Annotated in this window: 100 protein-coding genes and 2 tRNA genes (1 of these 102 only partly in view); 66 read left to right on the top strand and 36 right to left on the bottom strand. The window is 72.3% G+C overall.

Features of this window, described 5'->3' with window-relative positions:
• From pyrE to ACFVS6_RS00490, 5 genes are all read left to right on the top strand, one after another.
• Window positions 1-345, top strand: the 3' portion of a protein-coding gene (pyrE, locus tag ACFVS6_RS00510) for an orotate phosphoribosyltransferase (RefSeq protein WP_389699751.1). 195 nt of this gene lie to the left of the window's left edge; 345 of the gene's 540 nt are visible here — the last part of the coding sequence; the start codon falls outside the window, past its left edge; the stop codon is at window positions 343-345.
• Window positions 346-615: 270 nt separating this feature from the next.
• A complete protein-coding gene (fbaA, locus tag ACFVS6_RS00505; RefSeq protein WP_389699750.1) occupies window positions 616-1,638 on the top strand; it encodes a class II fructose-bisphosphate aldolase in 1,023 nt (340 codons plus the stop codon).
• A gap of 293 nt (window positions 1,639-1,931) precedes the next feature.
• The gene (locus ACFVS6_RS00500) at window positions 1,932-2,624 is read left to right on the top strand and encodes a ScbR family autoregulator-binding transcription factor (RefSeq protein ID WP_389699749.1); all 693 of its coding nucleotides are present in this window, start codon (window positions 1,932-1,934) and stop codon (window positions 2,622-2,624) included.
• Between the two features lie 118 nt (window positions 2,625-2,742).
• Entirely contained in the window at window positions 2,743-3,468 is a 726-nt protein-coding gene (locus tag ACFVS6_RS00495; protein WP_389699748.1) for a BTAD domain-containing putative transcriptional regulator, read from the top strand.
• 110 nt (window positions 3,469-3,578) lie between these two features.
• The gene (locus ACFVS6_RS00490; protein ID WP_389699747.1) at window positions 3,579-5,510 is read left to right on the top strand and encodes a helix-turn-helix domain-containing protein; all 1,932 of its coding nucleotides are present in this window, start codon (window positions 3,579-3,581) and stop codon (window positions 5,508-5,510) included.
• 142 nt (window positions 5,511-5,652) lie between these two features.
• Here ACFVS6_RS00490 and ACFVS6_RS00485 read toward each other — a convergent pair whose 3' ends face one another.
• Window positions 5,653-6,972 (bottom strand): IS701 family transposase, encoded by a 1,320-nt coding sequence (locus ACFVS6_RS00485; RefSeq protein ID WP_389699746.1) that lies wholly within the window; start codon window positions 6,970-6,972, stop codon window positions 5,653-5,655.
• Between the two features lie 327 nt (window positions 6,973-7,299).
• Between ACFVS6_RS00485 and ACFVS6_RS00480 the strand changes: the two genes are divergently transcribed.
• The 7 genes from ACFVS6_RS00480 to ACFVS6_RS00450 all read left to right on the top strand — a co-directional run bounded on the left by ACFVS6_RS00480 (window position 7,300) and on the right by ACFVS6_RS00450 (window position 13,721).
• Window positions 7,300-8,385 (top strand): CE1758 family FMN-dependent luciferase-like monooxygenase, encoded by a 1,086-nt coding sequence (locus tag ACFVS6_RS00480; protein WP_389700030.1) that lies wholly within the window; start codon window positions 7,300-7,302, stop codon window positions 8,383-8,385.
• Window positions 8,386-8,389: 4 nt separating this feature from the next.
• Window positions 8,390-8,803: a DUF3151 domain-containing protein gene (locus tag ACFVS6_RS00475; RefSeq protein WP_389699745.1), complete on the top strand. Its 414-nt coding sequence runs from the start codon at window positions 8,390-8,392 to the stop codon at window positions 8,801-8,803.
• A gap of 127 nt (window positions 8,804-8,930) precedes the next feature.
• Complete coding sequence (locus ACFVS6_RS00470; protein WP_389699744.1) at window positions 8,931-9,779, top strand: tryptophan 2,3-dioxygenase family protein; 849 nt, start codon at window positions 8,931-8,933, stop codon at window positions 9,777-9,779.
• A gap of 34 nt (window positions 9,780-9,813) precedes the next feature.
• Window positions 9,814-11,070 (top strand): kynureninase, encoded by a 1,257-nt coding sequence (kynU, locus tag ACFVS6_RS00465; protein WP_389699743.1) that lies wholly within the window; start codon window positions 9,814-9,816, stop codon window positions 11,068-11,070.
• Window positions 11,071-11,242: 172 nt separating this feature from the next.
• A complete protein-coding gene (locus ACFVS6_RS00460) occupies window positions 11,243-12,124 on the top strand; it encodes an alpha/beta hydrolase (RefSeq protein WP_389699742.1) in 882 nt (293 codons plus the stop codon).
• A gap of 177 nt (window positions 12,125-12,301) precedes the next feature.
• Window positions 12,302-13,057, top strand: a complete 756-nt coding sequence (locus ACFVS6_RS00455; protein ID WP_389699741.1) for a hypothetical protein — start codon at window positions 12,302-12,304, stop codon at window positions 13,055-13,057.
• Between the two features lie 175 nt (window positions 13,058-13,232).
• Entirely contained in the window at window positions 13,233-13,721 is a 489-nt protein-coding gene (locus ACFVS6_RS00450) for a hypothetical protein (RefSeq protein ID WP_389699740.1), read from the top strand.
• 141 nt (window positions 13,722-13,862) lie between these two features.
• Here the strand turns inward: ACFVS6_RS00450 and ACFVS6_RS00445 are convergent, their stop codons facing one another.
• Complete coding sequence (locus ACFVS6_RS00445; protein WP_388890825.1) at window positions 13,863-15,146, bottom strand: adenylosuccinate synthase; 1,284 nt, start codon at window positions 15,144-15,146, stop codon at window positions 13,863-13,865.
• Between the two features lie 184 nt (window positions 15,147-15,330).
• Between ACFVS6_RS00445 and ACFVS6_RS00440 the strand changes: the two genes are divergently transcribed.
• Window positions 15,331-16,149 carry a diacylglycerol kinase gene (locus ACFVS6_RS00440; RefSeq protein ID WP_389700029.1) on the top strand — a complete coding sequence of 273 codons (819 nt, stop codon included), beginning with the start codon at window positions 15,331-15,333 and terminating at the stop codon, window positions 16,147-16,149.
• Between the two features lie 226 nt (window positions 16,150-16,375).
• Here the strand turns inward: ACFVS6_RS00440 and ACFVS6_RS00435 are convergent, their stop codons facing one another.
• Both ACFVS6_RS00435 and ACFVS6_RS00430 read right to left on the bottom strand, forming a co-directional pair.
• Window positions 16,376-17,083 carry an alpha/beta hydrolase gene (locus ACFVS6_RS00435; RefSeq protein WP_389699739.1) on the bottom strand — a complete coding sequence of 236 codons (708 nt, stop codon included), beginning with the start codon at window positions 17,081-17,083 and terminating at the stop codon, window positions 16,376-16,378.
• Between the two features lie 159 nt (window positions 17,084-17,242).
• Complete coding sequence (locus ACFVS6_RS00430) at window positions 17,243-17,617, bottom strand: VOC family protein (RefSeq protein WP_389699738.1); 375 nt, start codon at window positions 17,615-17,617, stop codon at window positions 17,243-17,245.
• 93 nt (window positions 17,618-17,710) lie between these two features.
• Between ACFVS6_RS00430 and ACFVS6_RS00425 the strand changes: the two genes are divergently transcribed.
• Both ACFVS6_RS00425 and ACFVS6_RS00420 read left to right on the top strand, forming a co-directional pair.
• On the top strand, window positions 17,711-18,100 hold the full coding sequence (locus ACFVS6_RS00425) for an Mth938-like domain-containing protein (RefSeq protein ID WP_389699737.1): 390 nt from the start codon (window positions 17,711-17,713) through the stop codon (window positions 18,098-18,100).
• Window positions 18,101-18,234: 134 nt separating this feature from the next.
• Window positions 18,235-18,825, top strand: coding sequence for a hypothetical protein (locus tag ACFVS6_RS00420; protein WP_389699736.1), 591 nt, complete (start codon window positions 18,235-18,237; stop codon window positions 18,823-18,825).
• Window positions 18,826-18,908: 83 nt separating this feature from the next.
• Here the strand turns inward: ACFVS6_RS00420 and ACFVS6_RS00415 are convergent, their stop codons facing one another.
• The 7 genes from ACFVS6_RS00415 to ACFVS6_RS00385 all read right to left on the bottom strand — a co-directional run bounded on the left by ACFVS6_RS00415 (window position 18,909) and on the right by ACFVS6_RS00385 (window position 26,937).
• Complete coding sequence (locus ACFVS6_RS00415) at window positions 18,909-20,126, bottom strand: cytochrome P450 (RefSeq protein WP_389699735.1); 1,218 nt, start codon at window positions 20,124-20,126, stop codon at window positions 18,909-18,911.
• 388 nt (window positions 20,127-20,514) lie between these two features.
• Entirely contained in the window at window positions 20,515-21,174 is a 660-nt protein-coding gene (locus tag ACFVS6_RS00410; RefSeq protein WP_389699734.1) for a response regulator, read from the bottom strand.
• The gene (locus ACFVS6_RS00405; RefSeq protein ID WP_389699733.1) at window positions 21,171-22,496 is read right to left on the bottom strand and encodes a sensor histidine kinase; all 1,326 of its coding nucleotides are present in this window, start codon (window positions 22,494-22,496) and stop codon (window positions 21,171-21,173) included. The genes ACFVS6_RS00410 and ACFVS6_RS00405 overlap by 4 nt, the downstream gene beginning before the upstream one ends.
• Before the next feature lie 87 nt (window positions 22,497-22,583).
• Window positions 22,584-23,255, bottom strand: coding sequence for a response regulator (locus ACFVS6_RS00400; RefSeq protein ID WP_389699732.1), 672 nt, complete (start codon window positions 23,253-23,255; stop codon window positions 22,584-22,586).
• Complete coding sequence (locus ACFVS6_RS00395; RefSeq protein WP_389699731.1) at window positions 23,252-24,589, bottom strand: histidine kinase; 1,338 nt, start codon at window positions 24,587-24,589, stop codon at window positions 23,252-23,254. The genes ACFVS6_RS00400 and ACFVS6_RS00395 overlap by 4 nt, the downstream gene beginning before the upstream one ends.
• A complete protein-coding gene (locus ACFVS6_RS00390) occupies window positions 24,582-25,886 on the bottom strand; it encodes an acyltransferase (protein ID WP_389699730.1) in 1,305 nt (434 codons plus the stop codon). The genes ACFVS6_RS00395 and ACFVS6_RS00390 overlap by 8 nt, the downstream gene beginning before the upstream one ends.
• Window positions 25,879-26,937 carry an alpha/beta hydrolase gene (locus ACFVS6_RS00385; protein ID WP_389699729.1) on the bottom strand — a complete coding sequence of 353 codons (1,059 nt, stop codon included), beginning with the start codon at window positions 26,935-26,937 and terminating at the stop codon, window positions 25,879-25,881. Before ACFVS6_RS00385 ends, ACFVS6_RS00390 begins: the two co-directional genes overlap by 8 nt.
• Window positions 26,938-27,138: 201 nt before the next feature.
• Here ACFVS6_RS00385 and ACFVS6_RS00380 point away from each other — a divergent pair, with 201 nt between their 5' ends.
• Complete coding sequence (locus ACFVS6_RS00380; RefSeq protein WP_389699728.1) at window positions 27,139-27,630, top strand: HIT family protein; 492 nt, start codon at window positions 27,139-27,141, stop codon at window positions 27,628-27,630.
• Between the two features lie 33 nt (window positions 27,631-27,663).
• Here the strand turns inward: ACFVS6_RS00380 and ACFVS6_RS00375 are convergent, their stop codons facing one another.
• The 5 genes from ACFVS6_RS00375 to ACFVS6_RS00355 form a co-directional block, all read right to left on the bottom strand.
• Window positions 27,664-28,350 carry a LysE family translocator gene (locus ACFVS6_RS00375; protein WP_389699727.1) on the bottom strand — a complete coding sequence of 229 codons (687 nt, stop codon included), beginning with the start codon at window positions 28,348-28,350 and terminating at the stop codon, window positions 27,664-27,666.
• A 5-nt stretch (window positions 28,351-28,355) separates the two neighbouring features.
• Window positions 28,356-28,778 carry a nuclear transport factor 2 family protein gene (locus tag ACFVS6_RS00370; RefSeq protein ID WP_389699726.1) on the bottom strand — a complete coding sequence of 141 codons (423 nt, stop codon included), beginning with the start codon at window positions 28,776-28,778 and terminating at the stop codon, window positions 28,356-28,358.
• Window positions 28,779-28,859: 81 nt separating this feature from the next.
• Window positions 28,860-30,647 carry a protein kinase gene (locus tag ACFVS6_RS00365; protein ID WP_389699725.1) on the bottom strand — a complete coding sequence of 596 codons (1,788 nt, stop codon included), beginning with the start codon at window positions 30,645-30,647 and terminating at the stop codon, window positions 28,860-28,862.
• Between the two features lie 310 nt (window positions 30,648-30,957).
• Window positions 30,958-31,527 (bottom strand): MarR family winged helix-turn-helix transcriptional regulator, encoded by a 570-nt coding sequence (locus ACFVS6_RS00360; RefSeq protein WP_389699724.1) that lies wholly within the window; start codon window positions 31,525-31,527, stop codon window positions 30,958-30,960.
• Window positions 31,520-32,149, bottom strand: coding sequence for a type 1 glutamine amidotransferase family protein (locus ACFVS6_RS00355; protein WP_389699723.1), 630 nt, complete (start codon window positions 32,147-32,149; stop codon window positions 31,520-31,522). Before ACFVS6_RS00355 ends, ACFVS6_RS00360 begins: the two co-directional genes overlap by 8 nt.
• Before the next feature lie 355 nt (window positions 32,150-32,504).
• On the opposite strand from ACFVS6_RS00355, the gene ACFVS6_RS00350 reads away from it, so the two are divergent.
• The 3 genes from ACFVS6_RS00350 (at window position 32,505) to ACFVS6_RS00340 (ending at window position 35,493) form a co-directional block, all read left to right on the top strand.
• Window positions 32,505-33,857, top strand: a complete 1,353-nt coding sequence (locus tag ACFVS6_RS00350; protein ID WP_389699722.1) for an aspartate aminotransferase family protein — start codon at window positions 32,505-32,507, stop codon at window positions 33,855-33,857.
• A 152-nt stretch (window positions 33,858-34,009) separates the two neighbouring features.
• Window positions 34,010-34,675: a GntR family transcriptional regulator gene (locus ACFVS6_RS00345; RefSeq protein WP_389699721.1), complete on the top strand. Its 666-nt coding sequence runs from the start codon at window positions 34,010-34,012 to the stop codon at window positions 34,673-34,675.
• A 167-nt stretch (window positions 34,676-34,842) separates the two neighbouring features.
• The gene (locus tag ACFVS6_RS00340; protein WP_388890779.1) at window positions 34,843-35,493 is read left to right on the top strand and encodes a hypothetical protein; all 651 of its coding nucleotides are present in this window, start codon (window positions 34,843-34,845) and stop codon (window positions 35,491-35,493) included.
• 89 nt (window positions 35,494-35,582) lie between these two features.
• On the opposite strand, the gene ACFVS6_RS00335 is transcribed toward ACFVS6_RS00340, so the two are convergent.
• On the bottom strand, window positions 35,583-36,314 hold the full coding sequence (locus tag ACFVS6_RS00335) for an SLATT domain-containing protein (RefSeq protein WP_389699720.1): 732 nt from the start codon (window positions 36,312-36,314) through the stop codon (window positions 35,583-35,585).
• 250 nt (window positions 36,315-36,564) lie between these two features.
• Between ACFVS6_RS00335 and ACFVS6_RS00330 the strand changes: the two genes are divergently transcribed.
• From ACFVS6_RS00330 to ACFVS6_RS00300, 7 genes are all read left to right on the top strand, one after another.
• Complete coding sequence (locus ACFVS6_RS00330; protein WP_389699719.1) at window positions 36,565-36,909, top strand: YbaB/EbfC family nucleoid-associated protein; 345 nt, start codon at window positions 36,565-36,567, stop codon at window positions 36,907-36,909.
• A gap of 117 nt (window positions 36,910-37,026) precedes the next feature.
• Window positions 37,027-37,626: a recombination mediator RecR gene (recR, locus tag ACFVS6_RS00325; RefSeq protein WP_319192216.1), complete on the top strand. Its 600-nt coding sequence runs from the start codon at window positions 37,027-37,029 to the stop codon at window positions 37,624-37,626.
• Window positions 37,619-38,266 carry a DUF5063 domain-containing protein gene (locus ACFVS6_RS00320; RefSeq protein WP_385582619.1) on the top strand — a complete coding sequence of 216 codons (648 nt, stop codon included), beginning with the start codon at window positions 37,619-37,621 and terminating at the stop codon, window positions 38,264-38,266. The genes recR and ACFVS6_RS00320 overlap by 8 nt, the downstream gene beginning before the upstream one ends.
• A gap of 145 nt (window positions 38,267-38,411) precedes the next feature.
• A complete protein-coding gene (locus tag ACFVS6_RS00315) occupies window positions 38,412-39,686 on the top strand; it encodes an aspartate kinase (protein WP_319192213.1) in 1,275 nt (424 codons plus the stop codon).
• Window positions 39,683-40,756 carry an aspartate-semialdehyde dehydrogenase gene (locus tag ACFVS6_RS00310; RefSeq protein WP_389699718.1) on the top strand — a complete coding sequence of 358 codons (1,074 nt, stop codon included), beginning with the start codon at window positions 39,683-39,685 and terminating at the stop codon, window positions 40,754-40,756. The genes ACFVS6_RS00315 and ACFVS6_RS00310 overlap by 4 nt, the downstream gene beginning before the upstream one ends.
• A gap of 169 nt (window positions 40,757-40,925) precedes the next feature.
• Complete coding sequence (locus ACFVS6_RS00305) at window positions 40,926-41,723, top strand: SigE family RNA polymerase sigma factor (RefSeq protein ID WP_389699717.1); 798 nt, start codon at window positions 40,926-40,928, stop codon at window positions 41,721-41,723.
• Window positions 41,720-42,874, top strand: coding sequence for a hypothetical protein (locus ACFVS6_RS00300; RefSeq protein WP_389699716.1), 1,155 nt, complete (start codon window positions 41,720-41,722; stop codon window positions 42,872-42,874). The genes ACFVS6_RS00305 and ACFVS6_RS00300 overlap by 4 nt, the downstream gene beginning before the upstream one ends.
• Here ACFVS6_RS00300 and ACFVS6_RS00295 read toward each other — a convergent pair.
• Together ACFVS6_RS00295 and ACFVS6_RS00290 are read right to left on the bottom strand one after the other, a co-directional pair.
• Window positions 42,852-43,715 carry an SURF1 family protein gene (locus tag ACFVS6_RS00295; protein ID WP_389699715.1) on the bottom strand — a complete coding sequence of 288 codons (864 nt, stop codon included), beginning with the start codon at window positions 43,713-43,715 and terminating at the stop codon, window positions 42,852-42,854. The two genes, ACFVS6_RS00300 and ACFVS6_RS00295, sit on opposite strands and share 23 nt — an antisense overlap.
• 121 nt (window positions 43,716-43,836) lie before the next feature.
• Window positions 43,837-45,663 (bottom strand): prolyl oligopeptidase family serine peptidase, encoded by a 1,827-nt coding sequence (locus ACFVS6_RS00290; RefSeq protein ID WP_389699714.1) that lies wholly within the window; start codon window positions 45,661-45,663, stop codon window positions 43,837-43,839.
• A 109-nt stretch (window positions 45,664-45,772) separates the two neighbouring features.
• Between ACFVS6_RS00290 and ACFVS6_RS00285 the strand changes: the two genes are divergently transcribed.
• From ACFVS6_RS00285 to ACFVS6_RS00275, 3 genes are all read left to right on the top strand, one after another.
• Window positions 45,773-45,940 carry a hypothetical protein gene (locus ACFVS6_RS00285; RefSeq protein WP_389699713.1) on the top strand — a complete coding sequence of 56 codons (168 nt, stop codon included), beginning with the start codon at window positions 45,773-45,775 and terminating at the stop codon, window positions 45,938-45,940.
• A gap of 150 nt (window positions 45,941-46,090) precedes the next feature.
• Entirely contained in the window at window positions 46,091-47,395 is a 1,305-nt protein-coding gene (gene codA, locus ACFVS6_RS00280) for a cytosine deaminase (protein WP_389699712.1), read from the top strand.
• A 9-nt stretch (window positions 47,396-47,404) separates the two neighbouring features.
• Window positions 47,405-47,998 carry an HD domain-containing protein gene (locus tag ACFVS6_RS00275; protein ID WP_389699711.1) on the top strand — a complete coding sequence of 198 codons (594 nt, stop codon included), beginning with the start codon at window positions 47,405-47,407 and terminating at the stop codon, window positions 47,996-47,998.
• Window positions 47,999-48,127: 129 nt separating this feature from the next.
• Here ACFVS6_RS00275 and ACFVS6_RS00270 read toward each other — a convergent pair.
• Window positions 48,128-48,201: transfer RNA gene (locus tag ACFVS6_RS00270), tRNA-Pro, on the bottom strand.
• A gap of 113 nt (window positions 48,202-48,314) precedes the next feature.
• Window positions 48,315-49,253 carry a metallophosphoesterase gene (locus ACFVS6_RS00265; protein WP_389699710.1) on the bottom strand — a complete coding sequence of 313 codons (939 nt, stop codon included), beginning with the start codon at window positions 49,251-49,253 and terminating at the stop codon, window positions 48,315-48,317.
• 69 nt (window positions 49,254-49,322) lie between these two features.
• On the opposite strand from ACFVS6_RS00265, the gene ACFVS6_RS00260 reads away from it, so the two are divergent.
• Complete coding sequence (locus ACFVS6_RS00260; RefSeq protein ID WP_389699709.1) at window positions 49,323-49,784, top strand: GatB/YqeY domain-containing protein; 462 nt, start codon at window positions 49,323-49,325, stop codon at window positions 49,782-49,784.
• A 168-nt stretch (window positions 49,785-49,952) separates the two neighbouring features.
• Here ACFVS6_RS00260 and ACFVS6_RS00255 read toward each other — a convergent pair whose 3' ends face one another.
• A complete protein-coding gene (locus ACFVS6_RS00255; protein WP_389699708.1) occupies window positions 49,953-52,304 on the bottom strand; it encodes a transglycosylase domain-containing protein in 2,352 nt (783 codons plus the stop codon).
• Between the two features lie 396 nt (window positions 52,305-52,700).
• Here ACFVS6_RS00255 and ACFVS6_RS00250 point away from each other — a divergent pair, with 396 nt between their 5' ends.
• Entirely contained in the window at window positions 52,701-53,051 is a 351-nt protein-coding gene (locus ACFVS6_RS00250; RefSeq protein WP_281208027.1) for a WhiB family transcriptional regulator, read from the top strand.
• A gap of 37 nt (window positions 53,052-53,088) precedes the next feature.
• On the opposite strand, the gene ACFVS6_RS00245 is transcribed toward ACFVS6_RS00250, so the two are convergent.
• On the bottom strand, window positions 53,089-54,327 hold the full coding sequence (locus tag ACFVS6_RS00245; protein WP_389699707.1) for an ArsA family ATPase: 1,239 nt from the start codon (window positions 54,325-54,327) through the stop codon (window positions 53,089-53,091).
• Window positions 54,324-55,310, bottom strand: a complete 987-nt coding sequence (locus ACFVS6_RS00240) for an ArsA-related P-loop ATPase (protein WP_389699706.1) — start codon at window positions 55,308-55,310, stop codon at window positions 54,324-54,326. The genes ACFVS6_RS00245 and ACFVS6_RS00240 overlap by 4 nt, the downstream gene beginning before the upstream one ends.
• A gap of 72 nt (window positions 55,311-55,382) precedes the next feature.
• Between ACFVS6_RS00240 and ACFVS6_RS00235 the strand changes: the two genes are divergently transcribed.
• From ACFVS6_RS00235 to ACFVS6_RS00215, 5 genes are all read left to right on the top strand, one after another.
• Window positions 55,383-55,544, top strand: a complete 162-nt coding sequence (locus ACFVS6_RS00235) for a DUF4177 domain-containing protein (RefSeq protein ID WP_007264966.1) — start codon at window positions 55,383-55,385, stop codon at window positions 55,542-55,544.
• Window positions 55,541-56,014 (top strand): RidA family protein, encoded by a 474-nt coding sequence (locus tag ACFVS6_RS00230; RefSeq protein ID WP_388890750.1) that lies wholly within the window; start codon window positions 55,541-55,543, stop codon window positions 56,012-56,014. The genes ACFVS6_RS00235 and ACFVS6_RS00230 overlap by 4 nt, the downstream gene beginning before the upstream one ends.
• A gap of 201 nt (window positions 56,015-56,215) precedes the next feature.
• The gene (locus ACFVS6_RS00225; RefSeq protein ID WP_389699705.1) at window positions 56,216-57,130 is read left to right on the top strand and encodes an NUDIX hydrolase; all 915 of its coding nucleotides are present in this window, start codon (window positions 56,216-56,218) and stop codon (window positions 57,128-57,130) included.
• Entirely contained in the window at window positions 57,127-57,972 is an 846-nt protein-coding gene (locus ACFVS6_RS00220; RefSeq protein WP_389699704.1) for an MBL fold metallo-hydrolase, read from the top strand. Before ACFVS6_RS00225 ends, ACFVS6_RS00220 begins: the two co-directional genes overlap by 4 nt.
• Entirely contained in the window at window positions 57,969-58,268 is a 300-nt protein-coding gene (locus ACFVS6_RS00215) for a hypothetical protein (RefSeq protein ID WP_389699703.1), read from the top strand. Before ACFVS6_RS00220 ends, ACFVS6_RS00215 begins: the two co-directional genes overlap by 4 nt.
• Window positions 58,269-58,296: 28 nt before the next feature.
• Here ACFVS6_RS00215 and ACFVS6_RS00210 read toward each other — a convergent pair whose 3' ends face one another.
• Together ACFVS6_RS00210 and ACFVS6_RS00205 are read right to left on the bottom strand one after the other, a co-directional pair.
• A complete protein-coding gene (locus tag ACFVS6_RS00210) occupies window positions 58,297-59,100 on the bottom strand; it encodes a nucleotidyltransferase domain-containing protein (protein ID WP_389699702.1) in 804 nt (267 codons plus the stop codon).
• A 197-nt stretch (window positions 59,101-59,297) separates the two neighbouring features.
• The gene (locus ACFVS6_RS00205; protein ID WP_003981529.1) at window positions 59,298-59,972 is read right to left on the bottom strand and encodes a Crp/Fnr family transcriptional regulator; all 675 of its coding nucleotides are present in this window, start codon (window positions 59,970-59,972) and stop codon (window positions 59,298-59,300) included.
• Window positions 59,973-60,220: 248 nt separating this feature from the next.
• On the opposite strand from ACFVS6_RS00205, the gene nth reads away from it, so the two are divergent.
• From nth to ACFVS6_RS00190, 3 genes are all read left to right on the top strand, one after another.
• Window positions 60,221-61,093, top strand: a complete 873-nt coding sequence (gene nth / locus ACFVS6_RS00200; protein WP_389699701.1) for an endonuclease III — start codon at window positions 60,221-60,223, stop codon at window positions 61,091-61,093.
• Between the two features lie 129 nt (window positions 61,094-61,222).
• On the top strand, window positions 61,223-61,939 hold the full coding sequence (locus ACFVS6_RS00195) for an NUDIX hydrolase (protein ID WP_389699700.1): 717 nt from the start codon (window positions 61,223-61,225) through the stop codon (window positions 61,937-61,939).
• 13 nt (window positions 61,940-61,952) lie between these two features.
• Window positions 61,953-63,155 carry a MarP family serine protease gene (locus tag ACFVS6_RS00190; RefSeq protein ID WP_389699699.1) on the top strand — a complete coding sequence of 401 codons (1,203 nt, stop codon included), beginning with the start codon at window positions 61,953-61,955 and terminating at the stop codon, window positions 63,153-63,155.
• 440 nt (window positions 63,156-63,595) lie between these two features.
• Here the strand turns inward: ACFVS6_RS00190 and ACFVS6_RS00185 are convergent, their stop codons facing one another.
• The 5 genes from ACFVS6_RS00185 to ACFVS6_RS00165 form a co-directional block, all read right to left on the bottom strand.
• Window positions 63,596-64,567 carry an alpha/beta fold hydrolase gene (locus tag ACFVS6_RS00185; RefSeq protein ID WP_389699698.1) on the bottom strand — a complete coding sequence of 324 codons (972 nt, stop codon included), beginning with the start codon at window positions 64,565-64,567 and terminating at the stop codon, window positions 63,596-63,598.
• Window positions 64,564-65,025 (bottom strand): phage holin family protein, encoded by a 462-nt coding sequence (locus tag ACFVS6_RS00180; RefSeq protein ID WP_389699697.1) that lies wholly within the window; start codon window positions 65,023-65,025, stop codon window positions 64,564-64,566. Before ACFVS6_RS00180 ends, ACFVS6_RS00185 begins: the two co-directional genes overlap by 4 nt.
• A gap of 54 nt (window positions 65,026-65,079) precedes the next feature.
• Window positions 65,080-66,501: a Na+/H+ antiporter NhaA gene (nhaA, locus tag ACFVS6_RS00175; protein ID WP_389699696.1), complete on the bottom strand. Its 1,422-nt coding sequence runs from the start codon at window positions 66,499-66,501 to the stop codon at window positions 65,080-65,082.
• Window positions 66,502-66,711: 210 nt separating this feature from the next.
• On the bottom strand, window positions 66,712-68,709 hold the full coding sequence (acs, locus tag ACFVS6_RS00170; protein ID WP_281208012.1) for an acetate--CoA ligase: 1,998 nt from the start codon (window positions 68,707-68,709) through the stop codon (window positions 66,712-66,714).
• 179 nt (window positions 68,710-68,888) lie between these two features.
• Window positions 68,889-71,462 (bottom strand): SulP family inorganic anion transporter, encoded by a 2,574-nt coding sequence (locus ACFVS6_RS00165; RefSeq protein WP_389699695.1) that lies wholly within the window; start codon window positions 71,460-71,462, stop codon window positions 68,889-68,891.
• A 235-nt stretch (window positions 71,463-71,697) separates the two neighbouring features.
• Between ACFVS6_RS00165 and ACFVS6_RS00160 the strand changes: the two genes are divergently transcribed.
• The gene (locus ACFVS6_RS00160) at window positions 71,698-73,005 is read left to right on the top strand and encodes a hypothetical protein (RefSeq protein ID WP_389699694.1); all 1,308 of its coding nucleotides are present in this window, start codon (window positions 71,698-71,700) and stop codon (window positions 73,003-73,005) included.
• Here ACFVS6_RS00160 and ACFVS6_RS00155 read toward each other — a convergent pair.
• Entirely contained in the window at window positions 72,962-73,993 is a 1,032-nt protein-coding gene (locus ACFVS6_RS00155; protein ID WP_389699693.1) for an ATP-binding protein, read from the bottom strand. The genes ACFVS6_RS00160 and ACFVS6_RS00155 overlap by 44 nt on opposite strands.
• A 109-nt stretch (window positions 73,994-74,102) precedes the next feature.
• Between ACFVS6_RS00155 and ACFVS6_RS00150 the strand changes: the two genes are divergently transcribed.
• Window positions 74,103-74,924, top strand: coding sequence for an oxidoreductase (locus tag ACFVS6_RS00150; protein ID WP_389699692.1), 822 nt, complete (start codon window positions 74,103-74,105; stop codon window positions 74,922-74,924).
• A 517-nt stretch (window positions 74,925-75,441) separates the two neighbouring features.
• Here the strand turns inward: ACFVS6_RS00150 and ACFVS6_RS00145 are convergent.
• Entirely contained in the window at window positions 75,442-76,305 is an 864-nt protein-coding gene (locus ACFVS6_RS00145) for an HAD family hydrolase (RefSeq protein ID WP_389699691.1), read from the bottom strand.
• Between the two features lie 489 nt (window positions 76,306-76,794).
• On the opposite strand from ACFVS6_RS00145, the gene ssd reads away from it, so the two are divergent.
• From ssd to ACFVS6_RS00110, 7 genes are all read left to right on the top strand, one after another.
• Entirely contained in the window at window positions 76,795-77,970 is a 1,176-nt protein-coding gene (gene ssd, locus ACFVS6_RS00140) for a septum site-determining protein Ssd (protein WP_389700028.1), read from the top strand.
• Window positions 77,967-79,118 carry a TadA family conjugal transfer-associated ATPase gene (locus ACFVS6_RS00135; protein ID WP_389699690.1) on the top strand — a complete coding sequence of 384 codons (1,152 nt, stop codon included), beginning with the start codon at window positions 77,967-77,969 and terminating at the stop codon, window positions 79,116-79,118. The genes ssd and ACFVS6_RS00135 overlap by 4 nt, the downstream gene beginning before the upstream one ends.
• Before the next feature lie 65 nt (window positions 79,119-79,183).
• Complete coding sequence (locus tag ACFVS6_RS00130) at window positions 79,184-79,999, top strand: type II secretion system F family protein (protein ID WP_389700027.1); 816 nt, start codon at window positions 79,184-79,186, stop codon at window positions 79,997-79,999.
• On the top strand, window positions 79,999-80,778 hold the full coding sequence (locus ACFVS6_RS00125; protein ID WP_389699689.1) for a type II secretion system F family protein: 780 nt from the start codon (window positions 79,999-80,001) through the stop codon (window positions 80,776-80,778). The genes ACFVS6_RS00130 and ACFVS6_RS00125 overlap by 1 nt, the downstream gene beginning before the upstream one ends.
• 58 nt (window positions 80,779-80,836) lie before the next feature.
• Window positions 80,837-81,034, top strand: coding sequence for a DUF4244 domain-containing protein (locus ACFVS6_RS00120; protein WP_389699688.1), 198 nt, complete (start codon window positions 80,837-80,839; stop codon window positions 81,032-81,034).
• Window positions 81,021-81,410 (top strand): TadE family type IV pilus minor pilin, encoded by a 390-nt coding sequence (locus tag ACFVS6_RS00115; RefSeq protein ID WP_389699687.1) that lies wholly within the window; start codon window positions 81,021-81,023, stop codon window positions 81,408-81,410. Before ACFVS6_RS00120 ends, ACFVS6_RS00115 begins: the two co-directional genes overlap by 14 nt.
• Window positions 81,407-81,754, top strand: coding sequence for an Rv3654c family TadE-like protein (locus ACFVS6_RS00110; protein WP_389699686.1), 348 nt, complete (start codon window positions 81,407-81,409; stop codon window positions 81,752-81,754). Before ACFVS6_RS00115 ends, ACFVS6_RS00110 begins: the two co-directional genes overlap by 4 nt.
• Window positions 81,755-82,860: 1,106 nt before the next feature.
• Here the strand turns inward: ACFVS6_RS00110 and ACFVS6_RS00105 are convergent.
• On the bottom strand, window positions 82,861-85,314 hold the full coding sequence (locus ACFVS6_RS00105) for a DEAD/DEAH box helicase (protein WP_389699685.1): 2,454 nt from the start codon (window positions 85,312-85,314) through the stop codon (window positions 82,861-82,863).
• Between the two features lie 83 nt (window positions 85,315-85,397).
• Between ACFVS6_RS00105 and bldG the strand changes: the two genes are divergently transcribed.
• The 11 genes from bldG (at window position 85,398) to ACFVS6_RS00050 (ending at window position 102,176) form a co-directional block, all read left to right on the top strand.
• Window positions 85,398-85,739 (top strand): anti-sigma factor antagonist BldG, encoded by a 342-nt coding sequence (gene bldG, locus ACFVS6_RS00100; protein ID WP_030152678.1) that lies wholly within the window; start codon window positions 85,398-85,400, stop codon window positions 85,737-85,739.
• A gap of 117 nt (window positions 85,740-85,856) precedes the next feature.
• Window positions 85,857-86,297: an ATP-binding protein gene (locus tag ACFVS6_RS00095; RefSeq protein WP_389699684.1), complete on the top strand. Its 441-nt coding sequence runs from the start codon at window positions 85,857-85,859 to the stop codon at window positions 86,295-86,297.
• Between the two features lie 475 nt (window positions 86,298-86,772).
• Window positions 86,773-89,181 carry a sodium-translocating pyrophosphatase gene (locus tag ACFVS6_RS00090; protein ID WP_389699683.1) on the top strand — a complete coding sequence of 803 codons (2,409 nt, stop codon included), beginning with the start codon at window positions 86,773-86,775 and terminating at the stop codon, window positions 89,179-89,181.
• A gap of 191 nt (window positions 89,182-89,372) precedes the next feature.
• Complete coding sequence (locus ACFVS6_RS00085) at window positions 89,373-89,939, top strand: small secreted protein (protein WP_389699682.1); 567 nt, start codon at window positions 89,373-89,375, stop codon at window positions 89,937-89,939.
• Between the two features lie 306 nt (window positions 89,940-90,245).
• Window positions 90,246-91,763 (top strand): methyltransferase, encoded by a 1,518-nt coding sequence (locus ACFVS6_RS00080; protein ID WP_389699681.1) that lies wholly within the window; start codon window positions 90,246-90,248, stop codon window positions 91,761-91,763.
• A gap of 152 nt (window positions 91,764-91,915) precedes the next feature.
• Window positions 91,916-92,113, top strand: coding sequence for a hypothetical protein (locus tag ACFVS6_RS00075; protein ID WP_389699680.1), 198 nt, complete (start codon window positions 91,916-91,918; stop codon window positions 92,111-92,113).
• Window positions 92,114-92,378: 265 nt separating this feature from the next.
• Entirely contained in the window at window positions 92,379-95,213 is a 2,835-nt protein-coding gene (topA, locus tag ACFVS6_RS00070; protein WP_389699679.1) for a type I DNA topoisomerase, read from the top strand.
• A gap of 194 nt (window positions 95,214-95,407) precedes the next feature.
• Window positions 95,408-98,677: a dTMP kinase gene (tmk, locus tag ACFVS6_RS00065; RefSeq protein WP_389699678.1), complete on the top strand. Its 3,270-nt coding sequence runs from the start codon at window positions 95,408-95,410 to the stop codon at window positions 98,675-98,677.
• Window positions 98,678-98,984: 307 nt separating this feature from the next.
• Window positions 98,985-100,196 (top strand): DNA polymerase III subunit delta', encoded by a 1,212-nt coding sequence (locus tag ACFVS6_RS00060; RefSeq protein ID WP_389699677.1) that lies wholly within the window; start codon window positions 98,985-98,987, stop codon window positions 100,194-100,196.
• Between the two features lie 259 nt (window positions 100,197-100,455).
• Window positions 100,456-101,988: an alpha/beta hydrolase gene (locus ACFVS6_RS00055; protein WP_389699676.1), complete on the top strand. Its 1,533-nt coding sequence runs from the start codon at window positions 100,456-100,458 to the stop codon at window positions 101,986-101,988.
• 114 nt (window positions 101,989-102,102) lie between these two features.
• A tRNA-Thr gene (locus tag ACFVS6_RS00050) sits at window positions 102,103-102,176 on the top strand.
• 127 nt (window positions 102,177-102,303) lie between these two features.
• Here ACFVS6_RS00050 and ACFVS6_RS00045 read toward each other — a convergent pair.
• Window positions 102,304-102,534, bottom strand: a complete 231-nt coding sequence (locus ACFVS6_RS00045; RefSeq protein ID WP_389699675.1) for a hypothetical protein — start codon at window positions 102,532-102,534, stop codon at window positions 102,304-102,306.
• Window positions 102,535-102,544: 10 nt separating this feature from the next.
• Window positions 102,545-102,982 carry a hypothetical protein gene (locus ACFVS6_RS00040; RefSeq protein ID WP_389699674.1) on the bottom strand — a complete coding sequence of 146 codons (438 nt, stop codon included), beginning with the start codon at window positions 102,980-102,982 and terminating at the stop codon, window positions 102,545-102,547.
• A gap of 559 nt (window positions 102,983-103,541) precedes the next feature.
• On the opposite strand from ACFVS6_RS00040, the gene ACFVS6_RS00035 reads away from it, so the two are divergent.
• The 7 genes from ACFVS6_RS00035 to ACFVS6_RS00005 all read left to right on the top strand — a co-directional run.
• A complete protein-coding gene (locus tag ACFVS6_RS00035) occupies window positions 103,542-103,787 on the top strand; it encodes a phosphopantetheine-binding protein (RefSeq protein ID WP_281207318.1) in 246 nt (81 codons plus the stop codon).
• Window positions 103,784-104,998, top strand: a complete 1,215-nt coding sequence (locus ACFVS6_RS00030) for a beta-ketoacyl-[acyl-carrier-protein] synthase family protein (protein WP_389699673.1) — start codon at window positions 103,784-103,786, stop codon at window positions 104,996-104,998. The genes ACFVS6_RS00035 and ACFVS6_RS00030 overlap by 4 nt, the downstream gene beginning before the upstream one ends.
• Before the next feature lie 42 nt (window positions 104,999-105,040).
• Entirely contained in the window at window positions 105,041-106,789 is a 1,749-nt protein-coding gene (locus ACFVS6_RS00025) for an acyl-CoA dehydrogenase family protein (protein WP_389699672.1), read from the top strand.
• Window positions 106,773-107,759: a beta-ketoacyl-ACP synthase III gene (locus tag ACFVS6_RS00020; RefSeq protein ID WP_389699671.1), complete on the top strand. Its 987-nt coding sequence runs from the start codon at window positions 106,773-106,775 to the stop codon at window positions 107,757-107,759. Before ACFVS6_RS00025 ends, ACFVS6_RS00020 begins: the two co-directional genes overlap by 17 nt.
• A gap of 138 nt (window positions 107,760-107,897) precedes the next feature.
• The gene (locus tag ACFVS6_RS00015; protein ID WP_389699670.1) at window positions 107,898-108,890 is read left to right on the top strand and encodes a TauD/TfdA family dioxygenase; all 993 of its coding nucleotides are present in this window, start codon (window positions 107,898-107,900) and stop codon (window positions 108,888-108,890) included.
• A gap of 61 nt (window positions 108,891-108,951) precedes the next feature.
• Window positions 108,952-110,838 (top strand): ABC transporter ATP-binding protein, encoded by a 1,887-nt coding sequence (locus ACFVS6_RS00010; RefSeq protein WP_389699669.1) that lies wholly within the window; start codon window positions 108,952-108,954, stop codon window positions 110,836-110,838.
• A gap of 163 nt (window positions 110,839-111,001) precedes the next feature.
• The coding region (locus tag ACFVS6_RS00005) for a cation-translocating P-type ATPase (RefSeq protein ID WP_389699668.1) at window positions 111,002-113,346 on the top strand (2,345 nt) is incomplete at its 3' end.

The following is a 113,346-nucleotide window of genomic DNA, read 5'->3' as shown; positions in this document are numbered from 1 at the left end:
GGCGGTCTGACCCTGGGCGCCGACCCGGTGGCCACCTCGATGCTGCACGCCTCCGCCGCGCGCGGCGGACGGCTGGACGCCTTCGTCGTCCGCAAGGCGCAGAAGGCCCACGGCATGCAGCGCCGCATCGAGGGCACCGACGTCAAGGGCCGCCGCTGCCTGGTGGTCGAGGACACCTCGACCACCGGCGGGTCCCCGCTGACCGCCGTCGAGGCCGTCCGCGAGGCCGGCGGCGAGGTCGTCGCCGTCGCCACGATCGTGGACCGCGGCGCCGCGGACGCCATCGCCGAGGCGGGCCTGCCCTACCTCACCGGCTACCGCCTCGGGGACCTCGGCCTCGGCTGAGCGGTCCGCAGGCGTCTCGCATCGTGGTCGGGACCGGCTCGGAACAACTGGTGACGAAGGTCCTCGGAGGTCCCCGTTCCGCTCCTGACCTGCTGGTTTGCGAAGGGGCGCGGTGTTTCACGTGAAACGCCGCGCCCGGCTCACCCTCCCCGGGGTGACCGAAGGGGTGGAGTGTCGCGCCGAGTCTGGAAAGATAGGCGCGACGATGACGTCGCCCCCAGGTCAGGGCCCGCAATAAGCACACTCCCCGCACATCCAAGGAGCGGACAGATGCCCATCGCAACCCCCGAGGTCTACAACGAGATGCTCGACCGGGCGAAGGCAGGCAAGTTCGCCTACCCGGCCATCAACGTCACCTCGACCCAGACCCTGCACGCTGCCCTGCGCGGCTTCGCGGAGGCCGAGAGCGACGGCATCATCCAGATCTCCACCGGTGGTGCGGAGTTCCTGGGTGGCCAGTACAACAAGGACATGGTCACCGGCGCCGTCGCCCTGGCCGAGTTCGCGCACGTCGTCGCCGCCAAGTACGACATCACGGTCGCGCTGCACACCGACCACTGCCCGAAGGACAAGCTGGACGGCTACGTACGTCCGCTCCTGGAGGTGTCGGCCGAGCGCGTGGCCCGCGGTCTGAACCCGCTCTTCCAGTCGCACATGTGGGACGGCTCCGCCGAGACCCTGGCCGACAACCTGGCCATCGGCCAGGAGCTGCTCGCCAAGGCCGCCGCCGCGAAGATCATCCTTGAGGTCGAGATCACCCCGACCGGCGGCGAGGAGGACGGCGTCAGCCACGAGATCAACGACGAGCTGTACACCACCGTCGATGACGCGCTGCGCACCGCCGAGGCCCTGGGCCTGGGCGAGAAGGGCCGCTACCTGCTGGCCGCGTCCTTCGGCAACGTGCACGGCGTCTACAAGCCGGGCAACGTCGTCCTGCGCCCCGAGCTCCTCAAGGACCTCCAGGCCGGTGTCGGCGAGAAGTACGGCAAGTCCTCGCCGTTCGACTTCGTCTTCCACGGCGGCTCGGGCTCCACGGCCGAGGAGATCGCCACCGCGCTGGAGAACGGCGTCGTGAAGATGAACCTCGACACCGACACCCAGTACGCCTTCACCCGCCCGGTCGCGGACCACATGTTCCGCAACTACGACGGTGTGCTGAAGGTCGACGGCGAGGTGGGCACCAAGTCCACCTACGACCCGCGCACCTGGGGCAAGCTGGCCGAGGCCGGCATGGCCAAGCGCGTCACGCTGGCCTGCGCCGACCTGCGCTCCACCGGTACCAAGCTGAAGTAGTAGCACCACCGAAGACCTGAAGGGGTCCGCCGGTCCGTCTCGGACCGGCGGGCCCCTTCGCGTGCCCGGAGGGCCCGCGGACCCTGCGGGCACGCCGAGTCGGAGGGGGAGGGGGAGGGCACGGGGCCCGAGGTGACATACGCCCGGGGTGGCATGCGGCGGTGGACTGCGGCCCCGCGATGGTGTGGAATCTACTCAGAGAAACGTACCCACGGTTATGTAAATCCGTCGGGGCAGGAGAGGCGACACGGCATATGAGGACAGAGCGACCCCAGGTGAAGCAGGACCGGGCGGTGCGCACGCGTCAGGCGATCCTGGAGGCGGCGGCCCGGGTCTTCGACGAGCACGGCTACGACGCGGCCAAGCTGTCGGACATCGTCAACATCGCCCGGGTCACCAAGGGCGCGCTCTACTTCCACTTCGACTCCAAGGAGGGCCTGGCCCAGGCCGTCATCGACGCGCAGAACGAGCAGCAGCCGACGGTCCTGCCCCAGGAGTACAAGGCCCAGGAGTTCCTGGACATGGGCATGGTGTTCGCGCACCGGCTGCGGCACGAGGTGCTGATGCGCGCGAGCGCCCGCCTCACCCTGGACCAGGCGGGCCGCAACCTCGACAAGGCGGGCCCGTACCACGCGTGGATCGACCTGCACGTCTCCGTGCTGGAGGAGGCGAAGCGGCGCGGCGAGCTGTTGCCGAACGTCGACCCGGTGGTGCCGTCGAGGATGATCGTGGGATCGTTCGCGGGGCTGAACACGATGGCCCACACCCTGGGCCTGGACCTGGACGAGCAGGTCTCCGAGCTCTACACGTACGTGATGCCCAGCGTCGTGGTGCCCGCCGTGGCGATCCGGCTGGACACCGCGCCGCGCCGGGGGGCGCGGGCGCTCCACGGTCCCCGGGGCGTGCACCCCTGCGACCAGGGCTGTCCGGGCGGCGTGCCGGCCCCCGTCCCGGAGGGGATCCCGGACCGGAGCCTGTCCGCGTGACCCTGCGGTCCGTGCGTACTCCCTCCGGTGTGCGTACTCCTTCCGGTCCGTGCCCGCCCCTTCCCTAAAAGATCCTTCCGGGTATTATTTTTCTGCTCGCCTGCCCAGGGAGAACACTGTGGACATTGAGGTACTCGGAGCGCCGCGGGTCATCGAGAACGGTGTCCCCATCACGGCCCCCACGCCGGAGTCCCGGCACGTGCTGGCGGTCCTCGCCGCTTGGCCCGACCAGGTCGTGCCCGTCGCCGTCCTCGCGGACGAGTTGGCGGTCCACACCCCTCCCGAGCACGCCCGCGCCCTCCTGCACACCGCCGTGCGCCGCCTGCGCGAGCGGTTCGCGGAGGCGATGGGGGCGGGTTCGGTACGCACTCCGGAGTCCGTGCTGTCCGCCAGGCCCGGCGGGTATCTTCTCGACACCGGCGGAGGTCGCTCCGACGTCCGCGAGTTCGCCCGTGAATCCGGGGCCGGCTACCGCGCCATGGAACGTGGTGACTTCGAGCGGGCGGCCCTGCGCCTGCGCCGCGCCCTCGCCCTGTGGACCGGCCCCGCGCTGGACGGCATCGACGCCGGGACCTGGCTCGGCGCCCACCTCCAAGTGCTCGACGCCGACCGGCTCGCCGTACTCGGCCAGTGGGTCGAAGCGGAACTCGCCCTCGGCCGGCACCGCGAACTGCGCCTGGAACTCGCCGGCCTGCGCGGCCGCGGCGGCCCCGCCGGCAGGGCGGCCGCACGCCCCGACTTCCCCTACCTGGAGGCGCTGCGGATCGCCGAGGAACGCGTCGAGGCCATCCGCTCCGCCTGCCAGGCCCCCCGCCTGACCCTGGCCGGCGCCGTCCGGTGCTGACGGTCCGGCCGGCCCGGACGGACGGGACCCGTCCCCTGCTTGACCCCTCGTCGCACGGAACCTAGGTTCGGGGCGCGGGACAAAAGGGCTGGTCGGACGGGGGCGGCGGGATGAGCGGGGACGACGGCGGGGCACCGGGGGCACTGGTCGTACTGGAACTGCTCGCGGCGGACGCCCCGCAGAGCCGGTACGACGCCCTGTTGGAGGACGCCCGCTGCGCCGGCGCCGGGGAGGCACACCTCGCCGACCTCGCCCGGGCGGTGGATCTGGCCCGCTCCGTACGGGCGGACGCGCATCGCAGCAAGCAGCGCGAGGCCGCGCTCACCGCCCTCGTGGACACCGCGCACGACCTGACCTCGCCCTACGACATCGACGGGCTGCTGCGCCTGATCACCCGTCGGGCCCGGCGGCTCCTCGGCTTCGACATGGCCTGGCTGTCGCTGTCCCGCACGGACGGATCGGCGTACGTGCGCACCTCCGAGGGGGAGACCACCGCCCTGAACGTGGGGCTCGAACTGGGCACCGGGAAGGGGCTGGGCAGCATCGCCCAGGAGCGTCGGTCACCGGTGTGGACCGCCGACTACCTCGCCGACCCCGCCATCGTGCACGCACCCGGCATCGACGCCGTCGTGGAGGCGGAGGGGCTGCGCGCCATCATCGCCGTCCCGTTGCGGCGCGGGAGCTCCACGCTGGGCGCGCTCTACGGATCCGACCGCGCCGTACGGCAGTTCACGCCGGACGAGATCGGCATGCTGCTCTCCCTCGCGGACCTGGCGGCCGTCGCCATCGAGAAGGCCCGGCTGCTGGAACAGACCCGGGACGAGGTCACCGAGCTGGAGGCCTTCGGCTCGCGTACCAACACCGCCCTCACCCGGGTCCGCCACCTGTGGGAGTGTCACGCCCGGCTCGCCGGACTGGTGTTGGACGGGGCCGGCCTGGCCACCCTCGCCCGGGCGACCGCCGACGCGCTCGACGGAGTGCTCCAGGTGCGGGACCCGGGCGGGCGACCGTTGACCGCGACCGGTGAACTGCCCGACCTGGACGAGGAGTCGGTGACCAAGGGCGCGCTCCAGGCGCAGATGGACCGGCGGCCCGTACGGCTGCCCGGCGAGCTGTGGCTCGCCCCCGTCCTCGCGGGCGCCGAGGACCTCGGGGTGCTGCTGCTGAGCGCGTCGGCGCCGCTCGCGGAGGAGGACGTACGGCTCCTCCAACTGGCGGCCCAGTCGGTGGCCTCGCTGATGCTGATCCAGCGGGGCACGGCCGCCGCCGAGGGGCCCGTCCACGACGAACTGCTCGCCGACCTGCTGGAACGGCCGCACTCCGTCGACCTGCACCTGTTGGAACGCACCCGCCGGCTCGGCATCGACCTCGACCGGCCCCACGTCGTCGTCGTGGCCCGCCCCGAGGGCGGGGAACTCGGCAAGGCCGTCGCCTGGGCGTCCTCGTACGCCTACCGGATGGGCGGGCTCAAGGGGGTGCGCCGCGGCTGCATCGTGCTCGTCCTGCCGGGCGGCGACGCCTCCGCGGCCGCGCACCGGGCTTCAGGCGAACTGTCGCCGCTGCTCGGGCACGCCGTCTCCACGGGTGCGGCCGGCCCCACCGACGGCCCGGGCGAGGTGGCCCGGGTGTACGCGGAGGCCGTGCGCTGCCTGGACGCGCTGACCGCCCTCGACGGGGCGGGTGGCACGGCCTCCCTGCGCGAACTCGGCTTCCTCGGGCTGCTGTTGTCCGCCGACCACGACGTGGAGTCCTTCATCGCGTCGACGATCGGCCCCGTCCTGGAGTACGACAGCGACCGCATGACGGGCCTCACCCGCACCCTGGACGCCTACTTCGCGTCCGGCGGCAGCCCCACGCACGCCGCCGAGGCCCTGCACGTGCACCCCAACACCGTGTCCCGGCGCCTGGAACGCATCGCGGAACTCCTCGGTGCGGACTGGCAGAAGCCCGGCCGGGCCCTGGAGATCCAGATGGCCCTGCGCCTGCGCAAGGCCCGGACGGTCCTGCACGAACGCCGCACGGCGGGCGCCCGGCCGGAGTAGCCGGCGCGGGGACGCCGGCTCCCCGCCCGTCGGCGACGGGCGGGGAGCCGGGGCGCATCGGTCACGGCCTCGATCCGGCACGGCCTCGATCCGGCACGGCGTCGGGCCGTCATGGCGCCGATCCGGCACGGATCCGATCCGGTCACGGCGTCGGGCCGTGCTCCGTTCCCGCCGTCAACGCGCGGGCCGCGTGGGCGACCGACGCCAGGGTGACGTGCCGGTGCCAGCCGGGCAGGGCCCGCCCGGCGAAGTCGCGCAGGCCGACCTCCTGGCCACCGTGCTCGGCGGCGAAGCCCACCCGACGGCCCTGCTTGGTCAGCCGCAGCAGCGGGCCCACGGGGAGCCGTACGAGGTCGGTCACCCACACCTGCGCCGGAGCGCGCCGCGGATCGGTCCACTCGCCGACCAGCAGCAGGTGCCGGCGTCGGGCCGGCGACGGGTCGGGCATCATCACCCGCACCGCGACGGCCAGCGTGCCGCGGTGCCGGCCCCCCGGGTGTCCCGGATCGGGGTCGGTCCACTCCACCGGGGTGCACAGCCCCTTCACCGACTGCAGGATCTCGCGCGCGCTGCGCACCCCGGCGCCGTACCCCGGCAGGGTCGGATCGGTGACGAGCAGCGGTGTCGAGGCCGCCGCCCGCGCGATGACCGGCAGTCCCGCCTCCGCGAAGCGGTTCATCGTGGAGCGGGTCCCGATCTGCCGGATGTCGAGCACCACCGGGCGGGGGCCGCTCGCGCTGCGCCGCACGGTCTCGATGACGGCCGCCGCCGCGCACTGCTCGTACGCGGCCTGCGCGGCGTGCTCGTCCACGGCGTCCTGCGGACCCTCCGCGTCGGGCAGGAACATCCGCCACCCGACCGGCGTCACCAGCGCGGCCGAGGCGAACCAGGTCCCGAAGGCCTGCTGGCCCCGGAACATCTGCCCCTGGTGGGGGTCGAAGCGGTGCGCCGCGCCCACCGACCGGTCGCCGCCCTTCGGGATGGCCATCGGTTGGGCCACCCACGCGGTCAGCGGGGTCGTCGCCTCCAGGAAGCCCGAGAGGGAGGCGCGCAGGGGCTCCCAGTCCCAGGTGGAGCTGGAGATGAAGTGGTGCATGCTCTGTTCCGCCGCGGGGCCGCCCACCTGCCCGGCGATGCCGCGCATCGACTTGCGGCCCTGGAGGGCGAGCAGCCCCCGCACGTACTGCCGCCCCTTCTCCCGCTGGTCCTTGCGGCGCAGCGAGGACAGGACGACGGAACAGAGGTCCTCGGCCGCCTCGTGGACGGGGTCCCGGCGTACGGGGATCAGGGTGCCGGTGCCGGTGCCGGTGCTTGCGGTCGTGTGCGGTGCCGTGCTCGTCGTCGTGCGCGTCCCCGTCGTGGTGCCCGTGTTCGTCCCCGTCCCCGACCCCGTTCCCGTTCTCTCGGTGTGCCCCGTCACCGTGGCCGGGCCGGTTCCCGGCGCCACGGCGGTACTACTCATGATCGTTTTCACGACATGCCCCCTAGCGTGCATCGAATCCACCCCCACCGTCCGTCGCGGACACCGTGCGCGGGGAGGTGCGCCCGTCACCGCGCTTGGGCGGAACGTGGTGGGGTCCCCACCACCCGCCGCCGCGCGCCGCGTGACTTGACGGACTGCGGGACCGGACGTGGCCGCTCCGCCGGGGCGTCCGGCACGGTCCTTCACGAGGGGCCACTGCGGCCGGCCCCACGCACCGCGGTGCCGGGGCCTGCCCCCCGGCACCGCACCCGCGCCGAGCGACGGTGTGCGCGGCGCGACCACGGCGGAGGGGTGAGCGGCGGCGTGGTGCAGTTCGGCGTCTACTCGATCGGCGATGTCGCCTCCGACCCGGTCACCGGCCGCACGCCGACCGAGCACGAGCGGATCAAGGCGATGACGGCCATCGCGGTGCGGGCCGAGGAGGCGGGCCTCGACGTCTTCGCCACCGGCGAGCACCACGACCCGCCCCACGTGCCCTCCTCGCCGCCGACCCTGCTCGCGTACGTCGCCGCCCGCACCGAGCGGCTGATCCTGTCCACCGCCACGACGCTCGTCACCACCAACGACCCCGTGCGCGTCGCGGAGGAGTTCGCGCTGCTCCAGCACCTCGCGGACGGTCGCGTGGACCTGACGCTGGGCCGCGGCAACGTCCCCAACGTCTACCCCTGGTTCGGTCAGGACCTCCGGCAGGCCGTCGCGCTCGCCCGGGAGAACTACGCGCTGCTGCACCGCCTGTGGCGCGAGGAGAACATCGACTGGCGCGGCCGTTCCCGCGCCCGCCTCGACGGCTTCACCTCCACGCCCCGCCCGCTGGGCGGCGTACCGCCCTTCGTGTGGCACGGGGCGGTGCGCTCGCCGGAGACCGCGGAGCGGGCCGCGTACTACGGGGACGGCCTGCTCGTGGACAACCTCCTCGCCCCCGTCGGGCAGTACGCGCGGCTGGTGGAGCTGTACCGCACCAGGTACGCCGAGCACGGGCACGGCACCGCCGAGCAGGCCGTCGTCGGCCTGGGCGGCCAGGTCTTCGTCCGGGCGCGGTCGCAGGACGCCGTGCGCGAGTTCCGCCCGTACTTCGACGCCTCGCCCGTCCGCGGGCGCCGGGAGTCCCTGGAGGAGCGCACGCGGCGGACCCCGCTGGCCGTCGGCAGCCCGGACGAGGTCATCGAGAAGATCCTCACCTTCCGGGAGGCCTACGGGGACTACCGGCGCCAGCTCTTCCTCGTCGACCACGCCGGGCTGCCGCGGGAGACGGTGCTGGAGCAGATCGACCTCCTGGGGGAACGGATCGTTCCGGTCCTGCGGCGGGAGCTGGCCCCGGCCCGGTCGCCGGGCCCCGGGGCGGTCCCGTCCGGGCAGGGCACGCCCGTCGCGTCGGGCCATCGGCCACACTGATCCCATGTCGATTCACCAGAACCTGCTCGGGGGCCCCGCCCCCACCCACCTGCCCGACGAGCCGGCGCCGCGCGAGGCCCTCGCCGCCGGCACCGACCCGGCCGAGGTGGCCGCCGCCCACCCCACGTCCTCCCTCGCCTGGGCCGCCCTCGCGGACCGGGCCTTCGCCGCCGGAAACACGGTCGAGTCGTACGCGTACGCCCGTACGGGCTACCACCGCGGGCTGGACTCCCTGCGCCGCGCGGGCTGGAAGGGGCACGGCCCGGTGCCGTGGGAGCACGAGCCGAACCGCGGGTTCCTGCGCGCCCTGAACGCCCTGGCCCGCGCCGCCGGCGCGATCGGCGAGAAGGAGGAGTACGAGCGCTGCTCGACCTTCCTGCGGGATTCCTCGGAGACCGCTGCGGACACGCTCGCATAACTGCGCGCCGAGTGCCCTAGAGGGGTTCCGGATCCCCTGTTTATGATGCGATGCAGGGGACCGGGGCTCCACTTACCTCACGGAAGGAGCGGACCGCTACCCGGAAGCACGTGTCGAGGAGACAGAAATGTCGCACGCCCTTGATGCCTCCGGAGCCGGTTCGGACACCCCGAACCTCGACTTCGCCGGCACGACGCCCTACGAGGACTACGTCCAGGCGGACGTCCTCACCCACCTCCAGCACCTCCGCTCGGACGACCCCGGCGAGATGGTCTTCCTGGTCACGACCCAGGTCATGGAGCTGTGGTTCACGGTCATCGTCCACGAGTGGGAGACCGCGGCCCGCGCCCTGCGCGAGGACGACATCCCCGTCGCGATGGACGCGCTGAAACGATCCCTCCGCGAGCTGGAGGCCCTGAACGCCTCCTGGCGCCCCCTCGCGCAGCTCACCCCCGGCCAGTTCAACTCGTACCGGTCCGCCCTCGGCGAGGGCTCCGGATTCCAGTCCGCGATGTACCGGCGGATGGAGTTCCTGCTCGGCGACAAGTCCGCGTCGATGCTGGTTCCGCACCGGGGCGCCCCGCGCGTCCACGGCGAGCTGGAGAAGGCCCTCCAGGAGCCCGGCCTCTACGACGAGACCCTGCGCCTGCTCGCCCGCCGCGGCCTGCCGGTCCCGCAGCGGGTCCTGGACCGGGACCTGGCGGCGCGCTACGAACCGTCGCCCGAGGTCGAGGCCGTCTGGACCGCCCTGTACGCCGAGCCCGCCGGTGAGCACTCCGACCTGCACCGACTCGGCGAGGTGCTCACGGACGTGGCCGAACTGGTCTGGCGCTGGCGCAACGACCACCTGGTGGCGACCCGCCGCGCGATGGGGGCGAAGACGGGCACGGGCGGCTCGGCCGGGGTGGCCTGGCTGGAGAAGCGCGCGACGAAGAACGTGTTCCCCGAGCTCTGGACGGCCCGCAGCCATGTCTGACACGCACCCGATAACGGACCCGATACCGGACCCGATGTCCGACCCGGTGGCGGGGCCGGCGTCCGGCGCCGCCACCGGATCCGACGCCGCGCCCCACCCGGCCGAAGCGGGCCTGCGGGCCCGCGCCGCCGAACTCGACGCCGCCGACGGGCTCGGCAAGCTCCGCGACCGGTTCACCCTCCCCGACGGGGTCGTCTACCTCGACGGCAACTCCCTCGGCGCCCTCCCGACCGGCGTCCCCGACGCCGTGGGCGACGTCGTGCGCCGCCAATGGGGCGAGCTGCTCATCCGCTCCTGGGACGAGAGCGGCTGGTGGACCGCCCCCGAGCGGATCGGCGACCGCATCGCCCCGCTGATCGGCGCCGGACCCGGACAGGTCACCGTCGGCGACTCCACCAGCGTCAACCTCTTCAAGGCGCTCGTCGGCGCCGCCCGGCTGGCCGGGCCCGGCCGCACCCGGATGCTGGTCGACGCCGCGACCTTCCCGACGGACGGCTACATCGCCGCCTCCGCCGCCCGGATGACCGGCCTCGAAGTCGTCGCCGTCGACCCGTCCGACGCGGCCTCGGAGATGACCTCCGACACCGCGGTGGTGCTGCTCAACCACGTCGACTACCGCACGGGCCGGCTGCACGACCTGCCCGCCCTCACCGCCGCCGCGCACGCGGCGGGCGCGCTGGTCGTCTGGGACCTGTGCCATTCGGCGGGCGCCCTGCCGGTGGGGCTGGACGCGCACGCCGTCGACCTCGCGGTCGGCTGCACGTACAAGTACCTCAACGGAGGGCCCGGTTCCCCGGCCTACATCTACGTGGCCGAACGGCACCAGGAGTCCTTCGACTCCCCGCTGCCCGGCTGGAACGGGCACGCGGAGCCCTTCGCGATGACCCCGGCCTACGAGCCCGCCCCGGGCGCGACCCGCGCGCGCGTCGGCACTCCGGACATCCTGTCCATGCTGGCGTTGGAAGCGGCCCTCGACGTGTGGGAGGGCGTGGACGTCGACGACGTCCGCGCCAAGTCCCTCGCGTTGACGGACTTCTTCCTCGAATGCGTCGCGGCGTACGTTCCGCGGGGCCGCGTCGAGCCGGTCACCCCGGCCGGCCACGGGGCTCGCGGCAGCCAGGTATCGCTGCGCGCCGAGAACGCCCGCGAGGTCATGACGGAGCTCATCGCGCGGGGCGTCGTCGGGGACTTCCGGGCACCCGACGTCCTGCGCTTCGGCTTCACCCCGCTCTACGTCGGATTCGCCGACGTCGAGCGCGCGGCGCGGACACTGGGTCACATTTTCGGGTGACGCGGTAGCGAAACGTCACAGCAGTCGGGTGGGCGGGGCCACGGCCCCGCCCACCGTGACGAACCGGGCTCCGGCCGTCCGGGGGCGGGTTCACGCCTGATACGGTCCCGCTCTGCCGGAACACCGGAACATCAGTCCCCGCTGTCACACGCGTTACCGAGAGGTTGAGCCGATGACGGACCCCGCAGTCGAACGGGACGCCGCCGAGGCCGCCTCGGCCTTCTCCCACCCCCCGGTCCTCCCCGACGCGACCGCCGCGTACGGGGAACACCCCGACCAGGTCATCGACTTCTACGCCCCGCACGGTGACGGCGGCGGGCCCGGCTCCGCCCCCCTGGTCGTCGTCCTGCACGGCGGGGCCTGGCGCGCCCCGTACGACCGGCAGCACATCACCCCGCTCGCCGGCTTCCTGGCCCGCCAGGGCTTCGCCGTCGCCAACGTCGAATACCGGCGCGGCAGTTCGCTGCCGCACCAGGGGGCCGGCGGTCCCGTCGCGGGACGCTGGCCCGAGACCTTCGACGACGTCGCCGCCGCGATGGACGCCCTCCCCGGGCTGGCCGCGGCCGCGCTCCCCGAGGCCGACCCGCGCCGCACGGTCGTGACCGGCCACTCCGCGGGCGGCCACCTCGCGCTGTGGGCCGCGGCCCGGCACGTACTGCCCGTCGGCTCCCCGTGGCGGCTGGACGGCCCGCCGGACCTGCGCGGGGTGGTGGCGTTGGCCCCGATCGCCGACTTCGCCGCGGCCGAGGAACTGGAGGTGTGCGGCGGCGCGTCCGCGCAGCTGCTGGGCGGCGCCGAGCACTGGGCGGAGCGACTGCCCTTCGCGGACCCGGCGGCCCTGCTCCCGACGGGCATCGCCACCGCCGTCGTCCACGGGCGGGGCGACATCGTGGTCCCGCACGCGGTGGCGGAGTCGTACGTCGCCGCGGCGGCGAAGGCGGGGGAGACGGTCGGGCTGACCCTGCTGGACGGGGTCGGCCACTTCCCCCTGATCGACCCGGCGGCGGACGCCTGCGCGGTGGTCTCCGAGGAGATCGCCCAACTGGGCTGGTAGGCGGGGCGGGGCCGGGTCTTCGAGAGGGCCGGTCCGGTCCCGGCCGCGCTGCTCCGCGGTCTCGTCGGCGGTCCCGTCCCCGGCCCCGGGCCGCGCCCCGAGAACGCCCTGCAAGCGCCCGGAGGAAGGCTGTCCTCCGCTCTCCCGTGATGCCAACATCGTTGTATGCGGGGGGACTTGGTTGACACAGGTGAGAACAAGGACCGGCTGCTCGTCGAGCGGTTCATGGAGCCGGACAGCAATTCCGTGCTCGACGATCCGTACGTGCGGACGCTGCAAGCGGTCCGGTTCTGGGGCGGATTGGCGATGGCCCTGCTGGTGAAGGTGCCGATCGTGCTGGGCGAGGAGAAGTACATCCTCTTCTGGTTGGGGGACGGGCTGCTCAAGGTGGCGCTGACCCCCGTGCTGTTGCTGTGCAGCGTGCCGTTGGTGGTGGGGGTGTTCATCGTCTCCGCCCGGCCCGGGCACCGGGGGCGGATGGGGGCGCGGCTGCGCGGGCCGCTGATCGCGGTCGGCGCGTTCGTCGGGCACGCGGCGCTCGTGGGGGTGGCGGCCCTCCTCATCCTGCTGGTGCCGGCCCACTTCGGCGTCCGCGCGCCCCTGACGTACGTGTCCATCGTCCTGGGCATCGTCCTGGCGGGGCGGGGGATCGCGTTCATCCTCTACGCGGTACCCGCGGCGTCCCGGCACATGTTCCGCACCGTGGAGGTCCACCAGGCCCTGCCCGCGCTGTTGACGGTCGTGCTGGCCTGGGAGTTCGCCGTCCAGAGCGTCTTCTACCCGTTCGGCGGCTGGCCCGACGACACCTGGACGCTGCCCGTCGGGGGCGCGCTGGCGACCACGGCGGTGGCGGCCTTCGAGATCTTCCGGCTCCACACCCGGCACGGCGTCACCCTGCGCACGTACTCGGCCCCGAGGCCGGGCGTCGTGTAGCCGGTCGGCCTGGGTCGACACGTACGGGCGGGCGGGAGACGATGGGAACCGGCGGACACGTCCGGCCCCACGGCCGCCGTGCCGGTCCCGCGGGCCCTCGACGGGGGCCCCGCGCGTCCCGCGCGTTACGCCCGCTCCCCCTTCTCGCCCCCTCTCCCGCACGGGAGGAAACACCATGAACCGACGCACGCGTCTGACCCTGCTCACCCCCGTCGTGGTGGGTTCGCTCGCTCTCGGATCCACCGCCTTCGCCCAGGCCCCGTCGGCCCCCGCGGCCGTTCCCGCCGCCACGTGTTCGCTGTCCGGCGTCCTGCCGGACGGCACGGTGAACGTCTCGGGCGGCGGGTTCCTGCCGGGGCCCGCCTACCTGGAATCGTCCACCGGCATCGGCGCCGGTTTCAGCATGAGTCCGGACGGCACCTTCACGATCGCCAAGCAGAAGAAGGACGCCACGTACTCGGTCAAGCAGGGGTCGACCGTCACTCGGTGCAGCGGCGGGGGCACCACCACGAACCCGACCGGCACCACGCTGAAGGCCGGCATCGTCGCCGGCTGGGACGCCGTCAGGGCGAACTGCGCCGCGACGGCCCCGGCATCGGCGAACCAGCAGTTCAGTCAGGGCTGGAACAAGGGCGCCGCCGTGGCGAGGGAGGCCTTCTGCTGACCCGCACGGACGGCCCGGGAACGCCCGAGCGGGGCGGTCGGCGAACGTGCCGACCGCCCCGCTCGGGGCGTGGTACCGCGGGGATCGCGTCCGCGGAGGTCGCGTCCGCGACGTCCGCGGAGGTCGCGTCCGCGGGGATCCCTACAGGAACGAGTTGATCTCGATCGTCTCGGTGCGGCCGGGGCCGACGCCGATCGCGGAGATCGGTGCGCCCGACATCTCCTCCAGGGCCTTGACGTACGCCTGGGCGTTCTTCGGGAGGTCCGCGAAGGTCTTGGCCTTGGTGATGTCCTCGGACCAGCCGGGGAGGGTTTCGTAGATCGGCTTCGCGTGGTGGAAGTCCGACTGCGAGTACGGGAGCTCCTCGACGCGCTTGCCGTCGATCTCGTACGCGACGCAGACGGGGATCTCCTCCCAGCCGGTCAGCACGTCCAGCTTGGTGAGGAAGAAGTCCGTCAGACCGTTCACGCGGGTCGCGTAGCGGGCGATCGGGGCGTCGAACCAGCCGCAGCGACGGTCACGGCCGGTGGTGACACCGCGCTCGCCACCGATGCGGCGCAGGGCCTCGCCGTCCTCGTCGAACAGCTCCGTCGGGAACGGGCCGGCGCCGACGCGGGTGGTGTAGGCCTTGAGGATGCCGATGACGCGGCTGATCTTCGTCGGGCCCACGCCGGTGCCGGTGCAGGCGCCGCCGGCGGTCGGGTTCGAGGAGGTGACGAAGGGGTACGTGCCGTGGTCGACGTCGAGCAGGGTGCCCTGGCCGCCCTCGAAGAGCACGACCTTGTCCTCGTCGAGCGCGTTGTTGAGGATCAGGGTGGTGTCGGCGACGTAGCCCTTGATCTGCTCCGCGTACTGGAGCATCTCCTCGACGATCGCCTCCGCCTCGATCGCGCGGCGGTTGTACAGCTTCGCCAGGAGCTGGTTCTTGCCCTCCAGCGCCGCTTCGACCTTCTGGGTGAGGATCGACTCGTCGTACAGGTCCTGCACGCGGATGCCGACGCGGTTGATCTTGTCCGCGTAGGTCGGGCCGATGCCGCGGCCGGTCGTACCGATCTTGCGCTTGCCGAGGAAGCGCTCGCCGACCTTGTCGAGGGTGACGTTGTACGGCGTGATCAGGTGCGCGTTGCCGCTGATGAGCAGCTTGGAGGTGTCGATGCCGCGCTCGTTCAGGCCGCGAAGCTCGGAGAGCAGGACGGCCGGGTCGACGACGACACCGTTGCCGATGACCGGGGTGCATCCGGGTGAGAGGATGCCGGAGGGGAGAAGGTGCAGTGCGTACTTCTGGTCACCGACGACGACCGTGTGGCCGGCGTTGTTACCACCCTGGTAGCGCACTACATAGTCAACGGATCCACCGAGCAGGTCGGTGGCCTTTCCCTTGCCCTCGTCACCCCACTGAGCTCCGAGCAGCACAAGAGCGGGCACAGGCGTACACCTCTTCCGGATGGGGCATGTCCAAGGTCAGGGGGCGTACGACGATGTACACCGCAGGCTGAGCCGTCGGACCGGTGCCCCGGAATAGACGAAGGCCCTGGCGCAATAGCGCAAGGGCCTCTTGCACAAAGATGCTACCCGAGGAAGGACCGAGGTGTCGGCTCCAGAGCCCACCATGAGCCACGCGGGCGCGCCGGTAGGCGGCCTGCTCGTGCTCGTCGACCCGGTCGCCCGCCGTCTTGACGGCGAGTCCGTGCGAATCGCGAAGGATGTGTTGTCAGCGGGAGCGGCGGCGAAAATCTGCCTCCCGGATTCGCAGGAGGAATTTGCGCGGGCCCTCGCCCGCCGGGGTCATCGGCGGCCGGTGATCGTGGGGGACGACCGCGCGCTGGTCCGCGCGGTGGGGCTGCTGCACCGGGAACGGGAACGCGGAATGGGCGAGGGCGCCCTCTCGCTGGTACCCGTCGGCCCACCGGGCTCGCTGGCGCTGGCCGGGGCACTGGGAGTGCCGCTGTCGGCGGTGCCGGCGGCGCGCGCCGCCCTGGACGGGGTGAGCCGTTCCCGGGACCTCCTCGTCGACGACAGCGACGGCGTGGTGCTGGGCGGGCTGCGGATCCCGCCACCGCCGCGCACGCTCACGGTGACGCGGTGGGGCGGCACCTACCGTTCCCTGCTGCGGACGCTGCTGCCGAGCCCGGCCGCACCCGAGGCGCGCCCGGTGCACCGGCTGCGGATCGAGGTCGACGGGGTGGTCCTGGCCGACCTCGACCACCCCGTCGAGGACGTCGCCGTGCGCACGCCCGAGCCGGGCGGGCCCGCGGAGGTGGTGGTCCGGCTGTCGGGCGGCCTGCCGCTGACGGGCCGGGCCGAGACGGTCACGGTGTCCGGGGCGGACTTCCGCTACCGGGCCAACCAGGTCCTGTCGGGGCCGGTCCGGCGGCGTACGTGGACCCTGCGCCGGTCGGCGTGGTCCCTGACCCTGCCGCGGGGGTAGCGGCGGGGCGGGGGCGGTTCTCGGCGGGGCGGGCGGTTCCCCTCGGCTTCGGGGAGGCCCGCCCCGGGGCCGGGCGGGCCTCGTCGGTCGTCCCGTCGGCCGTCCGGTCGGTCGTCCCGTCGGTCGTCCGGTCCGTCGCACGTCAGCCGTCCGGTCGGTCGCCCGTCGGTCGTCCGGTCGGCCGCAGCCCAGCAGGGTGGTCGGCGGTCGGTCGGCGGTCGGTCGGTCAGCGGCCGGACAGGTCCGTGGCGGCGGCCTCGATCAGGTCCGTCACCGCGCCCGGCTGGGAGGCCAGGGAGGCGTGCGAGGCGTTCAGCTCGATCGTCTTGCGGGGGTTCATCCGCTCCGCCATGCGGCGCTCGTTGTTCGGGTCGATCATGCGGTCCTCGGTGGACACCTGGTACCAGGACGGCTTCTTGCGCCACGCCGGCGAGGTCACCGCGTCACCGAAGGTCGACCCGAGCGGGGCCTTCTGCGTGACCGCCATGACCAGTGCCTCCTCCGGCGCCAGGTCCTGCGCGAAGCTCTCGTGGAACGCGTCCTGCTTGACCCACAGGTAGCCGTCCGAGTCCGGCGCGATGTTCGCGAACGCCGCCGGCGGGTGCTGCTCGGTGAGCTGTCCGGGGCTCTCCCCGCCGTCCGGGGCGAACGCCGCGACGTACACCAGCCCGGCCACGTTCGGCAGGTCACCGGCCTCGGTGATGACCGCTCCGCCGTACGAGTGCCCGACCAGCAGCACCGGGCCGTCGATCTGCCGGACCATCTTGCGGGTGCGTTCGGCGTCGTCGGACAGGGACGTCAGGGGGTTTTCCACGGCGTGCAGGTCTTCGAAGCCGCGCCGGTGCAGTTCGGTGATCACCTTGGCCCAGTGGGCGGCGCCGCCCCAGAATCCGTGGACCAGGACGATGGAGGGCTTGTCGGACGTGGCGGGCATGGGGCGGGGCCTCTCTCGCGGCGGGTGGGGTGCGTGTCCGGATGCGCTGCCCACGCTAGGCAGGGCCCCGGGGCTCCGCCACCGCAGCGCGCTCCGCTCCGCGCAACCCGTTCCGCCCCCGCCGTCCCGGCCCGATTTCGTGCTGTCGTACCGGTCGGGTCACATCGGTTCGAGTACGGACAGGACGTTGCCCGCCGGGTCCTTGAACCAGGCGATGGGCGGGCCCCCGTCGCCGCGGACGATGCCCTTGGCGTCGGTGTCGAAGCCCGGGTACCGCTCGAAGGCGACCCCGGCCGCCGCGAGCTCGTCGACCGCCCGCTCGACGTCGGGTACGGGGAAGTTGAGGATCGTGAAGCCGGCGGGCTCGTGGTCGTCCTTCGGATACACGAGCACGTCGGTGTCGCCCGCGAGGTGCAGCAGGAGCATGCCGTTCTCCTCGCTGACGCGCAGGCCGAGCGTGCCCGCGTAGAACTCCTTGGCCCGGGGGATGTCGTCGACCGCGAATCCGCTGAACGCCTTGGTGTCTTCGAACATGATCAGTCCTTTGACGTGCCGCAGTCCCCCGTCCCATCGTCCACCGGGAGGGGGACGGAGTCGACCGGGGCGGGTGCTGGGATGCTGGTGTTCATGACAGGTTTTGACGCGACCGACGGTCGTCCCTCCCCGCGGATCACCGCCCTCGAATGGGGCCGGATGGAGATCGACGGGCAGGCCACGGGCAAGGACTTCGTGCTGTACCCGGGCGGCGGCCACCCCTGGGACTGGGCCGAGAACGGCACCCGGCACGACCCCGGGATCCAGCCGGGGGACGTACGCGAACTGCTCGACCGGGGCGCCGAGGTGCTCGTCCTCGGCCTCGGCATGCACCGGCGGCTCAAGGTGGCTCCGGAAACGCTGGAACTGCTGCGCGCGGCCGGTGTCGAGGCGCACCTGGCGGAGACCTCCGAAGCCGTCGCCCTGTACAACACCCTGGCCGCCACCCGTCGGGTCGGCGGGCTGTTCCACTCGACCTGCTGACACCCCGGCCGGCCGCCTCAGTCGCCCCATTCGTAGGCCCTTTTCACCATCTGCACGGAACGCCTGACGGACCGTCCCCTCCGTGGCACGTTGGACCGCGTCGCTGCACGAACGAACGACATCGGAGGGGACGCATGCCGAAGTACGCCAAGTCCGCGGCCGAAGCCGACCAGAACCTCAGGGACTACTGCGAGGAGATCGGGTTCGACCCCGAATGGGTGCCCGCGAGCAAGTGGGACCTGTCGGTCGGGATCGCACAGAACCCCGAACACGGCTTCGAGCAGGCCCGCAAGACCATCGACAGCGACCGGGAGGACATCGTCCGGTCGGGCGCGAAGGACGCGCGCAAGGCCACGTTGGCCGGGGACGCGAGCGGGCTGCTGGCGGCGGTGAAGGCGCACTACAGCCTCAAGAACACGCTGGTCCCGACCATCCTCAAGCAGTGCGCCGACGCGTACGTGGGCGGCGAACGCATCAACCTGGGCCTCGGTGGCTCCGGGATGGACGCGGACACCTACGGCGAACTGCGCGACGAATGGCGGCAGGCCGCCGCGCTCGCCGGGGGCGGCATCTTCACGGAGTTCGTCAGCCACGCCCCGCAGGACAAGGCCGCTCTCGGCAAGGGATCGGTCGGAGGGACCCTCGCCCGGCGCAAGGTGCAGGGGAACCTGCTGGTGAAGGTCAACGGGGTCCGCTTCAACATGCACATCGACATCGCCGGCTGACGGGTCGAAGGAAGTCCGGGAGTCCGGGAGTCCGGGAGTCCGGGAGTCCGGAAGTCCGGAAGTCCGGCGGCCGATCCTCCCGCTCAGAACTCCACGAGCAGTTCGCGCAGGCCGCGGATGACGTAGCCGTCCTGCCACCGGGGCTCCCGTACCAGCCTCAGTGGCGGGAGGCCCGGCTCCAGCAGGGCCCCGAACGAGGCAGCCAGTTCCAGCCGGGCCAGGGGGGCTCCCAGGCAGTAGTGGATGCCCGCTCCGAAGGTCAGATGAGGGTTGTCGGCCCGCGCCAGGTCCAGTTCATCCGGGTTTGTGAATCGTGCGGGGTCCCGATTGGCGGAGCCGAAGAGCAGGGCGACCTCGGCTCCACGGGGGATGAAAGTGCCTCCGACCTGGATGTCTTCGAGAACCCAGCGCTCGAACAGCTGGAGGGGCGTGTCGTAGCGCATAAGTTCATCCACAGCTGTGGACAACTTTTTCGGATCCGACGCTCCGGGGTCCGCACGGAGCTCCGCGAGCTGTCCCGGATTGCGGAAGAGGGCCCACCAGCCGTTCACCGTCGTGTTGACGGTCGCCTCGTGCCCCGCGTTCAGCAGGAGCACACAGGTGGAGATCATTTCCTGTTCGCTGAGGCGCCCCTCGTCATCGTGGGCGGCGATCAGCCCGGAGATCAAATCCGTCCCGGGGCGCGTGCGACGTTCGGCGATCAGCTCCCGCAGGTACGCGCTGAACTCCACGCTCGCCGTCACGGCCCGCCGCGCGGTTTCCTCGTCCGGCCGCAGCTCGAACATGCCGCAGATGTCCGCCGACCACGGGCGCAACAGGCCCCGGTCCGCCGCCGGGATGCCGAGCAACTCCCCGATGACCGCCACCGGCAGTGGTTCCGCTACCGCCGTCAGCAGGTCCCCGCCCCCGTCCTTCCGCAGCCCGTCCACCAATTCCCGGGCCAGCCTTTCCACCTCGGGGGCGAGCCGCTCAACGGTGCGAGGGGTGAACGCCTTTGCCACCAGGCGACGCACCCGTCCGTGTGCGGGATCCTCCAGGTCCAACATGCCGTTGTCGTTGAGCGTGTGGAACGGCTCGTGCTCCGGCGGCGGGGCCTCGCGGCCGAACTCCTCGTGCGAGAAACGGTGCAGGTAGGTACGGCCCAGCCGACGGTCCCGCAGCAGCGCGTTCACGTCGCCGTAGTGCGGCACCAGCCACTGCCCGGTCGCCTCGGACCACAGGGCCCGCCCCTGCTCCCGCAACTCCCGGTAGGCGGGGTACGGATCGGCTACGAACGCGGCGTCCCACGGATCAAAACCCATCCTCGCAGCGTAGGCCGTTTCCCCGGGGCGGCAAGGGGTCGCCGCTCCACCTGCCGGGAGGAGCCGGCGGGTCTACGCCGGCAGAGGACGCCAGCCGCTCGTGCGCGAGTGCGCGCGGGAGCCCGCTCGGGCCGTGGGACGGAAACGTGCACACCGCCCGCAGTCGTGACGCGCGGGCAGTCCGCGCCGGGGCCCGCCCATCCTGCCCCTCCCGACCGTCCCGGAGGGACCGTCCGGGACCGACCGTCCGGGACCGACTCCCCGGATCGGCTTCCCGTCGGCCCGACCTCGTTCACATCGGCGTGGTCGGCGTGGTCGGCGTGTTCGCCCGGTGGCTGCGCATCACCTGCACGCCCTGAAGAGCTCGGACGACAGGCGGTGTCGAGCGCTACGCCGGCGTCACCAGTCGGGTCTCGTAGGCGAACACCGCCGCCTGAGTCCGGTCACGGAGGCCCAGTTTCACCAGGATCCGGCTCACGTGCGTCTTGATCGTGGACTCCGCGACCATCAGCCGGTCCGCTATCTCGGCGTTGGACAGGCCCTGAGCGATGAGGACCAGCACCTCCGTCTCCCGTTCCGTCAGTTCCGTCACCCCCGCCGGATCGGCGAGGCGGGGAGCCTCCGCCAGCTTGGAGAACTCCACGATCAACCGCTTCGTCACCGACGGGGCCAACAGGGCCTCACCGGCGGCGACCACCCGCACCCCGTCCGCCAGCTGCCGGGCCGACGCGTCCTTCAGCAGGAACCCCGACGCACCCGCCCGCAGCGCCTGGTACACGTACTCGTCGAGGTCGAAGGTGGTCAGTACCAGGACCTTCGCGTCCGTGTCGGACGCCACGATCTGCCGCGTCGCCTCCAGGCCGTTCATCACCGGCATCCGGATGTCCATCAACACCACGTCCGGCCGCAGGGCCGCGACCTGCGCGATGGCCTGCCGGCCGTCGACGGCCTCGCCCACGACCTCGATGCCGTCCATCGCGTTCAGCAGGACCGAGAAGCCCTCGCGCACCATCATCTGGTCGTCGACGATCAGCACTCTGATCGTCATTTCGACTCCTCCACAGGCTCCGGCCGGCTGCGCACCGGTATGAACACCGCGACCTCGTACCCGCCGTCGGCGCTCTCCCCGGCGGTCATCTCACCCTCCAGCATGGCCACCCGCTCCCGCATCCCGGTGATCCCGTGGCCCGCGCCGGGCGAAGGACGGACATCACCGACCGGCGGGCCGTTCACGACCCGTACCCCCAGACCACCCAGCACGTAGGAGACCTCCACCCCGGCCGCCGCACCCGGCGCGTGCCGCAGGCTGTTGCTCAGGGCCTCCTGAATGATCCGGTAGGCCGACAGCTCCACCCCCTGCGGCAGCTCCCGCACGGCACCGGTGACGGTCTTCTCCACCTGCAGACCGGCCTCCCGCACATTGGCCAGCAGCCCCTCCAGCGAGGCCAGCGTCGGCTGCGGCGCGTCCGGCGCCTCGTAGTCCGCGGAACGGACCACACCCAGCACCCGGCGCAGCTCCGTCAGCGCCGCCACCGCGTTCTCCCGGATGGTGACGAACGCCGCCTCCAGCTCCGGCGGCGGGTTCTTCACCCGGTACGGGGCCGCCTCGGCCTGGATCGCCACCACCGACATGTGGTGGGCGACCACGTCGTGCAACTCCCGAGCGATCGTCGTCCGCTCCTCCAGCAGCGTCCGCCGGTCCCGCTCGACGGCCGTGACCTCCTGCTGCGCCGTGACCTCCTGCCGCGCATCCCTGCGGGTGTTGCGCACCGTGACGATCAGCAGCGCCACCGCCGAGGCGAAAGCCATCGGGGCGACCTCCCCCGCGCCGCTGGAACCGGCCAGGATCGGCAGGACCGCGCCGAACACCACCGTGATCGCCCACATCCAGCCGGCCACCCGCGGCCGCGTCCGCGCCGCAACCACCGTCATCGTCGCGAGGTAGGCCACGAAGGTGCCCGGCGACCACGGCCAGGTGAAGCCCTGGCTGTGGAACATGGAGAGCACAGCGGTGGCCGCCAGAGCCGCCCAGAAGGCCCCCACGGGACGGACCAGGGTCATCAGCAGCGGTGTCGCCGCGATCAGCCCCATCACCAGGTACTGGACGGGCACACCGCCGACGTTGTCGGCACTCGACAACAGGACCACGAAGAACGCCATCGCGCATATCGCCATGTGCGGCAGGTACGCCACCCTGCCGGCCGTCCTCGCGGACAGCCGCCGGGTCAGCGGCCCGTCCGTACGCATCGGCGGAAGCGGACGGTAGGCGAAGGCATCGGTGATCAGGTCATCGCGCAGGCTCTGCACGATGCCCGTGGCCATCCGCAATTCTGGCGGCCGGGGGGTCGCCCCGGTGGTCGTCTCGGTCATACATGAACCGTAGGCGGGGGCCGGCGTCGCCCGCGTCGGCAGGGAAGGGGATTTCCGAGGGTCCCTCTCAGGTACTACACGGGCCCCTCAGTAGCCCGACGGACGGACCAGACCCGTCTCGTAGGCGAACACCGCCGCCTGCGTGCGGTCCCGCAGGCCCAGCTTCACCAGGACCCGGCTCACATGCGTCTTCACCGTCTGCTCAGCCACGATCAGGTGCTCCGCGATCTCCGCGTTGGACAACCCCTGGGCGATCAGCGACAGCACCTCCGTCTCCCGCTCCGTCAAGGCGTCGATCCGTGCCTTCGACGGCGCCCGCGGCGCCCCCAGCCGGGAGAACTCGGTGATCAGCCGCTTCGTGATGTTCGGCGACAGCAGGGCCTCACCGCCGGCGACCACCCGCACCGCCTCGGCGAGCTGCTCGGCCGAGGCGTCCTTCAGGAGGAACCCGGAGGCGCCCGCCCGCAGCGCCTCGTAGACGTACTCGTCGAGGTCGAAAGTGGTCAGCACGAGCACCCGCACCGCCGAACCGGGAGCGCCGGCGATCACCGAGGTCGCTTCGATCCCTCCCATGCCAGGCATGCGGATGTCCATCAGCACCACGTCCGGAGCGAGCTCGGCGACCTTCGCCACCGCGTCCGCGCCGTCCACGGCCTGGCCGACCACCTCGATGTCCGGCTGCGCGTTGAGGAGCACGGTGAAGCCCTGCCGCACCATCATCTGGTCGTCGGCGATCATCACTCTGATCGGAGTGCTCATCTGTCCTTCTTCTTCGTCTCGGAGGAGGACCCGACCGCCGGATCCAGGGGTAGTACGACGCTCACCTCGTAGCCGCCGTCGGGGCGTGGGCCCGCGGCCAGTTCGCCCCCCAGCATGCCCGCCCGCTCCCGCATGCCGAGCAGCCCGTGGCCCGCTCCCGGCGAGGGAGACGCGGGCCGGGTCGGAGCGCTGTTCGCCACGCACAGGTGCAGATCGCGCGGCCCGTACGCGATGCCGACCTCGACCCGCGAACCGGGCGCATGCCGAAGACAGTTGCTCAGCGCCTCCTGCACGATCCGGTACGCCGTCAGCTCGACGCCCGGCGTCAGCGGCCGGCGGATCCCCGCAGTCTCGGTGGTGACCTCCAACCCCGCACCCCGCACGTTGTCGACGAGGCCTTCCAGTTCGGCGAGGGTCGGCTGCGGGTGATGGGGGTTGGCGGGATCCTCCGGGTGCTCGGAACGCAGTACGCCCAACACCCGGCGCAGTTCCGTGAGGGCCTCCAGGGCGTTCTGCCGGATGCCCGCCAGGTTCTCCCTCAGTTCCTCGGACGGGTTCTCCACCAGGTGCGGGGCGACCTGCGCCTGGATGGAGATCACCGACATGTGGTGCGCGACCACGTCGTGCAACTCCCGAGCGATCCGACTGCGTTCCTCCAGCAGGGTCCGCCGGGCCCGCTCCTCCTCGGCCACGTTCTCCTGCACGACCAACTGTCGGCGGGCCGACCGCATCGCGCGCAGCGCGTACCCCAGGAGCCCCGCGACCCCGAAGAGCACGCCGCAGACGACGAACGTGCTCGCACCCTGCACCGGCGCGAAGAACAACTCGGTCAGCCCGGTGAGGCCGGTGGAGAGGGCGACGACGGAAACCGTGGTCCGGGGGGACACGCGGAGCGTCACCAGCAGGATGATCAGGGCGAAGGCCACGTACCCGCTCGGCAGCCAGGGCCAGGGCTCGTTCTGCCGTACGTGGGCGTAAGTCACTCCGGCCGCCAGTCCCGCGGTGAACAGGCCGAGCCACCAGGCGGGTATCGGGCGGAACAACGCGAGGGCGATGGACGCGCCGGTCAACACCGCCGCCAGGACCGGAAGGCCGCCGGTGAACCGGTAGTACTCGGTGAGTTCATGATTGGTGGTCAGGCCGAAGAAGACCGCCAGGAGCAGGACCACCACGTGCGGCAGCCGGGCCAGCCGGCGCGGTCGGGCCATCCTCGGCAGCGGGTCGTACCGGAGGGTGAAGAGCTCGCCGAACCGATCCCCGTGCTCGACCGGTTCGGTCCGTGGGGACGTATCCATGGGCGCGGGCTGCTTGTTCACGCGGGTCAGCCTAGGCATGGGTGATCTCCTCGACGGCGGCCGGGCGAACCCGGACACCCTTCGGGCCCGGCAGGACGGTGGCCGTGGCACACCTCGGGGGCACGGGCCGGACGGGGCACGGGGTCGGGTCGGCGCCCCGGCCCGCGGCGCCCCGAACCGCGGTGGCGGCGGCGCGGGCCCGGTGGCGTCGGGTGGGACGGGGGTGTTCATGGGCGCGGAACGCCGCCCAACAGACGCCCAGGGCCGCCGCGAACACCGGGAGCCAGAACAGCCTGGCGGCGATCCACGAAGCCGAAGCGGGGGCGGTGTGCAGGCCGGGCACATCGGAGGAGAACAACAGCCCGACGGCCGTGACGGCCATCATCGCGGTCTGGTGCCAGAGGAAGACGGTCATCGCCGACAGGTTCACCAGTGCCACCACCACCCAGACCCGGGGCCGCCGCAGCGCCCGGTCCAGCGGCGCGCGGAGCAGCAGCACCAGGCCGCACTGGGCCAGACCGAAGGCGACGGCGGCCGCCGTCGGCGGGTTCAGGTTGGAGACCGCCGCGCCGGGAACCCCCACCATCGACGCCGGGTACCCGCACCACAGCACCAGCGCCGCCGCCGCGGACGCGCCACCGAGGCACAGGAGCAGAGCCGACCGCCGCCCGGCGCACGCTCCCCGGGACCAGGAGGCACCCAAGGCGTAGGGCACGAGCCAGCCGGCGGCGACATTGACCCAGCCGATCCACTCGGGACCGTCGAAGCCGAACCGCCACACATCCACGGCCATCACCACGGCCGCCGGCCACACCGGCGGGAGCCGTGCGACGAGCGGTGTGGCCGCCGTGAGCACGGCGAACACCACCAGGAACCACAGCGGTGACCACACCAACCCGAGCAGCGTCATGACGGTGTCCCGCTGCGCTCCTCCCAGCAGCATCCCGCCCGCCGCGAGGCCCCACAGGCCGAGCACCGCGGCCACCGGTCGGAACAGCCGGCCGAGGCGCTGCCCGACCCAGGTGCCGTACGGAATTCCGCGTGCTCGTGCCGAGGCGTGGCCCCGGGCCGCGACATGGCCGCCGACCAGGAAGAACACGGCCAGGGTCTGGAACACCCAGGAGAGCGGGGTCAGCCAGGGCTGGTGGGCCAGCGGACTGGTGGTCTTCAAGCCGCCTTCGGCGGTGGTGGTCAGTGCGGTGACCAGCCAGTGCCCGAGGACCACTCCGAGGATCGCGAGGGCCCGCAGGGCGTCCACCGCGCGGTCCCGGTGGGCGGGGGTGGCCCGGTCCACGCGCTCCGCGAGGGCGGACCAGCGGGCGGCGAGCCTAAGCATGGGAGACCTCCCCGGGGACGAGCACGGCGGCCGGAGCCGAGAGGGGTGAAACGGCCGGCGAGCCGGCGGCGACGGGGGTGACCGGATTCGGGGCTGCCGGCGGGCCGAGGACGATGTGGGCCAAGGAAGCCAGGGAGGTGCTGCCCGGCTTCAGGTAGTCGCTGTGGCCGGCGCTTCCCGCGGCGAAGGGACGGGCTCCGAACGCGCGCTCCACGGGGTCGGTACCGAAGCCGACCGACCCGATACGGATGTGGGGGACGCCTCCTATCCAGTCCTCGGTGCCCCGGCCCGCCCACACCCGCGCCCGGGTGGGCAGTTCGGCGGCAGTTTCGGCTCTCGTGCCGGGGCTGCCGTAGAGGGCGATGTCGGTCACCTCGGAGCCGGTCGTGGTGCGGGCGCAGACGACCGAGCCGTAGGAGTGGCAGAGCAGCGAGATCCGGGCCCCGTCGACGGTGAGGTGCCGCAACCGGGACAGGAAGGGACCCAGTTCGGCGGCGGCGAGGTCGGCGCGGGCGGCCGTCAGGACGGTCGTGCTGACCGTGCCCGGGGTGTCGTACCCGAGCCAGGCCACCACGGCGGAGCGCGGATGATCGGCCTGGAGTCGTTGTTGGAGGGCCACCGCTCCCTCACGGAAGCGCGCCCAGGTGTCCAGGGTGGTGTCGGAGCCGGGGACCAGGACCGCTATCCGGTCGGCGGTGTCCAGGTCGCCGAGCACCTCGACGGCCCGCCCCCGGCCCCGGCCGTCGAAGTCGAGGAACCTGGCCGGGCCGGCCTGGGCGGGCGCTCCGTGCGGAACCGGCGCCGGAGTGCCGGCCATGGCCCGCAGTTTCGCGGACCGGGTGAGGTGGCCGGCGTCCTGTGCCCGGCGGGCCGCCTGCGTGAGGTTGTCGAGGTTGGCGGTGTAGCGCTCCTGCGCGGTCGCGGACTCGGCGAGGACCGCGGGCAAGGGTGCGGGAGCCTGCGGTGACGCCGCCGCGGACACGGGGAACACGACGGCTGCGGCGACGAGGCCGGCCAGCAGAGTACGGCGGATGCGGTTGCCGGTGGTCATGGCGCGTTCCCTCTTCCTTCTCCTGCGGTCCAGACCGGGCAATCGCCCGCTCTGGTACAGAAGTTAGAAATCAGGGGCCCTCGTCGGCGTCACGCTGCGGAGCCGCCTTCAGGCGTAGCTCTCAGGTATGACCCGCCCTACTTCAGAGCCATCTGACGACCTTTTCGCAGGCTCCAACGCGGCCTCCGGTACGGTCCGGGGATGAAAGACACCGACAAGCCGGCCGACTGGAGAAGAGACCGGATCGGCAGCGCGCACCGGGGGGAGAACCCCACCGTCCTGCGCCGCCTCGACTCCGGATTCGCGGCCATCGGCGACCGGCAGTTCCTCCCCGGGTACGCCGTGCTGCTGACCGACGACCCCGCCGTGACCCGCCTCTCCGACCTGCCGCCGGCGCGCCGCATCGCGTACCTCACCGACCTGGAGCGGCTCGCGGAGGCAGTCGAGCGTGCCTGCGCGCGCCTCGATCCGGCGTTCCGCCGGGTGAACATCGAGATCCTCGGGAACACCGACCCGTACCTGCACGCCCACATCTGGCCCCGCTACGACTGGGAGGCGGACGACATCGTCCGGCTGCCGGTCTGGCTCTACGAGGACGAGGAGTTCTGGCGCGGCGACCGGTACGCCCTCGCCCCCCGCCACGACGCCGTACGAGCGGCCATCGCGGAAGAGCTCGACCGGCTGGTGGGATAGCACGTGGGGGTGTGGTCAGCCCCTACCCGCGAGCTACGTGGCCGAAGTCGCCACCCGTACCCCGAAGCCGATCAGTACGACGCCCGTCACCCGGTCCATCGTCCGGCGGACGCGCGGGCGGGCGAAGAAGCGCCGGGCGCGGGACAGGACGTAGACGTAGGTGCTCAACCAGGCCACCGTCAGCACCACGTGGACCAGCACCAGGAGGGCCATCCCCGCCGCCGCAGGCAGGCCCTCCGGGGCCAGCGAGGGCAGCAGGCCGGTGTAGAACACGGCGATCTTCGGGTTGAGGGCGTTGGCGATCAGGCCGGTGCGCCAGGCGCCGCCCGCCGATGTCGCCGCCGTCCCCGTCCCCGGCCCCGTCCCCGTCGCCTTCACCGGAGCCCCCGCTCCGTCCCGCGCTCCGTCCCCGGTTCCCTCCAACGGCTCCCCTCCCGCGCCGGGCCGGTGCAGGGACCGGACGCCGAGGAAGCACAGGTACGCCGCCCCCGCGAGCTTGACCACCAGGTACACCTCGGCGGAAGCGGCGAGCAGCGCGGCGAGTCCGGCCACCGTGAGGGCGCCCCACAGCAGGAGTCCGGCGGCGATCCCGCCCACCGTGCGCAGCCCGTCGGCCCGCCCGCGCGAGACGGCCCGCCTGGTCACGATGGCCATGTCGGGCCCCGGCACGACGGTCAGCAGGGCCAGTACCCCTGACGCGGCGACGAGTTGTGTGAGCACGCGGCTCAGTCTGCCACCAGGGGTTCGACGTATCCCGCTCTCCAGCGGGGCGCGGGGTCCTGGCCGGGGCTGGTCCAGTACTCGCGGGCTCCGACGATCTCCCCGTCGCGCACGGTCCACAGGGATACGGCCCGGTAGAGGACGTGGTCCTCGGGGATCTCCACCTCGGTGACGACGAGGTCCCCGTCGGCGAGGATCCGCAGGACCTCGACCTGTCCGGTGGTCCTCTCGTCACCACCCCCGTCGCCCGCGTCCCCGGCGTCCCCCTCGTCACGGAGGACCGCGATGAAGTTGGCCCGGCCCACGATCCGTTCGTCGCTGACCGGCCATTCGATGACGGCGTCCTCGGCGATGAGCCCGCTCACGCCGTCCCAGTCGCGTGCCTCGATCAGCTCCCACAGTTGTGCCACTACCTTCAACGGCTCCATGTGCCGCAGTGTGCGATGGGCTCCTCTTGCGCAACAAGCCTTGCTTGCAGGCTTATTGACTTCGACACAATCCGCCCCGGACTACTCCCGGTGATACGTGAGAGGGGGAATGGATGACTCCTCCAGCTCCCGCCGGAGGTTTCCGTCGGGAAGCAGGCGCAACCGGCTCCGACTGCCGGAAGTGCAGGTGGGAGGGCTGCCGGGGTCGACGGTGGAGGCGTCGAGCTCCACCGGATCGGGGCCCTTGCGCAGGGGCGCCCGCCAGGAGCAGACGTACCCCGGGTTGTAGACGCGGAGGGCCATGACGGGATCCCCCACCGAGCCGGGGACGAGGGTCAGGTGCCAGGTCGAGGAGCCGTGGGCGGCACGCCAGGTACCGGTGTACGCCGCAGGTAGGGTGCCGGGCGCTGCGGCTCGGCCGCCGGACGGTTCCGCGCCACGGCTCCCCGTCGGCGGATCGGACCGGGTGCCCGAGCCGCCCACGGACGCGGTGGCGGTCGGGTCGGGGGAGGGACGTTCCGGTTCCGCGCTCATGACGGCGTACACCGAGCCGCCGGCCGCGATGGCGACGATGACGGCGACCACCAGCAGGAACACCGTCGACGCGACGTGCGGGCGGGACGTGTCCGAGGACGATGCGGTCGGCGGCTCCTGGGCGCGGGCGGGAGGCTGCCGAGTCGGAGCGGGTGCGACCGGCAGCGCGTACGGGGGCGCGGCCCCAGCAGCCGGGGCGGACCCATCGGGCGTCCCAGGTGCCTGAAGGGGCGGCGGTAACCGAGGGGTGGCCGGTACCTGAGGGGTAGGTGCCGTACGAGGCATCCCGGTGGTCCCGGGTATCTGCGGGGTCGGCGCTCTCGGTACCCATGCCTCCTCCGGCTCCTCCGGCTCCTCCGGCTCCTCCGCCTCCGCCGACTGCGGGGCCCGGTCGGGGCCCCCGTGCTCGCGGTCCAGGAGCTGGGCGGCGTGCCGACCGAGCTGCGCCACCAGCGGCGCCGGAAGCCACGGCTCCGGGGCCCGCCCGTCGGCGACGACGGTGTCCCCCGCCCCGATCCGCGCCTGCACCTCCGCCGGATCCGGCCGTGCGGCGGGGTCCTTGTGCAGGCAGGCGGCCACGAGCGGGCGCAACTCCGCCGGTACGCCGTCCAGATCCGGTTCCGCTTCGATGATCCGCAGCAGCAGCCCGGCGTCGCCGCCCGGCTGTTGCGCGTCCCCGAACGGCAGCCGGTCGGTGGCCGCGTACGCCAGGAGGACGCCGAGGCAGAAGACGTCGCAAGCGGGGGTGATCGGCCCGCCGAGCACCTGTTCCGGGGCCATGAACCCGGGGGAGCCGATGAGCTGCCCGGTCCGGGTGAGGCCCGCGTCGGGATCGCCCGGGGGGCGTTGTGGGGGTCGGGCGATGCCGAAGTCGATGACGCGGGGGCCGTCGACGGTCAGCAGGACGTTGGACGGTTTCAGGTCCCGGTGGATGAGCCCCGCGCGGTGGATGTCCCCGAGGGCGCGGGCCAGGCCGGACGCCAGGACCCGCACGGTACGGACGGGGAGGGGACCGAAGTCGTGGCTCACGGCCTGGCGCAGGCTGGGGCCCGCGATGTAGCCGGTGGCGAACCAGGGGACGTCGGCCTCGGTGTCGGCGTCGAGCACGGGCGCCGTCCAGGCCCCGCCGACGAGCCGGGCGGCGGCGACCTCGTGACGGAACCTGCTGCGGAACTCCTCGTGGAGGGCCAGGGCCGGGTGGACGAGCTTCACGGCGACGGTACGGCCCCGGTCGGACCGGGCGAGGTACACCTGGCCCATGCCGCCGGCGCCGAGTCGGCACAGGAGGCGGTAGGGGCCGATGTGGTGCGGGTCGGCGGGGTGCAGCTGTTCCATCGCGGGGTGGTCCTTCCCCCTGACACTGGCCGGACGGGCCGAGCGTAATGCGGTGGGCTCCGCAGGGGGAGGGACGGTTCCGGCCGCCCGCACGGTTGCGTCCCCCGGACCGGTACAGCCCGTACGTGTCACCGTGCCGGCACCGGCCCGCCCGGCCCGCCCCGAGATGATCCGACCGGACCGGACCGGACCGGACCGGACCCGGACACGACCCGCCCCGAGACGATGGATGCGCCCGGCCCCGACCAGAGCCGACCCGCGCCGCCCGGAGTCGCTCCGACCCGCCCCGGCGGCAACGCCCCACGCCCTCCTACGCGTCCGGCGGCGAGGTGATCGCGGCGAGGGCCGTCGAGAGGCGTTCCAGGGCGCGGGCCGTTTCCGCGAACGCCGACTCGCCCAGTTCCTCGGCGAGGCGGGTGGCGAGGTCCGCGTGGCCGGGGTGGATGCGGGCGATGGCGGCGCGGCCCTCCTCCGTCGGGCGGAGCAGCTTCGCGCGCCGGTGGGCCGGGTTCGGCACGTACTCGGCGAGCCCCTTCGCCGCGAGCAGGTCCGCGATGCGCTGCACGCTCTGCCGGGTGATGCCCATGGACCGGGCGACACCCGCGACGGACAGCGGCTCCCGCAGCACGGCGCCCAGGACCTGCCACCACGCGGCCGTGAGGCCGGCCGGGCGGGCCAGTTCCTCCGAGACGGCGAGGAACTGGCCGTTCAGCTGGAAGATCCCGAGCGCGGTACGGCTCAGCAGGTCCTGCCGGGCCCGCAGCGACAGCCCGGCCGCCCCGGAGCCCGCGGCCGGCGCCGGATCGTTCCCGGCCCCGACACCCGCCCCGGCCCCGACACCCGCCTCCGCCCCCTCCACCCGCGGCAGCGGCTCAGGCATCGCCGGACTCCTCCGCCGCCATCAGGACCGGGTAGGCGCTCGCGTCGGAGTGGTGGAACAGCCGGTACCAGGCGTCCAGGACGTCCGGCTTGTACACGTCGAGGCGGGCGAAGACCTCGCGGGCGAAGGCCACCGGCTCCGTCGGACCGGCCGTGATCAGGTCGCCGTCGGTGACGGCGTCCGCCTCGACGTACTGTTCCGCGCCGCCGTAGCCCGGCTGCCCCGCGAGGTAGAAGGAGATGGCGCTGGTGTGGCGCCGACCGTCCAGCACGCCCGCGCGGGCGAGTCCCGCGGTGGCTCCGCAGATCGCGGCGACGGGCACCCCGGCGGCCAGGAACTCCCGGGCCTTCGCCGCGAACGGGGCCAGCTCGTCACCGGTGTCCCACAGGGAGGCGCCGGTGAGGATCAGCAGCGAGGAGTCCTCGGGGCGCAGTTCCGCGAGCGCCAGGTCGGGCTGGACGCGCAGGCCGCCCATCGTGGTGACCGGCAGTCCGGCGGCGGGGCCGACCGTGCGGATCTCGTGGCCGCGCTGGGTGAGGTGCGCGGTGGTGTGGCCGGTCTCCCAGTCCGCGTAGGTGTCGTAGACGGCGAGGTGGACGGGCTTGCGCGGGGTCTCGCTCATGGTGGTCGCCTCCAGCAGCGTTGATGAGCACGGAAGAGCAAGGAGCAAGGAGCAAGGAGCAAGGAGCAAGGAGCAAGGAGCAAGGAGCAAGGAGCAAGGAGCAAGGAGCAAGGAGTGGAAAAGCGGTGCCGGTCGGTGCCGACCCCCGACCCCGCCGGAGCAGTGCCGGGATCAGGAGCACCTGAGGTGCGGTGAAGATGACAATAGACTGTCATTGCGTCAGCATGCTGTCAAGAGTCGAGCCAGGCGCGGAGCCGCCGGCTCCCGGGCGGCAGACAGACTGCCGAGGACGGCCCCCCACCCCCATACAGTCCGCCGATATCCCTTCCCACCTGCGCACTTCTAGCGTGAACGCATGACCCCTCATGTCACCGGCGCGACCGTGAAGGCCGCCGACCGCGCTCACGTCTTCCACTCGTGGTCCGCCCAGGCCCTGATCGACCCGCTCGCCGTCGCCGGTGCCGAGGGTTCGTACTTCTGGGACTACGACGGGAACCGCTTCCTCGACTTCGCCTCCCAGCTCGTCAACACCAACATCGGCCACCAGCACCCCAAGGTGGTCGCGGCGGTGCAGGAGCAGGCCGGCCGGCTCTGCACCCTCGCGCCCGGGTTCGCCGTGGACGTCCGCTCCGAGGCCGCACGCCTCATCGCCGAGCGCACCCCCGGGGACCTCGACAAGATCTTCTTCACCAACGGCGGCGCCGAGGCCGTGGAGAACGCCGTACGGATGGCCCGGCTGCACACCGGTCGCCAGAAGGTGCTCTCCACGTACCGCTCGTACCACGGCGCCACCGCCGCGGCGATCAACCTGACCGGCGACCCGCGCCGTTGGCCCTCGGACACCGCCTCGGCCGGTGTCGTCCACTTCTGGGGCCCGTTCCTCTACCGCTCGCCCTTCCACTCCACCACCGAGGCCGAGGAGTGCGAGCGCGCGCTCGCCCACCTCGCGGACACCCTCGCCTTCGAGGGCCCGCAGACCGTCGCTGCGATCATCCTGGAGTCGGTGCCCGGTACCGCCGGGATCATGACCCCGCCCGCCGGCTACCTGGCCGGCGTGCGCGAACTCTGCGACCGGCACGGGATCGTCTTCATCCTGGACGAGGTGATGTCGGGCTTCGGTCGGACCGGCAAGTGGTTCGCCGCCGATCACTGGGACGTCACCCCGGACCTGATCACCTTCGCCAAGGGGGTCAACAGCGGATATGTCCCGCTCGGCGGTGTCGCCATCTCCGCGGCCATCGCCGAGACGTTCGCCACACGCCCCTACCCGGGCGGCCTGACCTACTCCGGACACCCCCTGGCCTGCGCCGCGGCCGTCGCGACGATCAACACCATGGAGGAGGAGGGCATCGTCGAGCACGCCGCCCACCTCGGGGAGAACGTGATCGGCCCGGCGCTCGCCGAGATCGCCGAGCGGCACCCGTCGGTCGGCGAGGTCCGGGGTCTGGGAACCTTCTGGGCGCTGGAACTCGTACGGGACAAGGCGACGCGCGAGCCGCTCGTCCCCTACAACGCGGCGGGCGCGGCCAACGCACCGATGGCCGAATTCGCGGCGGCCTGCAAGGCGTCCGGGCTGTGGCCGTTCGTCAACATGAACCGGACGCACGTCGTCCCGCCGTGCACGATCACGGAGGCCGAGGCCAAGGAGGGGCTGGCGCTCCTAGACGACGCGCTGACGGTCGCGGACCGGCACACGGTCGGTTCCTGAGCGTCCGGATAACGGGCGGTATATCCGCATACCGGCCGCGTGCCGACCATGTCGCGTCGGCACGCGGCTCCTTACCGACGCGTAAACCGTTCGGTTTCGGCCGCGCTGCCTGGCCTAAGGTGTCCGAAGATCTATGGAGGAGACGGACCCCTATGCCAGGCAGCGGAGGTGTTACCCGCAACACCCTTCGGCAACAGATCGCGGACGCGCTCCGTGACGAGGTGCTCGCGGGGCGTCTTCCGCCGGGTACCGAGTTCACGGTCAAGCAGATCGCCGAGCAGTACGAGGTGTCGGCGACGCCGGTGCGCGAGGCCCTCGTGGACCTCGCCGCGCAAGGGCTGTTGGAGTCCGCCACGCACCGGGGGTTCCGCGTCCGCGTCTACTCCGTCGACGACTTCGTCGGCATGATCGAAGCGCGGACGCTGATCCTGGACGGCATCTTCCGCCGGCTCGTCGAGCGCGGCACCGCACCCGGCGCGTGCGAGATGTTGGTGTCGGTGCGCCGCCGGGCCGAGGAGGCGCGCAAGGCCGCGCGGAGCGGCTCGCTCGAAGTGCTGATCGGCTACGACCTGCGGTTCTGGCGGGAGCTGAGCGGGCTGGTCGGGAACACGTACATATCCGACTTCCTGCACCGCATCAGGGTGCAGTGCTGGGTCTTCTCCGTGCCCTACCTCCAGGGGGCGCCGGAACTGCGGACGGCGCTCTGGGACGGGCACAACGAGCTGGTCGAGGCCGTGACGCTGGCCGACGCCGACGAGGTGCGGCGCATCGTGCGCGCCTACAACCAGCACGGGTTGGACTGGGCCGCCGGGCTCTGAGCCCCCGCGTCAAGGCGCCGTACCGCCGGCCGGGCCCCGGCCCCGCCCCGCCGGTGGGCACCGCTCACCCCGGGTCCTTGCGCACCCCTTCGCGGAGCGTGTCCGGCGCACTACGCTGGCGGGATCAGTGGCAGTCGACACGACTGATCCGACCGATCGGAGCCCGCGTGGCCTGTGACCTGTGGCTGGTCCCCCTCGTCGATGTGCTGTGCCACAGCCCCGACAATCCCTTCGCGGAAGAAATCGCCTCGTACGACAAGGCGTTGGGCGAGGCGGGTCTGCCGTCCGTCCCCGTGTTCGCGTACATGCCGGGCCTCAGCGGGGACGTGGCCCCCGTGGCCGGTTTCGACTACGACGCGCTGCACTTCCTGCGGCGTGCCTACCTGCTGCAGATCTGCGGTCTGCCGGTGACGCCGGTGGACGAACTGGGCGGGGACTACGAGCAGCTGCTGGAGATGTTCGAGCCCACGGCGCAGCAGTCCCACCTGGTGTGGCACTACGACCACGCCGGGGCCTACGTGCCGGTGGACTTCGCGGCTCCGCTGGCCAACGAGGAGCTGTTGGCCGGGGGCGGACCGCTGGGCTCGGCGCAGGGGCTGCTGCGGGAGCTGGCCGTCGTGGCCCCGGCGATCGGGATCGACCCGGGGAACCCGCCCGCCGCGCCGGCGCCGCCGGGGCGGCCGACGTCGCTGGAGGAGTCGGCGGGGCCGATCCCGTACGACGAGAGCCCCTTCGCCCGGGAGCGGCACGTGTGGCTCGGGCTGCACGCGGCGGCCACGCGCAGCCTCGGACAGGGATCGATGATCATCTTCAGCTGAGCCGGGCGACCGGCCGGCACCCGACCGCGGGGCGGTGCGGGGCGCACCGCCCCGCACTCCCTCCGTCCGGGCCTATGCGCCCCCGGACCTCACCGCGGCTGCTCCGGAGGACGCTGGCGCGGCATGTTCGGTCGGGTGCCCGGGGGCAGGGGGAAACGGGCCGGCGGGACGCCGGGGTCGGGGCGGCCGACGGAGCCGCCCAGGGACTGCATCACCAGCGGGGCCGGGCCCGCGCGGAACTCGACCATCCAGTCCGCCGTCTCCGAGCGCACGAGCTCCGTCACGTCCTCCGAGAAGCGCCGCAGCACCGTCAGGCAGCGCTCGGCGGCCTCGCTCGCGGTGCCCTCGGTCGGGCCCAGCACCTCGCGGACGTTCTCGGAGGCCCAGTCGAACTGGAGCGTCTGGAGGCGCCGCTGCACGGCCTGCGCGGTCGCCACGTCCCGCATCCACCCCGAGGTGAGCCCGAAGAACCGGTCGCAGGCCAGGCAGGCGGCGGCGAACAGCAGGCACAGGTACCCGTACGCGGACGCGCCCGGCGCCGAGCCCGTCAGCTCCAGCAGGGGCATCGCGGCGCCCGTGACGGCGCCCGCGGCCGCGCCCACCCGCAGGGCTCGCGCCCCGCGGCGCTTCCACGCCCGGTCGGACAGGTACCACTCGGCGGTGCGCAGCGCGTCCGCCTCGACCCGCCGGTAGAGCTCGTCGAGCCGCTCGGCGGGTTCGCCCCAGTCCCCGAGCGGGAACGGCCGGCCGGTCAGGTCGCCGTCGCCGTCCTCTGCGGGATCCCGGGGTGGCCCCTCGGGCTGCATCTCCGGCTGACTCACCCGGCACTCCCTCTGCCTGCGCTGACGTGTGGTGGTGCGCGTGTGCGTAATGGTGCGCATGCTCTTCCTACCTTCGAATGACGCGCGATGGACGACGAATCCCCGGTTTTCCGCCCGCACGGAGGGCCCCAGCAGGGACGCGCACGCCGTATCTCTCACTCGAAAGAGTTGGTCCTCCCGGCGTAGGGCGCGCCGCGCGGGGACCACGTAGGCTCGGATTGACCAAGCGTTCCGAAGGAGTGAGTGCCCTGTGATTCCCGGTGGTGGCCAGCCCGACATGCAGCAGCTGCTCCAGCAGGCCCAGAAGATGCAGCAGGACCTCGCCGCGGCTCAGGAAGAGCTGGCCGGTGCGGAGGTCGAGGGCCAGTCCGGCGGCGGGCTGGTGAAGGCGACCGTCACCGGTTCCGGTGAACTGCTCGCACTGGTGATCGATCCGAAGGCCGTTGATCCGGAGGACACCGAAACCCTTGCCGACCTGGTGGTCGCCGCGGTTCAGGCGGCCAACGAGAACGCCCGGGCGCTCCAGGAGCAGCGGATGGGTCCGCTCGCCCAGATGCTCGGCGGCGGCAGCGGCATTCCCGGCCTGCCGTTCTAGCGCCGGGGCGCCACCGGCGGCACGCCGCACGAGCGACGCGGCCGCCCGACCGCCCCGACGCGACACCGACCGACCCGACACCCGCGAACCCGATACCGACCGAGAGAAGGCAGTCCGTTGTACGAAGGCGTGGTCCAGGACCTGATCGACGAACTGGGCAGGCTGCCCGGCGTCGGGCCCAAGAGCGCGCAGCGGATCGCCTTCCACGTCCTGCAGGCCGAGCCGACCGACATCCGCCGCCTCGCGCACGCGCTGCTGGAGGCCAAGGACAAGGTCCGCTTCTGCGCGGTCTGCGGGAACGTGGCGCAGGAGGAGCGGTGCGGCATCTGCCGCGACCCGCGCCGCGACACCACGGTCATCTGCGTGGTCGAGGAGTCGAAGGACGTCGTCGCGATCGAGCGGACGCGTGAGTTCCGGGGCAAGTACCACGTCCTCGGCGGCGCGATCAGCCCGATCGAGGGCGTCGGCCCGGACGACCTGCGGATCCGGGAGCTGCTGACGCGCCTGGCGGACGGTACGGTCACCGAGCTGATCCTGGCGACCGACCCGAACCTGGAGGGCGAGGCGACCGCCACCTACCTCGCCCGCATGATCAAACCCATGGGCCTCAAGGTCACCCGCCTGGCCAGCGGGCTCCCCGTAGGGGGAGATCTGGAGTACGCGGACGAGGTCACGCTCGGGCGGGCCTTTGAAGGAAGGCGACTTCTCGATGTCTGACGCAACGCTGCACGCCCTCGGCCAGGATCCGGACGACTTCGCCGCCTCGATCGCGGACCAGATCGAGTCGTTCATCGTCGCGGTCACCATGGTGGCCAAGGGCGAGGACCCGGACAGTGCCGTGCCCTTCCTCCTCCTGGAGGTGTCCCAGCTGCTGCTGGCGGGCGGCCGGCTGGGCGCGTACCAGGACGTCCTGCCCGAAGAGCGCTACGAGCCCGACCTGGGCCCGGAGCCGGACGTGGACGACCTGCGCGAGCGGTTCGCGATCATGCTGGAGCCGGTCGACGTCTACTCCGAGGTGTTCGACCCGTACGAGCCGCGCAAGGCCCCCGTCCCGCACCGCATCTCCGACGACCTGGCCGATGTGGTCGCCGACCTGCGGCACGGCCTCATCCACCACCAGGCCGGCCGGATCACCGAGGCGCTGTGGTGGTGGCAGTTCTCGTACTTCACCAACTGGGGTCCGACGGCCTCGGCCACGCTGCGCGCCCTCCAGTCGCTGATCGCGCACGTCCGCCTCGACCAGCCGCTGGCGGCCCTGGACGGGCTGGACACGGACGAGGACATCACCGAGGACGATCTGGCGGAGCAGGCCGGGCGGGTCATGGCGGAGGAACTGGGCGGGCTGGGCCGTACGTGAGGGGCCGCGAGGCGGCCCTGGCGGAGCCCGCGGGCGCAACCGGTCCACTGATCCTTTCGTCTCATGATGTGGCACGAGGCGGTCGTATCGCGGCCGCTCGTTAGACTGCATCCGGAAAATGAGACGAACCGAGCGAGGAGCGCACGTGGGCCTTGTCGTGCAGAAGTACGGAGGCTCCTCCGTAGCCGATGCCGAGGGCATCAAGCGCGTCGCCAAGCGGATCGTGGATGCCAAGAAGAACGGCCACCAGGTGGTCGTCGTGGTTTCCGCGATGGGCGACACTACGGACGAGCTGATCGATCTCGCCGAGCAGGTATCCCCGATGCCTGCCGGGCGTGAGTTCGACATGCTGCTGACCGCCGGAGAGCGGATCTCCATGGCCCTGTTGGCCATGGCGATCAAAAATCTGGGCCACGAGGCCCAGTCGTTCACCGGCAGCCAGGCGGGCGTGATCACCGACTCGGTGCACAACAAAGCGCGCATCATCGATGTGACGCCGGGCCGCATCCGCACCGCGCTGGACGAGGGCAACATCGCCATCGTTGCCGGCTTCCAGGGCGTGTCCGCGGACTCGAAGGACATCACCACCCTCGGCCGCGGCGGCTCGGACACCACGGCCGTGGCGCTGGCCGCGGCGCTGGACGCCGAGGTCTGCGAGATCTACACCGACGTCGACGGCGTCTTCACCGCGGACCCCCGCGTCGTGAAGAAGGCCAAGAAGCTCGACTGGATCTCCTCCGAGGACATGCTGGAGCTCGCGGCCTCCGGTTCCAAGGTGCTGCTGCACCGCTGCGTCGAGTACGCGCGCCGCTACAACATCCCGATCCACGTCCGCTCGTCCTTCTCGGGACTGCCGGGCACCTGGGTCAGCAACGAGAATCCGCAAGGGGACGCGCAGGTGGAGCACGCCATCATCTCCGGAGTCGCGCACGACGTCTCCGAAGCCAAGATCACCGTCGTCGGGGTCCCGGACAAGCCGGGCGAGGCCGCGGCGATCTTCCGCGCCATCGCGGACGCCGAGATCAACATCGACATGATCGTGCAGAACGTCTCGGCGGCCTCCACGGGCCTCACGGACATCTCCTTCACCCTCCCCAAGGCCGAGGGCCACAAGGCCATCGACGCCCTGGAGAAGGCGAAGGGCCAGATCGGCTTCGACTCCCTGCGCTACGACGACCAGATCGGCAAGATCTCGCTGGTCGGCGCCGGGATGAAGACGAACCCGGGCGTCACCGCCTCGTTCTTCCAGGCGCTGTCCGACGCGGGCGTCAACATCGAGCTGATCTCGACCTCCGAGATCCGCATCTCCGTCGTGACCCGCCAGGACGACGTGAACGACGCCGTCCGCGCCGTGCACACGGCGTTCGGACTCGACTCCGACAGCGACGAGGCCGTCGTCTACGGAGGCACCGGACGATGAACCTGCCCCGGTCCTCCGGCCCGGCGCTCGCCGTGGTCGGGGCGACCGGAGCGGTCGGTTCGGTCCTGCTCCGGATCCTGTCCCAACGGGCGGACATCTGGGGCGGGATACGCCTGATCGCCTCCTCGCGCTCGGCCGGCCGCGTGCTGACCGTGCGCGGCGAGGAGACCGAGGTGATCGCCCTCACCGAGGACGCCTTCGACGGCCTCGGAGTGGGCGACGTCGTGCTCTTCCTGACCCCGGACGAGGTCTCGGCGCGCTGGGCCCCCGTGGTGACCGCCCGCGGCGCCGTCGTGGTGGACCGCTCCGGCGCCTTCCGGGACGACCCCGAGGTGCCCCTGGTGGTGCCCGAGGTGAACGGCCACGCCGTACGGATCCGGCCGCGCGGCATCGTCGCCGGCCCCGACTGCGTCACCGCCGCGATGATCGCCGCGCTGGGCGCGCTGCACGCCGAGTACGCGTTGACCGACCTGGCCGTCTCCTCCTACCAGGCAGCCGGCGCGGCCGGCCGGGCCGGCTCCGAGGCCCTGCGCCGCCAGCTGTCGCTCGTCGCCGGAACCTCCCTGGGCGAGCAGCCCGGGGACGTCCGTCGGGCCGTCGGCGAGGACACCGGTCCGTTCGCCGCGCCGCTCGCGCTGAACGTCGTCCCCTGGTCGGGGGAGTTGTGCGAGGACGGCTGGTCCTCGCACGAGTTGGCCGTACGGGCGGAGACCCGGCGGATCCTCGAACTGGACGCGCTGCCGGTCGCCGTGACCTGCGTACAGGTTCCCGTCGTCACCGGCCATTCCCTCACCGTGCGGGCCCGGTTCGAGCGGGAGGTCGACGCGGTGCACGCCCGGGAGATCCTGGAGGCCGCGCCCGGGGTGGTCCTCGTCGACGACCCGGCCGCGGGGGAGTTCCCGACGCCGGCGGACGCCGCCGGGACGGATCCGGCCTGGGTGGGACGGGTCCGCCGCTCGCTCGACGACACCCGCTCCCTCGAGTTCTTCGTGTGCGCCGACAACCTGCGCAAGGGCGCCGCCCTGAATGCCGCTCAGATCTCGGAACTCATCGCGGGTGAATTCGCGTAAATCGCTTTGTAGGATCGGTGGCGATCCCTTGATCAAGGTGATGGCCCGACTGCCGCCTGGACAAACGGGGCAACCGGGAAGAGCGGGTACGCATGAGGGCAACGAGAAAAACGCAAAGGACTCTGCCTCGCGCGTACAACCCTGACGGAGGGATACGTGTCCAAAGGGCGTGGCAGAGGCATTGCTCGACTTCGCCGTCGTACCCGCACGCACCGGAATCGTCCCGTCGCGGCGACGCGCCGGCACACCCGGCGGCTTCCCCGTGATCGTTCCCGTACCGCCGGCCGGCGCCCCGCCCGCCACGCCCTCCGCCCTGCCGACCCCGGGCGGCCGCGTGCCCTCGCCCCGCGATAGCGCGGGTGCGGTCGGCACGCCCGCGGACACGACGGCGACCGGGGCACCCGGCACCGGGGAGTCCGCCACCGGGACGTCGGCCGCCGAACAGGCCGCCGCCGAGAAGCCCGTCGTCGCGGGGACCACAGTCGATCACCTCACCGAGACCTACCGGGCCCACTACCGGTCGCTCCTCGGCCTGGCCGCGCTGCTCCTCGACGACACCGCCTCCTGCGAGGACGTCGTCCAGGAGGCCTTCATCCGCGTCCACTCGGCCCGCAACAGGGTCCGGGACCGGGACAAGACCCTGGCCTACCTGCGCCAGACCGTCGTGAACCTCTCGCGCTCCGCGCTGCGCCGCCGCATCCTCGGCCTGAAGCTCCTCTCGAAGCCGATGCCGGACATGGCGAGCGCGGAGGAGGGCGCCTACGACCAGCTCGAACGCGACGACCTGATCAAGTCGATGCGGGGACTCCAGCGCCGACAGCGCGAGGTGTTGGTGCTGCGCTACTTCGCGGACATGACGGAGGTCCAGGTCGCCGAGACGCTCGGCATATCGCTCGGCTCGGTCAAGGCGTACGGTTCGCGGGGCATTGCCGCGCTGAGGGTGGCGATGGAGGCTGCGCAGTCATGACGGACGACCACAAGAATCCGACCGACCCGGCGGGAACCGCCGGGCACGACGGTGACGAACAGGCCCTACGGAGCCTGCTGACCGGGGCCGTCCAGGGCCTGGAGCCCTCCGAGGGCGCGCTGGAGCGGCTGCGCCAGGCGGTGCCCGCCCGCCGGGCCCGCAAACGCCAGGCCGTCGTCGGGGCGGCAGCGGCCGTACTGCTGGCCGCCACCGCGGTTCCGGCGGCCCTGCACCTGGGCGGGGGGCAGGGAACCACCACGGACCACTCGGCGATGGCCGGGCACGGTCAGGCACAGGGCGGGAAGACCGAGGATCCCGGGGAGCCCCGCCACAACGGGGCCGGGGCCGGCAACCAGCCGAGGCCGACCCGGTCCACCGGCCCGACGCCGCAGGACGGCACGGGCGAATCGCCATCGCCGCAGGCCGACGGAACCGCGTCCGGCGGCGTTACGGCCGGCCCGTCCGGCACCGCCACCGCGGGCGCGGCGACCGGCTCCGGCCCGGGGATCGAGCGGACGCCCCCGGTGGCGGCCCCCGGAACGGTCCCGGCCTGCACCTCGGAGCAGTTGGGCGTGCGCGGCAGCGCCCGCGCTCCCGAGAGCGACGGCAAGGTGTACGGCAGCTTCAAGGTCACCAACGTGTCGGCGCGCGGCTGCACCGTCACCGGCCCGGACCGGGTGACGGCCACGTCACTGGCGACGACCCCGCCCGCGCAGGGCCCCGCGGTGACGGTGACGGGCCACCGGGAGGGGGATCCCGCGAGCGGGCTGCTGCCGGCCCCGTCGACCGAGACGCCCCAGCTGGTGCTCGACCCGAACAGTGCCTACGAGGTGCGCTTCGCCTGGGTGCCGACGGCCGAGTCCTGTCCCGCGTCGACGCCGAACCCCTCGGGGAAGCCCGTCGAGCAGGGCGGTCCGGCGCAGGGTCCGGCCGGTTCGGCGGATCCCGCGGCCGCGAGCGGGGCGGGCGCGAGCCCGGCCGCGGCGGCGGACCCGCTCAGCGGTTCCACGGCGCCGGACCCGGCCGGCGTGGAGGTGTCCCACACGCCCAGCACGCCGCTGGCGGGTGCTCCGGTCACGCACACCACGATCCCGGCGGCCTGCGGCGGAACGGTCTACCGGACGGGCATCATCGCGCCGGCGGCGCCGTAGCGGAGGACGCGTCCGGGACGTCGGGTACCTCGGCGACGTCCCGGACGGGTTCACCGGTCGTGGCCCGCGCGGAGGCGGCGACCGGGGCGGCCGGCAGCAGTCCGGCCTCGGCGTCGCGCAAGGTCTCCACCTCGCGGCGGTACAGCCGGAACCACATGAAGATGACGAAGGCGACGAAGACGAACCACTCGCCGGTGTAGCCGAGGTTCTGGAATGCCTTCAGGTCGAGGCCGGTGTTGTTCGGGGCCTTCGCGGGGACCGGGGTCATCCCGTCGACGGGGGTCTGCACCGTCAGCCAGGCGTCGTACAGGGGATCGTGCACCAGGTTGACCAGCGTGGCCGACCCGATCACCCCGAGCTGCCCCTCCGGCAGGCCGCCCTGGGAGTGGACGCCCTTGGTCCCGGAGTTCTCCGAGGACTGCAGGGCTCCGCTGACCTCGACCCGCCCGGTCGGCGGGGCCGGGGCCTTCGCCGCGTCCGCCGGTCCCGGCAGCCAACCCCGTACGACGGGGACGGTCCTGCCCGAGTCGGTGCGCAGCAGGGTCAGCACGTAGAAGCCCTGCTCGCCGTCGAGCCGGCGCTCGGGGACGAGCAGCTGGCGCCCGTACTCCCCGGCGGTGGAGGCGAGCCGTCCGGAGGTCTCCGTGGTCACCGGCAGCAGCGAGTCCAGCGGGGCCGCCGCCAGGTCGGCGGGCCGCTCCGCGGTCGCCTCCCGGTGGCTGCCGACGCGATCCTCGAAACGGCCGAGCTGCCAGGACCCCATGAACAGGCAGAAGGGGATGGCGAGAACGACGAAGACGTTGATCCCCCACCAACGCGGGGTCAGGAGAAACCGGTGCACCCCACCACCGTACGGGGGGTACGGGGCGGGCCCGCCTCCGGGGCTCGGCCCGCAACCCGTCCCCGCCGGCCGGGGGCGGCCGGGGCGGGGCGGGTGCGGCGGGGCCCGAAGGGGTCCGGTGTCAGCGCTTCAGGTGCTTGAGGGCGAATTCGAGGTCCATGCGGACCTGCTTGATGCGTTCCTCGACGACCAGCGAGCCGTGTCCGGCGTCGTAGCGGTACACCTCGTGGACCGCGCCGCGGGCGGCGAGGCGGTCGACGTAGTTGTCGATCTGACGGATCGGGCAGCGCGGGTCGTTGACCCCGGCGGCGATGTGCACGGGCGCGGTGACGGCGTCGACGTACGTCAGCGGCGAGGAGGCCTCGAAGCGTTCGGGTACCTCCTCCGGGGTTCCGCCGAACAGCGTGCGGTCCAGGGACTTCAGGGCCTCCATCTCGTCGTGGTACGCCGTGACGTAGTCCGCGACGGGGACGCCGGCCAGGCCCACGGCCCAGGCGTCGGGCTGGGTGCCGAGGCCGAGCAGGGTTAGGTAGCCGCCCCAGGACCCCCCGGACAGGACGAGGCGGTCCGGGTCGGCGAGGCCGGAGGCCACGGCCCACTCCCGGACGGCCGCGACGTCCTCCAGCTCGATCAGGCCGACGCGGTGTTTGAGGGCGTCGGTCCACTCCCGGCCGTAGCCGGTGGAGCCGCGGTAGTTGACCCGGACCACGGCGAAGCCGTGGTCCAGCCAGGCGGCCGGAGTGGCGAGGAAGGAGTCGCTGTCGTGCCAGGTGGGCCCGCCGTGGATCTCGAAGATGGTCGGGAAGGGGCCCTCGCCGTGGCCCGTCGGGCGCTGGGCCAGGGCGTGGATGCGACCGCCGGGGCCGTCCACCCACACGTCCTCCACCGGCACCGAGCCCGGCGGCCGGAAACCGGGCGGGTCGAGCACGACGACACCGGCGGTGGAGCGGACGGAGGCCGGTTCGGCCGCCGAGGACCACTGGTACTCGACGGTGCCGTCCGGGCGGGCCGTCGCGCCCGACACCGACCCCGGGGGCGTGTCCACCCGTACGAGTTCCCGCGCGGCCAGGTCGTAGCGCCACAGCTCGCTGCGCGCCTCGAAGCTGTGCGCGATCAGCAGGGCGGAACCGTCCGGGTACCACTCGGCGCTGACGTCCCCGGGCAGCTCGATCGCCAGGTCCTCCTCGGCGCCGGTGCCGACGTCCCAGACCATCGGCTCCCAACGGCCGCGCCGCTGGTGGCCGACGAGGAGGCGGGTGTCCCCGGCGACGGGCGCGAAGCCGAGCACCTCCAGGCCGAGCTCCTCCGTGCAGCCGCGGGAGTCGTCGAGCTCGGCGACGGTGGACCCGTCGAGGGTGACGACGCGCAGCGCCGAGTGCATGGCGTCGCCGTGTTCGGTGTGCTCGATGGCGAGGAGGGTGCCGTCACGGGAGAGGTCGCCGACACCGGCGGACTCGCGGTGCCGGTAGACGACGGTGGGGGCGCTGCCGTCCGGCCGGACGACGTGGATGGTCGATCCGTCCTCGTCCGTGGACCGGCCGACGACGGCCGTGCCGTCCCGGCCGATGGCCAGGCCCGCCGAGTAGGAGGGCTCCAGGCCGGGGGTGGCGGGTTCGTCGGCGCCGCCGGCGAAGGGCTGGCGTACCCACGTGCCGAACTCGTCGCCGTCGGTGTCGGAGAACCACCAGATCCACTCGCCGTCGGGGGAGAGGGTTCCGTCGGTGGTGCCGTTGGGGCGGTCGGTGGCCTGGCGCTGGGTGCCGGTGGCGCGGTCCCAGGCGTAGAGCTCGTAGGTGCCGGTCGCGTTGGAGACGAAGAGCGAGCGGTCCGGGGCGTCCTCGGCCCATTCGGGCAGGCCTACGCGCGGAGCCCGGAAGCGCTTCTCCCAGTCGGGCATCTCTCGCGTCTCGGGGGTGTCGCCGGGGGTCACATCGCTGTCGCTGGTCATGCCCTCCATTCTTGCCGTACCGGCGTCGCTGACGCGTCGAGATGCCGACTGCGCCGAACGGGCGCATGGTGGTGGGCGTACGCCGATCGCTGACGAGAGGGTGTTGATCATGGCGAAGAAGGCGCGCGGCGGTCACCACGGCCACCAGGATTCCGAGCGTGCGATGGCGAAGAACACCGCGGCCGAGGCGCGTGCCAAGGCCGCGGTCAGGGACGTTCAGTCGGTCGCCGCCAAGACGAGGGGCATGCAGCAGAAGGCCCAGGTGAAGCGCGGCTGAACCGGCCGGCGCCCCCGAGTCCCCGTACGGTCACGGCCCGCTGTTTCACGTGAAACAGCGGGCGCGCGTGCGCCGCTCCCCGGGCGGCGACCTGCCGGGCACACGCGGCGTTTCACGTGAAACGAGGACCCGCGTCCGTACGCTGGCCGCATGCGGATGATCGTCCGGGGTGCCCGGCTGCTCGACACACCAGCGCACGCCCTCTCCGACGTGGAGGTCGGCGAGGACGGCCGGATCGCACGCGTGGTCCCGCACGACGACCAGAAGGAACCTCCGGCGACCGGGATGCTGATCGAGGCCCACGGCGACCTCCTCACCGCCCCCTTCGTCGAGCCCCACATCCACCTGGACACGGCCCTCACGGCCGGGCAGCCCCGCCCCAACGCCTCCGGCACGCTCTGGGAGGGCATCGCCTGCTGGAGCGAACGCAAGCGGACGCTGACCCGTGAGGACGTCATCGACCGGGCGACCGAGGTCCTGCGCTGGCAGGCGGCCAACGGGGTGCTGCACGTCCGCACCCACTGCGACGTCACCGACCCCTCCCTCACCGCGCTCGACGCCCTGCTGGAGGTCCGTGACCGGGTGCGGGACGTGATGACGCTTCAGATCGTCGCCTTCCCCCAGGAGGGCATCGAGTCCTTCCCCGACGGCGCGGCGCTGCTGCGCGAGGCCGTGGCCCGCGGGGCGGACGTCGTCGGAGCCATCCCGCACTTCGAGGACACCCGTGAGGACGGGATCGCCTCGCTGGGGAAGGCCTTCGCGCTGGCCGAGGAACACGGGCTGCGCGTCGACGCCCACTGCGACGAGATCGACGACGAACAGTCCCGCTTCGTGGAAACCCTGGCCACCCTGGCCCTGCGGACGGGCCTGCGCGACCGCGCGACCGCCTCGCACACGACGGCCATGGGTTCCTACAACGGCGCCTACGCGTTCAAGCTCCAGCGGCTGCTGTCCCGCTCGGGCATCAACCTCGTCTCCAACCCCTTCGCGAACCTCAACCTCCAGGGCCGGTTCGACGCCTATCCCAAGCGGCGCGGCCTCACCCAGGTCAAGGAGATGCTGGCGGCGGGGGTCAACGTGGCCTTCGGCCACGACGACGTGATGGACCCCTGGAACGCGCTGGGCACGGCCAACCCGCTCCAGACCGCCCTCGTCGGGGTGTACGCCGCCCAGCTCACCGGAGCGGACGAGATCCCCCTCGCCTTCTCGATGGTGACGGACCGCGCGGCCCGGGTGCTGGGCCTCGACGCCTCCGAGTACGGGATCCACGAGGGCGCCCCGGCGTCCTTCGTACTGCTGCCCGCCCCCACCCCGCAGGAGGCGATCCGCCGGCAGGTCCGCCCCCGGTACGTGGTCGCCCGGGGCGGCGTCCTCGCACGGACGCCCGCGCAACCGACCCTGCTGGACTGGCCGGGCGAGGCCCCCTCGGAAGTGGACTTCACCCGCGGAACCTAAGGTGCGGCCATGACACGGACCCTGTACGAACTCGACTCCCGCGCGGCCCGTTCCGCCTTCGAGACCGCCTCGGAGTACGCCGACGCGGCCCTCCTCAACCACTCCGTCCGCTCCTACGCCTTCGCCGCCGAGTACGCGCGCGAACGGGGGATCGCGTACGACGAGGAACTCCTCTACGTCAGCGCCCTGCTGCACGACCTGGGCCTGACCGCGCCGTTCGACAGCCACACCCTGCCCTTCGAGGAGGCCGGCGGGCACGTGGCCCGGGTGTTCACGGCGGGGCTGGGCTGGGCGCCCGCCCGCCGGGCCCGCGCGCAGGAGGTGATCGTCCTGCACATGCGGGACGACGTAGGCGCCGCCGAGGACGCGGAGAGCCACCTCCTCCAGGTGGGTACGAGCGCGGACGTCTCGGGGCTGCGCGTCACGGAGTTCGACCCGTCGTTCACCGCCGCACTGCTGGCCGCCCACCCGCGGCTGGGCTTCGGCGCGGCCTTCCTCGCGCTCGTCGAGGACCAGGCGGCGCGCAAGCCGGCGTGCGCGGCCGCCGCCTACGTCGCGGGCGGAGCCGCGGCCCGCATCGGGGCGAACCCGCTGGACCACTGAACGACGAAGGCCCAGGTCGACGACCCGGGCCTTCAACCCGTCCCCCCGGGATCCTCCCGAGAGGGCGAGCAGAAACAAGGAGAGCCGGTGCAGGTTTCCCTGCACCGGCTCTCACCTGGTACTTCAGCGTCGGGGTGGCGGGATTTGAACCCACGACCTCTTCGTCCCGAACGAAGCGCGCTGCCAAGCTGCGCTACACCCCGATCGTCGCTTTGGCGTCTTGCTGCCGTGGCGACATCGATTACTTTAGCGGACCCTCGCCCGGAGACGAAATCCGGTTTTCACGGGGCGCCGCCGGGGCGGCGCGGCCCGGTCGTCAGGCCTTCGGGGTCAGTGTCAGGAGGGTCGCTTCCGGCGGGCAGGCGAAGCGGACCGGGGTGTAGCGGTTGGTGCCGCAGCCCGCCGAGACGTGGAGGTACGAGCGGTGGCCGCCGGCCTCGTGCGTCGAGAGGCCCTTCACCCGCTTCGTGTCCAGGTCGCAGTTGGTGACCAGGGCCCCGTAGAAGGGGATGCACAACTGCCCGCCGTGCGTGTGCCCGGCGAGGATCAGGGGGTACCGGTCGGCGGTGAACGCTTCGAGGACCCGCAGGTACGGGGCGTGCACGACGGCCATCGAGAAGTCGGCGTCCGCCTCCGGACCGCCCGCGACCCGCTCGTAGCGGTCCCTCTTGATGTGCGGGTCGTCGAGGCCGGTGAAGGCGAGCTCCAGCCCTTCCAGCTTCAGCCGGGCCCGGGTGTTGGTGAGGTCGAGCCAGCCCGCCGCGTCGAAGGCGTCCCGCATGCCCTCCCACGGGTTGTGGACGGCGCCGACGACCGGCTTGTTGCCGTTCAGCCCGTGCCGGCCCTGGGTCTTCTCGATCAGGTACCGCCCGGGGTTGCGCAGCCGGGGCCCGTAGTAGTCGTTCGACCCGAAGACGTACACGCCCGGGAAGTCCATCAGCGGGCCCAGCGCGTCGAGCACCTCCGGCACGCCCTCCGTGTCGGAGAGGTTGTCGCCGGTGTTCACGACGAAGTCGGGGCGCAGTCCGGCCAGGGACTGCAGCCAGGCCCGCTTCTTGCGCTGCCCGCCGACCATGTGGATGTCGGAGACCTGGAGCACGCGCAACGGGCGCATCCCTTGCGGGAGCACGGGCACGGTGACCCGGCGCAGGCGGAAGGAACGGGCCTCGAATCCGGCGGCATAGGCCACTCCCGCGGCCCCCACCGCCGCGATCGAGGCAGTGACTTTCAGGGGGACTCCGTAACGCGCGCGCATGCCCCCTATGGTCGCAGACGCGGAAAACCGGCGGGCGCCACCGCCCCCACACCTGGCAGACTCATGGGCATGACCACGCTCAAGGCCAAGCTCCAGGAAGACCTCACCAACGCCATCAGGGCACGCGACGAGCTCGCTTCGTCGACGCTGCGCCTGACCCTTTCCGCCATCACCAACCAGGAGGTCGCGGGCAAGGAAGCGCGCGTGCTCTCCGACGACGAAGTCCTCAAGGTGATCGCGAAGGAGGCGAAGAAGCGCCGCGAGGCCGCGGAGGCCTTCGCCCAGGGCGGCCGCGCCGAGCAAGCCGCGCGGGAGACCCTGGAGGGTGAGTTCCTCGATGCCTACCTGCCCAAGCAGCTGAGCGACGACGAGCTCGTCGCCATCGTGACGCAGGCGGTCGAGGAGGCCAGGGCGGCGGGTGCCGAGGGGCCGCGGGCCATGGGCGCCGTCATGAAGATCGTGAACCCGAAGGTGGCGGGCCTGGCGGAGGGCGGCCGGGTCGCCGCCGTCGTCAAGCGTCAGCTTTCCTGACCGCGGGGACCGCGCAGCCCGCGGGGACCGCGCAGGACCGCGCAGGACGGTAGGAAGAAGGGGAGGGCCCCGGCCGGATGATCCGGCCGGGGCCCTCCCCTTCGTAACCACGGGTCCTACGGGTCCTACAGGGCCTACGGTCCTACGGGCCCCACAGGTCCGGCGGTCCTACTGTTCCTCCCGGCCGCCGATCAGGCCGGGCTCCCCGGTGATCCCGCCGAACGGGGGCTTGGGGGAGTCGCCGGTGCCGCCGGCTCCCGTGCCGCCGGTGGCCCCTGCGGCCGTCGCGCCGCCGGGCCGGCTGTCGCCGGGCTTTCCGTCACCGCCGGGCTTGTTCGGCTTCCCGGGCCGGTTCGGGGTCGGCGGGTTCGGGTTGCCGGTCCCGTTTCCGTTCCCGTTGCCCCGGCCACCGTTGTTGCCGTTGCCGGTGCTCGGAAGCTGCGGTTCGGGGATGCTGACCGTGGCGAAGTCGGGGGCCTCGCGGCCGGACAGGGCGCCGGAGACCGCGTCGCGCCAGATCGGGCCGGGCAGGCCACCACCGAAGACCTTCGGGTAGTACTGCCCGCCGATGGTGATGTCCTCCATCGAGATCTTCTTCGCGCCGCCCGAGCCGACCCACACCGCGCCGGACATGTTCGGGGTGTAGCCGACGAACCAGGCGTTGTAACGGGAGTCCGTCGTACCGGTCTTGCCCGCGTTGTCGCGGTTGCTCAGGCCGGCCTTCTCACCGGTACCGGAGTCGACCACGCCGCGCAGCAGGGTGTTGATCGTGTCGGCGGTGTCCTGGGACATCGCCCGCTCGCACTTGGTCTTCGGCACCGCGAGGGCCTTGCCGTGGGCGTCGGTGATCGACTCCAGGGCGATCGGGGTGCAGTACGTGCCCCGGTTGGCGAAGGTCGCGTACGCGTTGGCCATCGTCAGCGGGGACAGTTCGGCGGAGCCGAGCGCGATGGAGGGGGCTTCCGGCAGCTTCGAGCCGTCGGCCGGGACCACACCGAGCTTCTGCGTCATCTCGGCCACCGGGCAGAGCCCGATCTCGCCGATCATCTGCACGAAGTAGGTGTTGATGGACTTCTCCATCGCCGTCCGCAGCGCGTAGGGACCGACCTCGTCCTCGGTCTCGTTCTCGGCCGTCGCGAGCTTCTTCTTGCCCTCGGGCAGGTTGACCCACTGGCTGCCGTCGCACTTGGGGATCGGACTCGGGTAGTCGATCTTGTTGGGCGCGGAGTAGACCTTGGTCGGCGCCATGCCCTGTTCGATCGCGGCGGCCGCGATGAACGGCTTGAACGTGGAACCGACCTGGAAGCCGAAGTTGGAGCCGCCCATCCGCTTGTCGACGGAGTAGTTGATCTGCGTCTCGTTCTTCCCGAAGCCGTACGGCTTGGACTGCCCCATGGCCAGCACCCGGCCGGTGCCCGGCTGGATCATGGTCACGGCCGTGGCGATCGAGTCGTCCTCGTTGACGTGGTCCTTGATCGAGGCGTTCGCCGACTCCTGGGACTGCGGGTCCAGCGTCGTGCGGACGGTCAGGCCGCCCTGGTTCCAGATCTTGGCCCGGTCCTCGCGCGTCTTGCCGAACACCGGGTCCGACAGGAAGGTGTTGCGCACGTAGTCGCAGAAGAAGCCCGCGCCCTTGACCGCGGTGATGCAGCCGTTCTTCGGCCGGGTCACCTTCAGTTGGACCGGCTTCTTCTTCGCCTCCTCCGCCTCCGCCTGCGAGATGTCCTTCATGTCGGCCATCCGCTGGAGGACGGTGTTGCGGCGCTTCATCGCCTCCTGCGTGTCGTTGACGGGGTCGTACCGGCTCGGCGACTGCACCAGGCCGGCCAGCAGCGCCGACTCGTCCATGGTGAGGTCCTTGGCGGGCTTGCTGAAGTAGCGCTGCGCCGCCGATTCGATCCCGTAGGCCTGCTGGCCGAAGTAGGTGATGTTGAGGTAGTTCTCCAGGATCTTCTTCTTGCCGAGCTCCTCCTCGACCTGGATCGAGTACTTGAGCTCGCGGATCTTGCGGCCGAGGCTCTTCTCCTGTGCCTCGCGCACCTTCGTCTCGTCGTCGCCGGCCTCCTCGACGAAGACGTTCTTCACGTACTGCTGCGTCAGCGTCGACGCGCCCTGCGCGGCGCCGCCCTCCTGCGCGTTGCGGTTCACCGCGCGCAGGATGCCCTTGAGGTCGACCGCGCCGTGTTCGTAGAAGCGCGAGTCCTCGATGGCGACGATCGCCTTCTGCATGTACGGGGAGATGGCCGTCAGTGGGACGACCTGCCGGTCACGTGAATAGACGGTGGCGATCAGGCCACCTTCCGCGTCCAGAATCGTGGTGCGCTGACTCAACGGAGGCGTTTTGAGATTGGCCGGGATCTCGTCGAATCCCTCGACCGTGCCCTTGGCCGCGAGTCCCAGCGCGCCGGCGCCCGGGATCGCGATGCCGGCCAGTACGACTCCGGAGAGAACGGACACCCCGAGGAACTTGGCGGCCTGCTGTGGCCCCGTGAGCCCGCCGCCCGAGCGCTTCTTACCCATGGAGGGCAGCCTACGTTCTCATTCACCGGACACACGCGAATGCCTTGGCCTAAGCTGGCCCCAACTGTCACAGCAGTGTGGTGCGACATCAACCCCTCGGCTTGTTTTTCACCCTTCCCGAATGGGGTGGACACATGTCCGAATCTCGCCCTTCGCTCTGTCGGCCGCTTACCGGCAGCCCCCGATTTCACCCGAATCGCCGGAATGGTCGGGCATGTCGTCCGATCACTCCGTCGGGTGATCTGCCGCTTACCCATAGTCCGTTCGGACCATTCAAGATTGGGCCCGTCGGGGGTGTTGCACTGTGCCCACCTTCCGTAACGTCCTCAACTGGCAGCGGTGAATATGCCGCTACCGCCGTGGGGGAGCCTCGATTCGGGAGAGGACGGCGCCGGGATGGGCTGGGTTACCGACTGGAGTGCGCAGGCAGCCTGCCGCACTACCGATCCGGATGAACTGTTCGTTCAAGGAGCGGCACAGAACAGGGCCAAGGCGGTGTGCACCGGATGTCCGGTGCGGACCGAGTGCCTGGCCGACGCGCTCGACAATCGTGTCGAGTTCGGAGTGTGGGGCGGAATGACCGAGCGGGAACGACGCGCGCTGCTGCGCCGGCGTCCCACCGTCACCTCGTGGCGACGGTTGCTCGAAACAGCCCGCACCGAGTACGAACGCAGTACGGGCATCCTCACCATGGATGTCGAAGCGGAGATCGACGTTCCGTACGAGACGTACGCGGCAGCCGGGTAGATCACCCGGGCACCACGTACGCGAACCGTGCGAACGCCTATGCTCCGGCCGGTACCCCGGCCGAGAGGCACTCTCCGATGGCCCGTAGCCCGGCGAGGTCGTGCACGTCGCCGGGCAGGGCGGTCACTTCCGTCACCGCCACTTCGGGGTGCAGCGAGGTGAAGCGATCGCGTGTGCGCCGTTCACGCGCGATCACCTGCATCCGTTCCGCATGCAGGCGCAGCAGTCCTGCGGTGACCTCGTCCACGTCGGGGGAGCCGTCGTCGGCCGCGTCACGAAGTCCAGCTTTCCCGGACTCCTGATCGACAATGCCGCCGTCTTCAAGATTCTCTGCGGCGGCCAGGGCCCGTTCCGCGGAGAGTTGCCCGGCGCCGCTTCCGTGGACCCGGTTCAGCACCAGCCCGGCCAGCGGCATCCGTTCCGCCGCCAGCCGTTCGACGAAGTACGCCGCCTCGCGCAGGGCGTCCGGTTCGGGCGCCGCGACCACGAGGAAGGCCGTACCGGGGGCCTGGAGCAGCTTGAACGTCGCGTCCGCGCGGGTGCGGAACCCGCCGAACATCGTGTCCATCGCGGCCACGAAGGTCTGGACGTCCTTCAGCAGCGAGGCGCCCATCAGCTTGCTCAGCGTGCCCGTCATCATCGACATGCCGACATTGAGGAACTTCATCCCGGCCCGGCCGCCGACCTTGGCCGGAGCCATCAGCACCCGGATGAACTTCCCGTCCAGGAAGGACCCGAGGCGCTTCGGGGCGTCGAGGAAGTCCAGCGCCGACCGGCTCGGCGGCGTGTCGACGATGATCAGGTCCCAGTCGTCCTGGGCCCGGAGCTGGCCCAGCTTCTCCATCGCCATGTACTCCTGCGTGCCCGCGAAACCGGCCGACAGGGACTGGTAGAAGGGGTTCGCCAGGATCGCCCGCGCCCGTTCGCCGTCCGCGTGCGCCTCGACGATCTCGTCGAAGGTCCGCTTCATGTCCAGCATCATGGCGTGCAGTTCGCCCGTCCCGCCGCCCTCCTCCAGGGGGACCCGGCGGGGGGTGTTGTCCAGCGAATCGATGCCCATCGACTGGGCGAGCCTGCGGGCCGGGTCGATGGTCAGCACGACCGCCTTGCGACCGCGTTCGGCCGCCCGTACGCCGAGCGCCGCCGCCGTGGTGGTCTTGCCGACGCCGCCCGAGCCGCAGCACACCACGATGCGGATCTTCGGATCGTCCAGCAGCGCGTCGACCGCCAGCCTCGGCGGCGTGTCCAGGCCCATGGTGTCCACACCCTCGCTCATTCGGCGTCCGCCTGCTTGCGCAGCTCCGCGGCCAGCTCGTACAGCCCGGCCAGCTCCATCCCCGAGCCGAGCAGGGGGAGTTCGTACGTCGGCAGGTCCAGCCCCGCCAGGGTCGCGCGCTGCTCCCGCTCCAGGCGCACCCGGCCCGCGTGCTCCGCGGCCTGCGCGAGCAGGGGGTCGACCAGCCGTTCGGCGAGCCCACCGCGTCGGGCGCCGCCCAGCCCCGCCCGGGACAGGGCCTGCGCGATCCCGGCCCGGTGCTCGCCGGCCGCGGCGCGCAGGGTGTCCTCGTCGACGTGGTGCGGACGCACCATGTTGACGATGACGCGGCCCACCGGAAGGCCCGCTTCGCGCAGTTCCGCGATGCCGTCCGCGGTCTCCTGGACGGGCATCTCCTCCAGCAGCGTCACCAGGTGCACCTCGGTCTCGGGGGACTTGAGCACCTTCATGACGGCCTGGGCCTGGTTGTGGATCGGCCCGAACCGGGCGAGCCCCGCGACCTCGTCGTTGACGTTCAGGAAGCGGGTGATCCGCCCGGTCGGTGGGGCGTCCATGATCACGTGGTCGTAGACGAACCTGCCGGCCTTGTCCTTGCGACGCACGGCCTCGCACGCCTTGCCGGTCAGCAGGACGTCCCGCAGACCGGGCGCGATGGTCGTCGCGAAGTCGATCGCGCCGAGCTTCTTGAGCGCGCGCCCCGCCGAGCCGAGCTTGTAGAACATCTGGAGGTAGTCCAGCAGCGCACGCTCGGCGTCGATGGCGAGCGCGTACACCTCACCCCCGCCCCCGCCGGGCGCGACGGCGATCTTCCGCTCCTCGTAGGGGAGCGCTTCCGCGCCGAAAAGCTGTGCGATGCCCTGCCTGCCCTCGACCTCCACCAGAAGTGTCCGCCTGCCCTCGCGTGCGAGGGCGAGCGCGAGTGCCGCGGCGACCGTGGTCTTGCCGGTGCCGCCCTTGCCGCTGACCACCTGGAGCCTGCTCACAGCGTCCGAGCCTAACGACTCGGTCCACGGGCCGCGCATGAGGCCCGCACGACAGGCATTACGCTCGCCCCCATGACCAAGAAGTTCGAATACGCGACGGTCCCCCTGCTGGTCCACGCCACCAAGCAGATCCTGGACACCTGGGGCGAGGACGGCTGGGAGCTCGTCCAGGTCGTGCCCGGCCCGAACAACCCCGAGCAGCTCGTGGCCTACCTCAAGCGGGAGAAGGCATGAGCGGCGTCGTCGACGCGAAGCTGGCCGAGCTCGGCCTGACGCTGCCGGAGGTCGTTCCTCCGCTGGCCACCTACCAGCCGGCCGTGCGCTCGGGTTCCTACGTGTTCACCGCGGGCCAGCTGCCGATGGTCAAGGGCAGCCTGCCGGTGACCGGCAAGGTCGGCGCCGAGGTGTCCGCGGAGCAGGCCAAGGAGCTCGCCGCGACCTGCGCGCTGAACGCCCTGGCCGCCGTCAAGTCGGTGGTCGGTGACCTCGACAAGATCGCCCGCGTCGTCAAGGTCGTCGGTTTCATCGCCTCCGCCCCGGACTTCACCGCCCAGCCGGGCGTGCTGAACGGTGCGAGCGAGCTGCTGGGCGCCGTCCTCGGCGAGAAGGGCGTCCACGCCCGCAGCGCGGTCGGCGTGGCGGTCCTGCCGCTCGACGCCCCCGTCGAGGTCGAGATCCAGGTGGAGCTGGTCCCCGGAGCCTGACACGGGCTTCCCGCCGCGCGGCCGCCGTCGGCCGCGCGGACTCCGGCCGCTGCCCCGGCAGCGGCCGTTCCGTTTCCTGTGGCTCCGGACCGCGCCGGTCCGGAGCACGGCCCCGACCGCACGGCCGTCGGGGTCCGCCGTCGGGGCAGGTCACAGCTGGTGCCCCTCGAACATCGGGCCGGATGGTCGTAGCATCCGGCCATGCCGAACGGTCAGCACGGTCAGTCGTCGCCCAGTCAGCCCGCCGGGGGCCAGTGGTACCCCCCGGAGTGGCCCGACCGCATCCGCGCGCTCGCGGACGGTTCGCTCACCCCGGTCGCGCCCAGACGCGCCGCCACCGTGATGCTGCTGCGCGACACCTCCGCCGGACCCGTCGTGCACATGCTGCGCCGCCGCTCCTCCATGGCCTTCGCCGGCGGCGCGTACGCCTACCCGGGCGGCGGGGTCGACCCGCGCGACGAGGACCACCGCATCGGCTGGGCCGGCCCGGACCAGGACGCGTGGGCGGCACGTCTGGGCACCGACGCCGCCTCCGCCCAGGCCATCGTGTGCGGGGCCGTCCGGGAGACCTTCGAGGAGGCCGGTGTCCTGCTCGCCGGGCGGACCGCGGACACCGTCGTCGGCGACACCACCGGGGACGACTGGGAGGCCGACCGGCAGGCCCTCGTGGGCCGGGAGCTGTCCTTCGCCGAGTTCCTCGACCGGCGCGGCCTGCTGCTGCGCTCCGACCTGCTCGGCGCCTGGGCCCGCTGGATCACCCCGGAGTTCGAGCCCCGCCGCTACGACACGTGGTTCTTCGTCGCCGCCCTCCCGGAGGGGCAGCGCACCCGCAACGCCTCCACCGAGGCCGACCGGACCGTCTGGATCGCCCCGGCCGCCGCGGCCGACGGGTACGACAAGGGCGAGCTGCTGATGATGCCGCCGACCATCGCCACGCTGCGGTCGCTGGAGCCGTACGGGAGCGCCGCCGACGCGCTCGTGGGCGCCGCCGCGCAGGACCTGACCGCCATCGTGGCCAGGGCCACCCTGGAGGACGGTGAGCTGGTGCTCAGCTGGCCGGGCCACGACGAGTTCACCAAGCGGGTCCGCTCCGACCGCCCGGGAGGTCCCGCATGACCGACGCAGCGGCCCTGCCCGGCCAACCCCGCGGAGTGGTCTCCTCGGGGCGAGCGACCGCCCGTGCCGTCAACGTCCTGGCCCCCAACGCCTCCGCGATGACCCTGGACGGCACCAACACCTGGCTCGTGAGCGAACCCGACTCCGAGCTCGCCGTCGTCATCGACCCCGGCCCCCTCGACGAGAAGCACCTGCGGGCCGTCATCGCCGCCGCCGAGCAGGCCGGCAAGCGGATCGCGCTGACCCTGCTCACGCACGGCCACCCGGACCACGCCGAGGGCGCCGGCCGCTTCGCCGAGCTCACCCGCACGAAGGTCCGGGCCCTCGACCCGGCTCTGCGCCTGGGGGACGAGGGACTGGCCGCGGGGAACGTGATCCGCACCGGCGGCCTGGAAATGCGGGTCGTGGCCACCCCCGGACACACCTCCGACTCGCTCTGCTTCCACCTGCCCGCCGACCGGGCCGTCCTGACCGGCGACACCATCCTCGGCCGCGGCACCACCGTCGTCGCCCACCCCGACGGGCGCCTCGGCGACTACCTGGACTCCCTGCGCCGGCTGCGCTCCCTCACCGTCGACGACGGCGTGCACACGGTGCTGCCGGGCCACGGGCCGGTCCTGGAGGACGCGCAGGGCGCCGTCGAGTACTACCTGGCCCACCGCGCCCACCGGCTCGCACAGGTCGAGACGGCCGTGGAGAACGGCTTCGTCACCCCCGAGGCGGTCGTCGCCCGGGTCTACGCGGACGTGGACCGGTCCCTCTGGCCGGCCGCGGAGTGGTCCGTACGGGCGCAGCTGGAATACCTCCAGGACCACGGACTGATTCCCGGGGGGCCCGAGTGAACACGCTCTTCGTGCTGCTCGCCGTGCTGGCCACCGCCGGATGGATCACCTCGACCATGGCGCTGCGGTCCAGGGCCCTGGAGGACAAGGTCGACGCGCTGGAGCGCCGGCTCGGGCTCGTCCTGGACCACCTCGGCATCGAGGAGCCGGAGCCGCCCGGGCTGGACGAGGTGCGCGCGCTGATGCGCGACGGCCGCACCGTTTCGGCCATCAAGGCCTACCGGGGCATCACGGGCGCGGGCCTGGCCGAGGCCAAGAGGGCCGTTGAGGCCCTCGACCTCACGCCGCGCGCCTGACGCCTCCGGCACGGCGCCCGCCGCGCCCTCAGGGGCGGGCCGACTTCGTGCCGAGCCGGGCCGTGTACTCGTCCGCGAGCCATGGGCCCAGGTCCTCCACGTACCGGCGTGCCACGGCCGGGTCCCCGACGGGCTCCAGTGCCACCTCGGCGGCCTCCCGCAGCTGCGCGGCGCGCTCGGGGTAGTACTGGCCGAAAACCTCCGCGGACTCGCGCAGGTCGCTGCTCCAGCCGCCCCACCGGGGCATCACGAGGGTGAACGCGGTACGCACCAGGTGCCGGGAGAAGAAACGGTTCATCCGGCGGTACTCGGCGGGCGTGGAGGCGGCCTCGGCCCGCTTGCGCCATTGGGGGAGCAGCGTGGCCAGGTCGCCGTTCAGCTCGCGGGCCAGCAGGGCGTCCGGACGGTACCGGGGCAGGTGCTCGGCCAGGTCGGCCCCGAGCAGCGGGGTGCACAGGCAGGCGAGGAACCACCCCAGGTCGTAACGTTCCTGCTCGCTCAGCAGCCGGTCCTTGCCGAACAGCAGGACGCCGACGCCGTCGATCTCGCCGAACTCCTCGTCGAGCCCGCGCCCCAGCACCTCGGCCGTGTCCCGGTCCTCGTCGGTCGGCTCCCGGTGCAGGGCGATCAGCAGGTCGAGGTCCGAGCGCCCCGGGCGGGCCGTGCCGCGCGGCACGGACCCGTACAGGTAGGCGCTGTGCAGCCTGCGCCCGTAGGCCTCGGTGATCCGGCCGCGGGCGGTGGCGACGAGGGCGGCGAACTCCGGCTGCACCCGGCCCAGCGAGCCCTCCCGCTCGAAGTACCCGTACGCGTCCAGCCCTCTGTGCTCCATGACCCCACTCTGCCCTTCCACCGGCCGGCGACCGCCGCGCCCTACCGGAGCCGCCCCGCGCGCCCCCGTCCCGTATGCCCCTGTGGGGCGGGGCGGACTCGCGCTCGGCCCCGTACGTCCGGACGCGTGAAGGGGCCCCGCCCGGCCGGGCAGGACCCCTTCACGACGACTGCCGCGGTGCGCGGCGCGCGGGTGCGTCAGCGCGAACGCTTGGCGAGCCGCTCCACGTCCAGCAGGATCACGGCGCGGGCCTCCAGGCGGAGCCAGCCGCGGCCCGCGAAGTCGGCCAGGGCCTTGTTCACGGTCTCGCGCGAGGCGCCGACGAGCTGCGCGAGCTCTTCCTGCGTCAGGTCGTGGACGACGTGGATGCCCTCCTCGGACTGCACGCCGAAGCGGCGCGACAGGTCGAGGAGCGCCCGGGCCACGCGGCCGGGAACGTCGGAGAAGACCAGGTCGGACATCTGGTCGTTGGTCTTGCGCAGGCGGCGGGCGACGGCGCGCAGCAGCGCGGTCGCGACCTCGGGCCGGGCGTTCAGCCACGGCTGGAGATCACCGTGGCCGAGGCCGAGGAGCTTGACCTCGGTCAGCGCGGTGGCGGTGGCGGTGCGCGGGCCCGGGTCGAAGAGCGACAGCTCGCCGATCAGCTCGCCGGGACCGAGGACGGCCAGCATGTTCTCGCGGCCGTCGGGGGAGGTGCGGTGGAGCTTCACCTTGCCCTCGGTCACCACGTACAGCCGGTCACCGGGGTCGCCCTCGTGGAACAGGGCGTCACCGCGTGCGAGGGTCACCTCGCCCATGGAGGCGCGGAGCTCCGCGGCCTGCTCGTCATCGAGCGCCGCGAAGAGCGGGGCGCGCCGCAGAACGTCGTCCACGAGTCTCTCTCCTATGTCGACCAGCCTGGGGACCGCTCCCCATTTTGCCGGACGGCTCAAACAGTGCGATCAATCACAAGGATGCCGGACGGACGGGCGTGCTGTGCGGCGAGGGACCAATCGGAGTGGTGTTACCTGAGGTCCGGGCGGGTGTCGGCGGCCACCCTTAGGCTGGCCGGGTGTCCAATAAGCCGGTGAGAGCACAGGCCAAGGGGTCCGCAGGAGTGACGGGGACCCAAAATTCAGCCGTGGGCGAACAAGCCCCCGTGGCGTCGCCCAGGAAGGCCCCGCCCGCCCCCCAGGGCAAAGCTTCGGCCAAGAAACCGAGGCCGGTGGCCGCCGCGAAGCCGGAATCCCACCTGGCGATGGTCCGCCGGGCCCGCCGCATCAACCGGGAACTGGCCGAGGTGTACCCGTACGCCCATCCGGAGCTCGACTTCCGCAACCCGTTCGAGCTCCTGGTCGCCACCGTGCTGTCCGCGCAGACCACCGACCTGCGGGTGAACCAGACGACTCCGGCCCTCTTCGCCGCCTACCCCACGCCCGAGGACATGGCCGCCGCCGCGCCCGAGGACCTGGAGGAGATCATCCGGCCGACCGGGTTCTTCCGGGCGAAGTCGAAGTCCCTCCTCGGCCTCTCCCAGGCCCTGCGGGACAACTTCGGCGGCGAGGTGCCCGGCCGCCTCGAAGACCTCGTCACCCTTCCCGGGGTCGGTCGCAAGACGGCGAACGTGGTCCTCGGCAACGCCTTCGGCGTCCCCGGGATCACCGTCGACACCCACTTCGGACGGCTGGTGCGCCGCTTCGGGTGGACCGAGCAGGAGGACCCGGAGAAGGTCGAGGCGGAGATCTGCGCGATCTTCCCCAAGAGCGAGTGGACGATGCTCTCGCACCGGGTCGTCTTCCACGGCCGCCGCATCTGCCACTCCCGCAAACCCGCCTGCGGCGCCTGCCCCATCGCCCCGCTCTGCCCCTCGTACGGAGAGGGCGAAACGGACCCGGAGAAGGCCGAGAAGCTGCTGAAGTACGAGAAGGGCGGCCAACCCGGCCAGCGCCTGACCCCGCCCCCGGACTACCCGGGCCTCCCGGCCCCGCCGCTGGGAGCCCGTACGGAGGCCTGAGCGGCGGTGTGGCGGGTACGGAGCCGGCGGGAGCTCCGTCGGCCCCCGTACCGCCGTACGGGGTGTCGCGGAACGAATCGGTACCCGGACCGCGTTCAGCGGTGTGGGAGAACACGGACAGGGGTGCCTATGACGCGCGGGACACGGGACGAGACGACGGCGGCCCCGGCCGCCCGTGAGGGCCTGACCCTCACGACGACCGGCCTGCCCGCCTGGCTCGACCCCGTGGTGGCGGCGGCCCGGACCGTGCAGCCGCGCCAGCTCAGCCGCTTCCTGCCCCCCGAGGACGGCAGGGGCCGCCAGTCCGCCGTACTGATCCTCTTCGGGGAGGGGCCGCGCGGCCCGGAGCTGCTGCTCCAGGAACGCGCCGGCACGCTGCGCTCGCACGCCGGGCAGCCCTCCTTCCCGGGCGGCGCCCTGGACCCGGAGGACGGCGACCCCCACACCACGGGCCCGCTGCGCGCCGCGCTGCGCGAGGCCGTGGAGGAGACCGGCCTCGATCCGTCCGGGGTCCAGCTCTTCGGGGTGCTGCCCCGGCTCTACATCCCGGTCAGCGAGTTCGTGGTGAGCCCGGTACTGGGCTGGTGGCGCGAGCCCTCCCCGGTCGGCGCGGTGGACCCGGCCGAGACGGCCCGGGTCTTCACGGTTCCCGTGGCGGATCTCACGGACCCCGAACACCGGGTCACCGTGGTCCATCCCGGCGGCTACCAAGGCCCCGCGTTCCAGGTGGAATCTGCACTGGTCTGGGGCTTCACGGCCGGGGTGATCGACCGGATCCTGCACTTCGCGGGCTGGGAGCTGCCGTGGGACCGCTCACGTCACGTCCCGCTCGACTGGCGTGCATGAGACGGTGGCCCACGTGAACGTGCTGGACATCCTGTTGCTGCTCGCCGCCGTGTGGTTCGCGATCGTCGGCTACCGCCAGGGGTTCGTCGTCGGCATCCTGTCGGTGATCGGCTTCCTCGGCGGTGGTCTCATCGCCGTGTCCCTGCTGCCCCTCATCTGGGACCGGGTGACCGACAACGGCAGTCAGGTGACCACGACCGTCGTCGTCATCGCCGTCGTCGTGATCATCATCTGTGCCTCCATCGGCCAGGCCCTGACCACCCATCTGGGGAACAGACTCAGACGCCACATCACCTGGTCACCGGCCCGCGCCGTCGACGCGACCGGCGGCGCGCTGGTCAACGTCGTCGCGATGCTGCTGGTGGCCTGGCTGATCGGGCTGCTGCTCGCGGGCACCTCGCTGCCCACGCTGGGCAAGGAGGTCCGCAACTCCAAGATTCTCCTCGGCGTGTCGGAGGTGCTCCCCGCCCAGGCGAACACCTGGTTCTCGGACTTCAGCACCACCCTCGCCCGCAACGGCTTCCCGCAGGTCTTCAGCCCGTTCTCGAACGAGCCGATCACCGAGGTCAAGGCGCCCGACCCGGACCTGGCCAGCAGTGGCGTGGCCGAGCAGGCCAAGCTCTCGATCGTGAAGGTCGTCGGCACCGCGCCCAGTTGCAGCAAGGTCCTGGAGGGCACCGGCTTCGTCTTCGCCCCCGGCAAGGTGATGACCAACGCGCACGTCGTCGGCGGCGTCGGCGAGCCGACGGTCCAGGTCGGCGGCGAGGGCAAGCTCTACGACGGCAAGGTCGTGCTCTACGACTGGGAGCGCGACATCGCCGTCCTGGACGTGCCCAAGCTGAAGGCGCCGGTACTGGAGTTCGCCGAAAAGGACGCGGCGAGCGGCAGCGACGCCATCGTCGCAGGCTTCCCGGAGAACGGCGCCTACGACGTCCGCGCGGCCCGCGTCCGCGGCCGGATCAACGCCAACGGCCCGGACATCTACCACCGGGGCACCGTCCAGCGCGACGTCTACTCGCTCTACGCGACCGTGCGCCAGGGCAACTCCGGCGGCCCGCTGCTCACGCCCGACGGCAAGGTGTACGGGGTCGTCTTCGCGAAGTCGCTCGACGACCCGAACACCGGGTACGCGCTGACGGTGGACGAGATCCGCGACGACATCCGCATCGGCAGGACCGCCGATCGCCGGGCCGACAGCCAGGGCTGCGCCCTGTAGCAACCGTCGTCCGACCTGTGAGGACGTGTGAGGGGGCACCGCCGAGCGCGGTGCCCCTGCTGGTTTTCCGGTGTCCCTGCGCCGTTCCTACATGCGCGGGTGGCGCAGCCTGGCCGAGACCCAGCGGGCCCTGCGGCGCAGGATGCGTGGGATTCCGAGCCGGGGATCGTGAACGTCCCGGCCGGTCCTGTCGTGATCGCCCGGCGCTGCGGCCGAGCGGCGTTCTCGTGCGGTGTCACCGTAGTCGTGCGTCCAGCCCATACAACGAGCTGTGCCCGGGCCCCAAGGTCGGTAATCCCGTCCGGGGCGGCCAATTGGCCTATGCGCCGGGCAATTGAATGCTCGTAGGACAGCCATATGAATCGGCTGTCGGTCCGTCACCGGCGCCGGACGTTCCGTCAAGGACCGTCGTCCCGAAGGCCGGTGAGCGGCCGCGCCGATCAGCGGTCGGGCTCGGGATCTCCCAGCCAGTTCACGAGCTCGGTCGAGAAGGCCACGGGGTCCTCCTCGTGGGGGAAGTGCCCGAGTCCGTCGAACAGCCGCCACCGGTACGGGGCTTCGACGTACTCGCCGGAACCGGCCGCGCTGCGCGTGCGCATCACGGGGTCGAGCGAGCCGTGCAGGTGCAGGGTCGGTACCCGTACGGGCCTCTTCATCCGCCGGTTGAACTGGAGTCCGTCCGGGCGTGCCATCGACCGCATCATCCACCGGTACGGCTCGATCGAGCAGTGGGCCGTCGAGGGGATGCACATCGCCCGCCGGTACACGGCGAGTGCCTCCTCGTCGGCGCCGTCCCCCTGGGAGCGCGGACCGGACCAGTCGCGGATCAGCTCGCCGACGAGGGCCCCGTCGTCGGCGACGAGCTGCCGCTCCGGGATGAACGGCCGCTGGAAGCCCCAGATGTGCGAACTCGCCCGGGTCTGGCCGAAGTCGGCCAGCATCGCCGAGCGCCAGCGGCGGGGGTGCGGCATCGAGGAGACGACGAGCCGGCGCACCAGCTTGGGCCGCATCACGGCCGCCGTCCAGGCGAGGTAGCCCCCCAGGTCGTGCCCGACGAGGGCGGCGTCGGGCTCGCCGAGGGAGCGGACGACACCGGTGATGTCGAGCGCGAGGTTCGCCGGGTCGTAGCCGCGCGGGGTGCGGTCGCTGCCGCCGACGCCGCGCAGGTCCATGGCGACCGCGCGGTACCCGGCGTCGGCGAGGGCGGTCAGCTGGTGCCGCCACGTCCACCAGAACTGCGGGAACCCGTGCAGCAGGAGGACCAGCGGGCCGTCGCCGACCTCCGCGACGTGGAACCTCGCGCCGTTCGCCGCGACGTCCCGGTGCGTCACCGGCCGTCCGTCGGGCAGGTCGAGCCGGACCGCCGTGGCGGCGGTGGGCGGGGTGCCGGCTTCGGGCGAGGGGGCTGTCATGAGGTCGAGCGTGCCACACCCACGACGTTGTCACTGACCGGGCGCGGGTGCGGCTTGACCGTACCGACGAGGGCGGCGGTCTGCTTGACGGAGTCGATGGTCTTCACCGGCGGCTTGATCTTCTTGAGCATGACCATGGCCGCCAGCCCGACCAGCACCGCGAGCAGCACGAACGCGCCGAAGACGATCAGGAAGGACCAGGCGAGACCCAGCCCGAGATTGTGGATGCCGTACGCCGCGGCGAAACTTCCCACCGGGAGGGAGAAGAGCAGCAGCACTCCCGCGACGATCGCCGCGCCGCTGCCGATGCCCGCGCGCTTGACGTCCTGCTTGATCTCCACCTTCGCGAGGGCGATCTCGTCGTGCACCAGGGCGGACATCTCGGCGGTGGCCGAGGCGACCAGCTGGCCGAGCGTGCGCTCGGCTCCCGGGGTCCCCTGGTCCTCCACTGCGCTCATCTCTGTCTCCCTCTGTCGTCTGCTTCCGGCGGCTGTCCTCCGTCGTCAGACAGATCATGCCGGACGGTTGCCGCCCGTGCTGGACCCGCCCGCCGCTTCGGAGTCCGTCAGGGCGGCCTCGGCGGCCCTGCGACGGTGCTCGGCGGCCTTCTCCTCGTAGATCTTCGCCATCCGCAGGTGGTAGTCCGGCTTGTCCTGTTCGTAGATGTCCGGGATGCCGTCGAGGTCCTCGTCGAGCTCCTCGGCCTCGGTCAGGGCCCGGTACTTGCGGTCGCGCATCTTCAGCAGGACGCTCGCCACGATCGCGGCGATGAGGGAGCCGATGAGGACCGCGGCCTTGACCTCGTCCATCAGGACGGCGTCCCCGGGGAAGGCGAGTTCGCCGATCAGCAGGGACACGGTGAACCCGATGCCGGCCAGCGAGGCCACGGCGAGGACGTCGGGCCAGGCCAGGTCCTCGTTCAGTTCGGCCTTGGTGAAGCGGGCGGCCAGCCAGGTGCCGCCGAAGATGCCGACCGTCTTGCCGACGACCAGGCCGAGGACCACGCCGAGGGTCTCGGGGCGGGTGAAGACCTGGGCGATGGAGTCGTCGGAGAGCGAGACCCCGGCGGAGAACAGGGCGAAGAGGGGTACGGCCAGTCCGGCGGACAGCGGCCGGACCAGGTGCTCGATGTGCTCGCCGGGGGAGTGCTCCTCGCCCTCCCTGCGGGTGCAGCGGAGCATCAGGCCCATGGCGACGCCCGCGATGGTGGCGTGGACGCCGCTGTTGTACATCAGCGCCCAGATCGCCAGGGCCAGCGGGACGTACACGTACCAGCCGCGGACGCCCGTGCGGAGCAGGAACCAGAAGAGGACGAGGCCTACGACGGCTCCGCCCAGGGCCAGGAAGTCGATCTCGCTGGTGAAGAACACGGCGATGATCAGGATGGCGAAGAGGTCGTCGACGACTGCGAGGGTCAGCAGGAAGGCGCGCAGCGCGGACGGCAGGGAGGTGCCGATGACCGCGAGGACGGCGAGCGCGAAGGCGATGTCGGTGGCGGTGGGGACGGCCCAGCCGTCCGTGGAGCCGCTGCCGAGCGTGTTGACGAGTACGTAGACCAGCGCGGGCACGGCCATGCCGCAGAGGGCGGCGATCACCGGGAGCGCCGCGGCCTTGGCGTCGCTGAGGTCGCCGGCGACGAGTTCGCGCTTGAGCTCGATGCCGGCGACGAAGAAGAAGATCGCGAGCAGGCCGTCGGCGGCCCAGTGCTGGAGGGAGAGGTCCAGGCCGAGGGACGCGGGTCCGATGTGGAAGGAGCGGACGCTGTTGTAGCTGTCCGAGATCCCGGGGATGTTCGCCCACATGAGGGCGGCGATCGCGGCCACCAGGAGCAGTACGCCGCCGACGGTTTCGGTGCGCAGCGCGTCCGCGACGAAGCGTCGTTCGGGGAGCGAGAGCCTGCCGAGGAATTTGGGGGTGGGCGTGGGGGTGGCCACGGTGGGGAACCTCCGGGTGGTCGACGGCATGGCAAATGCTGTTGCCGACCAGACTTCCCGGCGCACCCTGAGACTTTCGGACGTCAAATATTGACGTTTCTCTTACTTTACAGGGTGTGCGCGGGCGTATCAGGTGATCTTCACCTTAAGCGGGAGGAGGGCGTCCGGCGCGCTGTGCGCCGGACGCCCCCAGGTTTCCTCCGCTGTCCGTCAGTCCTCGTCGGAGGCGCTGGGCAGCTTGTTCTGGATCAGGTCCATCACCGAGGAGTCGGCGAGCGTGGTGACGTCACCGACCGCGCGATTCTCGGCCACGTCGCGCAGCAGACGGCGCATGATCTTGCCCGAACGGGTCTTCGGGAGCTCCTGCACCGGCAGGATCCGCTTCGGCTTCGCGATGGGGCCGAGCGTGGCACCGACGTGGTTGCGCAGCTCGCCGACCAGGGTGTCCGTCTCCGAGGCGCTGCCGCGCAGGATGACGAAGGCGACGATGGCCTGGCCGGTGGTCTCGTCGGCCGCACCGACCACGGCCGCCTCGGCGACGGAGGGGTGCGAGACGAGGGCCGATTCGACCTCGGTCGTCGAGATGTTGTGGCCGGACACCAGCATCACGTCGTCGACGCGGCCGAGGAGCCAGATGTCGCCGTCGTCGTCCTTCTTGGCGCCGTCGCCCGCGAAGTACTTGCCCTCGAAGCGCGACCAGTAGGTGTCGATGAAGCGCTGGTCGTCACCCCAGATGGTGCGGAGCATCGACGGCCACGGCTCGGTGAGGACCAGGTAGCCGCCCCCGCCGTTGTCGACCTCGTGCGCCTCGTCGTCCACGACGGTGGCCGAGATGCCCGGCAGGGCGCGCTGGGCGGAGCCCGGCTTAGTCTCGGTGACGCCCGGCAGCGGGGAGATCATCATCGCGCCGGTCTCGGTCTGCCACCAGGTGTCCACGATCGGACAGCGGTCGCCGCCGATGTGCTTGCGGTACCAGATCCAGGCCTCGGGGTTGATCGGCTCGCCGACCGAGCCCAGCACGCGCAGGCTCGACAGGTCGAACTTCGCGGGGATGTCGTCGCCCCACTTCATGAACGTACGGATCGCCGTGGGCGCGGTGTAGAGGATGGTGACGCCGTACTTCTGGACGACCTCCCAGAACCGGCCCTGGTGGGGGGTGTCCGGGGTGCCCTCGTACATCACCTGGGTGGCGCCGTTGGCGAGCGGCCCGTAGACGATGTAGGAGTGGCCGGTCACCCAGCCGATGTCGGCGGTGCACCAGTAGACGTCGGTGTCCGGCTTGAGGTCGAAGACGGCGTGGTGCGTGTACGCGGCCTGCGTCAGGTAGCCGCCCGAGGTGTGCAGGATGCCCTTCGGCTTGCCCGTGGTTCCCGAGGTGTACAAGATGAACAGCGGGTGCTCGGCGTCGAAGGCCTGCGGGGTGTGCTCGGTCGACTGGCGGGCGACCACGTCGTGCCACCAGACGTCCCGGCCCTCGGTGAAGGCGGTGTCCTGGCCGGTGCGGCGCACCACGAGCACGTGCTCGACCTGCGGACACTTGCCGACGGCCTCGTCGATGGCGGGCTTGAGCGCGCTGGGCTTGCCCCGGCGGTAGCCGCCGTCGGCGGTGATCACCAGCTTGGCGTCGGCGTCCTGGATGCGGGAGGCGACGGCGTCGGCGGAGAAGCCGCCGAACACCACCGAGTGGGCGGCGCCGACACGGGCGCACGCGAGCATCGCGACGACGGCCTCGGGGATCATCGGCAGGTAGACGGCGACCCGGTCGCCGGCCCGTACACCGAGCTCGGTGAGGGCGTTGGCGGCCTGCGAGACCTCGTCCTTGAGCTGGGCGTAGGTGATCGAGCGGCTGTCGCCGGGCTCGCCCTCGAAGTGGATCGCGACGCGCTCGCCGTTGCCGGCCTCGACGTGCCGGTCCACGCAGTTGTACGCGACGTTGAGCTTGCCGTCCGCGAACCACTTCGCGAAGGGCGGGTTGCTCCAGTCGAGCGTCTCCGTCGGCTCCGTGTCCCAGGTCAGCCGCCGGGCCTGCTCGGCCCAGAAGCCCAGCCGGTCCGCGTCGGCCTGCGCGTACGCCGCCTCGGTCACGTTGGCGGCGGCGGCCAGAGCGGCGGGCGGTGCGAACCGACGCTCCTCTTTGAGCAGATTGGCCAGGCTGTCATTGCTCACGACATCTCCCTTTCCCAGGGTGTCCGTTGTGTCCCCGGGCATAGCTCATCAGTTCAGACGCCCAGGTGACAAGGGGTAGCCGAAAATTGGTTTAGACCTATACCACGGCTGCGCCCGTGCTGAGGACGACGCACGAATGGCCCCTTCCCGCCGCAGAGCGCGGGAAAAGGGCCATCCGCTTACACGGTTCCGGGAGAGTATCGGTTCAGGTGCGCGGCGTCTCAGACGCTCTGACCGACGCTGTCGAAAACCCGACAGTCGAAGAAGTCCTCTCCCTCGGACAGCAGGTACGCCTGCGCCTCGCCCACGTGGAAGTACATGCCGTGCAGTTCCAACGTGCCCTCGGCGAGCCGCCGGGCCACCGACTCGTGGGCCCGCAGGTGCTCCAACTGCTGCACCACATTGGTCAGGCACAGTTGCTCCACGGCGTCGGCCGGGAGCCTCCCCGAGATCCGGGCCCAGGCGTGGTGCCGGCTGCCCATCCGCTCCAGGCTGGGCAGGCCGTGGCGCAACCAGCGGCGCAGCGGGGTCATCGGCGCCTCGGGGTGGGAGTTCAGCAGGGCCTGCATGGCCCCGCAGCCCGAATGCCCGCACACGGTGATGCTGTCGACCTTGAGCACGTCCACCGCGTACTCGATGGCGGCGGCGACGGAGTCGTCGGTGGCCTCGGCACCGGGCAGCGGGACGAGGTTGCCCACGTTGCGGACGGTGAACAGGTCCCCGGGGCCGCTCGCGGTGATCATGCTGGTCACCAGCCGCGAATCGGCGCAGGTCAGGAACAGCTGCGACGGCCGCTGGCCCTCGCGCGCCAGCCGGGCCAGCTCGTCGCGTACGTGGGGGGCGGTGTCCCGCTGGAAGGCGCTGATCCCGTTGGCGAGTTGGCCCGCGCCGCGCCGCCGGGCGGAGGCCGGCATCACGGCCGACCCGGTGGGCGTACGAGCCTTCGTGCCCCCGGAGTCCCGTTGCCGGTCGGCGTCGCCCGCGCCGGTGGTGGCCGCGCTGACGGCGCGGTGATCGCAGTGGTTCTGCCAGGGCGTCCAGGGGCGGCAGCACTGGTGCGTCCCGCGCGCCGCGGGGGCGCCGTCGTCCCGGCCGTCGGTCGTCCGGCCGGTCTGCCCCGTCCCCGAGGCCGGGTGGTCCCCGGAGATCGCGGCGCCGGCGCGGCCGGTGAGTTCCAGCGAACCGCCGTGCGCCCGATGGGAGTCCTGCCAGTCCTGCAGGGTCTCGTAGGCGGCGTGGTCCATGAAGGAGCCGTCGACCTCGATCACCGTGTGGCTCCTGTGCGGGATCTGATTGAGCACGCGGCTCAACCTCGGCACCGCGAGGAAGGTCAACTGGCCGCGCGCCTGCACGTGGTGGACGCCGTCCAGCTCCTCCAGGGTGATCCGCGTCCGGGCGAGCCTGTGCAGCGCCACGGCGACGGCGACGGCGATGCCGACGGCCACCCCCTCCAGCACCCCGCCCAGCACGACGGCCACGATGGTCGTCGCGTAGACCAGCACCTCGCGGTGCCGGGTGACCGTCCGCAGGTGCGTGATGGACACCATCTGGATCCCGACGGCCATCACCAGCGCGGCCAGGGCCGCGAGCGGGATCAGATCGAGGACCGGGACGAGCAGTCCTGCCGCGACCAGCACCCACAGGCCGTGGAACATGGCCGATCTGCGGCTGACGGCGCCGGCCTTGACGTTGGCCACGCTGCGGACGGCGACTCCCGTGATCGGCAGCCCGCCCAGGGCCCCGGACACGATGTTCGCCGCGCCCTGACCGCGCAGCTCGCGGTCGAGGTCGGCGCGGGGCGGGCGGTTCTCCGTACCGCGCTCGGAGGCGATCAGCTTGTCGGTGGCCACGGAGGACAGCAGGGATTCCACGCTGCCGACCAGGGTGATCGTCAGTACGGCGGCGATCAGGCCGAGCACCGGCCCCTCGGGCAGTTCGGGCAGGGCGTGGCTGCGCCACGAGGGCAGGTCGACCCGGGGCAGGGTGAGCCCCGCGAGGACGGCGAACGCCGTCGCCGTGGCGACCGCGGCCAGGGCCGCCGGTACCTTCCGCAGGGCCGCGCCGGCCCGCCCGGGAATCCGGGACCAGCCGAGCAGCACGCACACGGTCAGCGCGCTCACTCCGAGTGCCGCCGGATGGAGGTCGGCCAACTGGGCCGGTAGTCCCTGGACGTTGGCCACGGCCGAGCTCTGCGGCGTGCCGCCGAGCACGATGTGGAGCTGGGCCAGGGCGATGGTCACGCCGATGCCCGCGAGCATGCCGTGCACGATCGCCGGACTGACCATGAGGGCCGAGCGGGCGGTCCGCAGGAAAGCGAGCCCGAGCTGGCAGCAGCCGGCCAGGACGGTGATGGCGCAGGTGGTGCGCCATCCGTAGCGCTGGATCAACTCGGCCGTCACCACGGTGAGTCCGGCGGCGGGCCCACTCACCTGGAGGGGGGCTCCGCCGAACCGTCCGGCCACGATCCCGCCGACCGCGGCGGCCACCAGTCCCGCTTGCAGGGGTGCTCCGGTGGCGAGCGCGATACCGAGGGAGAGCGGCAGGGCGATCAGGAAGACGGCGATGGAGGCGGACAGGTCCGCGGAGAGCCTTCCGCGCGGCCCCGGGGCGTCCTTGCCGCCGAGGGTGCCCTTCACGCCTCCGGCGCCCTTGGCGTCCTCGGTGTCGGGTGGGGGCGTCGCGGGCGTGTCCGTGGTGGGGGCGTGCGTCGTGCTGGTGCTGTGCGTGGTGGTGGGGTGCTGTGCCGCGGCGGCCTGGGCGGCCGGGCCCGGCACGGCTGGGGTGGGGGCTGTCATAGGTTCCCGTCTCCTCTGAGGAGGGATGAAGCGGCGGGAGTCTCAACACTCGGTAAATGGATGGTAATGGAGAGTAAAGGGAAGGCGAGGATAATACGGGCAAATGGTCTACGAATTAGCACTCAAGCATGAATAAGCATTTTGTCCGGCTTGTCATACCTTCCCTGAACCGGCCCCCGTGGGACGTTGCGGCGCGGAAGTCCTGCGTCGGGAACTGCGAGGGAGAGGTGTGCGGATGATCGCCGCCACGAAGAAGATCGCCGGAGGCCTGGTCGCCACGGCCTTGGTGCTCGGCGCCGCCGGGTGCAGCACGTCCGGGGCCGTGAAGCCCGCCGGTGGCCCGAACGCCAAGAAGGGCGCCGCCGCCCCGGAGGCCCCCGGCAGCGTCATGCGGCCGATCGGGGACGGCTCCACCGCCTACACCGGTCCCCAACCGAACGTGGTCAAGCCGCAGAAGCTGAAGGCGGGCGAGAAGCCGCCACAGTTCGTGGTGTTCTCGTGGGACGGGGCCGGCGAGGACAGCCAGAAGCTCTTCTCGCACTTCCGGGAAGTCGGGAAGAAGTACAACGCCCGGATGACCTACTTCCTCAGCGGCGTGTACCTGCTGCCCGAGGAGAAACGTTCCCTCTACACCGCCCCGCAGCACGACTCCGGCCGTTCCGACATCGGTTTCGGCGACCTGCAGGGCATCAAGGACACCGCCACCCAGGTCCGGGCCGCCTGGCTGGAGGGCAACGAGATCGGCACCCACTTCAACGGCCACTTCTGCGGACCCGAGGGAGGTGTCGGCACCTGGTCCGTGGAGGAGTGGAAGAGCGAGATCAACCAGGCCAAGTCCTTCGTCAAGAACTGGAAGACGAACGCGGGCCTCAAGGACATGGAAGCCCTGCCCTTCGACTACGACAAGGAGCTCATCGGGGCCCGCACCCCCTGCCTCGAAGGCCAGAAGAACTTCATGCTGGCCGCGAAGGACATGGGCTTCCGCTACGACTCCAGCGGCATCAGCAAGCAGATCTGGCCGAAGAAGACGGACGGGCTCTGGGACATCCCGCTCCAGTTGGTCCCGATGCCGGGCCGCGCCTTCGACACGCTGAGCATGGACTACAACTACATGGTCAACCAGTCGGGGACGACGTCCCAGGGCGACCCCTCGCAGCACCAGTACTGGGGTGACCAGATGCGTGACGGCCTGCGCCAGGCCTTCGACCGGGTCTACCAGGGCAACCGAGCGCCGCTGATCATTGGCAACCACTTCGAGTCGTGGAACGGCGGCACCTACATGCGCGCGATCGAGGAGTCGATCAAGAGCATGTGCACCAAGCCCGAGGTCCGCTGCGTTCCGTTCCGCGAGCTCGCCGACTGGCTGGACGCCCAGGACCCCAAGGCCCTGGAGTGGATGCGCACCCTCGACGTGGGCGAGACGCCCAAGGAGGGCTGGAACAAGTTCCTCACCGCGGGGCCGCCGGCACAACCGGCCGCCCCGTCGGGTGCCGCCGGGGTCAAGCCGGCTGAGGAGCGGGCTGCGGAGTCGGACGAGGGCTGACCAGCACCTCGTCGCGGATACCGACCGCCTCGTTCAGGACGAAGCCGGGGTCGACCTGCTCCGCCAGGTCGACCCCGGTCTTGGCGTTGCCCCAGCTCTCCGCGTTCCGCAGGTGGAAGTGCACCATCTGCTCGGTGTACTTGGTCCAGTCCCGGCCGGCGTAGGAGTCCTCGGCCGCGTCCTGGAGGGCCTGCAGGGCGAGCCGGTTGGTCGCCTCCAGCAGTTCGAAGGCGGCCGGACGGCCCTTCTCCATCGCCCGCACCCAGTCGGAGTGCCCGAAGGTGACCAGCAGGTCCTCGCCCACCTCGTCCTGGAGGAACTCGATGTCCTCCGGGCCCTGGACCTTGTTGCCGACCACCTTGAGCGTGACCCCGAAGTCCCGCGCGTACTCCTTGTACTGGCGGTAGACGGAGACTCCCTTGCGGGTCGGCTCGGCGACGAGGAAGGTCACGTCGAAGCGGGTGAACATGCCCGAGGCGAAGGAGTCCGAACCGGCCGTCATGTCGACGACGACGTATTCGTCGGGCCCGTCGACCAGGTGGTTCAGGCAGAGTTCGACCGCGCCGACCTTCGAGTGGTAGCAGGCCACCCCGAGATCGGCCTCGGTGAACGGCCCGGTGGCCATCAACCTGACGGGATCCCCGTCGAGCAGCAGCGTGTGGGCGCAGGCCTCGTAGACCGGGTTGTCCTCGGTGATCCGCAGCAGCCGCGAGCCGGTGCCGGGCGGGGTCGTCTTGATCATGCTGTCCGCGGACGCGATGCGCGGATTGGATCCGCGCAGGTACTCCTTGATCAGGGGTAGGTGCGCGCCCAGGGCGGGCAGCGCGGCGGCCTCGTCCTCGCCGAGCCCGAGGGCCGCGCCGAGGTGCTGGTTGATGTCGGCGTCCACCGCGACGACGGGGGCTTCATTGGCAGCGAGGTGGCGGATGAAGAGGGAGGACAGCGTGGTCTTCCCGCTGCCGCCCTTTCCCACGAAAGCGATCTTCATGTTCACCAAGGGTAGTGGGTCGATCGCATTCAGTGGTCAAGGTGAGTGAAGAAGACCACTCCAAGGAGGGGTCGGTGCTATGGGTGAGCAGTGCGTAGGCTCCCTACTTATGAGTAGTGCTTCTGACCCGCTGGCGCCCCTGGGCTCGCTCCCGGGTGTCGCAGAGTCCGTGGATTCCGTACGCAAGGCAGTGGACCGGGTCTACGGACACCGGGTGATGCGCCGCCGCAGCGGGGAGATCACCTCGGAGGCCGCGCTGCGCGGCGCCCGGGGCAGCGCGGCGCTGTCCGGCGCCGACTGGGCGTTGGAGGAGGTCCGCCGGCGGACCGACTTCGGCGCGGAGGCGGAGGCGCGGACGGTGGGTGCGGCCCTTCGTCTGACGGCGGAGGCCGGTCAACTGCTCAGCATCTGGCGCCAATCGCCGCTCCGGGTCCTGGCCCGGCTCCACCTCGTCGCCTCCGGGTCGACGGAAGCCGGGGACGTCGTGGGTCGACCCCGACTGGCCGGCGAGGCGGTGGACGAGCCTGTGGTGGACCTCCCGCTGCCCGGCGCGGATGAGGTGGCCGGCCGACTCGACGGCCTGTCCCGGCTGATCATCGCGGGCGGCTCCGCCCCCGCCCTGATCACGGGAGCGGTCGTGCACGGCGAACTGCTGGCCCTGCGCCCCTTCGGTTCCTACAACGGCCTGGTCGCGCGTGCCGCCGAGCGCATCGTGCTGATCAACAGCGGTCTCGACCCGAAGGCGATCTGCCCGGCGGAGGCCGGTCATGCGGAACAGGGCCGCGAGGCGTACCTGGCGGCCTTCGAGGGGTACGTCTCCGGCACCCCGGAGGGGATGGCGGCCTGGATCGCGCACTGCGGCCGGGCGATCGAGCTCGGCGTCCGCGAGTCGACGGCCGTCTGCGAAGCGCTCCAGCGCGGCGCGGCCTGACCCGCTCCAACCTTGTCCTGCCCTGCCCTGCCCTGACCTCGTCCGGCCTGACCTGAGCTGACCCGGGTCGGCGCGGACGGGCCGTCGGGAGGCGGGACGGGGGCGAAGCGCCCCCGGACATGGGTTGCGGCGACACCGTCTTGCTTTGGTGTCGCCGCTGGCACTTGCGCCCAGTTACCAAGCGTCCTCGATGATTGCCCATCAGGTCGGGGACTTTGCCCGTTACCTGGTGCGGCTGGCCCGTAATCGACGGGTCGACGTCGCGTGGGTGCTCGGCGTTCGTGCTTCGGTCCGTGGGCCTTACTGCGTTTTAAAGATGATCCTCTCGGATGTTCTTTGGTCTCGCGGGCCGTGATTCCTTTGTACTCCGCTTCCGGGCGGAGCGAAACCCCTGGCCACAGTTCTTTACTTTCCGGGACGATGCGGGGCGATCCGGACACCCCGTGTCCCTGTGGGTCGGACGGCCCGGGGGCGGGCCGTCCGGCGGCGTGGTGGTTCTCCGGTCGGGGGGTCGGGCCTACGCGGGGCTCGTCGCCGCCCGGCGGCGGCTCGCGTACCAGACCAGCCCGGCGGTGGCCGCGGCCGCGCCGACGGCCGCCGCGGCGACCAGGGCGGGTCGCGCTGGCATCGACAGCCCGGGCAGTCGCTGCTTCAGGCGGACCGGCTTGTTGAACACCAGCACGGGCCACTCCCGCGCGACGGCCTCGCGGCGCAACGCCCGGTCGGGGTTGACCGTGTGCGGATGGCCGACCGCCTCCAGCATCGGCACGTCGGTGATCGAGTCGCTGTAGGCGTAGCACCGCGAGAGGTCGTACCCCTCGGACTCCGCGAGCTCCCGCACCGCTTCGGCCTTGGTCGGACCGTAGGCGTAGTACTCGATCTCGCCGGTGAAGCAGCCGTCCTCGCCGACCACCATCCGGGTCGCCACGACCCGGTCCGCCCCGAGCATCTCGCCGATGGGCTCGACGACTTCGGCTCCCGAGGTCGACACGATCACCACGTCACGGCCGGCGGTGTGGTGGGCCTCGATCAGCGACGCCGCTTCGTCGTAGATGATCGGGTCGATCAGGTCGTGCAGGGCTTCGGCGACGATCTCCCGTACCTGCTGGACGTTCCACCCCTTGCAGAGGGCGGAGAGGTACTCCCGCATCCGCTCCATCTGGTCGTGGTCGGCGCCACCGGCCAGGAAGATGAACTGCGTGTACGCGGTGCGCAGCACGGCCCGCCTGTTGATCAGGCCGCCCTGGTAGAAGGACTTGCTGAACGTCAGGGCGCTGGACTTCGCAATGACCGTCTTGTCCAGGTCGAAGAAGGCAGCGGTCCGAGGCGAGGAGTGCGGCAAGGGCTGATTTTCCACGACCCGAGCATATGCGCCCACCATTCGGCGTAAGGTGCGGCGCGTGGGTTTGCTTGAGAAGCCTCTCGGGTACACCATGGAAGTCACGGATCGTTCGCGACCGTGCTAACCCGGTCTGGCTCCTCCCCCCCCGAGTCGGACCGTGGGGACGACCCCCGCTCTCCCCCCCGGCGGGGGTCGTCGCATGTCCGGACGCGGTTTGCGTCCCGTGCTCACGACCTTCAGTGACCATCTCTCCGGTCCTTCCTCTGTGGTCGACCTTCTCGGCGAAGGCCCTCACTCCATCGAACTCGTCACTCTGTGTAGTTGTTCCGCCGCGCTCCGGAACTCACCTGATGGTGTGGCGAAGTTATTCACAACCGCCTTCTTGTCCACAGTTTTCACGCAAGATCCACTTCAATTTCCGGAACCTTGCACCGTGATTCCAGCCGCGAAGTCCGCGGTTCCTGGATTTGCAGTGAGAAGGGGGCGGAGATCGTGGCTGGATCGAAGTCGTGTGAAGCACCGGAACCCTTGGTGGCCGGTGGGGACGGGCGGTCCGCCCGGACCGGTGGCGCCGGCCCGGCCGGCGGGCGGCCGTTGATCATCACCGAGGATCCCCTGTTGCTCGACGACCTGCTGCGGCTGTGCGCCGCTGCGGGCGCCGAGCCCCATGTGCACCACGCGGTGCCGGAGCAGGGCGGAGCCGACCGGGGCGGCGGAGCCGGGGAGGACGGCGGCCGGGATCCGGCCGGACCGGTCGGGGGTATCGGCTGGGAGAGCGCCCCGCTCGTACTCGTCGGGGACGACGCCGCCGGCCGGGTGCGCGGAGCGCCGCGCAGGGACGGGGTGTTCCTCGTCGGCCGTGAACTCGACGACCCCCGGGTCTGGCAACGGGCCGTGGAGATCGGAGCGGAGGAGGTGCTGCGGCTGCCAGATGCCGAAGGCCTGCTCGTCGACCGCATCGCCGACGTGGTGGAAGGGATCGGCCGGCCCGCCCTCGCCGTCGGGGTGATCGGCGGCAGCGGCGGCGCGGGCGCTTCGACACTTGCCTGCGCCCTCGCCCTGCGGGCCGCCCGCGCCGGGGAACGCACCATCCTCATCGACGGGGACCCGCTCGGCGGCGGCATGGACGTACTGCTCGGTGGCGAGAGCGCCGAGGGGCTGCGCTGGCCCGACTTCGCCGCCTCCCGCGGCCGGGTCGGCGCCGGGGCGCTGGAGGAGTCCCTGCCGGAGCTGCACGCGTTGCGGGTGCTGAGCTGGGACCGCGGGGACCGGGTGGTGGTGCCGCCCGCCGCGATGCGGTCCGTCGTGGCCGCCGCCCGACGCCGGGGCGGGGTGGTGGTCGTCGACCTGCCCCGACGGGTCGACGAGGCCGTGGCCGAGGTGTTGGCCCAGCTCGACCTGGTGCTGATGGTGGTGCCCGGCGAACTGCGGTCCGTGGCCGCGGCGGGGCGGGTGGCCGCCGGGGTTCGCATGGTGGCCCGGGACGTCCGCGTGGTCGTACGGGGCCGCTGTGCCCATGGGCTCGACGCCGAAGCGGTAGCGCTACTGCTGGGAGTTCCCCTGGCCGGAGAAGTACCCGTCGAGGTGGGGCTGCCCGGGCGGGTGGCGGAAGGGGAGCCCCCGGGTTCGCGGGGCACCCTGGCCCGTTTCTGCGACGGCTTCTGGCAGCGCGCGCTCGGTACCGCCCAGGGGGTGCCGGCATGAGCAGCGCGGTCCTGCTGGACGCGGTGCGCCAGCACCTCGCCGAGAGCGGCGGCGAGCCGACCCCGGCCCGGGTCGCCGCGGCGCTGCGGGCCCAGGGGCGCCTGCTCGGAGATGCGGAAGTGCTGGGCGTGGCAGCGGAGTTGCGGTCCGAGCTCGTCGGAGCGGGGCCGCTGGAACGGCTGCTGGCCGACCCTGACGTCACCGACGTGCTCGTCGCAGCACCGGACCGGGTGTGGGTGGACCGGGGCGGCGGGCTCGAACTGACCGGGGTGACCTTCGCCGACGCGGAGGCCGTGCGCAGGCTGGCCCAGCGGCTGGCCGCCGTCGCCGGGCGGCGCCTCGACGACGCCCGACCCTGGGTGGACGCCCGCCTGCCCGACGGGACCAGGCTGCACGCGGTGCTGCCCCCGGTGGCCGTCGGTTCGGCGTGCCTGTCCTTACGGGTGGTACGGCCGAAGGCCTTCACACTGGACGAGTTGGTCGCCGCGGGGACCCTCCCGCCCGGCGGGCAGCGACTGCTGCGGGCGATGGTCGAGGCCCGGCTGTCCTTCCTCGTCTCCGGCGGGACCGGAACGGGCAAGACCACCCTGCTCAGCGCCCTCCTGGGCCTCGTCGGACCGGGCGAGCGGATCGTCCTGGCCGAGGACTCCGCCGAACTGCGCCCCGACCATCCCCATGTGGTGAGGCTGGAGACCCGTCCCGCCAACCAGGAGGGGGCAGGCCTGGTGACGCTGGCGGACCTGGTCCGGCAGGCCCTGCGGATGCGGCCCGACCGGCTCGTGGTGGGTGAGGTGCGCGGCGCCGAGGTCGCCGATCTGCTGGCCGCGCTGAACACCGGGCACGAAGGCGGGTGCGGCACGGTGCATGCCAACGCCGCCGCGCACGTCCCGGCCCGGTTGGAGGCGCTCGGCACGGCCGCCGGGTTGGACCGGACGGCGCTGCACAGCCAGTTGGCGGCGGCGCTGACCCTGGTGGTCCACCTTGCCCGGGACCGGAGCGGGCGCCGCCGGGTCGCCGAGGTGCACGTGCTGGAACGGGACCCGGCCGGGCTGGTGGTGACCGTACCCGCCCTGCGCTGGGGGATCCGGGGCTTCGTGCGGGAGCAGGGCTGGGCGCGGCTGGGGCCGCTGCTCGGGGGTGCGCGGTGAACGCCGTGCCGGTCGGCTCCGTGCCCCTGTTCGCCGGGCTGTTGTGTGCCGGGGCGGCCGCCTGGATGTTGACCGGGGGCGATCAAGGGCAACGGCGGGCCAAGCTGGTCCTCGCCGGAGGAGGAGCCGTCCCACCCGGTGGGCCTCTGCACCTGAGGCGGTTGGCGGCCTCCGCGCGAGTACGCGCCGGGCGATGGCGGGAGTGGGCCGTCCCGGCGGTCGCTCTGCTGATCGCCCTGTGGGGCGGATCCGTGATCCCGCTGCTGCTGGGGGTGGCGTCCGTGCCGCTGCTGAAACGGTGGCTGAGGTCGGCGGAGCGGGAGCGTGCCCGTACGGCAAGGGCCGCCGGGGTGATGGCGCTGTGCGGGGCCGTCGTGGGGGAACTGAGGTCCGGGGCGCAGCCCGGGCAGGCCCTCACCGTGGCGATGCGCCGCACGGTCGCGGGCCCCGGCGGTCCCGGGGCGGCGGAGGCGGGCGTGCTGGCCGCCGCGGCCTTCGGCGGGGACGTGCCCGGTGCGCTGCGCCAGGCCGCGCGGGAGCCGGGCGCGGAGGGGCTGGCCGGGATGGCCGCCTGCTGGCACGTCTCGGTGGACGGGGGCGCCGGGCTCGCCGCCGGACTTGACCGGCTGGAAGGGGCGTTGCGGGCCGAGCGGGACCGGGAGGAGTCATTGCGGGCCCAGTTGGCGGGGGCCAGGTCCACGACGGTGGTGCTCGCCTTGCTGCCGCTGGTGGGGCTGCTGATCGGAACCGGTCTCGGGGCCGACCCGCTGCGTGTGCTGCTGCACTCCCCGATGGGGTGGGGCTGCCTGGTGGCGGGCGGGGTGCTGGAAGCGGCGGGACTGCTCTGGTGCCGCCGGATCGTACGGGCGGGGGAGCGGTGATGGGCGGGCCGGATGTCCACAGGCTGGGGACGGCTTGTTGCCTGGCGGTCCTGGTGTGGTGGGCGACCTCGGCGCTGTGGGCCGGGCTGCGGAGCCGCACGGCGCGGCGCAGGATCGCAGGTCTCTTCCGTCGGGAGCAGGTCTGCGGCCGACCGCGGTGGAAACCCGGGACCAGGCAGGCGGTCGCCGCGTGGGCCGGGCCGGGCGGCGTTCTGGCGGCGGGCTGGTGGGTGGTCGGCGGCCCGGCGGGACTCCTGGTCGGGTGCGCGGCGGCCTTCGCGGCGAGGCGCCTGCTGCTGAGGGCCGCACGGCGGCCGGCCGGGGTCGATACCCGTGAGGCGGAACGGCAGTTGCCCTTCGCCGCCGACCTGCTGGCCGCCTGCCTGGCGGCGGGGGCCGGGCCGGTCGAGGCCGCCGAGGTGGTGGGGGAGTCGGTGGGCGGCCCGGTGGGCGAGCGGTTGGCGATGGCCGGGGCGGAACTGCGACTCGGAGGCGAACCGGGCGCCGCGTGGGGGAGGTTGGCCGGCATACCGGGCGCCCGGGGCCTGGCGGAGTGCCTGGAGCGGGCGGCGCGGACCGGGGCGCCCGCCGCCGAACCGGTCTCCCGACTGGCGGCCGCCCTGCGGGCCGAACGGATGAGACGGGCAAGCGCCGGGGCGCAGCGTGCGGCGGTACTCGTCACGGCGCCGGTGGGGCTCTGTTTCCTCCCCGCGTTCCTTGCGATCGGAGTGGCTCCGGTGGTGATCGGAATGGCCTCGGGGCTGCTCTCCGGGAACTGAAAAACAGCAATCGAAACCTGAAATTACATCAAGAACGTAATCCCACAGGAGGTTTGTCATGAGGATCATCTGGTTCCGACTGCGGAAGGCTCTGGGCAGTCGTGGTGGCGACACCGGAATGTCGACTTCGGAATACGCCATGGGCACGATCGCGGCCTGTGCGTTCGCGGCTGTTCTGTACAAGGTGGTGACGAGCGACGTGGTCTCGACGGCGCTCCAGTCGACCATCGGAAAGGCGCTCGATGCGCCGTTCTGAGCGAAAGCCGCCGGGAAACGCGGAACCCGGGGCGGACCGCGGATACGTGACGGCCGAGGCGGCCATGGTGATCCCCGCCCTGGTCCTGTTCGCGGCGCTGCTGGTGTGGGCGCTGATGGCGGCCGCGGCGCAGATCCGGTGCGTGGACGCCGCCTGGGCAGGGGCTCGGGCCGCGGCCCGGTCCGAGCCCATGGAAGTGGCGGTGGCCGCGGCCCGGGCGGCCGCCCCGCCGGGAGCGGAGGTGGAGGTGGAGCGCGCGGGCGACCTGTGGCGGGTCAGGGTCACCGCGCCGGCGCCTGGTCCCGACCGGCTGCCGGTGCGGATCGGGGCGCGGGCGGTGGCCCTGGCCGAGGACAGCGTGGGGCCGCCGCCGTGAGCCGCGACCGGGGTTCCGCGACGGTGTGGGCAACGGTGGCCGTAACGGTCCTGGGCGCCGTGTTCGGTGGCGTACTGCTGCTCGGCCAGGCGGTCGCGGCCCGCCACCGCGCGGGTGCGGCGGCCGACCTCGCCGCCATCGCGGCGGCTGCGAGCTGGTCGCACGGCCCCGCCACGGCCTGCGCGGCGGCGGCCAGGGTGGCCGGGGCGCAGGGCGCGAGCGTGACCGCGTGCCGGGTCGAGGGGGAGGTCGCCGAGATCACGGCTCGCGCCGAAGCGGGCCCCTTCGCCCCGACCCAGCACTCCAGAGCCGGCCCGCCCTTGCCTTCGGTGGGAGGTGGGTGAGAGCTGTGGGGCTGGGTGGCGGCCTTTGGGGGGAGGGGGTGCGGGGCGTGTGGGCGTGCGGTGGTCTTCGGTGGCAGGGGGTGCGGGCCGGGCGGTCGCGCAGTGGCTTTCGGCGGCAGGGGGCGCGGGGCGTGGGGTCGTGCGGTGCTTTCCGGTGGGAGGGGGAGAAGGCCGTGGGCCGCGCGGGGGCTGCGCCGGGAGGGGCGATGGGGTCGTGGGCCTGGTGGTCGCCTGTGCCGGAACGGGGCGAGCGGATGAGTGCGGCCGGCCGTGAGGTGGGGCGGAGGGTTCGGTGCGGCAGGCCGAGGGGCCTGGGTAAGGCCCGGTTCGGCGGAGCACCGGCGGGCCGGCGGGTGGCAGGGGCTCCGGGCATCCCCGGTTCCCGGCCGCGCCCGCCCGCTGAATCGTGAGGGTTCCGGTGCCTGCGGTTCCCGGTTCGCCTGCGTCACAGGGGCGGTCCGGCCTCCTGGCTCTGGCCTCCCCGGCTTCCGGGGACTCTCGGATTCCTCGGGCTGCCGGCCTCTCCGGCCTCTCCGGCCTCTCCGGCTTCCCCGGCTTCCCCGGCTTCCCCGGCTCTCGGATCCTGCAGGCCTTCGACCCCCGCCTCTCAGGCTTCCGGCCCCGCTGGCCTTCGGGCTTTCCGGTGCCGCGTGTGGAGAGGGTGGGGGAGTTGTGTGGAGGGATTTCGTGGGTGGGTCGGGCCTTCGGGAAGAAGCGGGGGCGATTTTCAGCCATCTCGGTGATGGGGTTCGGTCGTCTCGCGTTCGGGTTTCGGAGGGTCGCTTGGGATGTTTCGGAATGATTTGCGCGGCTGTTTCTGGGGCGCGGCCCGTGGGCCCTGAAGGGGGTTTGTGGCGCTTTGGTTCCCGCCCTGGCCCTGTGGGGCCATCGGCGCCCGCAGGGGCGGTGGTGGGGCCCTGGGGTCCCGGCCTGCCGTCTTCAGGGCGCGGGCGTGGTCAGGCGCGGTGGTCCCGCTCGTCTCCGGCAGGCGGGCAGTTCGGGGCCGTGGTGGTTCCGGCCCCGTCCCGACCCGGGTATGCCGGGCGACCCGCTCCCACCGACGCCCGACGGTCTCGGTGCGGGGCGGGCGGGGCGGGGGCGGCGTTTTACGTGGGTGGGGGTGGGGCGAGGAGGTGGGTGAGGAGGCGGATGGCGCCGCGTTTGTGGAGGGGGTCGTTGCCGTTGCCGCACTTGGGGGACTGGATGCAGGAGGGGCAGCCCGCCTCGCACTCGCAGGCGGCGATGGCGTCCCTGGTGGCCGTCAGCCAGGCCCGCGCCGTGTGGAAGGCACGCTCGGCGAATCCGGCGCCGCCCGGGTGGCCGTCGTACACGAACACCGTGGGCAGCAGGGTGTCGGGATGCAGCGGTACGGAGACGCCGCCGATGTCCCAGCGGTCGCAGGTCGCGAACAGCGGGAGCAGGCCGATGGAGGCGTGTTCGGCGGCGTGCAGGGCGCCGCCGAGGATCTCCGGGTTGATCCGGGCCTCGTCCAGCTGGTCCTCGGTGACCGTCCACCACACGGCCCTGGTGCGCAGGGTGCGCGGCGGCAGGTCCAGCTTGGCCTCGCCCAGCACCTCGCCGGTGATCAGTTTGCGGCGCAGGTAGGAGACCACCTGGTTGGTGACCTCCACGGACCCGAAGCAGAGCCGGGCCGCGCCCCACGGGATCTCGGTCTCGGTCTCCAGGATCGAGATGGAGGTGGTGTCGCGGGCCGTGGTCGAGAACGGCGGGCTCGCTTCCTCGACGAGGGCCACCGAATCCTCCAGGTCCAGGTGTTTGACCAGGTAGGTGCGGCCCTGGTGGAGGTGGACGGCACCGTCGTGGACGGCGGTGTGCGAGGCGGACTCGTCGACGGTGCCCAGCAGCCGTCCGGTGGCGGCCTCCACGATCTGCACGGGCCGGCCACCGCCGCCCCGGATGTCGGTGAGGTCCGATGCCCGCTCGCGGCGGGTCCAGTGCCAGGCCGTCGCCCGGCGGCGCAGCAGCTTCGCCGCCTCCAGCTGGGGCAGGAGGCCGTGCGCGGCCGGGCCGAAGAGGTCCAGGTCCGCCTCGGTCAGCGGCAGCTCGGCTGCCGCCGCGCACAGGTGCGGGGCCAGGACGTACGGGTTGTCGGGGTCCAGGACGGTGGCCTCCACCGGCTGCCGGAACAGTGCCTCGGGGTGGTGGACCAGGTAGGTGTCCAGCGGGTCGTCCCGGGCGATCAGCACGGCCAGGGCGCCCTGCCCGGACCGTCCGGCGCGGCCGGCCTGCTGCCACAGGGAGGCCCGGGTGCCGGGGTAGCCCGTGATCAGGACGGCGTCGAGGCCGGACACGTCCACGCCCAGTTCCAGCGCGGTGGTCGCGGCCAGGCCCAGCAGCTCGCCCGAGTGCAGGGCCCGCTCCAGGGCGCGGCGCTCCTCGGGCAGGTAGCCGCCCCGGTAGGCCGCGACACGCCGGGGCAGCGTGCGGTCCACCTCCGCGAGTCTCTCCTGGGCGATCACGGCGATCAGTTCGGCCCCGCGCCGGGAGCGGACGAAGGCGACCGTGCGGACCCCCTGGACGACCAGGTCGGTCAGCAGGTCGGCCGTCTCGGCGGTCGCGGTGCGGCGTACGGGGGCGCCCTTCTCGCCCTTGAGGTCGGTCAGTGGCGGCTCCCACAGGGCGAAGACGACCTCGCCGCGCGGTGAGGCGTCGTCGGAGACCTCGGTGACGGGCACGCCGGTCAGCCGGGACGCCCCCGTCGCCGGGTCGCTCGCGGTGGCGGAGGCCAGCAGGAAGACCGGCTCGGAGCCGTAGCGGGCGCACAGGCGCCGCAGCCGGCGCAGGACCTGGGCGACGTGGGACCCGAAGACCCCGCGGTAGGTGTGGCACTCGTCGATGACGACGTAGCGCAGGGCCTTCAGGAACGACGACCAGCGCGGGTGGGCGGGCAGGATCCCCCGGTGCAGCATGTCCGGGTTGGTCAGTACGTAATTGGCGTACTGGCGCACCCATTCCCGTTCCTCGAACGGGGTGTCGCCGTCGTACACGGCGGGTCGGACCGCGTTTCCCAGCGGCGCGGCCAGCTCGCGGACGGCGCGCCGCTGGTCGGCGGCCAGAGCCTTGGTGGGGGCCAGGTAGAGGGCGGTCGCACCCCGGCCGTTCGGTGCCTCGGCGCCGTCCGCGAGGGCGGAGAGCACCGGGGCGAGGTAGGCCAGCGACTTGCCGGAGGCGGTCCCGGTGGCGACGACCACCGACTCGCCGTCGAGCGCGAGCTCGACGGCGGCCGCCTGGTGTTCCCACGGATGGTCGATGCCGGCGGCCGAAATCGCGGCTACGACATCCGTTCGGATGCGATCGGGCCAGACCGCATGACGACCCGCCCGAGGGGGCAAGTGCTCCGTATGAGTGATGCGCGCAGCTCGGGAAGACCCCCGTGACAACCGGTCCAGGACCGTGTCGGGAGTGGGTCGTGCGTCCGCGGGCGCCGTGGGCCGACCGGGGCGGTGAGTGTTGGCCATTGGCATCGAGTGTGTCACTGGCGTGCGGGACAATGGTCCCAAGGCGTCGTGCGCGCCTGCCGGTAAGTGATTGAATGCCATCGCGGCAGCCGATCCCTCTCCCAGCCTTCGGGTGGGGGAGGCCCCTGGGGGGCGCCGCTCGATAGCAAGGTGCTGGAGGATCCGTGGACCTGTCCCTGTCGACTCGCACTGTCGGCGACCGCACGGTCGTAGAGGTCGGTGGCGAGATTGATGTGTATACCGCGCCCAAGCTGCGCGAGCAGTTGGTGGAGTTGGTGAACGACGGCAGCTACCACTTGGTTGTCGACATGGAGCGAGTGGACTTCCTCGACTCCACCGGCCTCGGTGTGCTCGTGGGAGGCCTCAAGCGCGTCCGCGCGCACGAGGGCTCGCTGCGTCTGGTCTGCAACCAGGAGCGCATCCTGAAGATCTTCCGCATCACCGGTCTGACCAAGGTGTTCCCGATCCACACCACGGTGGAAGACGCCGTCGCAGCCACCGACTGACGTGCTCCTGGCGCCTGCCGCCGGAAACGGCGCAGGCGCCGACGAGGAGCGGGGGTACCGGGCCATGGGCGGTCCGGGCCCCTGTCAAGTCACGCCCGTAGTCCGAGGGGGACGCACATGGCCACCGTTGAACTGCGCTTCAGCGCCCAGCCCGAACACGTCCGGACGGCCCGCCTCGTCGCGGCCGCCGTGGCGCGCCGGGCAGGGGTGGAGGAAGCCGTGCTCGACGAGGTCCGCCTCGCCGTGGGCGAGGCGTGTTCGCGTGCCGTCGGACTGCACCGGAGCAACGGACTGACCGCGCCCGTCCGGGTGGTGCTGACCGAGGAGGAGAAGTCGTTCTCCATCGAGGTCGGCGACGAGGTGCCCGGGCCGGCAGGTGGTGCCATCGACGCCGTTCCCGGCATCGCGGCCGTCCTGGACCCGGACATCGACGGTGAGGACGAGATGGGCCTCGCCGTGATCAGCGGGCTCGTCGACGACGTCTCCGTGTCCGCGGACGAGTCGGGCGGAACGATTCGGATGAGCTGGCCCGTCTCCGGGTCCGCCCGGGTTTCGTAGCGTCAGGCCGCTCCGTAGCCGTAGCCGTAGCCGTGGTCGCCGCGCACGCCGTCGCTTCCTGGGCGCGGCCGGTGGGGCCGAGCGGCCTTGAGGCGTGCCCCCGTGAAGTCGGCGGATCGAGCCGGACCCGGATCAGTTCGGCGGCGGCCTCAGTGGCTCCCGCTGGCGCCGCGCCCGCTTCCGGGTAGGCCCGGGCGCGTGCCCGGGACGTCGCCGTGCCGGCGCGGATCGTATCGTCCGATCTTTATCAAGGCCCTGTTGAGCAGGGCCTTTTGCATTTCTCCGAAAAACCCTCTAGATCGTTGATCAGCCGTCAATGCCTTTGCCCCATTACTTCTTTCGAGGGTAATGGAGTGACGCGATCCATTGATGAGGAGCAAGTGCGGGCCAATTCCGTTTCACGCACACTGTTTTGATCAGGTCGCGCTCCCTACAATCCGTCCACATCTTGAGCTCATCACGTCAAGGAGGACGAATGACGGGGCTCTTCACCCCTATCGCGCCGGATCGCGCACATGATCTGGCAGCCGCAGTACTCACCGATGACAATCGACTCATCGTCATCGTCATCGCCGTCGTCGCGTTGGCCGCGCTCGTCGTCGCGCAGATCCTGACCCGCCAGGTCCTCGCCGCGGACGAGGGCACCGACAGCATGAAGAAGATCGCCGCGGCCGTTCAGGAAGGCGCCAACGCCTATCTCGGACGCCAGTTGCGCACCCTCGCCGTCTTCGCCGTGGTCGTCTTCTTCCTGCTCTTCCTGCTTCCCGCCGACGACTGGTCGCAGCGTGGGGGCCGCTCCGGCTTCTTCCTCGTCGGCGCGCTCTTCTCGGCCGCCACCGGCTACATCGGCATGCGTCTCGCGGTGCGCGCCAACGTCCGCGTCGCGGCCGCCGCGCGGGAGGCCACTCCGGCCGAGGGCGAGCCCGCCAAGGACCTCACCGACGTGTCCCACAAGGCCATGAAGATCGCCTTCCGCACCGGTGGCGTGGTGGGCATGTTCACCGTCGGTCTCGGCCTGCTCGGCGCCTCCTGCGTCGTGCTGGTCTACGCGGCCGACGCGCCCAAGGTGCTGGAGGGGTTCGGCCTGGGCGCCGCGCTGATCGCCATGTTCATGCGTGTCGGAGGCGGCATCTTCACCAAGGCCGCCGACGTCGGCGCCGACCTGGTCGGCAAGGTCGAACAGGGCATTCCGGAGGACGATCCGCGCAATGCCGCGACCATCGCCGACAACGTGGGCGACAACGTCGGCGACTGCGCGGGGATGGCGGCCGACCTGTTCGAGTCGTACGCCGTCACCCTGGTGGCGGCGCTCATCCTGGGCAAGGCGGCCTTCGGCGACCTCGGGCTCGCCTTCCCGCTGATCGTGCCCGCCATCGGTGTCGTCACCGCCATGATCGGCATCTTCGCGGTCGCGCCGCGCCGGTCCGACCGCAGCGGCATGACCGCGATCAACCGCGGCTTCTTCATCTCCGCCGTGATCTCCCTGGTGCTCGTCGGGATCGCCGTCTACGCGTACCTGCCGTCCACGTACAAGGAGCTCGTCGGGGTCGAGGACGCCGCCATCGCGAACCACTCCGGTGACCCGCGGGTCCTGGCGATCGTCGCCGTCGCGATCGGCATCGTGCTGGCCGCCCTGATCCAGCAGCTGACCGGCTACTTCACCGAGACCAGCCGGCGTCCCGTCCGGGACATCGGAAAGTCCTCCCTGACCGGCGCCGCCACCGTCATCCTCGCCGGCATCTCCGTCGGCCTGGAATCCGCCGTGTACACGGCGCTGCTGATCGGCCTCGGCGTGTACGGGGCCTTCCTGCTCGGCGGGACGTCGATCATGCTGGCGCTCTTCGCGGTGGCGCTGGCCGGTACCGGGCTGCTGACCACCGTCGGCGTCATCGTCGCGATGGACACCTTCGGTCCGGTCTCGGACAACGCGCAGGGCATCGCGGAGATGTCCGGCGACGTCGAGGGAGCGGGCGCGCAGGTCCTCACCGACCTGGACGCCGTCGGCAACACCACCAAGGCCATCACCAAGGGCATCGCCATCGCCACCGCCGTCCTCGCGGCGGCCGCCCTGTTCGGCTCGTACAACGACGCGATCGCCGGCGCGGTGAAGGAGGTCGGGGCGAAGGCCGGGGAGTTGAACCTCAGCCTCGACATCGCCCAACCGAACAACCTCGTCGGCCTGATCCTGGGCGCGGCCGTCGTGTTCCTGTTCTCGGGTCTGGCCATCAACGCCGTGTCCCGTTCGGCCGGCGCCGTCGTCTACGAGGTGCGCCGTCAGTTCCGCGAGCACCCCGGGATCATGGACTACACGGAGAAGCCCGAGTACGGCCGCGTCGTGGACATCTGCACCAAGGACGCCCTGCGCGAGCTCGCCACGCCCGGGCTGCTCGCCGTGCTCACCCCGATCGCGGTGGGCTTCTCCCTGGGCGTCGGCGCGCTCGGTTCCTTTCTCGCGGGAGCCATCGGCACCGGCACGCTGATGGCCGTTTTCCTCGCCAACTCCGGTGGCGCGTGGGACAACGCGAAGAAGCTCGTCGAGGACGGCCACCACGGGGGCAAGGGCAGCGAGTCCCACGCCGCCGTCGTCATCGGTGACACGGTCGGCGACCCGTTCAAGGACACCGCCGGACCGGCCATCAACCCGCTGCTCAAGGTGATGAACCTGGTGGCGCTGCTGATCGCCCCCGCCGTGGTCCAGTTCAGCTACGGCGACGACACCAGCCCGACCGTACGGGCCGTCGTCGCGATCCTCGCCATCGGTGTGATCATCGGCGCGGTGTACGTCTCCAAGCGGCGGGGCATCGCCGTGGGCGACGAGGGCGAGGACGAGGACTCGCAGGCGGATCGGGTGGCCCAGTCGCCCGGGCCGGCGGTGGTTTCCTGACGTTCGGACCACCGGCTGCCGCTCCGGAGCCCTGGCCTCCGGAGTTTTGACCTCCGAGGGCGACCGGCTCGAAGATGCGCCCGAACGGCGGACGGGCGACGCGTAGCGACGCGTCGTCCGTCCGCCTTTGTGCGTCCCCGGAGGGCCGGCGTGTATCTTCCGGGCCGAGAGCCTTCGAAGGGACCAATCCGGTGAACAAGAAGTTTGCGGCCGCGGTGTCCGGCGGTGCGGTACTGATGCTCGTCCTGTCCGGCTGCGGCGGCGACGGGAAAGACGACAGCAAGCAGAAGGCCGACGCCTGGGCGAAGAAGGTCTGTGACAAGTGGGAGCCCGAGCTCACCAAGATCAAGACCACCAATGACGAGTTGAAGCGGGTGGCCACGCAGAGCAACAAGCCCGAAGAGGTCCAGCAGACCGACTCGGCGGCCTTCCAGTCGCTGTCCGACGCCTACAAGTCCATGGGCGGCGCGCTGACCGCGGCGGGCGAAGCGCCGGTCAAGGACGGCAAGGCGGCTCAGGACTCCGTGGTGAAGAGCTACGACCAGATCTCCAAGAGCTACATCGATCTGAAGACGAAGATCGACGCGCTCGACGCGAAGGACCAGAGCAAGTTCGCGGAAGGTCTCCAGCAGGTGGCGGGCGGCCTCACCGAGGTCGCGGCCAACGAGACGGCGAGCAAGCAGAAGCTGGAGTCCACCGGGCTCAAGGTGATCTACGGTCAGAAGGGCTGCCAGGTCACCACGCCCGCGACGGGCTGATCGCGACGCGGGCCGGTCGCGACGCGGGCCGACCGGTCGGCGCGGACCGGGTCGGCGCGGACCGGTCGCGGCGCGCGCCGATCGACGTACGGGGCCGGTGTCCGCTCCGATCGACGGAACCGGGCCGGTCCCCGCGCGGGACGGTCCGCCGTGCGGGACGGTCCGCCGCCCGCGTGGCTTCCCCGGGGCGGCGCTCCCCGCGCGTCGACCGCCGCTCCGGGCGGCCGAGTTCCTCCGTGGAGCCGACCGCCCTGCCGTGCGTCGGGGGTCGTTCGGTTTGCCGGCCCCAGCGGCCACAATGGACGCGTGAGTACCACCAGCCTTCCCTCTCCCGACAGCGCCGCCGAACTCCGCGCCGCCCTGCTCGCCGCCGGTTTCACCGCCGACGGGCTGCTCGACCTGCTCGGAGCCCCCGCCTACGCGGCGTTGGCCCGCAGCGAGACGGTTCCCGCCCTGCGGGCCACGCGCGGCGCCGGCGACGCCCCGCTCGCGAGCCTGGTCCGGCTCTTCCTCCTCCAGGAGTCCGTGCCGCACGTGCACGCCGCGGCCGCGCTGCCCGTCGAGGCCGCCCTCGCCGACGGCTGGTTGCGGCGCGAGGGGGACGAGGTGCACGCCACCGTCGACGTACGCCCGTACGGCGGACCGGAGGGCGAGGACTGGTTCATCGTCTCGGACCTCGGCTGCGCCGTCGGCGGAGCCGGCGGGATCGGCCGTCGGGAGGAGGGCGTGGTCCTCGGCGTGGGCGGCGCGTCCACCACCCTGGCCGGAATCACCGTGCGGATCCCCGTCGGCTCCGCCCTCGACCTCGGCACCGGATCCGGCATCCAGGCGCTGCACGCCGCCCAGCACGCGACCCGGGTCACCGCCACCGACGTCAACCCGCGCGCGCTGGAGTTCACCCGTTTGACGCTGGCTCTCTCCGGGGCGCCGGAGGCCGAACTGCTCGCCGGCTCCCTCTTCGAGCCGGTCGGGGACGCCACCTACGACCTCATCGTGTCGAACCCGCCGTTCGTGATCTCCCCCGGAGCCCGGCTGACCTACCGCGACGGCGGCATGAGCGGTGACGACCTGTGCCGGACGCTGGTCCAGGAGGCGGGCGCGCACCTGAACCCGGGCGGGTACGCGCAGTTCCTCGGCAACTGGCAGCACGTGGAGGGCGAGGACTGGCACGACCGGCTCCGCTCGTGGGTGCCGCGCGGCTGCGACGCCTGGATCGTGCAGCGCGACGTGCAGGACGTGACGCAGTACGCGGAGCTGTGGCTCCGCGACGCGGGCGATCACCGCACCGACCCGGCCGAGTACAACCGCCGTTACGAGGACTGGCTGGACGAGTTCGAGGCGAGCGGGACCAAGGCGGTCGGCTTCGGCTGGATCACCCTGCGCCGCACCGACGCGGCGGAGCCGTCGATCGTCGTCGAGGAGTGGCCGCACTCCGTGGAGCAGCCGCTAGGCGATGCCGTGCTCGCCCACTTCGCCCGGCAGGACTACCTGCGCGAACACGACGACGCGGCGCTGCTGGCCGGGTACTTCCGGTTGACTGCCGAGGTGGTGCAGGAACAGGTCGGCGCGCCGGGGGCGGAGGATCCGGAGCACGTCGTGCTGCGGCAGAACCGCGGCATGCGCCGGGCGACCAAGGTCGACACGGTCGGGGCGGGCTTCGCCGGAGTGTGTGACGGCTCACTCAGCGCCGGGCGGATCCTCGACGCGATCGCCCAGCTGATGGAGGAGGATCCGGTCGTCCTGCGGGACCGTACCCCGGAGGCCATCCGGCTGCTGGTGGAGCAGGGCTTCCTGGAGCCCCTGCCGGGAGGCGGCACGCCCTGAACCGCTTCCGGAGCCTCGCAGGGCCCTCGGGGGCACTTTCCGTACCCGTGATGTAACCCGGGGTTCGCCCGCCGTATCCCCACGGCCGGCAGGCTCCGGGGCAGCGGGATCCGGGGGGATCCCCGAGCGGCCCAGGGGTAAAGGGGAACGGCATGGAACGCGGTCCGGCGATCTTCGCGGCAGCCGTGTTCCTGCTGTTCGGAGCCGCTCTGCTGGTCTGGACGGGGGCGCGCGCCCTGCACCGCGCGCCGGTGGCCGAAGGCGTGCGCCCCGTCCTGGCCGTACCGCTGGCCCTGCTGGCCGGCGCGGGGTCGTTGGCCCTCGGGGTTTGGTGCCTCCAGCGCTTCTGAGGCGGGCCCGGCGATGATCTCCGTACGGGGTGAAACCCGACGTCGAGACGGGTGCGGAGGCGGGGCCAGACGGCCCTCAGGCCACTCCGGCCGGTGACCGGAAGGGGTCCGGCGCGGCATCCGGGCGGCAGAAATGGCACTTGTCGGGTTACCGTTCGAGTGGCCGTTGCGGGCTTGTGCCGTTTGACACGGGGGCGGGTTGTACCGTCACACTCCGCAGCGTCGCCGTACTGCGACCGAGTGCCGACCGGAGAGAAGAGCCAAGTTGTCCCCGACTAGCGAGACCGCAAAGGGCGGCCGCCGACTCGTCATCGTCGAGTCCCCTGCCAAGGCGAAGACGATCAAGGGCTACCTCGGCCCGGGATACGTCGTCGAGGCGAGCGTCGGGCACATCCGCGACCTCCCCAGCGGCGCGGCCGAGGTTCCCGACAAGTACACCGGCGAGGTGCGACGGCTCGGTGTGGACGTCGAACACGACTTCCAGCCGATCTACGTCGTCAACGCGGACAAGAAGGCACAGGTCCGCAAGCTCAAGGACCTGCTGGCCGAGTCCGACGAACTCTTCCTCGCCACCGATGAGGACCGCGAGGGCGAAGCCATCGCGTGGCACCTGCAAGAGGTCCTCAAGCCCAAGGTCCCCGTGCACCGCATGGTCTTCCACGAGATCACCAAGGACGCGATCCGCGACGCCGTCGCCAACCCGCGCGAGCTCAACCAGCGCATGGTCGATGCCCAGGAGACCCGCCGCATCCTCGACCGCCTCTACGGCTACGAGGTCTCGCCGGTCCTGTGGAAGAAGGTCATGCCGAAGCTGTCGGCGGGCCGCGTCCAGTCCGTCGCCACGCGCATGGTCGTCGAGAAGGAACGCGAGCGCATCGCCTTCCGCTCCGCCGAGTACTGGGACCTGACGGGCACCTTCGCCACCGGCCGCGCCGGTGACGCCTCCGACCCCTCCACGCTGGTCGCCCGGCTGAACACGGTCGACGGCAAGCGCGTCGCCCAGGGCCGCGACTTCGGCTCGACCGGCCGTCTCAAGAGCGAGGTCCTGCACCTCGACGAGGCGAACGCCAGGGCGCTCGCCGCCGCGCTGGAGCAGACGTCGTTCGCCGTCAGGTCGGTCGACTCCAAGCCCTACCGCCGCTCCCCGTACGCCCCCTTCCGCACGACGACGCTCCAGCAGGAGGCCTCGCGCAAGCTGGGCTTCGGTGCGAAGGCGACCATGCAGGTGGCCCAGAAGCTGTACGAGAACGGCTTCATCACCTACATGCGTACGGACTCCACGACGCTCTCCGACACCGCCGTGAACGCGGCCCGGGCGCAGGTCACCCAGCTGTACGGGGCCGACTACCTGCCCGAGAAGCCGCGCGTCTACGCCGGCAAGGTCAAGAACGCGCAGGAGGCGCACGAGGCGATCCGGCCTTCGGGTGATCGTTTCCGCACCCCGGCCGAGACCGGTCTGAGCGGCGACCAGTTCCGCCTGTACGAGCTCATCTGGAAGCGGACCGTCGCCTCCCAGATGAAGGACGCGACCGGCAACTCGGTGACCGTGAAGATCGGCGGCACCGCGTCGGACGGCCGGGACGCCGAGTTCAGCGCCTCCGGCAAGACGATCACCTTCCACGGCTTCATGAAGGCCTACGTCGAAGGCGCCGACGACCCGAACGCCGAGCTCGACGACCGTGAGAAGCGGCTGCCGCAGGTCGCCGAGGGCGACGCCCTGTCGGCCGAGGAGATCACCGCCGACGGCCACTCGACCAAGCCGCCGGCCCGGTACACCGAGGCCTCGCTGGTCAAGGAGCTCGAAGAGCGCGAGATCGGCCGACCTTCGACGTACGCGTCGATCATCGGCACCATCCTCGACCGCGGCTACGTCTTCAAGAAGGGCACGGCCCTCGTGCCGTCCTTCCTGTCGTTCGCCGTGGTGAACCTCCTGGAGACGCACTTCGGGCGGCTCGTCGACTACGACTTCACCGCGAAGATGGAGGACGACCTCGACCGCATCGCGCGGGGCGAGGCCCAGTCCGTGCCGTGGCTCAAGCGCTTCTACTTCGGTTCCGAGGACGCCTCCGAGGTCGTCCCCGCCAACGGCGACCACCTCGGCGGCCTGAAGGAGCTGGTCACGGACCTGGGCGCGATCGACGCCCGGGAGATCTCCTCCTTCCCCGTCGGCGACGACATCGTGCTGCGCGTCGGCCGCTACGGGCCGTACGTGGAGCGCGGCGAGAAGGACGCCGAGGGCCACCAGCGGGCCGACGTGCCCGACGACATGGCTCCGGACGAGCTGACCGTCGAGTACGCGGAGGAACTGTTCGCGAAGCCGAGCGGTGAATTCGAACTCGGCGCCGACCCGGTGAGCGGGAACCAGATCGTCGCGAAGGACGGCCGCTACGGGCCGTACGTCACCGAGATCCTCCCCGAGGGCACCCCGAAGACGGGCAAGAACGCGGTGAAGCCGCGGACGGCCTCCCTCTTCCAGTCGATGTCCCTGGACACCGTCACCCTCGACGAGGCGCTCAAGCTGATGTCGCTGCCGCGCGTCGTCGGAGTGGACGCGGAGGGCGTCGAGATCACCGCCCAGAACGGCCGCTACGGCCCGTACCTGAAGAAGGGCACGGACTCGCGGTCCCTGGAGACCGAGGACCAGCTCTTCGCGATCACCCTCGACGAGGCCCTCGCCATCTACGCCCAGCCCAAGCAGCGCGGGCGGGCGGCGGCCAAGCCCCCGCTCAAGGAACTGGGCACCGACCCGGTCAGCGAGAAGCCCGTCGTCGTCAAGGACGGCCGCTTCGGTCCGTACGTGACGGACGGCGAGACCAACGCGACGCTGCGCCGGGACGACGACGTCGAGACGATCACGCCCGAGCGGGGCTACGAGCTGCTCGCGGAGAAGCGGGCCAAGGGCCCGGCGAAGAAGACCGCGAAGAAGGCTCCCGCGAAGAAGGCGACGGCCAAGAAGGCCCCGGCGAAGAAGGCGACGGCCACCAAGACCGCCGCGAAGAAGACGACGGCGGCCAAGAAGACGACCACCGCCACGAAGGCGGCCGCGGCGAAGAAGACGACGGCCAAGAAGACGGCGGCCGTTCCGGCGTCGGAGGCGTAGCGGTCGGCGGGGCCGACCCGTCCGCCCGTACCGTCCGTCCGACCCTTCCGTCCGTACCTTCCGAGGGCCCCGCGCGATCCGCGCGGGGCCCTCGGGCGTCCCGCACCCGGCCGCGGGACGAGTGGGTGCGGGGTCACACCGAGCCCTGTCCACAGCCCAACGCAACCGCCAGGGACAGCGGATAGGCTGGGCGGATGACGCGAGCCGAGCAGCCAACGGTCGTGACCGACTCCGAGACCCCCACCTACGACGAAGCCCTGGCCGCGGACTCCCGCGAGCGAGCGGTGCGCGCTCTGCTGCGCACCCCCAGACTGCGCCGACTGTGGAGCGCGCAGCTGGTGAGCGGCATCGGCGATGCCCTCGCCCTGCTCGTCCTGGTGCTGCTGACGCTCCAGGCCGCCGTCGAGGCGGCCCCGGCAGGCCTCTTCGGCGACGGCTACCGGGGTGCGGCCTTCGCCGTCGCCGCGGTCTTCGGCGTGCGGATCCTCGCCACCGTGCTGTTCGGGGCGGTACTGCTCGGCCCGCTGGCCAAGCTCACCGCCCCCGGGGGCAAGCTGGACCGGCGCTGGACGATGGTCGGAGCCGACGGCCTGCGCATCGGCCTGTTCGTCGTCGCCCCGCTCTGGCTCGACTGGATCCCCGGGCACGCCACGACCGCGCTGCTCGCCACCGTCTTCGTCTCCGGCGCCGCCGAGCGGGTGTGGACGCTGGCCAAGGAGAGCGCGGCGCCGGCGCTGCTGCCGGAGCCGCCGCCCGAGGGGGCGACCGTGCGCCCGCTCCCGGACCACCTCGACGCCCTGCGGCGCCTGACGCTGCGTACGGCCTTCGCGGCGATGCCCGTCGCGGCCGGCGCGCTCCTCGCCGCCACCCTCGTCGGGCGGGCCCTGGGCCTGGGCGTGGACTGGTTCGCCGCGAACCAGGCGGCGCTCGGCTCGTACGTGGCGGCCGGCCTGTTCGCCGCGTCCGTCTCGCTGCTGCTGCCGCTGGTGCTGCCCGCGACGAAGACCCCGCGGCCGCGTTCCCCGCTGGAGGGCCTGCGGGCCCCCAAGGCGGGCGACCAGCGCGAGAAGGGGCGTACGGGAAACCTCCGACTGTTCGTCCTGACCTGCGCGGCCGTCGCCGGCGCGGTCGCCTGCGCCGCCTCCGTCGCCGTACTTCAGGCCTTCGACCTGGGCGGCGGCCCCGCCGCGTACGCCCTGCTGGTCCTCGCCCTCGTCGGCGGCACCGCCCTCGGCATCCGCGCGACCCAGGCCGGCAAGGTGCTGCCCACCCTGTCGCGGCGCCGCCTGCTGGCCCTGGCCACGGCGGTGACCGGCCTCGCGCTGCTGCTGACCGGGCTCGTCCCGGACACCGCCACCGTGCTGTTCCTGGCCCTGCTCGCCGGCACCGCCGCGGGCGTCGCCGCCAACACCGGGCACACCCTGCTGGACCAGGAGACCGAGGAGTTCCGCCGGGCCCGCGTCACCGAGCACCTCCAGGCCGCGGTCCGGGTCGCGGTGGCGTTGGGCGCGGTCGCGGCCCCGCTGCTCGCCGCCGCGATCGGCCCGCACCGGCTGGTCGGCGGCGACGACGTCTTCTCGCACGGCGGCGCCGCCTTCACCCTGATGCTCGTCGGCGCGCTGCTGCTGCCCGTCGCCGTGGTGGTCCTCGCCAAGGCGGACGACCGCGGCGGAGTACCGCTGCGCCGCGACCTGCGCGAGGCGCTGCGCGGCGGGGACCCGGTCCAGGCCCCGTCCGCGACGGGGTTCTTCATCGCCCTCGAAGGCGGTGACGGGGCCGGCAAGTCCACCCAGGCGGAGGCCCTCGCCGACTGGATACGGGGCAAGGGCCACGAGGTCGTCGTGACCCGCGAGCCGGGAGCCACGCCGGTCGGCAAGCGGCTCCGCTCGATCCTGCTCGACGTGTCCTCGGCCGGGCTGTCCAACCGCGCCGAGGCGCTGATGTACGCCGCCGACCGCGCCGAGCACGTCGACACGGTCGTCCGGCCCGCGCTGGAGCGCGGCGCCGTGGTCATCTCCGACCGCTACATCGACTCCTCCGTGGCCTACCAGGGCGCCGGCCGCGACCTCGCCCCGACCGAGATCGCGCGGATCTCCCGCTGGGCCACCGGCGGACTCGTCCCGAACCTGACCGTGCTGCTCGACGTGTCCCCGGAGACCGCCCGGGAGCGCTTCACCGAGGCGCCCGACCGGCTGGAATCCGAGCCGGCGGCCTTCCACCAGCGGGTGCGCGCCGGATTCCTGACGCTCGCCGCCGCCGACCCCGGTCGCTACCTCGTCGTCGACGCGGGCCAGGACCCGGGCTCGGTGACCACCGTCGTACGGCACCGCCTGGACCGGATGCTGCCGCTGTCCGAAGCCGAGGTGGCGGCGCAGATCGAGGCCCGCCGGCTCGCCGAGGAGGAGGCCCGCCGCAAGGCCGAGGCGGAGGCCGCCCGCAAGGCGGAGGAGGCCCGGCTGAAGGCCGAGGAAGAGGCCCGGCTGGCCCGCGAGGCCGAGGAGGCCCGGATCAGGGCCGAGGCGGAGGCCGCCCGCAAGGCGGAGGAGGAGCGGCTGCGCGCCGAGGAGGAGGCCCGGGCCCGGGCCGAGGCCGAACGGCTGCGCGCCGAGGCCGAGGCGAAGGCCCGCGCCGCCGAGCAGGAGCGGATCCGGCTTCAGGAGGCGGAGGAGGTCCGGCTGCGTGCCGAGGCCGACGCGCGGAGGGCGGAGAAGCAGCGACGCGCCGAGGAGGCCCTGCTGAGGGCGGAGGAGGCGCGCCGGGAGGCGGAGGCCTCGGCGGCCGCAGCCGCGGCGGCGTCAGCGGCGTCCGCGTCGGCGTCCGCTGCGTCGGCTTCGGCGCCGGTCGCGCCCGCCCAGGAGCCCGCCCAGGCGCCCGCCCCCAAGGTCGGCATGCGCAAGGATCCACTGCCGGACGACGCGGTCACCGTCGAGACCCCGGTGGTCAGGCGGTTCGTCCAGCCGGACGACGTGACCCAGACCGTTCCGGTGCCGAAGGTCGATCCGGCGCGAGGTGCGGCGGGTGCGGCGGGTGCGGCGGGTGCCACGGACGAGACGGCGGTGCTGCCCGCCGTACGCCCCGACGGGGCCGGTGGCCCGGGCGACGCGGGTGCCTCGGGTGCTTCCGGCACCTCCGGTGCCGCGGGCCGGCGGGCGACGCCGTCCGCGCCGTCCGCGCCGCCCACCGGCTCCGGTGGCCGGAGCGGTTCCGCCTCGCGGCCGACGGCCCGCCGGTCGGAGGAGAATCCGACGGACCGGGTTCCGCCCGGCATCTTCCGTGACGCCGGGAACGACGCGACCCGCGAGCTCCCCGTCGTCGGGGACGACGGGAGGCCGCGCCGCGAGCCCTCCGACTGGGCCGAGGAAACCCCGATGGACGACCTGCCGACCCTGGCGGACGAACTGCTGGGGTCGCACCGGGACGACGACGGCGAGGACGAGGGCCGCCGCCCGCGCCGCCGGCGCTGACCGGAGCGGCCGGAATTGTCGGTGGCGCGCGCCACAATGGGAACGGCACGCGCGCGGCCACCGGCGGCCGACAGTGGCCGCGGGCTGCCGTCCGCGGGCACGGGTGGCCTGTCCGGTCATCGGGCGGCCGTCCGACGGGACCGAAGGGCCGACGGGTTCGTGCGGTCCGGCGGTTCGTACGGTCGGCGGGTTCGTACGGTCCGCGGATTCGGCTTGGGGACCGGTGCGGCCGACGGAGTCGCACGGCCCCGTATCGACGTATCGACGTATTGATGTATCGACGGAGCGGAAGGGTGGTGGGCGCGGAATGCCCGTATGGGACGACCTCGTGGGACAGGACCGCGTGCAGGCGCAGCTGGCAGCCGCCGCCCGGGACGCCGACACCCTGGTCACCGCCATCTCGGACGGCACCCCCGTACCCGCCGCGTCCAAAATGACCCATGCCTGGCTGTTCACCGGCCCGCCCGGGTCCGGACGGGCCACGGCGGCCCGGGCCTTCGCGGCCGCGCTCCAGTGCGTCAGCCCCGACCGCGCCCTCGGCGGTGAACCCGGCTGCGGGTTCTGCGACGGCTGCCACACCACCCTGATCGGTACGCACGCCGACGTGGAGATCGTCCGTACCGATCTGCTGTCCATCGGCGTCAAGGAGACCCGCAGCCTCGTCCGACGGGCCCAGCTCTCCCCGGCCGTCGGCCGCTGGCAGGTCATCGTCCTCGAAGACGCCGACCGGCTCACCGAGGGCGCCGGGAACGTGCTTCTCAAGGCCGTCGAGGAGCCCGCTCCGCGGACGGTGTGGCTGCTGTGCGCACCCTCCCTGGAGGACGTGCTGCCCACCATCCGGTCCCGCTGCCGGCACCTGACCCTGCGCACCCCCTCCGTGGAGGCGGTCGCGGATCTCCTGGTGCGGCGCGACGGGGTCGAGCCCGCGGCCGCCTCGGCGGCGGCCCGCGCCACCCAGGGGCACATCGGGCGGGCCCGCCGGCTCGCTACCGACGAGGCCGCCCGGAGCCGGCGTACCGCGGTCCTGCGGCTCCCGCTGCGCGTGGACGACGTGGGCGGCTGCCTGAAGGCCGCGCAGGAACTCGTCGACGCGGCGGCGGAGGACGCCAAACAGGTCGCGGAGGAGGTCGACGGCAAGGAGACCGAGGAGCTGAGGGCGGCGCTCGGCGCCGGCGCCGGAGCGGGCAGCCGAATGCCGCGGGGCACCGCGGGCGTGATGAAGGAGCTGGAGGACCGCCAGAAGCGCCGCCGTACCCGTACCCAGCGCGACAGCCTCGACCTGGCGCTGACCGACATCACCGGCTTCTACCGCGACGTGCTGGCCCTCCAGCTCGGCTCCGGCCTCGCCATCGCGAACGAGGAGATACGGCCGGACCTCGACCGGATCGCCCGCGCCTCGGGCCCCGAGCGCACCCTGCGGCGCATCGAGGCGATCATCGCCTGCCGGACCGCCCTCGACCGGAACGTGGCTCCGCTGCTCGCGGTCGAGGCCATGACGATGGCGCTGCGCGCGGGCTGACGCGGGTCGGTGGGTCGGCGGGTCGGCGTCGTCGCGGCCCGGCGGTCGACCCCGAGGGGGCCGACGCGGGCGGGCCGGCGACGGTCGGCGGTCGCGTTCGTCGCGCGGACGCCTCGGCGGTTCACCCGTACGAGCGGTCCGCGACGCCCCGCGCGGGACGGAACGTTCCGGGCGGGCGCAGGGCCGACCCCGGTCGGCCGTCCGCTGCCCGGATCGGCGTCACCCGACGGCGGGCGGGCCCGAGCCGTAGGCTCCTGGCATGGACACCAGTCGCCTGCTGCGTACCACCGGGACCGTGATCGCAGCCGCCGGGCTGCTGCTCTCCGGGTGCACTTCCGGTGGTTCGGGGGTGGCGGCCTCCGGGGGGCCGTCCGCGGTACCCGCCGGGCTGCGTCCGTACTACGAGCAGAAGCTGAGCTGGCGCGAGTGCGGTGTCCCCGGCTTCCAGTGCTCCACGATGAAGGCGCCGCTGGACTACGGGAACCCCGGCGCCGGGCAGGACATCGACCTCGCGGTCGCCCGACGCACCGCCACCGGTCCGGGCAAGAAGCTGGGTTCCCTCCTGGTCAACCCGGGCGGTCCGGGAGGTTCCGGCATCGGCTACCTCCAGGCGTACGCGGGCATCGGCTACCCGGCGGCCGTGCGCGCCCAGTACGACATGGTCTCCTTCGACCCGCGCGGGGTGGACCGCAGCAGCCCCGTCGAGTGCCTGTCAGGGCCGCAGATGGACAAGTTCACCCAGGTGGACCAGACACCGGACGACAAGGCGGAGCGGGCCCGGCTGGTGGCCGCGTTCAAGGAGTTCGCGGCGGGCTGCCGGACCCGCTCGCAGCGGATCCTGCCGCACGTCTCCACCGTCGACGCCGCCCGGGACATGGACATGCTCCGGGGGGTGCTGGGCGACGAGAAGCTCAACTACGTCGGGGCCTCGTACGGCACCTTCCTCGGCGCGACGTACGCGGACCTGTTCCCGGACCGCGTCGGCCGGCTGGTGCTGGACGGCGCGATGGATCCCTCCCGTCCCGCGCTCGATCTGAATCGGGACCAGACGGCGGGCTTCGAGACCGCCTTCCGGTCCTTCGCCAAGGACTGCGCCAAGCAGCCCGACTGTCCCCTGGGCCAGGGGGACCCGGACTCGGTGGCGCTGCGCCTGAAGGAGTTCTTCCGCAAGCTCGACGCCCAGCCCGTCCCGTCCGGCGACGACTCCCGCCCGCTGGGCGAGTCGCTCGCTACGACGGGCGTGATCGCGGCCCTGTACGACGAGAGCGGTTGGCCGCAGCTGCGCGAAGCCCTCACCAACGCCATGGACGGCGACGGCGCCGGTCTGCTGGCGCTCGCCGACAGCTACTACGAGCGCGGGGCGGACGGCAAGTACGCGAACCTGATGTTCGCGAACGCCGCCGTGAACTGCCTCGACCAGCCGGCCGCCTTCACCGGTCCGGACGCCGTCGACGCCGCGCTGCCGTCCTTCGAGAAGGCCTCGCCGGTGTTCGGCGCGGGGCTGGCGTGGGCCTCGCTGAACTGCGGGTACTGGCCGGTGAAGGCGACGGGCCAGGCGAAGGAACTGCCGGCGAAGGGCGCGGCGCCGATCGTGGTGGTCGGCACGACGCGGGACCCCGCGACCCCGTACAAGTGGGCTCAGGCCCTGGCCGGGCAGCTGGACTCGGGGACCCTCCTGACGTACGACGGCGACGGCCACACGGCGTACGGACGCGGCAGCGAGTGCATCGACACCGCCATCAACCGGTACCTCCTCCAGGGCGTCCCCCCGAAGGACGGCAAGCGCTGCTGACCCCGCCGGCCCCGCCCCGCCGACCCGGTTCGGGGCACCCGGTTTAACCCTGTAGACTTGGCGCCGCTGCTGATGAGAGGCTCCCACCAGGGAAATTCTTGTCTTCCCAGCGGTGCCGCCTTAGCTCAGTTGGCCAGAGCAACGCACTCGTAATGCGTAGGTCTCGGGTTCGAATCCCGAAGGCGGCTCGGATCAGCCCCAGGACTCACTCGCCGTGACCTGGGGCTTTTTCATGCCCTCCGCCGGTGTGGTGGCGGGTCGGGTGAGGTGGACCCGAGGGCTCGGGTGGGCCGACGTCCGGGTGGGTCGGGGTCCTTACCTGAGGGTCGTGTCCCTTCTCGCGGTGCGGGCTTGCCAGGCCCAGCGGGTCAGGGCGCCCACCGCTACGGACGTGATGATGGCGCCCCAGTCGATGACGTGGGGGAGCCCGGGGAAGAAGGCGAAGAAGGCGAACGACGCGGCGGTGCCGGTGGCGAAGGCGATGACGCCGGCGCGGCGTCGTTTGGCTTCCGGGGTGGTGCCTTCGGGGGTGGGCTGGGTGCTCATGTGCGGCGTCTCACTTCGTGATGTGGTGGCACTGGCCGGCCCGGCGAACGTTGTTGACGTTGATGTACGCACACGTTCTTCCGTAGCGGGGGAGCGTCTGCGGAGCGTTGTCCCGCATCGGGTTGATCTTGCACTCGGTGTGCGTTTTGCCGCGGGAGGTGCGGTAGGTCTTGTTGTTGGTGTCCACGTACGTGAAGTCGATGCGCCAGTTGCAGAAGCCGGAGTTGAGGGCGCCCACGAAGCCGCAGTCCACGCCGGCGTTCTGATGGGTGATGTTCTTGCCGTCGCCGCTCACGATGTGGGTGAACATGCAGCCCGTCGGAACCTTCATGGTGACTCCTCCGATCTGGTGGTCGAAGGTCGCCACGGGGGTTGAGCCGATGGCTCCGGCGTGCGCCGGAGAGCCGGGTAGGACGACGAGCGCGGCTGTTGTGACGAAAGCGGCCATGATGCGCGATGTGAAGTGGTTGCCCATTGTCGTCCGCTTGTGGCGAAGTGTCCCTGCATACGGGAACTCCTTTTGTCTGTGCGGGGGTTCTGCCGCCAATGGCGGTCCACTACTAAGAGTGACCGGGGTGGGTGTGGGCTGACGGGATGCCGTCGACATCCGCGATGCGCGGATCCCGTGCGGGGGCGCGTGAGCGGGCGGGTGTGCGCGCCGGGGGCCGTGTGGTCCGTTGCCGGGGGTCCGGGTGGGCCGGGGTGAGGTTTTGGGTCCGGTGGGGGTACAGGGGTTGTCGTGCGGGGGACCAGGGCGGGTGTTGTGGGGGTGGGGGTGGGGGGTGAGCTGCGGGGACGGGGTCGGGAGGGGCGTGCGGAGGTGGGGGTCGGGGGTGGGGCTCCAGGGGCGGGATAACCGGGGGATACGGGGCGCATATCCGGCGGCAGCACAGTGGACTCGATCTCGTTCCTTCCCCTGTTGTCGCCCTTGCCGGGCTTGAGCGCGTCTCAAGTCGTCGGTGGCGGCGGCCGATCCGAGAGTTTCTCCCTAACAGAGGTGACAAGCCGTGAGCATTGACCCCAAGACGATCGTGCACGGGATCCTGGCCGAGGACCTGGAGGTGGATCCCGCGGAGATCGCCGACGACGTCCTGCTGCGCACCCTTGAGCTGGACTCGTTGGCCATCGCCGAACTGATCGTGCGCATCAAGGAGGAGACGGGCGCGGATCTCGGTGGTGACGAGACCCGCCTGGTGGACTGCACGGTCGGGGACGTCGTCGCCCTGGCCCACTCCGTGCTGGAAGCGGCGTGACGGGAGGCGCAGCCGCCATCACCGGGACCGGCCTGGTGACTCCCGCGGGCACGGACGTCGACGCGACCTGGGCCGCGCTGAGCGCGGCCCGGTCGCCCGGGTCCGGTGATCCGGGGCCGCTGGAGGGGACGGGGGTGTGGCACAGCCTGCGGGTGCCCCCGCTCGGGGAGCAGCTCACGGGCCGGGGGACCGCGCGTACCGATCCGTTCATACGGTTCGCGCTGGTGGCGGTGGATCAGGCGCTCGGTGAGGCGGGGCTCGATCCGGGAGTGTGGGACGGCAGTCGGGTCGGGGTCGTGGTGGGGTGCGGGTTGGGCGGGGTGACCACCCTGGAGGAGGGTCACCAGCGGCTCTCGCGGAACGGGCCCGAGATGGTCTCGCCGTACATGCACCCGCGGTCGCTGATCAACATGGCGGCCGGCACCCTCGCGATGCGGTTGGGGATCACCGGCCCCAGCCACACGGTGGTCGCGGCCTGCGCTTCGGGTGCGGCCGCGATCGGGCTGGCGAAGACGCTCCTGGACGCAGGGACCTGCGACACGGTCATCGCCTGTGGCACGGACGCCGGGGTGACCCCGCTCGTGGTGTCGGGTTTCGCCCGGATGGGAGCGCTGTCGCGGCACAAGGGGCCCGACGCCTCGCGGCCGTTCGCCGCCGACCGCGACGGGTTCGTCATCTCCGAGGGGGCGGGGGCCGTCGTCCTGGAACGTCCGGCGACCGCCCTGGCGCGGCACGCCAGGGTCCTCGGCAGGTTGCTCGGCTACGGCAGCACCTCCGACGCGTACCACCCGGTCTCCCCGCATCCCGAGGGGGTGGGTGCCGAAGCCGCCGTCCGGCAGGCGTTGGACCAGGCCGGTCTGGTGCCGAAGGACGTCGGGACGTTCAACGCGCACGGCACGTCCACACCGCAGAACGACCGGTCGGAGGCCCAGCTCATCGCGAGGGTGTTCCCGCACGGTCCGTCGGTGACGGCGAACAAGGGGCTGCTCGGGCACACGCTCGGCGCCTCCGGCGCCATCGAGGCCGTCCTGACGTTGCGCAGCCTGCGTACGGGGACGGTGCCGCCGATCGCGCACACGGTCCGGGCCGATCCGGACCTGCCCGACATCGACCTCGTCCTGGGGGGCGTGCGCCGGCACGGCGCGTCCGTCGCCGTGAGCACGTCCTTCGGTTTCGGCGGCAGCAACTCGGCGCTGGTGCTGGATGTCTGACCCGTCCGTACGCCCGCGCGCCACGTCCCAGGGGAAGGAATCATGAAGCAACGCGAAAAGGAACTGGCCCACGTCCTCTCGGGGCCCGAGTTTGCCACGGCCCGGCCCGTCGACCAGAGCGTCCTCGACTACAGCCTGCTGACGCTGCGCCGGGCGAGGATCCTCAACCGGGCCGGTTTCAGCTCGAACGCGCAGTGGCTGGGCCGCGGGGACAGCGACCGCTTCCCCGATTTCCTGCGCACCATGGGGTGGATCGGCGCGTACGACCTGTCCCTGCTCAACGTGCTCGTCTCCCACCAGATCGCCGGGGACGCGCTGCTCAGCCACGCGGGACCGATCCAGGTGCGCAGTTACGGCCCGGAGATCGACGACATGGGCAAGGTGTACTGCTTCGCCGCCTCCGAACTGCACGCCGGGTCCGACCTGAAGCGGGTGTCGACGACCGCGACGTACAGCGCGCAGGACCGGCAGTTGGTCCTCAGCACCCCGGAGCCGGCCGCGGGCAAGGTCTGGATCGGCAACAGCCTGCACTCGGGGGACGTCGCCATGGTGTTGGCCCGGCTCGTCGTCGCGGGTCGGGACGAGGGCCACCACTGGCTGCGGGTGCCCCTGCGGGCCGGCGGGAAGGTGTTGGCGGGCATCAGCATCGGGCGGGCCGAACCGAAGGGCGGGGTGACGGCCAACCAGACCGGCCTCCTGACCTTCACGGACCACCGGCTGCCGCTGTCGGCCCTGATGAACCGGTGGGCGTCGATCGACGCCGACGGCACCTACCGGTCGCCGTTGCCCCGGCACCGGCGCTTCGAGGAGTGCCTGGCGACGTTCACCCACGAGCGGCTGTTCCCGTCGGTGGGCGCCGCGCACGCGCAGCGCCTCGCCTGCGCGGTCACCACCCGGTTCGCGTCCGTGAAGCGGGCCTTCGGGTCACCGCTGCTCGGACACGCCCACTACCGGACGCGGTTGACGACCGCGGTGGGTCGGGCGTTGGCGTCCCGGTACGCGCTGGAGGCGCTGGCGGACATCGCGGTCGACCGGTCCGCGGACGGGCCGCCGGCGGGCGATCAGGTGCTGCACGCGCTGATCTCCTGCGGCAAGTCCGGTTCGACCGGCGACGCCCGGCACACGCTCGCCGAGACGCGCGAGCTGTGCGGGGGGCTCGGGTACCACGACGCGAACCAGATCGCTCCGCTGCTGCACGACTACGAGGTGGCCGTGACCTTCGGCGGGGACAACACCGTCCTCGGCTACCAGGCCACCCGCTACGCACTGCGGCAGCGCGCGGAGTTCGACGCGGCGCTCGACGCGGCCGTGCGTCCGGCCGACGGCCTGGACGCCGTACGACGGCTGCGCGCGATCTGCGACGCCCTGCTGGACCGGGTCGACGCGCAGGGTCCGGGCGAGGCCACCACGGGCTGGGCTCGGGCCGTGCACCAACTGTTGGCGCTGGGCCGGTGGGCCGCGACGGCCACCACCGTTCTGGAGCGGCGGCTGTTGGGGCAGTACGCGGCGGGCTGCGTGCTGGAGCACGCGCTGACCGCTCTGGCGGCCGGGATCCTGGACCGGGACGACCTGCTGCGCCTGGAGGCCGAGCGGCAGGAGGCGGCCCGTGCGCCCTTCGAGGCGGGCGAGTTGCTGGAGGTGCTCGCGGTCCCCGACGAGCTGATCACCGCTCCCATCGCCCGCCCCGACTTCGCGGAACGCCACGTTGCCGCGGCGCACGGCGGTCGGACGCCCGCCGTCGCGGGTGTGCCGGAGTACCGAGAGGAGTTCGTCCATGACCGGTCCGCGTGACGGTGGCGGCGTGGTCATCACGGGCATCGGCAGCTGTCTGCCGGAGGCCGTGGTCACCAACGAGGAGGTGTCGCGGAACCTGGACACCGACCACGCGTGGATCCACAGCCGGACCGGCATCGCCTCGCGGCACCGGGTGGCGTCCGGGATCGAGACGGGCGACCTCGCCGTCACCGCCGGTGCGGCGGCGCTGAAGTCGGCCGGGCGGGACGGCTGCGACCTGGTGCTCCTGGCGACGACGACGCCGGACCGCCGCTGCCCCGCCACCGCACCGCGGGTGGCGGCCGAACTGGGGCTGCGGGTGCCCGCGTTCGACCTCGCCGCCGTCTGCTCGGGCTTCGTCTACGGGCTCTCCGTGGCCACGTCGATGATCGGCGCGGGGAGTTGCGACAGCGTCCTGCTGATCGGCGCGGACGTCTACTCCTCGATCGTCGACCCCGACGACCGGGTGACGGCCCCCCTCTTCGGTGACGGGGCCGGCGCGGTCCTGCTGGAGCGGGGCCGGCCGGACGGGCCGGGCGCGGTGCTCCGTACGGAGCTGGGCAGCGACGGCAGCGGGGACGGGCTGATCACGATCCCCAAGGGCGGGGCCTATCTGACCATGGACGGCCCGGAGGTCTACAAACGGGCGGTGACGACCATGGCGGAATCCGCCCGGTCCGTCGCCGGCCGGGTCGGGTGGGACCTCGCGGATATCGATGCGTTTATCGGGCACCAGGCGAACATTCGCATCCTGAAGGCCGTCGCGAAACGCCTGGGGCTGCCGCCGGAACGCGTGATCTCGAATATCGAGAACGTCGGGAACACGGCTGCGGCCTCCATTCCGCTGGCGTTGGCGGATGCCGCTGCGGCCGGCCGGATCAAGGAGGGCGACAAGCTGCTCCTGACGGCCTTCGGTGGTGGTTTGACCTGGGGTTCCTCGGCCGTCGTCTGGACGGGCGCCGAACCCGTCCACGACGTGCGGGGCTGATGTCGGCAACCCCGTTCGAAACGGGTGTCGGCGACGCGGGCGATCGGTCGGCGGCCATGCTGCCTCGATACGTACCCGATAACGAATTTCCATAGCGTTTCCGGAGAACGGTACACCCCTGTGGTTGGAGGCTTGAATATGGCGGTGGCAGCCGGATATTTGGCAAATCCCTACGATGTGACGCTCGACCTGAAGGACGCGGAAATGGTCGAGGAGGTCGCCTGGAAACTCGTCACCCACGCGTCGGGCCGGCCCGACGACCCGGATTGGGTGGCGGCCGCCAGGAACTCCTGGCACGAACTGCCGGTCGCGCTGCGCCGGACGCTGGCCGACTTCCGACGCGACTCGGGCCCCGACGGCGGACTGGTGCTGCGCGGGCTCCCGGTCGGCGCCCTGGACCTGCCGGTGACCCCGGACGTGAAGGGGTCCGTCCAGCGGGAGCCGTCGATCGGGGCGGCGGTCCTGCTGATGGTGGCCTGCGGGCTGGGCGACCCGGGGGCGTTCCGGCCGGAGAAGGGCGGGGCCCTCGTCCAGGACGTCGTACCCGTCCCCGGCATGGAGGAGTTCCAGGGCAACGCCGGCTCGACGCTGCTGACGTTCCACAACGAGAACGTCTTCCACGAGCACCGGCCCGACTTCGTGATGCTGCTGTGCCTGCGCGCCGACCCCGAGGGCCGGGCGGGCCTGCGCACGGCGAGCATCCGCCAGGTGCTGCCGCTGCTGTCCGCCCCGACCGTCGAGGCCCTGTGGGCCGCGGAGTTCGTCACCGAGCCGCCCCCGTCCTTCGGGATGGACGACTTCCGGGCTGAGCCGGCGCCGGTGCTCAGCGGCGACCCGCTGGACCCCGACATCCGCGTCGACCTGTCCGCGACGACCGCGGTCACCGCACGGGCCGCCGACGCCCTGCGCGTCCTGCAGGAGCAGTTCGACCGCCACGCGGCGACCCACCGGCTGCGCCCCGGCGAGCTGGCCATCGTCGACAACCGGGTCACCGTGCACGGCCGTACCGAATTCACACCGAGATACGACGGCACCGACCGCTGGCTGCAGCGCACCTTCGTGATGACCGACCTGCGTCGGTCACGAGGGCTGCGACCGGCCGACGGATACGTGCTGGGAGACCTTCCGTAGCCGTAGCCCCCGCCGGGGCGGGCCCACCGACCGCCGGCAGCGAGCGATGAGTTGGAGTGCGATGACGAGCATGCAGACCCGGGTGAGGCCGTCCGCTCCGGACACCTCGACGCAGCCGCCCCGGAAGGTTCCGCCCCAGGCGCCGGCACCCGTGAAAGAGGTGGGGCTACGGTCCCTGCTGCCCTACCTCCAGGGGCGCTGGCGCACCCTGGCGGCCGTCGCCGTGCTGTCCCTGGCGACGACCCTGCTCACCCTCAGCCAGCCGGTCATGACCCGTGAGGTGCTGGCCAACATAGAGGCGGAACGACCGGTCGGATCGCTGGTCGCGCTGCTGGTCGCGGCGCTGCTGGTGGTGGCCGTGCTCAGCGGCTTCCGCGACTACCTGCTCCAACGCGCCGCCGAGGGACTGGTCCTCACCGCCCGCCGCCGGCTGGTGGCCCGCCTGCTGCGGATGCCGATCATCGAGTACGACCGGCGCCGTACGGGCGACCTGCTGTCCCGGGTCGGCTCCGACACCACCCTGCTGCGGGCGGTCGTCACCTCCGGCCTGTTCGACACCGTCACCAACGTCCTGATGGTCGTGGGCTCCGCGGGCATGATGTTCGTCATCGACCCGACGCTGTTCGCGGCAACGGCCCTCGGCATCGGCCTGGGCGTCGCCGGGGTCCTCGGACTCGCCCGCCGGGTCCGCGGGGCCTCCCGCGACGCACAGGACCGCATCGGCGAGATGACCGCCGCCGTGGAACGGGCGATCTCGGCGGTGCGCACCATCCGCGCCAGCGGCGCCGAGGAGCGCGAGGCGCGGGCCGTGGACGGCTATGCCAAGGACGCCTTCGACGCGGGCATGCGCATCGCCAAACTCCAGGCGATGATCAACCCGATCACCTCCACGACGATCCAACTGGCTTTCCTGGTCGTTCTGGGCCTGGGCGGCGCCCGGGTGGCCAGTGGCGCGATCCAGGTCGGCGACCTGGTCGCCTTCGTCCTCTTCCTCTTCATGCTTTGGTTCCCGCTCGGCCGTGCCCTGAACGGCTACGCCCGGCTCCAGACCGGACTCGGCGCGCTCCAGCGCATCGAGGAGGTGCTGGTGCTCCCGCAGGAGAGCGACGTCGCGGGCCCCGAGGACCTCGCCGCGGTCCGCCTCGCCGAACCGCCGACCGCGGGCGCGCCCCTGTCCGTCCGGGAGCGCACCGCCCCGGCCGCGCCGGCCGCCGCCGCGCCCGCGATCGAGTTCGACCGGGTCTCCTTCGGCTACGGCAACGGCGAGACCGTGCTCCGCGACGTGTCGCTGACCGTCGCCCGCGGCACCCGCACCGCCCTGGTCGGCCCCTCGGGGGCGGGCAAGTCCACCCTGCTCTCCCTGGTGGAACGGTTCTACGACGTCACCTCGGGTGCGGTGCGCGTCGGCGGCACCGACGTACGCGAACTGCCGCGCACGCGGCTGCGTCACTCGCTCGGCTACGTCGAGCAGTCGGCGCCCGTCCTCGCGGGAACGGTGCGGGACAACCTGTCGCTGGCGGCCCCTGGGGCGACGGACGAGGACATGCGCCGGGTGCTGCGCTCGGTCAACCTGGAACAGGTGATCATGCGGGCCCCCCTCGGCCTGGACACCGAGGTCGGCGAGGGCGGCGTGCTGCTCTCCGGCGGTGAACGCCAGCGGCTGGCCCTGGCGCGGACCTTCCTGGCCGCGCCGCCGATCATGCTGCTCGACGAGGCGACCAGCAACCTCGACGCCCGCAACGAGGCGCTCATGCGGAACGCGATCAACGAGGTCATCGCCGACCGGAGCCTGCTCGTGGTGGCGCACCGGCTGTCCACCGTCGTGGACAGCGACCAGATCGTGGTCCTCGAACACGGCGAGGTCGTCGCCACCGGAAGCCACGACGAACTCACCGACAGCAGCCCCCTCTACCGGGAGCTCGCGAGCCATCAGCTGCTGATCAAGTAGCCGGTCGAGCCGGCGCCCGCGGCGAAGGGCGGTCCCCCGCGCACCTGACGGAAGTCGGGGGCGGGCGACTGTCCTTCGGCAGTGGTGCGGGGCCCGTTTCGTACCGTACGTTCAGCCGGGGCCGGCCGGTTGAAGGTCATCGGGAACGTGGAGCAAGGGACTCATGAGCGGACGACGCGGGGGCGCTGCCGAGCAACCGCCCCGCCCGGCCGGGCCGGTGCCCGTCCCCGCCTTCCCGGCGGCCCGGGGCACCGGCCTCTCCGCGGCGCAGGTGGCCCTCAGGGTCGACGAGGAGCGCGGCCCGACGACTTCCTTACCGGCCCCGCGCGTTCTGCGCGCCGTGGTGCGCGCCCATCTGCGCACCCGGGCCGGCGCGCTCTCCGGCCTGCTGTGCCTGGCCGTCGTGGTCACCGGACCCGTCCAGGACGCGGTGTTCGTCGCCGTCACGCTCGCCGCCACCGCCCTCGGCGTGCTCCAGGGGGTTCGGGCCCGGCGGATCACGGAGCGGCTGGCGGCCGTCGCGGAGAACCGCCCGTCGACCTGGCGCGACGGGGAGCTGGTGCCGGTCGGAGTCCGGGACCTCGTCGTCGACGACGTCGTCGAACTGGGGCCCGGGGAACGGATCCTGGTGGGCGGGTCGATCGTCGGTGCAGAGGATCTGGAGATCGACGAGCACCCCGTGCCGGGCGAGGCGGATCCGGTCCTGAAGCAGCGGGGCGACCCGGTCCGGGCGGGCGCCCTCGTCATGGCCGGCAGCGGGGCGTACGCCGTGACCGCCGCGGGCGTCCGCGCCGCCCGGTCGGGCGCCGCCGACCGCCCGGACCCGGTCGGCCCGGACCCGGAGGGGTCCTTGCCCGACCGGAGCCTGACCAGGCAGCTCGCGCTCGCCGGGTACCTGGTCGTACCGGCGGCGCTCGTCGGGGTCATCGGCCAGTGGGTGGTGGGCCGGAGCGACCCGGGGGACGCCGTCCGGCAGATGGTCAGCGCGCTGTTGCCGATGCTTCCGGGAGGACTGGTGCTGTTCACCACGATGGCCCACTCCGCGGCCGTCGTCCGACTGGGGCGCCGCCGCTGCCTGGTGCGCAGGGCGTCCGGGATCGAGGACATCGGCCGGGTGGACACCGTCGTCATCGGCGCCGACACCCCTCCCGTGCGGGCCGAGCGGGAGGTCGTTGCCCTGCACGTGTTGGACGAGGAGGCGCCCGTCGCCGCCGTGCTGGGCCTCCTGAGCCGTACGGAGAACCGCCCCGATCCGATGCTGCGGGCCGTCGCCGACCGCTTCCCCGCGCCCGGGCCCGGGGCCGGGGTCACCCTCGGGGCCCGAACCTGCGGACCGTTCCCCCATCCCGGGTGGAGCGGCGTGGGCCTCACCGGCGACGACGGCCCCCGGAGTTGGTTGCTCGGCGCCCCCGACCCGCTGCTGCCCGGCTGGCACTCGCTGCGCGTCGTCGCCGACTCCTGCGCCGCCAAGGGCCTGGACGTCCTGGTCCTGGCCCGGTCCGGGGCGGGCCTCGCCGCCCTCCTCACCGACCCGGCCGCGGTGTCGGGCTGCGCGGAACCCGTCGCGCTGGTGGTGCTCGGGCCGCGGGCCGACCCGGGGACCTCCGAGGCCGCGGGCCGCCTGGAGGGGCAGGGCGTCGACGTACGGACCCTGCCCGAGGGGGCCGGCCCGGGGCACGGTCCGGACCTCGTCGCCGAACTGCGCGAGCGCGGCCGGCGCGTCGCCGTGGTCGGGCACGGCGTCCTGGACCTCCCGGCGCTGCGGCAGGGCGACACCGCCGTCTCCTCGGGTTCGGGGACGGCCGCGGCCCGGGGCGCGGCGCAGCTCGTGCTGCTCGGACCGGCCCTCCAGGGGTTGCCCTCCGTCGTCGCCGAGGGCAGGCGGCTCATCGGCGGCGTCGAACGGATCGCCGTCCTCTTCCTGACCAAGGCGGTGTACGGGGCGCTGCTGACCCTCGCCGTCGTCGCCGGTGGGGTCCCGTACCCGTTCCTGCCGCGGCAGCACGCCCTGGTCGCCGCCCTCGTGGTGGTCCTCCCGGCGCTGTTCCTGGTGTTCGTCCGGGGCCGGGGGACGGACCGGTTGGCCACGCCCTTCGCCGGCCGGGGCCTGCGCTTCGCCGTTCCGGCGGGCGCCCTGACCGCGGCCGCGACCTGCGGCGCGTACGTGGGGGCGGGCCGGGTCCACGGCGGTGACGCGGGCGCCGCGTCCGCCGCCGGGCTGCTCGGCCTCTTCCTCGTCGGTCTGTGGGTCCTGGCCCTGCTCGTGCGGCCCTTCGGGGCGCGCGGGTTGCTGCTGGCCGGCGGCGCCGGTCTGGTGTTCCTGGCCGTGCTGCTGGTGCCGCCGCTGCGGGAGTTCTTCCTGATCGCCCCGGCCGGCGCCGCCGCGACCTGGACCGCCGTGGGTTTCGCGGTGGCCGCCGGACTCGGCCTGGAGACCGTGTGGGCCGTCCTGCGGCGCCGCCCCCCAGGCTCCGCCGGAGGACGCGGACGCGCAGGGGCCTCCCGGCC

The organism is Streptomyces sp. NPDC057939, from assembly GCF_042887545.1.
GTDB lineage: Bacteria > Actinomycetota > Actinomycetes > Streptomycetales > Streptomycetaceae > Streptomyces.
Note: the sequence above shows the minus strand (reverse complement) of the source record. Positions and strands in the feature narration are given on the sequence as shown.

What these genes read in the sequence shown, in the direction of transcription:
- fbaA (WP_389699750.1), top strand. Translation starts at nt 616, where the DNA reads ATGCCCATCGCAACCCCCGAGGTCTACAACGAGATGCTCGACCGGGCG.
- ACFVS6_RS00490 (WP_389699747.1), top strand. Translation starts at nt 3,579, where the DNA reads ATGAGCGGGGACGACGGCGGGGCACCGGGGGCACTGGTCGTACTGGAA.
- ACFVS6_RS00485 (WP_389699746.1), bottom strand. Translation starts at nt 6,972, where the DNA reads ATGAGTAGTACCGCCGTGGCGCCGGGAACCGGCCCGGCCACGGTGACG.
- ACFVS6_RS00475 (WP_389699745.1), top strand. Translation starts at nt 8,390, where the DNA reads ATGTCGATTCACCAGAACCTGCTCGGGGGCCCCGCCCCCACCCACCTG.
- ACFVS6_RS00470 (WP_389699744.1), top strand. Translation starts at nt 8,931, where the DNA reads ATGTCGCACGCCCTTGATGCCTCCGGAGCCGGTTCGGACACCCCGAAC.
- kynU (WP_389699743.1), top strand. Translation starts at nt 9,814, where the DNA reads ATGTCCGACCCGGTGGCGGGGCCGGCGTCCGGCGCCGCCACCGGATCC.
- ACFVS6_RS00460 (WP_389699742.1), top strand. Translation starts at nt 11,243, where the DNA reads ATGACGGACCCCGCAGTCGAACGGGACGCCGCCGAGGCCGCCTCGGCC.
- ACFVS6_RS00450 (WP_389699740.1), top strand. Translation starts at nt 13,233, where the DNA reads ATGAACCGACGCACGCGTCTGACCCTGCTCACCCCCGTCGTGGTGGGT.
- ACFVS6_RS00440 (WP_389700029.1), top strand. Translation starts at nt 15,331, where the DNA reads ATGAGCCACGCGGGCGCGCCGGTAGGCGGCCTGCTCGTGCTCGTCGAC.
- ACFVS6_RS00435 (WP_389699739.1), bottom strand. Translation starts at nt 17,083, where the DNA reads ATGCCCGCCACGTCCGACAAGCCCTCCATCGTCCTGGTCCACGGATTC.
- ACFVS6_RS00430 (WP_389699738.1), bottom strand. Translation starts at nt 17,617, where the DNA reads ATGTTCGAAGACACCAAGGCGTTCAGCGGATTCGCGGTCGACGACATC.
- ACFVS6_RS00425 (WP_389699737.1), top strand. Translation starts at nt 17,711, where the DNA reads ATGACAGGTTTTGACGCGACCGACGGTCGTCCCTCCCCGCGGATCACC.
- ACFVS6_RS00420 (WP_389699736.1), top strand. Translation starts at nt 18,235, where the DNA reads ATGCCGAAGTACGCCAAGTCCGCGGCCGAAGCCGACCAGAACCTCAGG.
- ACFVS6_RS00415 (WP_389699735.1), bottom strand. Translation starts at nt 20,126, where the DNA reads ATGGGTTTTGATCCGTGGGACGCCGCGTTCGTAGCCGATCCGTACCCC.
- ACFVS6_RS00410 (WP_389699734.1), bottom strand. Translation starts at nt 21,174, where the DNA reads ATGACGATCAGAGTGCTGATCGTCGACGACCAGATGATGGTGCGCGAG.
- ACFVS6_RS00405 (WP_389699733.1), bottom strand. Translation starts at nt 22,496, where the DNA reads ATGACCGAGACGACCACCGGGGCGACCCCCCGGCCGCCAGAATTGCGG.
- ACFVS6_RS00400 (WP_389699732.1), bottom strand. Translation starts at nt 23,255, where the DNA reads ATGAGCACTCCGATCAGAGTGATGATCGCCGACGACCAGATGATGGTG.
- ACFVS6_RS00395 (WP_389699731.1), bottom strand. Translation starts at nt 24,589, where the DNA reads ATGCCTAGGCTGACCCGCGTGAACAAGCAGCCCGCGCCCATGGATACG.
- ACFVS6_RS00390 (WP_389699730.1), bottom strand. Translation starts at nt 25,886, where the DNA reads ATGCTTAGGCTCGCCGCCCGCTGGTCCGCCCTCGCGGAGCGCGTGGAC.
- ACFVS6_RS00385 (WP_389699729.1), bottom strand. Translation starts at nt 26,937, where the DNA reads ATGACCACCGGCAACCGCATCCGCCGTACTCTGCTGGCCGGCCTCGTC.
- ACFVS6_RS00380 (WP_389699728.1), top strand. Translation starts at nt 27,139, where the DNA reads ATGAAAGACACCGACAAGCCGGCCGACTGGAGAAGAGACCGGATCGGC.
- ACFVS6_RS00370 (WP_389699726.1), bottom strand. Translation starts at nt 28,778, where the DNA reads ATGGAGCCGTTGAAGGTAGTGGCACAACTGTGGGAGCTGATCGAGGCA.
- ACFVS6_RS00365 (WP_389699725.1), bottom strand. Translation starts at nt 30,647, where the DNA reads ATGGAACAGCTGCACCCCGCCGACCCGCACCACATCGGCCCCTACCGC.
- ACFVS6_RS00360 (WP_389699724.1), bottom strand. Translation starts at nt 31,527, where the DNA reads ATGCCTGAGCCGCTGCCGCGGGTGGAGGGGGCGGAGGCGGGTGTCGGG.
- ACFVS6_RS00355 (WP_389699723.1), bottom strand. Translation starts at nt 32,149, where the DNA reads ATGAGCGAGACCCCGCGCAAGCCCGTCCACCTCGCCGTCTACGACACC.
- ACFVS6_RS00350 (WP_389699722.1), top strand. Translation starts at nt 32,505, where the DNA reads ATGACCCCTCATGTCACCGGCGCGACCGTGAAGGCCGCCGACCGCGCT.
- ACFVS6_RS00345 (WP_389699721.1), top strand. Translation starts at nt 34,010, where the DNA reads ATGCCAGGCAGCGGAGGTGTTACCCGCAACACCCTTCGGCAACAGATC.
- ACFVS6_RS00320 (WP_385582619.1), top strand. Translation starts at nt 37,619, where the DNA reads ATGTCTGACGCAACGCTGCACGCCCTCGGCCAGGATCCGGACGACTTC.
- ACFVS6_RS00310 (WP_389699718.1), top strand. Translation starts at nt 39,683, where the DNA reads ATGAACCTGCCCCGGTCCTCCGGCCCGGCGCTCGCCGTGGTCGGGGCG.
- ACFVS6_RS00300 (WP_389699716.1), top strand. Translation starts at nt 41,720, where the DNA reads ATGACGGACGACCACAAGAATCCGACCGACCCGGCGGGAACCGCCGGG.
- ACFVS6_RS00290 (WP_389699714.1), bottom strand. Translation starts at nt 45,663, where the DNA reads ATGACCAGCGACAGCGATGTGACCCCCGGCGACACCCCCGAGACGCGA.
- ACFVS6_RS00285 (WP_389699713.1), top strand. Translation starts at nt 45,773, where the DNA reads ATGGCGAAGAAGGCGCGCGGCGGTCACCACGGCCACCAGGATTCCGAG.
- codA (WP_389699712.1), top strand. Translation starts at nt 46,091, where the DNA reads ATGCGGATGATCGTCCGGGGTGCCCGGCTGCTCGACACACCAGCGCAC.
- ACFVS6_RS00275 (WP_389699711.1), top strand. Translation starts at nt 47,405, where the DNA reads ATGACACGGACCCTGTACGAACTCGACTCCCGCGCGGCCCGTTCCGCC.
- ACFVS6_RS00265 (WP_389699710.1), bottom strand. Translation starts at nt 49,253, where the DNA reads ATGCGCGCGCGTTACGGAGTCCCCCTGAAAGTCACTGCCTCGATCGCG.
- ACFVS6_RS00260 (WP_389699709.1), top strand. Translation starts at nt 49,323, where the DNA reads ATGACCACGCTCAAGGCCAAGCTCCAGGAAGACCTCACCAACGCCATC.
- ACFVS6_RS00255 (WP_389699708.1), bottom strand. Translation starts at nt 52,304, where the DNA reads ATGGGTAAGAAGCGCTCGGGCGGCGGGCTCACGGGGCCACAGCAGGCC.
- ACFVS6_RS00250 (WP_281208027.1), top strand. Translation starts at nt 52,701, where the DNA reads ATGGGCTGGGTTACCGACTGGAGTGCGCAGGCAGCCTGCCGCACTACC.
- ACFVS6_RS00245 (WP_389699707.1), bottom strand. Translation starts at nt 54,327, where the DNA reads ATGAGCGAGGGTGTGGACACCATGGGCCTGGACACGCCGCCGAGGCTG.
- ACFVS6_RS00235 (WP_007264966.1), top strand. Translation starts at nt 55,383, where the DNA reads ATGACCAAGAAGTTCGAATACGCGACGGTCCCCCTGCTGGTCCACGCC.
- ACFVS6_RS00230 (WP_388890750.1), top strand. Translation starts at nt 55,541, where the DNA reads ATGAGCGGCGTCGTCGACGCGAAGCTGGCCGAGCTCGGCCTGACGCTG.
- ACFVS6_RS00225 (WP_389699705.1), top strand. Translation starts at nt 56,216, where the DNA reads ATGCCGAACGGTCAGCACGGTCAGTCGTCGCCCAGTCAGCCCGCCGGG.
- ACFVS6_RS00220 (WP_389699704.1), top strand. Translation starts at nt 57,127, where the DNA reads ATGACCGACGCAGCGGCCCTGCCCGGCCAACCCCGCGGAGTGGTCTCC.
- ACFVS6_RS00210 (WP_389699702.1), bottom strand. Translation starts at nt 59,100, where the DNA reads ATGGAGCACAGAGGGCTGGACGCGTACGGGTACTTCGAGCGGGAGGGC.
- ACFVS6_RS00195 (WP_389699700.1), top strand. Translation starts at nt 61,223, where the DNA reads ATGACGCGCGGGACACGGGACGAGACGACGGCGGCCCCGGCCGCCCGT.
- ACFVS6_RS00185 (WP_389699698.1), bottom strand. Translation starts at nt 64,567, where the DNA reads ATGACAGCCCCCTCGCCCGAAGCCGGCACCCCGCCCACCGCCGCCACG.
- ACFVS6_RS00180 (WP_389699697.1), bottom strand. Translation starts at nt 65,025, where the DNA reads ATGAGCGCAGTGGAGGACCAGGGGACCCCGGGAGCCGAGCGCACGCTC.
- acs (WP_281208012.1), bottom strand. Translation starts at nt 68,709, where the DNA reads ATGCCCGGGGACACAACGGACACCCTGGGAAAGGGAGATGTCGTGAGC.
- ACFVS6_RS00165 (WP_389699695.1), bottom strand. Translation starts at nt 71,462, where the DNA reads ATGACAGCCCCCACCCCAGCCGTGCCGGGCCCGGCCGCCCAGGCCGCC.
- ACFVS6_RS00160 (WP_389699694.1), top strand. Translation starts at nt 71,698, where the DNA reads ATGATCGCCGCCACGAAGAAGATCGCCGGAGGCCTGGTCGCCACGGCC.
- ACFVS6_RS00155 (WP_389699693.1), bottom strand. Translation starts at nt 73,993, where the DNA reads ATGAAGATCGCTTTCGTGGGAAAGGGCGGCAGCGGGAAGACCACGCTG.
- ACFVS6_RS00150 (WP_389699692.1), top strand. Translation starts at nt 74,103, where the DNA reads ATGAGTAGTGCTTCTGACCCGCTGGCGCCCCTGGGCTCGCTCCCGGGT.
- ACFVS6_RS00145 (WP_389699691.1), bottom strand. Translation starts at nt 76,305, where the DNA reads ATGGTGGGCGCATATGCTCGGGTCGTGGAAAATCAGCCCTTGCCGCAC.
- ACFVS6_RS00135 (WP_389699690.1), top strand. Translation starts at nt 77,967, where the DNA reads ATGAGCAGCGCGGTCCTGCTGGACGCGGTGCGCCAGCACCTCGCCGAG.
- ACFVS6_RS00130 (WP_389700027.1), top strand. Translation starts at nt 79,184, where the DNA reads ATGTTGACCGGGGGCGATCAAGGGCAACGGCGGGCCAAGCTGGTCCTC.
- ACFVS6_RS00125 (WP_389699689.1), top strand. Translation starts at nt 79,999, where the DNA reads ATGGGCGGGCCGGATGTCCACAGGCTGGGGACGGCTTGTTGCCTGGCG.
- ACFVS6_RS00120 (WP_389699688.1), top strand. Translation starts at nt 80,837, where the DNA reads ATGAGGATCATCTGGTTCCGACTGCGGAAGGCTCTGGGCAGTCGTGGT.
- ACFVS6_RS00115 (WP_389699687.1), top strand. Translation starts at nt 81,021, where the DNA reads ATGCGCCGTTCTGAGCGAAAGCCGCCGGGAAACGCGGAACCCGGGGCG.
- ACFVS6_RS00105 (WP_389699685.1), bottom strand. Translation starts at nt 85,314, where the DNA reads ATGGCATTCAATCACTTACCGGCAGGCGCGCACGACGCCTTGGGACCA.
- ACFVS6_RS00095 (WP_389699684.1), top strand. Translation starts at nt 85,857, where the DNA reads ATGGCCACCGTTGAACTGCGCTTCAGCGCCCAGCCCGAACACGTCCGG.
- ACFVS6_RS00090 (WP_389699683.1), top strand. Translation starts at nt 86,773, where the DNA reads ATGACGGGGCTCTTCACCCCTATCGCGCCGGATCGCGCACATGATCTG.
- ACFVS6_RS00075 (WP_389699680.1), top strand. Translation starts at nt 91,916, where the DNA reads ATGGAACGCGGTCCGGCGATCTTCGCGGCAGCCGTGTTCCTGCTGTTC.
- tmk (WP_389699678.1), top strand. Translation starts at nt 95,408, where the DNA reads ATGACGCGAGCCGAGCAGCCAACGGTCGTGACCGACTCCGAGACCCCC.
- ACFVS6_RS00060 (WP_389699677.1), top strand. Translation starts at nt 98,985, where the DNA reads ATGCCCGTATGGGACGACCTCGTGGGACAGGACCGCGTGCAGGCGCAG.
- ACFVS6_RS00055 (WP_389699676.1), top strand. Translation starts at nt 100,456, where the DNA reads ATGGACACCAGTCGCCTGCTGCGTACCACCGGGACCGTGATCGCAGCC.
- ACFVS6_RS00045 (WP_389699675.1), bottom strand. Translation starts at nt 102,534, where the DNA reads ATGAGCACCCAGCCCACCCCCGAAGGCACCACCCCGGAAGCCAAACGA.
- ACFVS6_RS00040 (WP_389699674.1), bottom strand. Translation starts at nt 102,982, where the DNA reads ATGGCCGCTTTCGTCACAACAGCCGCGCTCGTCGTCCTACCCGGCTCT.
- ACFVS6_RS00025 (WP_389699672.1), top strand. Translation starts at nt 105,041, where the DNA reads ATGAAGCAACGCGAAAAGGAACTGGCCCACGTCCTCTCGGGGCCCGAG.
- ACFVS6_RS00020 (WP_389699671.1), top strand. Translation starts at nt 106,773, where the DNA reads ATGACCGGTCCGCGTGACGGTGGCGGCGTGGTCATCACGGGCATCGGC.
- ACFVS6_RS00015 (WP_389699670.1), top strand. Translation starts at nt 107,898, where the DNA reads ATGGCGGTGGCAGCCGGATATTTGGCAAATCCCTACGATGTGACGCTC.
- ACFVS6_RS00010 (WP_389699669.1), top strand. Translation starts at nt 108,952, where the DNA reads ATGACGAGCATGCAGACCCGGGTGAGGCCGTCCGCTCCGGACACCTCG.